This is a genomic window from Arthrobacter sp. UC242_113, assembly GCF_044054585.1.
In the GTDB taxonomy this organism is placed as follows: Bacteria; Actinomycetota; Actinomycetes; order Actinomycetales; family Micrococcaceae; genus Arthrobacter.
Genome location: NZ_CP171968.1, coordinates 4,521,484 through 4,628,341 on the forward strand (window position 1 = coordinate 4,521,484; position 106,858 = coordinate 4,628,341).

Annotated in this window: 94 protein-coding genes, 5 tRNA genes, 1 pseudogene and 1 riboswitch (1 of these 101 cut by a window edge); of the genes and pseudogenes, 56 read left to right on the top strand and 44 right to left on the bottom strand. The window is 67.2% G+C overall.

Annotated features, from left to right (window positions below; genetic code table 11):
• A protein-coding gene (locus ACHMXB_RS20665; RefSeq protein WP_395401491.1) for an SRPBCC domain-containing protein crosses the window boundary here: on the top strand, nucleotides 1-234 show its 3' end. Its footprint begins 459 nt before the window's first position; only the last 234 of its 693 coding nucleotides appear in the window; its start codon lies beyond the left edge, outside the window; its stop codon occupies nucleotides 232-234.
• Between the two features lie 218 nt (nucleotides 235-452).
• Here the strand turns inward: ACHMXB_RS20665 and ACHMXB_RS20670 are convergent, their stop codons facing one another.
• Complete coding sequence (locus ACHMXB_RS20670; protein ID WP_395401492.1) at nucleotides 453-1,934, bottom strand: PLP-dependent aminotransferase family protein; 1,482 nt, start codon at nucleotides 1,932-1,934, stop codon at nucleotides 453-455.
• Between the two features lie 60 nt (nucleotides 1,935-1,994).
• On the opposite strand from ACHMXB_RS20670, the gene ACHMXB_RS20675 reads away from it, so the two are divergent.
• Entirely contained in the window at nucleotides 1,995-2,690 is a 696-nt protein-coding gene (locus tag ACHMXB_RS20675; protein WP_395401494.1) for a YitT family protein, read from the top strand.
• Nucleotides 2,691-2,794: 104 nt separating this feature from the next.
• Here the strand turns inward: ACHMXB_RS20675 and ACHMXB_RS20680 are convergent, their stop codons facing one another.
• From ACHMXB_RS20680 to ACHMXB_RS20695, 4 genes are all read right to left on the bottom strand, one after another.
• Nucleotides 2,795-3,712 carry an Fpg/Nei family DNA glycosylase gene (locus ACHMXB_RS20680; RefSeq protein ID WP_395401496.1) on the bottom strand — a complete coding sequence of 306 codons (918 nt, stop codon included), beginning with the start codon at nucleotides 3,710-3,712 and terminating at the stop codon, nucleotides 2,795-2,797.
• Complete coding sequence (locus ACHMXB_RS20685; RefSeq protein WP_395401498.1) at nucleotides 3,705-8,759, bottom strand: ATP-dependent helicase; 5,055 nt, start codon at nucleotides 8,757-8,759, stop codon at nucleotides 3,705-3,707. Before ACHMXB_RS20685 ends, ACHMXB_RS20680 begins: the two co-directional genes overlap by 8 nt.
• Before the next feature lie 51 nt (nucleotides 8,760-8,810).
• Nucleotides 8,811-10,301, bottom strand: a complete 1,491-nt coding sequence (locus ACHMXB_RS20690; protein ID WP_395401500.1) for an FAD-dependent oxidoreductase — start codon at nucleotides 10,299-10,301, stop codon at nucleotides 8,811-8,813.
• Between the two features lie 159 nt (nucleotides 10,302-10,460).
• Nucleotides 10,461-11,144 (bottom strand): DUF4232 domain-containing protein, encoded by a 684-nt coding sequence (locus ACHMXB_RS20695; protein ID WP_395401502.1) that lies wholly within the window; start codon nucleotides 11,142-11,144, stop codon nucleotides 10,461-10,463.
• A gap of 482 nt (nucleotides 11,145-11,626) precedes the next feature.
• On the opposite strand from ACHMXB_RS20695, the gene ACHMXB_RS20700 reads away from it, so the two are divergent.
• Genes ACHMXB_RS20700 through ACHMXB_RS20710 form a run of 3 tightly spaced genes read left to right on the top strand, consistent with a single transcriptional unit; the run spans nucleotide 11,627 to nucleotide 18,373 of the window.
• Complete coding sequence (locus ACHMXB_RS20700; protein ID WP_395401504.1) at nucleotides 11,627-14,785, top strand: efflux RND transporter permease subunit; 3,159 nt, start codon at nucleotides 11,627-11,629, stop codon at nucleotides 14,783-14,785.
• Nucleotides 14,782-15,234, top strand: coding sequence for a hypothetical protein (locus ACHMXB_RS20705; protein ID WP_395401506.1), 453 nt, complete (start codon nucleotides 14,782-14,784; stop codon nucleotides 15,232-15,234). Before ACHMXB_RS20700 ends, ACHMXB_RS20705 begins: the two co-directional genes overlap by 4 nt.
• A gap of 1 nt (nucleotide 15,235) precedes the next feature.
• Nucleotides 15,236-18,373, top strand: a complete 3,138-nt coding sequence (locus ACHMXB_RS20710) for an efflux RND transporter permease subunit (RefSeq protein WP_395401508.1) — start codon at nucleotides 15,236-15,238, stop codon at nucleotides 18,371-18,373.
• Here the strand turns inward: ACHMXB_RS20710 and ACHMXB_RS20715 are convergent.
• Nucleotides 18,370-18,951, bottom strand: a complete 582-nt coding sequence (locus ACHMXB_RS20715; RefSeq protein WP_395401510.1) for an SRPBCC family protein — start codon at nucleotides 18,949-18,951, stop codon at nucleotides 18,370-18,372. The two genes, ACHMXB_RS20710 and ACHMXB_RS20715, sit on opposite strands and share 4 nt — an antisense overlap.
• A 114-nt stretch (nucleotides 18,952-19,065) precedes the next feature.
• On the opposite strand from ACHMXB_RS20715, the gene ACHMXB_RS20720 reads away from it, so the two are divergent.
• Nucleotides 19,066-19,419: a hypothetical protein gene (locus ACHMXB_RS20720; RefSeq protein WP_395401512.1), complete on the top strand. Its 354-nt coding sequence runs from the start codon at nucleotides 19,066-19,068 to the stop codon at nucleotides 19,417-19,419.
• 423 nt (nucleotides 19,420-19,842) lie between these two features.
• Here the strand turns inward: ACHMXB_RS20720 and ACHMXB_RS20725 are convergent.
• Nucleotides 19,843-19,932 (bottom strand) — tRNA-Ser (locus tag ACHMXB_RS20725).
• A 137-nt stretch (nucleotides 19,933-20,069) separates the two neighbouring features.
• On the opposite strand from ACHMXB_RS20725, the gene ACHMXB_RS20730 reads away from it, so the two are divergent.
• Genes ACHMXB_RS20730 through ACHMXB_RS20745 form a run of 4 tightly spaced genes read left to right on the top strand, consistent with a single transcriptional unit; the run spans nucleotide 20,070 to nucleotide 24,009 of the window.
• Nucleotides 20,070-21,122, top strand: coding sequence for a zinc-binding alcohol dehydrogenase (locus ACHMXB_RS20730; RefSeq protein WP_395401514.1), 1,053 nt, complete (start codon nucleotides 20,070-20,072; stop codon nucleotides 21,120-21,122).
• Between the two features lie 3 nt (nucleotides 21,123-21,125).
• Nucleotides 21,126-21,539, top strand: a complete 414-nt coding sequence (locus ACHMXB_RS20735) for a 6-pyruvoyl trahydropterin synthase family protein (protein WP_395401516.1) — start codon at nucleotides 21,126-21,128, stop codon at nucleotides 21,537-21,539.
• Between the two features lie 7 nt (nucleotides 21,540-21,546).
• Nucleotides 21,547-22,782 carry a glycosyltransferase family 4 protein gene (locus tag ACHMXB_RS20740; protein ID WP_395405385.1) on the top strand — a complete coding sequence of 412 codons (1,236 nt, stop codon included), beginning with the start codon at nucleotides 21,547-21,549 and terminating at the stop codon, nucleotides 22,780-22,782.
• Nucleotides 22,783-22,785: 3 nt separating this feature from the next.
• A complete protein-coding gene (locus ACHMXB_RS20745; RefSeq protein WP_395401518.1) occupies nucleotides 22,786-24,009 on the top strand; it encodes a DNA glycosylase AlkZ-like family protein in 1,224 nt (407 codons plus the stop codon).
• 8 nt (nucleotides 24,010-24,017) lie between these two features.
• Here ACHMXB_RS20745 and ACHMXB_RS20750 read toward each other — a convergent pair whose 3' ends face one another.
• Entirely contained in the window at nucleotides 24,018-24,524 is a 507-nt protein-coding gene (locus ACHMXB_RS20750; protein WP_395401520.1) for a nucleoside deaminase, read from the bottom strand.
• Between the two features lie 60 nt (nucleotides 24,525-24,584).
• Between ACHMXB_RS20750 and ACHMXB_RS20755 the strand changes: the two genes are divergently transcribed.
• The 4 genes from ACHMXB_RS20755 to ACHMXB_RS20770 all read left to right on the top strand — a co-directional run bounded on the left by ACHMXB_RS20755 (nucleotide 24,585) and on the right by ACHMXB_RS20770 (nucleotide 27,251).
• On the top strand, nucleotides 24,585-25,418 hold the full coding sequence (locus ACHMXB_RS20755) for a phosphatase PAP2 family protein (RefSeq protein ID WP_395401522.1): 834 nt from the start codon (nucleotides 24,585-24,587) through the stop codon (nucleotides 25,416-25,418).
• A gap of 12 nt (nucleotides 25,419-25,430) precedes the next feature.
• The gene (upp, locus tag ACHMXB_RS20760; RefSeq protein WP_395401524.1) at nucleotides 25,431-26,066 is read left to right on the top strand and encodes a uracil phosphoribosyltransferase; all 636 of its coding nucleotides are present in this window, start codon (nucleotides 25,431-25,433) and stop codon (nucleotides 26,064-26,066) included.
• A gap of 80 nt (nucleotides 26,067-26,146) precedes the next feature.
• Nucleotides 26,147-26,524, top strand: coding sequence for a VOC family protein (locus ACHMXB_RS20765; protein WP_395401526.1), 378 nt, complete (start codon nucleotides 26,147-26,149; stop codon nucleotides 26,522-26,524).
• A gap of 46 nt (nucleotides 26,525-26,570) precedes the next feature.
• Nucleotides 26,571-27,251, top strand: coding sequence for an HAD-IA family hydrolase (locus ACHMXB_RS20770; protein ID WP_395401528.1), 681 nt, complete (start codon nucleotides 26,571-26,573; stop codon nucleotides 27,249-27,251).
• Here the strand turns inward: ACHMXB_RS20770 and ACHMXB_RS20775 are convergent.
• The 6 genes from ACHMXB_RS20775 to ACHMXB_RS20800 all read right to left on the bottom strand — a co-directional run bounded on the left by ACHMXB_RS20775 (nucleotide 27,182) and on the right by ACHMXB_RS20800 (nucleotide 32,282).
• Nucleotides 27,182-27,991 (bottom strand): hypothetical protein, encoded by an 810-nt coding sequence (locus ACHMXB_RS20775; protein ID WP_395401530.1) that lies wholly within the window; start codon nucleotides 27,989-27,991, stop codon nucleotides 27,182-27,184. The genes ACHMXB_RS20770 and ACHMXB_RS20775 overlap by 70 nt on opposite strands.
• A complete protein-coding gene (locus tag ACHMXB_RS20780) occupies nucleotides 27,978-28,337 on the bottom strand; it encodes a glycosyltransferase (protein ID WP_395405387.1) in 360 nt (119 codons plus the stop codon). The genes ACHMXB_RS20775 and ACHMXB_RS20780 overlap by 14 nt, the downstream gene beginning before the upstream one ends.
• 14 nt (nucleotides 28,338-28,351) lie before the next feature.
• Nucleotides 28,352-28,489 carry a hypothetical protein gene (locus ACHMXB_RS20785; protein ID WP_395405399.1) on the bottom strand — a complete coding sequence of 46 codons (138 nt, stop codon included), beginning with the start codon at nucleotides 28,487-28,489 and terminating at the stop codon, nucleotides 28,352-28,354.
• Between the two features lie 281 nt (nucleotides 28,490-28,770).
• Complete coding sequence (locus tag ACHMXB_RS20790) at nucleotides 28,771-29,661, bottom strand: hypothetical protein (protein WP_395401532.1); 891 nt, start codon at nucleotides 29,659-29,661, stop codon at nucleotides 28,771-28,773.
• Between the two features lie 3 nt (nucleotides 29,662-29,664).
• A riboswitch (cyclic di-AMP (ydaO/yuaA leader) is annotated at nucleotides 29,665-29,820 on the bottom strand.
• A gap of 104 nt (nucleotides 29,821-29,924) precedes the next feature.
• The gene (locus tag ACHMXB_RS20795) at nucleotides 29,925-31,538 is read right to left on the bottom strand and encodes an ATP-binding protein (protein ID WP_395401534.1); all 1,614 of its coding nucleotides are present in this window, start codon (nucleotides 31,536-31,538) and stop codon (nucleotides 29,925-29,927) included.
• A gap of 3 nt (nucleotides 31,539-31,541) precedes the next feature.
• Nucleotides 31,542-32,282 carry a response regulator transcription factor gene (locus tag ACHMXB_RS20800; protein WP_395401536.1) on the bottom strand — a complete coding sequence of 247 codons (741 nt, stop codon included), beginning with the start codon at nucleotides 32,280-32,282 and terminating at the stop codon, nucleotides 31,542-31,544.
• 619 nt (nucleotides 32,283-32,901) lie between these two features.
• Between ACHMXB_RS20800 and ACHMXB_RS20805 the strand changes: the two genes are divergently transcribed.
• The 4 genes from ACHMXB_RS20805 (at nucleotide 32,902) to ACHMXB_RS20820 (ending at nucleotide 35,147) form a co-directional block, all read left to right on the top strand.
• A complete protein-coding gene (locus tag ACHMXB_RS20805; RefSeq protein ID WP_395401538.1) occupies nucleotides 32,902-33,078 on the top strand; it encodes a hypothetical protein in 177 nt (58 codons plus the stop codon).
• A 65-nt stretch (nucleotides 33,079-33,143) separates the two neighbouring features.
• Nucleotides 33,144-33,377 (top strand): hypothetical protein, encoded by a 234-nt coding sequence (locus ACHMXB_RS20810; RefSeq protein ID WP_395401540.1) that lies wholly within the window; start codon nucleotides 33,144-33,146, stop codon nucleotides 33,375-33,377.
• A 319-nt stretch (nucleotides 33,378-33,696) separates the two neighbouring features.
• Nucleotides 33,697-34,572 carry a winged helix-turn-helix domain-containing protein gene (locus ACHMXB_RS20815; RefSeq protein WP_395401542.1) on the top strand — a complete coding sequence of 292 codons (876 nt, stop codon included), beginning with the start codon at nucleotides 33,697-33,699 and terminating at the stop codon, nucleotides 34,570-34,572.
• A gap of 47 nt (nucleotides 34,573-34,619) precedes the next feature.
• Nucleotides 34,620-35,147: a SixA phosphatase family protein gene (locus tag ACHMXB_RS20820; RefSeq protein WP_395401544.1), complete on the top strand. Its 528-nt coding sequence runs from the start codon at nucleotides 34,620-34,622 to the stop codon at nucleotides 35,145-35,147.
• A gap of 51 nt (nucleotides 35,148-35,198) precedes the next feature.
• Here the strand turns inward: ACHMXB_RS20820 and ACHMXB_RS20825 are convergent, their stop codons facing one another.
• The 5 genes from ACHMXB_RS20825 to ACHMXB_RS20845 form a co-directional block, all read right to left on the bottom strand.
• Complete coding sequence (locus ACHMXB_RS20825; RefSeq protein ID WP_395401546.1) at nucleotides 35,199-35,972, bottom strand: hypothetical protein; 774 nt, start codon at nucleotides 35,970-35,972, stop codon at nucleotides 35,199-35,201.
• Between the two features lie 17 nt (nucleotides 35,973-35,989).
• Nucleotides 35,990-36,640 (bottom strand): TetR/AcrR family transcriptional regulator, encoded by a 651-nt coding sequence (locus ACHMXB_RS20830; protein WP_395401548.1) that lies wholly within the window; start codon nucleotides 36,638-36,640, stop codon nucleotides 35,990-35,992.
• Entirely contained in the window at nucleotides 36,637-38,673 is a 2,037-nt protein-coding gene (locus ACHMXB_RS20835; RefSeq protein ID WP_395401550.1) for a YhgE/Pip family protein, read from the bottom strand. Before ACHMXB_RS20835 ends, ACHMXB_RS20830 begins: the two co-directional genes overlap by 4 nt.
• Nucleotides 38,670-39,416 (bottom strand): ABC transporter ATP-binding protein, encoded by a 747-nt coding sequence (locus ACHMXB_RS20840; protein WP_395401551.1) that lies wholly within the window; start codon nucleotides 39,414-39,416, stop codon nucleotides 38,670-38,672. The genes ACHMXB_RS20835 and ACHMXB_RS20840 overlap by 4 nt, the downstream gene beginning before the upstream one ends.
• 67 nt (nucleotides 39,417-39,483) lie before the next feature.
• The gene (locus tag ACHMXB_RS20845; RefSeq protein WP_395401552.1) at nucleotides 39,484-40,941 is read right to left on the bottom strand and encodes a dihydrolipoyl dehydrogenase family protein; all 1,458 of its coding nucleotides are present in this window, start codon (nucleotides 40,939-40,941) and stop codon (nucleotides 39,484-39,486) included.
• 130 nt (nucleotides 40,942-41,071) lie between these two features.
• On the opposite strand from ACHMXB_RS20845, the gene ACHMXB_RS20850 reads away from it, so the two are divergent.
• Nucleotides 41,072-41,800, top strand: coding sequence for a FadR/GntR family transcriptional regulator (locus ACHMXB_RS20850; protein WP_395401554.1), 729 nt, complete (start codon nucleotides 41,072-41,074; stop codon nucleotides 41,798-41,800).
• A gap of 75 nt (nucleotides 41,801-41,875) precedes the next feature.
• Here the strand turns inward: ACHMXB_RS20850 and ACHMXB_RS20855 are convergent.
• Nucleotides 41,876-41,949, bottom strand: a tRNA-Arg gene (locus ACHMXB_RS20855).
• 279 nt (nucleotides 41,950-42,228) lie between these two features.
• Between ACHMXB_RS20855 and ACHMXB_RS20860 the strand changes: the two genes are divergently transcribed.
• The gene (locus ACHMXB_RS20860; RefSeq protein WP_395401556.1) at nucleotides 42,229-44,055 is read left to right on the top strand and encodes a phosphoenolpyruvate carboxykinase (GTP); all 1,827 of its coding nucleotides are present in this window, start codon (nucleotides 42,229-42,231) and stop codon (nucleotides 44,053-44,055) included.
• Between the two features lie 141 nt (nucleotides 44,056-44,196).
• Here the strand turns inward: ACHMXB_RS20860 and ACHMXB_RS20865 are convergent.
• From ACHMXB_RS20865 to ACHMXB_RS20880, 4 genes and pseudogenes are all read right to left on the bottom strand, one after another.
• Nucleotides 44,197-44,601 (bottom strand): annotated as a pseudogene (locus tag ACHMXB_RS20865) (hemin transporter); the annotation flags it as partial.
• Between the two features lie 96 nt (nucleotides 44,602-44,697).
• Nucleotides 44,698-45,147 (bottom strand): RrF2 family transcriptional regulator, encoded by a 450-nt coding sequence (locus ACHMXB_RS20870; protein ID WP_395401558.1) that lies wholly within the window; start codon nucleotides 45,145-45,147, stop codon nucleotides 44,698-44,700.
• A gap of 101 nt (nucleotides 45,148-45,248) precedes the next feature.
• Nucleotides 45,249-45,731, bottom strand: coding sequence for a hypothetical protein (locus tag ACHMXB_RS20875; RefSeq protein WP_395401559.1), 483 nt, complete (start codon nucleotides 45,729-45,731; stop codon nucleotides 45,249-45,251).
• A 9-nt stretch (nucleotides 45,732-45,740) separates the two neighbouring features.
• Nucleotides 45,741-47,159: a phosphomannomutase/phosphoglucomutase gene (locus ACHMXB_RS20880; RefSeq protein ID WP_395401561.1), complete on the bottom strand. Its 1,419-nt coding sequence runs from the start codon at nucleotides 47,157-47,159 to the stop codon at nucleotides 45,741-45,743.
• A gap of 128 nt (nucleotides 47,160-47,287) precedes the next feature.
• On the opposite strand from ACHMXB_RS20880, the gene ACHMXB_RS20885 reads away from it, so the two are divergent.
• The gene (locus ACHMXB_RS20885) at nucleotides 47,288-49,501 is read left to right on the top strand and encodes a RecQ family ATP-dependent DNA helicase (protein WP_395401563.1); all 2,214 of its coding nucleotides are present in this window, start codon (nucleotides 47,288-47,290) and stop codon (nucleotides 49,499-49,501) included.
• On the opposite strand, the gene ACHMXB_RS20890 is transcribed toward ACHMXB_RS20885, so the two are convergent.
• The 3 genes from ACHMXB_RS20890 to ACHMXB_RS20900 all read right to left on the bottom strand — a co-directional run bounded on the left by ACHMXB_RS20890 (nucleotide 49,446) and on the right by ACHMXB_RS20900 (nucleotide 53,572).
• A complete protein-coding gene (locus ACHMXB_RS20890) occupies nucleotides 49,446-50,921 on the bottom strand; it encodes an MFS transporter (RefSeq protein WP_395401565.1) in 1,476 nt (491 codons plus the stop codon). The two genes, ACHMXB_RS20885 and ACHMXB_RS20890, sit on opposite strands and share 56 nt — an antisense overlap.
• A gap of 162 nt (nucleotides 50,922-51,083) precedes the next feature.
• Nucleotides 51,084-51,171: transfer RNA gene (locus ACHMXB_RS20895), tRNA-Ser, on the bottom strand.
• Between the two features lie 145 nt (nucleotides 51,172-51,316).
• On the bottom strand, nucleotides 51,317-53,572 hold the full coding sequence (locus tag ACHMXB_RS20900) for a prolyl oligopeptidase family protein (protein WP_395401567.1): 2,256 nt from the start codon (nucleotides 53,570-53,572) through the stop codon (nucleotides 51,317-51,319).
• Between the two features lie 61 nt (nucleotides 53,573-53,633).
• Between ACHMXB_RS20900 and ACHMXB_RS20905 the strand changes: the two genes are divergently transcribed.
• Nucleotides 53,634-55,661, top strand: coding sequence for an FAD/NAD(P)-binding protein (locus tag ACHMXB_RS20905; RefSeq protein ID WP_395401569.1), 2,028 nt, complete (start codon nucleotides 53,634-53,636; stop codon nucleotides 55,659-55,661).
• A gap of 144 nt (nucleotides 55,662-55,805) precedes the next feature.
• Here ACHMXB_RS20905 and ACHMXB_RS20910 read toward each other — a convergent pair whose 3' ends face one another.
• From ACHMXB_RS20910 to ACHMXB_RS20920, 3 genes are all read right to left on the bottom strand, one after another.
• Entirely contained in the window at nucleotides 55,806-56,627 is an 822-nt protein-coding gene (locus ACHMXB_RS20910; RefSeq protein ID WP_395401571.1) for a VOC family protein, read from the bottom strand.
• Nucleotides 56,628-56,742: 115 nt separating this feature from the next.
• On the bottom strand, nucleotides 56,743-56,874 hold the full coding sequence (locus tag ACHMXB_RS20915) for a hypothetical protein (protein ID WP_284691168.1): 132 nt from the start codon (nucleotides 56,872-56,874) through the stop codon (nucleotides 56,743-56,745).
• Between the two features lie 305 nt (nucleotides 56,875-57,179).
• Nucleotides 57,180-57,267: transfer RNA gene (locus tag ACHMXB_RS20920), tRNA-Ser, on the bottom strand.
• Nucleotides 57,268-57,380: 113 nt separating this feature from the next.
• On the opposite strand from ACHMXB_RS20920, the gene ACHMXB_RS20925 reads away from it, so the two are divergent.
• The 10 genes from ACHMXB_RS20925 (at nucleotide 57,381) to ACHMXB_RS20970 (ending at nucleotide 68,114) form a co-directional block, all read left to right on the top strand.
• A complete protein-coding gene (locus ACHMXB_RS20925; RefSeq protein ID WP_395401573.1) occupies nucleotides 57,381-58,364 on the top strand; it encodes an NAD(P)H-quinone oxidoreductase in 984 nt (327 codons plus the stop codon).
• 139 nt (nucleotides 58,365-58,503) lie between these two features.
• Nucleotides 58,504-59,118 carry a PadR family transcriptional regulator gene (locus tag ACHMXB_RS20930; RefSeq protein ID WP_395401574.1) on the top strand — a complete coding sequence of 205 codons (615 nt, stop codon included), beginning with the start codon at nucleotides 58,504-58,506 and terminating at the stop codon, nucleotides 59,116-59,118.
• Nucleotides 59,115-59,849 (top strand): ABC transporter ATP-binding protein, encoded by a 735-nt coding sequence (locus ACHMXB_RS20935; protein WP_395401575.1) that lies wholly within the window; start codon nucleotides 59,115-59,117, stop codon nucleotides 59,847-59,849. The genes ACHMXB_RS20930 and ACHMXB_RS20935 overlap by 4 nt, the downstream gene beginning before the upstream one ends.
• Nucleotide 59,850: 1 nt before the next feature.
• A complete protein-coding gene (locus ACHMXB_RS20940) occupies nucleotides 59,851-62,706 on the top strand; it encodes an FtsX-like permease family protein (protein WP_395401577.1) in 2,856 nt (951 codons plus the stop codon).
• A 219-nt stretch (nucleotides 62,707-62,925) separates the two neighbouring features.
• Nucleotides 62,926-65,226, top strand: a complete 2,301-nt coding sequence (locus ACHMXB_RS20945) for a carbon starvation CstA family protein (RefSeq protein ID WP_395401579.1) — start codon at nucleotides 62,926-62,928, stop codon at nucleotides 65,224-65,226.
• Nucleotides 65,226-65,447: a YbdD/YjiX family protein gene (locus ACHMXB_RS20950; protein WP_395401581.1), complete on the top strand. Its 222-nt coding sequence runs from the start codon at nucleotides 65,226-65,228 to the stop codon at nucleotides 65,445-65,447. Before ACHMXB_RS20945 ends, ACHMXB_RS20950 begins: the two co-directional genes overlap by 1 nt.
• On the top strand, nucleotides 65,347-65,916 hold the full coding sequence (locus tag ACHMXB_RS20955; RefSeq protein ID WP_395401583.1) for a GNAT family N-acetyltransferase: 570 nt from the start codon (nucleotides 65,347-65,349) through the stop codon (nucleotides 65,914-65,916). Before ACHMXB_RS20950 ends, ACHMXB_RS20955 begins: the two co-directional genes overlap by 101 nt.
• 38 nt (nucleotides 65,917-65,954) lie before the next feature.
• Nucleotides 65,955-66,695: a bacterial proteasome activator family protein gene (locus ACHMXB_RS20960; protein WP_395401585.1), complete on the top strand. Its 741-nt coding sequence runs from the start codon at nucleotides 65,955-65,957 to the stop codon at nucleotides 66,693-66,695.
• Nucleotides 66,696-66,701: 6 nt separating this feature from the next.
• Complete coding sequence (locus tag ACHMXB_RS20965) at nucleotides 66,702-67,145, top strand: hypothetical protein (protein ID WP_395401587.1); 444 nt, start codon at nucleotides 66,702-66,704, stop codon at nucleotides 67,143-67,145.
• A gap of 123 nt (nucleotides 67,146-67,268) precedes the next feature.
• Nucleotides 67,269-68,114, top strand: coding sequence for an aldo/keto reductase (locus ACHMXB_RS20970; protein WP_395401589.1), 846 nt, complete (start codon nucleotides 67,269-67,271; stop codon nucleotides 68,112-68,114).
• A gap of 131 nt (nucleotides 68,115-68,245) precedes the next feature.
• On the opposite strand, the gene ACHMXB_RS20975 is transcribed toward ACHMXB_RS20970, so the two are convergent.
• From ACHMXB_RS20975 to ACHMXB_RS20985, 3 genes are all read right to left on the bottom strand, one after another.
• Complete coding sequence (locus ACHMXB_RS20975) at nucleotides 68,246-68,425, bottom strand: hypothetical protein (protein ID WP_395401591.1); 180 nt, start codon at nucleotides 68,423-68,425, stop codon at nucleotides 68,246-68,248.
• A gap of 39 nt (nucleotides 68,426-68,464) precedes the next feature.
• A complete protein-coding gene (locus ACHMXB_RS20980; RefSeq protein ID WP_395401593.1) occupies nucleotides 68,465-69,553 on the bottom strand; it encodes a hypothetical protein in 1,089 nt (362 codons plus the stop codon).
• 92 nt (nucleotides 69,554-69,645) lie between these two features.
• Nucleotides 69,646-69,891 (bottom strand): hypothetical protein, encoded by a 246-nt coding sequence (locus ACHMXB_RS20985; protein WP_395401595.1) that lies wholly within the window; start codon nucleotides 69,889-69,891, stop codon nucleotides 69,646-69,648.
• A 435-nt stretch (nucleotides 69,892-70,326) separates the two neighbouring features.
• Between ACHMXB_RS20985 and ACHMXB_RS20990 the strand changes: the two genes are divergently transcribed.
• Both ACHMXB_RS20990 and ACHMXB_RS20995 read left to right on the top strand, forming a co-directional pair.
• Nucleotides 70,327-70,590 (top strand): GlsB/YeaQ/YmgE family stress response membrane protein, encoded by a 264-nt coding sequence (locus ACHMXB_RS20990; protein WP_003801204.1) that lies wholly within the window; start codon nucleotides 70,327-70,329, stop codon nucleotides 70,588-70,590.
• A gap of 179 nt (nucleotides 70,591-70,769) precedes the next feature.
• Entirely contained in the window at nucleotides 70,770-70,964 is a 195-nt protein-coding gene (locus tag ACHMXB_RS20995) for a hypothetical protein (protein WP_395401597.1), read from the top strand.
• A gap of 46 nt (nucleotides 70,965-71,010) precedes the next feature.
• Here the strand turns inward: ACHMXB_RS20995 and ACHMXB_RS21000 are convergent, their stop codons facing one another.
• Both ACHMXB_RS21000 and ACHMXB_RS21005 read right to left on the bottom strand, forming a co-directional pair.
• Nucleotides 71,011-71,295: a hypothetical protein gene (locus tag ACHMXB_RS21000; RefSeq protein ID WP_395401599.1), complete on the bottom strand. Its 285-nt coding sequence runs from the start codon at nucleotides 71,293-71,295 to the stop codon at nucleotides 71,011-71,013.
• 52 nt (nucleotides 71,296-71,347) lie between these two features.
• Nucleotides 71,348-71,740, bottom strand: coding sequence for a nuclear transport factor 2 family protein (locus ACHMXB_RS21005; RefSeq protein ID WP_395401601.1), 393 nt, complete (start codon nucleotides 71,738-71,740; stop codon nucleotides 71,348-71,350).
• A gap of 277 nt (nucleotides 71,741-72,017) precedes the next feature.
• On the opposite strand from ACHMXB_RS21005, the gene ACHMXB_RS21010 reads away from it, so the two are divergent.
• The 4 genes from ACHMXB_RS21010 (at nucleotide 72,018) to ACHMXB_RS21025 (ending at nucleotide 74,446) form a co-directional block, all read left to right on the top strand.
• Nucleotides 72,018-72,578 carry a hypothetical protein gene (locus ACHMXB_RS21010; protein ID WP_395401603.1) on the top strand — a complete coding sequence of 187 codons (561 nt, stop codon included), beginning with the start codon at nucleotides 72,018-72,020 and terminating at the stop codon, nucleotides 72,576-72,578.
• Nucleotides 72,578-72,817, top strand: a complete 240-nt coding sequence (locus tag ACHMXB_RS21015) for a helix-turn-helix domain-containing protein (protein WP_395401605.1) — start codon at nucleotides 72,578-72,580, stop codon at nucleotides 72,815-72,817. The genes ACHMXB_RS21010 and ACHMXB_RS21015 overlap by 1 nt, the downstream gene beginning before the upstream one ends.
• A 131-nt stretch (nucleotides 72,818-72,948) precedes the next feature.
• Nucleotides 72,949-73,422, top strand: a complete 474-nt coding sequence (locus ACHMXB_RS21020; protein ID WP_395401607.1) for an SRPBCC family protein — start codon at nucleotides 72,949-72,951, stop codon at nucleotides 73,420-73,422.
• A gap of 145 nt (nucleotides 73,423-73,567) precedes the next feature.
• Complete coding sequence (locus ACHMXB_RS21025) at nucleotides 73,568-74,446, top strand: hypothetical protein (protein WP_395401609.1); 879 nt, start codon at nucleotides 73,568-73,570, stop codon at nucleotides 74,444-74,446.
• 380 nt (nucleotides 74,447-74,826) lie between these two features.
• Here the strand turns inward: ACHMXB_RS21025 and ACHMXB_RS21030 are convergent.
• Nucleotides 74,827-74,899 (bottom strand) — tRNA-Thr (locus ACHMXB_RS21030).
• Between the two features lie 224 nt (nucleotides 74,900-75,123).
• Between ACHMXB_RS21030 and ACHMXB_RS21035 the strand changes: the two genes are divergently transcribed.
• The gene (locus ACHMXB_RS21035; RefSeq protein ID WP_395401611.1) at nucleotides 75,124-75,855 is read left to right on the top strand and encodes an HAD family hydrolase; all 732 of its coding nucleotides are present in this window, start codon (nucleotides 75,124-75,126) and stop codon (nucleotides 75,853-75,855) included.
• 54 nt (nucleotides 75,856-75,909) lie between these two features.
• Here the strand turns inward: ACHMXB_RS21035 and ACHMXB_RS21040 are convergent, their stop codons facing one another.
• From ACHMXB_RS21040 to tmk, 3 genes are all read right to left on the bottom strand, one after another.
• Nucleotides 75,910-77,484, bottom strand: a complete 1,575-nt coding sequence (locus tag ACHMXB_RS21040; protein WP_395405389.1) for an alpha/beta hydrolase — start codon at nucleotides 77,482-77,484, stop codon at nucleotides 75,910-75,912.
• 63 nt (nucleotides 77,485-77,547) lie between these two features.
• Nucleotides 77,548-78,690, bottom strand: a complete 1,143-nt coding sequence (locus ACHMXB_RS21045; protein ID WP_395401613.1) for a DNA polymerase III subunit delta' — start codon at nucleotides 78,688-78,690, stop codon at nucleotides 77,548-77,550.
• Nucleotides 78,687-79,352 carry a dTMP kinase gene (tmk, locus tag ACHMXB_RS21050; protein ID WP_395401615.1) on the bottom strand — a complete coding sequence of 222 codons (666 nt, stop codon included), beginning with the start codon at nucleotides 79,350-79,352 and terminating at the stop codon, nucleotides 78,687-78,689. The genes ACHMXB_RS21045 and tmk overlap by 4 nt, the downstream gene beginning before the upstream one ends.
• Nucleotides 79,353-79,461: 109 nt before the next feature.
• On the opposite strand from tmk, the gene ACHMXB_RS21055 reads away from it, so the two are divergent.
• Nucleotides 79,462-80,646 carry a trans-sulfuration enzyme family protein gene (locus ACHMXB_RS21055; protein WP_395401617.1) on the top strand — a complete coding sequence of 395 codons (1,185 nt, stop codon included), beginning with the start codon at nucleotides 79,462-79,464 and terminating at the stop codon, nucleotides 80,644-80,646.
• A gap of 9 nt (nucleotides 80,647-80,655) precedes the next feature.
• Entirely contained in the window at nucleotides 80,656-81,012 is a 357-nt protein-coding gene (locus ACHMXB_RS21060) for a DUF2516 family protein (RefSeq protein WP_190604694.1), read from the top strand.
• A 67-nt stretch (nucleotides 81,013-81,079) separates the two neighbouring features.
• Here the strand turns inward: ACHMXB_RS21060 and ACHMXB_RS21065 are convergent, their stop codons facing one another.
• Nucleotides 81,080-81,901 carry a class I SAM-dependent methyltransferase gene (locus ACHMXB_RS21065; protein ID WP_395401619.1) on the bottom strand — a complete coding sequence of 274 codons (822 nt, stop codon included), beginning with the start codon at nucleotides 81,899-81,901 and terminating at the stop codon, nucleotides 81,080-81,082.
• Nucleotides 81,902-82,003: 102 nt separating this feature from the next.
• On the opposite strand from ACHMXB_RS21065, the gene ACHMXB_RS21070 reads away from it, so the two are divergent.
• Nucleotides 82,004-82,750, top strand: coding sequence for a phosphoglyceromutase (locus tag ACHMXB_RS21070; RefSeq protein WP_395401621.1), 747 nt, complete (start codon nucleotides 82,004-82,006; stop codon nucleotides 82,748-82,750).
• A 125-nt stretch (nucleotides 82,751-82,875) separates the two neighbouring features.
• On the opposite strand, the gene phoU is transcribed toward ACHMXB_RS21070, so the two are convergent.
• Nucleotides 82,876-83,538 carry a phosphate signaling complex protein PhoU gene (gene phoU / locus ACHMXB_RS21075; protein WP_395401623.1) on the bottom strand — a complete coding sequence of 221 codons (663 nt, stop codon included), beginning with the start codon at nucleotides 83,536-83,538 and terminating at the stop codon, nucleotides 82,876-82,878.
• A gap of 203 nt (nucleotides 83,539-83,741) precedes the next feature.
• Between phoU and ACHMXB_RS21080 the strand changes: the two genes are divergently transcribed.
• Together ACHMXB_RS21080 and ACHMXB_RS21085 are read left to right on the top strand one after the other, a co-directional pair.
• Nucleotides 83,742-85,013 (top strand): sensor histidine kinase, encoded by a 1,272-nt coding sequence (locus ACHMXB_RS21080; protein ID WP_395405391.1) that lies wholly within the window; start codon nucleotides 83,742-83,744, stop codon nucleotides 85,011-85,013.
• The gene (locus tag ACHMXB_RS21085; protein WP_214855331.1) at nucleotides 85,010-85,690 is read left to right on the top strand and encodes a response regulator transcription factor; all 681 of its coding nucleotides are present in this window, start codon (nucleotides 85,010-85,012) and stop codon (nucleotides 85,688-85,690) included. The genes ACHMXB_RS21080 and ACHMXB_RS21085 overlap by 4 nt, the downstream gene beginning before the upstream one ends.
• A gap of 147 nt (nucleotides 85,691-85,837) precedes the next feature.
• Here ACHMXB_RS21085 and ACHMXB_RS21090 read toward each other — a convergent pair whose 3' ends face one another.
• Nucleotides 85,838-86,410: a hypothetical protein gene (locus ACHMXB_RS21090; protein WP_395401625.1), complete on the bottom strand. Its 573-nt coding sequence runs from the start codon at nucleotides 86,408-86,410 to the stop codon at nucleotides 85,838-85,840.
• Nucleotides 86,411-86,735: 325 nt separating this feature from the next.
• Between ACHMXB_RS21090 and ACHMXB_RS21095 the strand changes: the two genes are divergently transcribed.
• The 6 genes from ACHMXB_RS21095 to rlmB all read left to right on the top strand — a co-directional run bounded on the left by ACHMXB_RS21095 (nucleotide 86,736) and on the right by rlmB (nucleotide 91,717).
• The gene (locus ACHMXB_RS21095) at nucleotides 86,736-87,218 is read left to right on the top strand and encodes a CarD family transcriptional regulator (RefSeq protein WP_003801164.1); all 483 of its coding nucleotides are present in this window, start codon (nucleotides 86,736-86,738) and stop codon (nucleotides 87,216-87,218) included.
• 172 nt (nucleotides 87,219-87,390) lie between these two features.
• Nucleotides 87,391-88,173 carry a 2-C-methyl-D-erythritol 4-phosphate cytidylyltransferase gene (gene ispD, locus ACHMXB_RS21100; protein WP_395401627.1) on the top strand — a complete coding sequence of 261 codons (783 nt, stop codon included), beginning with the start codon at nucleotides 87,391-87,393 and terminating at the stop codon, nucleotides 88,171-88,173.
• A 23-nt stretch (nucleotides 88,174-88,196) separates the two neighbouring features.
• On the top strand, nucleotides 88,197-88,709 hold the full coding sequence (gene ispF / locus ACHMXB_RS21105; RefSeq protein ID WP_395401629.1) for a 2-C-methyl-D-erythritol 2,4-cyclodiphosphate synthase: 513 nt from the start codon (nucleotides 88,197-88,199) through the stop codon (nucleotides 88,707-88,709).
• A gap of 100 nt (nucleotides 88,710-88,809) precedes the next feature.
• Entirely contained in the window at nucleotides 88,810-89,136 is a 327-nt protein-coding gene (locus ACHMXB_RS21110; protein ID WP_111901962.1) for a hypothetical protein, read from the top strand.
• A 32-nt stretch (nucleotides 89,137-89,168) separates the two neighbouring features.
• Nucleotides 89,169-90,623, top strand: a complete 1,455-nt coding sequence (cysS, locus tag ACHMXB_RS21115) for a cysteine--tRNA ligase (RefSeq protein WP_395401631.1) — start codon at nucleotides 89,169-89,171, stop codon at nucleotides 90,621-90,623.
• 92 nt (nucleotides 90,624-90,715) lie between these two features.
• A complete protein-coding gene (rlmB, locus tag ACHMXB_RS21120) occupies nucleotides 90,716-91,717 on the top strand; it encodes a 23S rRNA (guanosine(2251)-2'-O)-methyltransferase RlmB (protein ID WP_395401633.1) in 1,002 nt (333 codons plus the stop codon).
• Between the two features lie 197 nt (nucleotides 91,718-91,914).
• Here the strand turns inward: rlmB and ACHMXB_RS21125 are convergent, their stop codons facing one another.
• Nucleotides 91,915-92,724, bottom strand: coding sequence for a carbon-nitrogen hydrolase family protein (locus tag ACHMXB_RS21125; RefSeq protein ID WP_395401635.1), 810 nt, complete (start codon nucleotides 92,722-92,724; stop codon nucleotides 91,915-91,917).
• A gap of 114 nt (nucleotides 92,725-92,838) precedes the next feature.
• On the opposite strand from ACHMXB_RS21125, the gene glgX reads away from it, so the two are divergent.
• Genes glgX through ACHMXB_RS21140 form a run of 3 tightly spaced genes read left to right on the top strand, consistent with a single transcriptional unit; the run spans nucleotide 92,839 to nucleotide 95,876 of the window.
• Nucleotides 92,839-94,956, top strand: a complete 2,118-nt coding sequence (gene glgX / locus ACHMXB_RS21130) for a glycogen debranching protein GlgX (protein ID WP_395401637.1) — start codon at nucleotides 92,839-92,841, stop codon at nucleotides 94,954-94,956.
• A gap of 16 nt (nucleotides 94,957-94,972) precedes the next feature.
• Nucleotides 94,973-95,515 carry a ribonuclease domain-containing protein gene (locus ACHMXB_RS21135; protein WP_395401639.1) on the top strand — a complete coding sequence of 181 codons (543 nt, stop codon included), beginning with the start codon at nucleotides 94,973-94,975 and terminating at the stop codon, nucleotides 95,513-95,515.
• Between the two features lie 4 nt (nucleotides 95,516-95,519).
• Nucleotides 95,520-95,876: a barstar family protein gene (locus tag ACHMXB_RS21140; protein WP_395401641.1), complete on the top strand. Its 357-nt coding sequence runs from the start codon at nucleotides 95,520-95,522 to the stop codon at nucleotides 95,874-95,876.
• 167 nt (nucleotides 95,877-96,043) lie between these two features.
• Here ACHMXB_RS21140 and glgP read toward each other — a convergent pair whose 3' ends face one another.
• Nucleotides 96,044-98,662, bottom strand: a complete 2,619-nt coding sequence (glgP, locus tag ACHMXB_RS21145) for an alpha-glucan family phosphorylase (protein ID WP_395401643.1) — start codon at nucleotides 98,660-98,662, stop codon at nucleotides 96,044-96,046.
• Between the two features lie 131 nt (nucleotides 98,663-98,793).
• Here glgP and ACHMXB_RS21150 point away from each other — a divergent pair, with 131 nt between their 5' ends.
• From ACHMXB_RS21150 to ACHMXB_RS21160, 3 genes are read left to right on the top strand one after another with little or no spacing between them, the layout of a single operon-like run.
• Entirely contained in the window at nucleotides 98,794-100,866 is a 2,073-nt protein-coding gene (locus ACHMXB_RS21150; protein ID WP_395401645.1) for an alpha-1,4-glucan--maltose-1-phosphate maltosyltransferase, read from the top strand.
• A 6-nt stretch (nucleotides 100,867-100,872) separates the two neighbouring features.
• The gene (gene treS / locus ACHMXB_RS21155) at nucleotides 100,873-102,669 is read left to right on the top strand and encodes a maltose alpha-D-glucosyltransferase (RefSeq protein ID WP_395401647.1); all 1,797 of its coding nucleotides are present in this window, start codon (nucleotides 100,873-100,875) and stop codon (nucleotides 102,667-102,669) included.
• Between the two features lies 1 nt (nucleotide 102,670).
• Nucleotides 102,671-106,570: a 1,4-alpha-glucan branching enzyme gene (locus ACHMXB_RS21160; protein WP_395401649.1), complete on the top strand. Its 3,900-nt coding sequence runs from the start codon at nucleotides 102,671-102,673 to the stop codon at nucleotides 106,568-106,570.
• The last annotated feature ends 288 nt before the right edge of the window (nucleotides 106,571-106,858 follow it).

The window sequence follows — 106,858 nt, forward strand, 5'->3', positions numbered from 1 at the left end:
CAGGGCGACAGTTTTGATGTGGAGGTCGACGGCGTTGGGCGGCTCACCGGGCAGGTGGACTTCTCCAACGCGAACTTCCTGGGCCTCCGGACCGGGGACGCCCTCTACCGCTTCTTCGGCCGCAATGCGTTCGGCGCACCCGTGGGCATGACCGTCCACGACTTCAGCGGCAGCGGCGACTCCGGCGCCACCGCCGAGGCCTGGGGTGCGTTCCTCGGGAAGGTCTACGCCTAGACCTGGGTCAGGAGGCCGCATGTTGCTGAGCGACGCGCTATTTGCCGGATGACGCGCATATTGCCTTGGGACACCCGAATTCCCGCGTCGTCGGGGAAAGTCCACGTCGAGGGGCACTTCCCGCGTCGTCAGGGAAAGTCCACGTCGAGGGGCACCATCCGCGTCGCGGGGCACTATCCGCGTCGCGGGGGCGGGTGCGCACACTGGGCCGCCGGGGGTCAGGCGATGGCGGCGGCGGGGGAGTCCCGGAGTGAGCGCCTCAGCTGCGGGGCGGCGTCGAGCCTGTCCTGGGCGGCACGGAGCGCGAGGACTGCCGTCTCCAGCTGCTCCGGCGGCAGCGTGAACGGAATGCGAAGGAAGTTCTCGAACACCCCGCCCACGCCGAAGCGCGGCCCGGCAGCGAGCCGGATGCCGAGTTCCGGGGCGATGACGGTCAGGGCCGTGCTGCTGGGCGACGGAAGCCGGCACCAGAGGGCCAGCCCGCCGTCGGGCCTCTCCGCCTCCCACCGCGGCAGGTGGACCTTGAGCAGGTCCAGCAGCGCGGACCGGTTGTCGCGGAGTGCGGACAGGCGGGCCGCCAGGGGATCGGCCAGGTTGCGCACCAGATGGGCCGCCGCGAGCTGCTCCACCACCGGGCCGCCCAGATCCATCGTGGTCCGGACGGCCGCGAACCGCTGAATCAGGCTCTCCGATGCGCGGATCCAGCCGGTGCGCATGCCCGCCCAATGCGATTTGCTCAGCGATCCTATGGACACCACGGACGAACTGAAGGAAGCCAGTGGCGCCGTTGTGCCGCCGTCGAGATTCAGCTCTCGGAGCGTCTCGTCCACCACCAGGACAGTGCCGGAGGCCGCGGCGGCACCGACCAGTCGGCGGCGCTGTGAGTCGGGCATCAGCCGGCCGGTGGGGTTGTGGAAATCCGGGACCGTATAGAACATGCGGGGCCGCTGCTGCATCAGGGCAGACTCGATCGAGTCCAGGTCCCAGCCCCGTTCCGGCGTGGGCGGAAGGGATACCGGCACGACGCGGCAGCCTGTGGCGCGGATCGCGTCGAGCGCGTTCGGATAGGTCGGCTGCTCCACTAGGACCTTGTCCTGCCTGCCGACCAGCGCCCGCAGCACGATGTTCAGCGCATGCTGCGCCCCGGACGTCACCAGGATCTGCCCGGCTGTGGTGGGCACGCCGGCGTCGGCATAGTGGCCGGCAATCGCCTCCCGAAGTGCCGGCACGCCCAAAGCGTCGTAGCCGAATCCGGGCAGCAGGGCAGGCAGTTCCGTGAGGGCAGCTGCAAAGGCCTGGTGGACCGCTTCACCGCTGGCCGGGAGGGATGCGTACGCAAGGTCGATGACGCCGTCGGGAACGGCCAGCCCCGGCGCGCCCGACAGGCCCGCGCGGGAGTCCCGCTGCTGCCCTGCCGTGTAGGCCGTCGGTGGCAGGCATGTGCGGCCTCGCGTGCCCTGGCCGCTGCTCAGGAACCCCTGGTCACGCAGGCTCATGTAGGCCGCCGTCACCGTGGTGCGGCTGACGGAGAGGGTGGCGGACAGTGTCCGTTCGCTGGGCAGCGCGGTGCCCAGCGGGATGCGGCCGTCCAGGACCAAAAGCCGCACGACGTCGGCCAATTCCCGGTACGCGGGTGCGTTGCCGTGGTGCCACTGGCCCAGGAGACGGGCGAGGGCGGTGGGTGTGAGTGATCCGGACATGAGGCCAGTATTTCAAACTGGCCATGGAAAACAAGGCCAGTTATGCCTCAGGATGGTTCAATGATGACCCGCAGACTTGTACAGCTCTTCACCGGCCTCGCCATGTACGGCATTTCGCTGGCCATGTTTATCCGGGCCGGGCTCGGGCTGGACCCCTGGGACGTTTTCCATCAGGGCGTTGCCGGCAAGACGGGCCTGAGCATCGGCGCGGTGGTCATCATCGTCAGTTTCCTGGTGCTCCTGCTATGGATTCCGCTGCGGCAGCGGCCGGGCTTCGGCACGCTCTGCAACGCAGTCCTCGTGGGGGTTTTCGCCGACGTCGGGCTCGCCCTGATCCCTGCGTTCTCCCACCTGGGAGGCCAGATCGCGCTGCTGGGCGGTGCGGTGGTGCTCAACGGCATCGCCTCTGCGTGCTACATCGGCGCCAGGTTCGGGCCCGGCGCCCGGGACGGGCTTATGACGGGCCTGGCCAAACGCACCGGCTGGTCCGTGCGTTGGTCCCGGACGCTGATCGAGGTGGTGGTGCTTGCCGCGGGCTGGCTCCTCGGCGGCGCTGTCGGAGTGGGCACTGTGGTTTACGCGCTGGCGATCGGCCCGCTGGTCCAACTCCTGCTGCCGCACTTCATGGTTCCGGCCCGGGAGCCGGCAAGGATTCAGGCCGCCGCTGGTGGAACCGTGGAAGGCGCCGGCAAGAGCGCCGAGCCGGAGACCGGGGACCGCGAGGATCAGCCGGAGGAACCGGTCGCCGCTTCCTGACGCGCATTCTCTCCGCAAACGCGGCCGGTTCGAGGTCGCCCAAGTGTGCGCGTCTTGGTGCTGATGGTGTCCTGGCGCCTCGGACGTGTCCCGGCCCGTGGCCGTCAGGCTTCGGAGCCGTCGAGAAGTGGCTGGCACTTCGGGCAGAAGTAGATGTCGCGTTCTTCGGTGACCACCGGGGGCGAGCTGCCCGCGGCGCCCGGACCGCGGCCTCCCGCCACCCCGGTTCCCGCACCACTCCTGCCCGGCACACTCTTTCCCAGCACGCCGTGCCGGATGGGCGTCCGGCAGCGCAGGCACGGCTGGTGCTCACGCCGGTACACCCAGTAGCCCGGCCGGCCGGCGGCACGGCCCACCGGCGTTCCGCGGGCGTTGAGCACGGTGGTCCGGCGGCCCGGTCCGAGGTTCGCCTCGAGCAGCTGCTTCGCGTCGGCAAACATCGCGGGCCAGTCCTTCACCGCGGCCGCCGGGGACGCCGGATGGATGCCGGCCAGGAAGCACACCTCGCAGCGGTAGATGTTCCCGATGCCCGCGAGGTTGCTCTGGTCGAGCAGTGCCACCCCCACCGGCACGTCGGGCCTCGCCGCCACGCGGCGCTCGGCCTCGGCAGGGTCCCAGTCCGGGCCCAGCAGGTCCGGACCGAGGAAACCCACGGCTTTGTCTTCTTCACCGGTCTTGATCACCTCAAGGAGGCCCAGGGAAAATCCGACGGCGTCGGCAACGGCCGTGCGGAGCACACACCGGGCCGTGAATCCCGGCTTCCGCCACCTGCCCCCGGGCGGGTAGACCTGCCAGCTGCCCTCCATCTTCAGGTGCGAGTGGATGGTCAGCCGCTCCTGGGCCGGTCCCACCAGGCGCATCAGCAGGTGCTTGCCGCGGGGGACCACCTCCTCCATGGTCCAGCCCGCCAGGTTCAAGGTGGCGAAGCGGGGCACGCGGAAGTCGGACGCGAGAAGCTTCTGGCCGGCGAGGGCAGCGTGAAGCTGGCTGGCGGCGCGCCAGACGGAGTCGCCTTCAGGCACGGATCCTCAGCCCCTTCGGTGTGGAGTAGGCCCCGGCGGCCGTCAGCGCCGATGCCGCAGGGGTGTCGAGGATGCCGTGGCCGTTGACCTTTTCCATGACGAGCTTGTCCACCGCGCCGCGCTTCACCACGTCCACGAGGGCGCCGGCCGCGGCGCCGAGGACCGATTCGTCTTCCGTGAACACCAGCAGCGTCTTGCCTCCGCGTTCGACGTACAGCACCAGCGCGCCGTCCACCAGTACCACGAGTGCGCCGGCTTTCCGCCCGGGGCGGTGCCCGCTGCCGGCCTCGACGTTGCCGGCGGGCCACGACAGGGCCGCGCCGTAGGGATTGGCCGGATCCGTTGCCGCCAGGGCCAGTGCCACGGGTTCCGGCTTGGCCAGCTGGGCGTCCTCGGTATAAGAACGCAGCCGGTCGACGGTTGCGGGAACGGCGAACTGGGCGGCACCCAGATGCTCGATGAAGTACCCCCGCCTGCACCGTCCGGCCTCCTCCAGCCGGGCCAGGACCTTGTACATGAGCCCGAAGCCGCCCAAGATGTTCTCGGCCATGACGGAACCGCGGGTGACCACGCCGTACCTGTCCAGCAGCAGTTCCGCCGTGGCGCGGGCGTGGATCGTGGCGTCCAGCTCGGGGGTGGGAAGCGCGGACCAGCGCCCGGCCGCGAGCGGCGGGGTGGGGACCGCGCCGCCGGCCGAGCCGTACCGTCCGCCGGACAGTCCCGGGGAGCCGAGCAGCCCGGTCCCGTGCGACCGTCCCAGCCGGCTGAGGCGCGGCGCCCTGGCCCGCGGCGCGCGCGCAACCTGCCGGTGGGCGGTGTGCCCGCCGGCGATCAGCGACCGGACCGGAGCGAACGTGTCCCCGGTGACCCGGCCGGCCCACGCAAGATCCCAGATCGCGGACACGACGTCCTGGTCGCCCAGTACCGCGTCCATGCCGCCGGCAATGTCCGTCAGCTGCCGGAAAAAATAGCCGCCTCCGTTGGCCTGCAGGTGGTCCAGCAGCCTCCGCTGGGCGTCGCCCGGTTCAAACTCGGGTGACGGGTTCAGCGTCAGTTCCACCGAATCCGCGAGGTGCAGGCTGATCCAGCCGTCGTTGCCCGGAAGTGAGCCGGCACCTGACCAGAGGACCTCCCCGGCGGCCATGAGCTCGTCCAGCATGGCGGGCTGGTAGTTGGACACCCGGCTGGCGAGCACCAGCGGTTCCCACGCGGAAGCTGGTATGGGCACGCCGGAGAGCTGGTCCACCGCTGTGATGATGCCGTCGAGTCCGCGCAGCGCCGGCTGCCCCCGTCCCGCGCCCGGAGTGCGGACGTGCTGCCACGCCGGCAGGAACCGGCCGTAGGCGGTGATGTCCACCGGCTCCACCTCGGCCCGCAGCGCGGCCAGCGAACGGCGGCGGAGCTTGCGGAGGACCTCGGCGTCACACCATTCGCTGCCGGCCAGGGACACGGCCGCTGAGGAAGCGGCCGACGCCGCCGCCGCTTCCGCGACCGAGTCAAGGCCGCCACCGGAATCAGACACGGAAGCTTCCGGGCGTCCACCGGCGGGGACCTCGGCGTGCGGCCGGAACTCGCCTTCCACCACGCGTCCGTCGGCCGCCAGCCGCTTCAGGGCAGTTCCGACGACGGCGGCACCAAGTCCCAGCCTGCCAGCGGCTTCGGTGGCGGTGAAGGGACCATGGGTGCGGGCATAGCGCGAGACGAGGTCGCCAAGGGGGTCCGCCACCGGCTCGATAAAGGCAAGAGGAACGCCCATGGGCAGCGGCACCCCGATGGCGTCGCGCAGCCTGGCCGCGTCCTCCACCGCGGCGAAGCGTTCGATGCCGGCGATGGTCACCTTGATGGCCCGGTTGGCCCGCTGGAGGGCCGCGAGGTGGGCCGCGGCTTCGGCAACTGTGGCTTCGGCCGGCCTGGTTTCGACAGGCTCAACCAGCGGTTCGGTTTCGGCAGGCGCGTCTGGCGGGGTGAGCCGGGCCGCGACTTCCTCGGGGTCCAGGGGCCCCAGCAGGCGGAGCAGATCGGCCACGCCCTCCACGCCGCGGACTTTGCGGTCGGGGGCAAGGCGCTGCAGCTCGCTTTCGGTCTGGTCGATGACCCTGGCGTCCAGGAGTTCGCGCAGTTCCACGCGCCCCAGGAGTTCGTTGAGCAGCGTGGAGTCGAGCGCCAGGGCGGCCGCCCGCCGTTCGGCGAGCGGGGAATCGCCTTCGTAGAGGAACTGCGCCACGTAGCCGAACAGCAGGGACTTGGCGAACGGGGACGGCTGCTGGGTGGTGGTCTGGACGATCCGGAGTTCCCGCCGTTCAACCGAGGCGGCGATGTCCTTCAGGGCCGGCAGGTCGTACACATCCTGCAGGCATTCGCGGACGGTTTCCAGCACGATCGGGAACGACGGGTATTTGCGGGCGACGTCCAGCAGTTGGGCGGACCGCTGGCGCTGCTGCCACAGCGGCTGCCGCTTCCCGGGCGTCTGCCGGGGCAGCAGCAGGGCGCGCGCGGCGCACTCGCGAAAGCGGGAGGCGAACAGGGCACTGCCGCCCACCTCGGCGGTGACAATCTGCTCCAGCTCCTCGGGGTCGAACAGGAACAGTTCGGCGCCGGGAGGCTCGTCCTCCATCATGGGCACCCGGAGCACGATCCCGTCGTCGGCGGCCATGGCGGACCCGTCCAGCCCGTACCGCTGGTGCAGCCGCTGGCCCACGGCCAGGGCCCAGGGCGCATGGACCGGCATGCCGAACGGGCTGTGCAGAATGACCCGCCAGTCGCCGAGTTCGTCGTGGAAGCGTTCCACCACGAGCGTCGTGTCGCTCGGGACCACCTCTGTGGCCAGCTTCTGTTCGGACAGGTACTGCAGGAGGTTGTTCGCGGCGAAGTCGTCAAGGCCGCTGGCCTTGCAGCGTTCGGTGGCGGGGCCGACGTCGGACGCTGACAGTTCGCGGACGAACGCGCCGAGGGCGCGGCCAAGGTCCACGGGCCGTCCCAGCGAGTCGCCCTTCCAGAAGGGCAGCTTGCCGGGCTGGCCGAAGGCCGGCGAGACGAGCACGCGGTCGTGCGTGATGTCCTCGATCTTCCAGCTGGTGGCTCCCAGCGCAAAGATGTCCCCGACCCGGGATTCGTAGACCATTTCCTCGTCGAGCTCGCCGACCCGCCGGCCGCCCTTGGCGGGGGCCGTGCCCGAACCCTTGCCGTCGCCCGCCCCGGCGGGGGAGGCCGATCCTTCCGTCTCCGTGCCGATGATGTAGACGCCGAACAGCCCGCGGTCCGGGATGGTGCCGCCGGACGTGACGGCCAGCCGCTGGGCTCCCGGCCTGCCCTCGATGGTCCCGGCGTTGCGGTCCCAGACGATCCGGGGCCGGAGCTCGGCGAATTCATCCGACGGGTAGCGCCCGGCCAGGAGGTCCAGTGTGGCCTCGAACGCGGACCGGGGGAGGGTGGCGAACGGCGCTGATCGGCGGACGGTGGAGAACCATTCCTCCACGTCGATGCTGCCCAGGGCGGTGGCTGCGACGGTCTGCTGGGCCAGGATGTCCAGCGGATTGGCCGGCACGCTCAGCCGCTCGATCTTGCCGTCCAGCATGCGTTCGACGGTGATGGCGGTGTGCACGAGGTCGGCGCGGTGCTTGGGGAACAGGTAGCCCTGGGAGATTTCGCCCACCTGGTGCCCGGCGCGGCCCACGCGCTGCAGCCCGCTGGCCACCGAAGGCGGTGACTCCACCTGCACCACGAGGTCCACGGCACCCATGTCGATGCCGAGCTCCAGTGAGGACGTGGCCACGACGCAGCGCAGCCGCCCGGATTTAAGGTCGTCCTCGATCAGGGCACGCTGGTCCTTGGACACTGAGCCGTGGTGGGCGCGGGCCAGCAGCGGCTCTGCCCCCGCTGTGCTTCCTGCCTGCGCCATCATGTGGGCAGGCGTGGCGGTCGACGCCGGGACACCTCCGGGCGCGGGTGGGGCTGGGTCATCCCAGCCTCCGCCCACTGTCAGGAGCTGGCGTTCAGCATGGATTTCGTTGAGCCGCGCGGTCAGGCGTTCTGCCAGCCGGCGCGAGTTAGCGAAGACGATGGTGGACTGGTTGGCCAGCACCAGGTCTACGATCTTTTCCTCCACATGGGGCCAGATCGAGGCCTGCGGCTGCAGGCCCGAGGCGGGCCCGGAATCGAAGGCTCCCGCGGCGCCCTGCAGATCGGACATGTCCTGCACGGGGACGGACACCGTAAGGTCCCAGTTCTTCCGCGAGGGCGGGGCCACGATCTCCACCGGGGCGGAACCGGCCAGGAACTGCGCCACCAGTTCCCGCGGTTCGACCGTCGCGGAGAGCCCGATCCGCTGCGCCGGCGCGGGCAGGAGGGCGTCCAGCCGCTCCAGCGACACGGCCAGATGCGCCCCGCGCTTGGTGCCGGCCACGGCGTGGACCTCGTCCACGATGACGGTATCCACCTCACTGAGTGTCTCCCGGGCCCTGGACGTGAGCATCAGGAAGAGGGACTCGGGGGTGGTAATAAGGATGTCCGGCGGGTTGCTGAGCAGGGCGCGGCGGTCCGAGGCGGGGGTGTCGCCGGACCGGACCCCGACGGTGATCAGGGGAGCCGGCAGGTCCAGCCGCTTGGCCGTCTGCGTGATGCCGATCAGCGGGGAGCGGAGGTTGCGTTCGACGTCGACGCCAAGCGCCTTGAGCGGGGAGATGTACAGTACGCGGGTTTTCCGCTTGGGCTTCCGTGCCCGGGACTGCTTGGCCTTGGCGACCCCTGGCGGTTCTTCGAGCCCCGGTAGCACGGCACCGTCGGGCACGGCAGCGGCCTGTGCAGCCGACCCGGACACCAGGAGCCGGTCAAGGGCCCAGAGGAAGGCAGCCAGGGTTTTACCTGAGCCGGTGGGCGCAACAACAAGGGCGTGTGAACCGGACGAAATCGCGTTCCAAGCCCCCTGCTGGGCGGGGGTGGGCTCGGAAAACGCGCCAAGGAACCACTCCCTGGTGGGCCGGCTGAACTGGCCCATCGAGTCCCCGGCGGACGTGCCGGTGGCTGTGCCGGCGGGCTCCTGCGACTGCATGCCTCCATCATGCCTCACGGCACCGACACCGATAGAAGCATCAGGCCGGCCTTACCCGGCCGGAGGAAGGTCGCGGGTGGCCGGCCCCTCCAGGACCTGGCCGTCGCTGCTGAACCGGGAGCCGTGCAGCGGGCAGTCCCAGGACTTTTCGTTGTCGTTCCAGTGCAGGATTCCGCCCAGGTGCGTGCAGACTGCGGACAGGCTGCACGTTGTTCCGTTGACGGTTGAGGTGGCAACGGGCTTCCGTTCGCGCATCGCCACGGTGCCGGTGCCCTCTTCGGGCACGGTGCCGTCCGACGGAGGAAGCTTCTGCAGTCTGCCCCAGTCCTTGGCCAGCGTGGCGGCCACCCCCGCGTTGAGGGTCACGGCCGAGGCCGCGCCCGGAGGTGATGTCACCCTGCGGTGGATGGTGTTGGCCCAGGGCAGTTGGCCTCCAAGGATGTCCGCGGCGATGCCCAGGGACGCGGCCACCGCGTTGGTCATGCCCCACTTGTTGTAGCCGGTGCCGAAGAAGATGCGCCCGCGGCCGCGGGGGAGTTTGCCGAAGAACGGCATGAGATTGGTGGCCTGGTAATCCTGCGCGGACCACGTGTGGGTGACACTGGCGCCGGGGAAGTGCTGCTGTGCCCAGGACAGGACGTTCTCCAGATGTTCCTTCTCTGAGCGGGCCTTTCCCACCGGGTGGCCGTTGCCGCCTACCAGCAGAAGATTCTTGCCGTCCGCCGGGTAGTCCCTGATGGAGCGCACGGGCTGTTCCACGGAAATGTACATGCCCTCCGGCGGCGCCGCGTCTCCTGCGAGTTCCAGTGCCGCGGCGTAGGAGCGGTTCGGCTTGAGCTTGGTGAAATACAGGCCGCGGTTCAGGATGGGACTGCCCGTGGCCAGCACCACCGAGTCGGCACGGACCGATCCGTGGTCAGCATGGACGGTTGACGGCGCCGCGCCGGTGACGTTCCGCACCCGCACCCCTGTGACGATCCTGCCGCCATGGCTCCGGACGTCTTCTGCCAGCGAGGTGAGTACGTCCATGGGGTTGATCTGGGCCTGCCCGCGAAGGAGTACGGCTCCCCGGATAGGGAACGGCAAACCCGCATCCCGGACGTAGTCCACCTCGAGATCGGCGGCGAGGGCGGCCGTGAGCTCCGCCCGCACTGCTTCTGTGCCCTGCTGGGTAGCGGCGTACGTGTAAGCGTCGCGCACTTGGAACGGCACGCCGCGCTGCTCCAGGTACCGCAGCAGCCATGCCTGCCCCTCCCTGTTGCCGGACACGTAGGCGTCCACCACTTTCTGGGGGTACTGCTGCCGGAGGGACGACAGTACGGTGCCCTGCAGCAGGGTGACCTTGGCCGTGGTGTTGCCGGTGGCCACGGCGCCCAGGCCGCGCGCTTCCAGGACAAGCACGTTCTGTCCCGAGCGGGCCAATAGCAGGGCAGTGGTCAGGCCGGTCAGGCCGGCGCCCACCACCACGGTGTCATAGGACTCGCCGGGAGTGAACGGGTCGCCGCTGAAAGTGTCGGTGCGGTCCAACCAGAGTGACGTCACGTATCTCAACCTGCCTTTGGCCTGCGTCTTTGTCGCGGGGCGTTCCCGCAGCAGGCCCGGCGCTGGCAGCGGGGACCCCGACGTAATCGTAAGTGTACTTACGAAGTTCGGGCCGGAACAGGCTTGGAACAGGACAGGTTGCTTGAGGCAAACTTTGCTCTAGCGGGCCTGGAATGCGCCGATGCTGAGGAGCTCGATGGAGGCGTTGCTGCAGGCATCCGAGGGCCGGGCCACGAACAGCGATGCCGTGTCCTCCGGCGGGTAGATGCGGAATCCGGCGGCAGGGGTCTTGGTGCAGTCCGGGTAGTTCCCCGCCTGCGTGTAGCGGAGCACCGCGGTGCCTGATTTCCCGGGGGCCAGCAGAACGTCCTGGACGGCAGCGGAGGTGTCGCGTTGGGCCGGGGCCCCGATTGGCTGCCCGTTCGGTCCGGTGGTCAGGGACACGCCCGCGAACCCTTTCAGGTGGCAGGAGGCGTTGCCGCTGTTGGTGAGGATCAGCTCCATGTAGACGCTGCCGGCGGCCCCGCCGCCCGTGGCATCCGTGGTGGCTTTCAGTCCTGAGGCCTTGCACAGCTGGGCGCCGGCGGCGGCGGACTGCAGTGCCTCTGGAGTCGAAGAAGTTGTAGTTGGCAAAGCCGGCTGCGATTGGGAGGTCGAAGAAGAGGACGACGGCGGTGTGGAAGTTTCGGGGGCTGCCTGCGTGCTCGGGGTGGTTGAACCGGTTGCCGGTTCCGTGGTCCCCTGGGTGGCGGGCTGGCTTGGTCCGCAAGCGGTGAGCAGCAGCGCCAGGGCGGCAGCCGCCGTCGTGCATGTCAGTCCGTTGGTGATTCGCTGAGGCCTCATGGCTCTAACATTGCGGGCGTTTTTGCCGGAGTCAACGAAGGCGCGGCGGGGACTCTGATTTGACGTCCGGATTGTGACATCTGCGGGCGGACTTCATCCGTTCGGTCCAAGAGCGCTCCCGCCGACGCTGATGCAACGATAAACCAGCTCGGTAGCGCAGAATTACCTAATTCTGTGGCCAACGTTGCGTTGATCTGCAGTTTTCGGTGTGCCAAAATGATCTTGGTCTCGCTTGTCTTAACCTTGTAGGAATCCACCCCCGCAAGGAATTCCGGCAAGGAAACACCGCTCGTAGTCTGGCCGCGGTCCATCATCACTCCCGTGGCCAGAAGTGTCCCCCGGAAACGGGGGTTGCGCAGGGTTGCGGGGAGACAGCTCGGCACTCGTTCGTGGCAACGCCGCTGCGGACGTTCCTGAAGAGGCGCATCAGTCATTGGTTTCCGGCAACGCCGCCGAAGCCAATAACGATGGGGGCTGAGGTTATGACCGGTTGGCTTGTCCGCTGGAGTCTTAAGTTTCGATTGATTGTTTTAGCCACTGCTGCCGGCATTCTGGGGTTCGGATTAACAACCCTGCCGTCAATGCCAGTGGATAATCTTCCAGAATTCTCTCCGCCACATGTGGAGATCCAAACCGAGGCACTGGGCCTGTCCGCCGTGGAGGTCGAACAGCTCATTACCTCGCCTATGGAGGCCGACCTGCTGAACGGGGTCGCCTGGCTCGACGAAATTCGTTCGAAGTCAGTCCCGGGCCTCTCTTCGATTGAGATGGTTTTTGAGCCTGGCACCGATATCCTCCGCGCCCGGCAGCTCGTCGCAGAGCGGCTGACGCAGGCCTTCGCGCTGCCCAACGTGTCAGCTCCGCCGGTGCTGATGCAGCCGCTCTCCTCAACGAGCCGCGTCATGATGGTCCAGATGTCCTCACAGGACGTGTCGCCAATCGACATGTCCGTTCTGGCCCGCTGGGATGTCAAGCCGGCGCTCATGGGCGTCCCGGGCGTGGCAAACGTTTCCATCTACGGTCAGCGCGAACAGCAGCTTCAGGTGCAGGTGGACCCGAAGCAGCTCAGCGCGAAAAATGTCACCCTTAACCAGGTGGTTGAGACCGCCGGCAATGCGGTGTGGGTTTCCCCGTTGAGCTTCCTGGAAGCATCAACGCCGGGTACAGGCGGCTTCCTCGAGTCCGCCAACCAGCGCATCGGCATCCAGCACGTTCTTCCGATCCGGACGCCGGCAGACCTCGGCAAGGTCAGCGTTGAAGGCGCAGCGGACAAGACGCTGACACTGTCCGACGTGACCACCCTGAGCGAAGACCACCAGCCCCTGATCGGCGACGCTGTCACCGGCAAGACGCCTGGCCTGCTGCTGGTCATCGAGAAGTTCCCGGACACGAGTGTTGCGGACGTGACGCAGGGCGTTGAGGCGGTGCTGGACGGGCTGCGTCCAGGCCTTTCCGGCATCACCGTCGACTCCACCGTGTTCCGGCCTGCCTCATTTGTTGAGTCCGCTGTTGGCAGCCTGGGTCTTGCCCTGCTGGTCAGCCTCCTGGTGGTCACGGCGCTGATCGGCATCGCATTCCGATCCTGGCGGTACGCCCTGCTGGCCTTCGTCGCCATTTCCGTGGCGGCCATAGCGGCGGCGCTGGTGCTGCAGTTCCAGGGAGCGGTCCTGAACGTCATGGCCTTCGCGGGCCTGGTCCTTGCGCTCCTCGTGGTTATCGGCGACGTCATCACCGACCTGCACAGTTTCCGGCGGGAATCGGCCGATGATCGGGTGTCGCGCGAAGCCCTGCTTGCCCACGGGCTGCAACGGTCCCGCGTGCCTGTCCTGTTCGCCGGACTTACCGCGCTGCTTGCCCTCGCGCCAGCGCTGTTTGTCCCGGGTGTGGAGGGGGCGTTCCTGAAGCCCCTGGTGCTGTCCTACCTGTTGGCCACCGCTGTGGCCATGCTCGTAGCCCTGACGGTGACGCCGGCTCTGGCGAGCCTGCTGCTGCGGGGCAACAGGCGGCCACGGCGCAGCCTTTCGGTGGTCCGCAAGGCCCGGCTCGGCTACGAGCGCACGGCGCGGGCCTTCACCGGAGCGGTGGCAACGGTGTTCGCGCTTGCTGCCGCCGCACTGGCCATCGCCGCACTGGCCATCGTCCCCGCTGCAACGAAGGAACTTCCCGTTGTAGCCGCTGTTCCCGACCGGACCCTCCTTGTGGAATGGGCATCCGCGGCGAGCACGGGGACAGACGTGATGAACAGGGTCATGACCAACGCCAGCGAAGAGCTCAGCGGAATCCGCGGAGTTTCCTCCGTGGGCGGCCACGTTGGACGGGCCATCACCTCCGATACCTCCTCCGACGTCAACGCCGGTGAACTCTGGGTGACCATGGAGGACGGCGCAGACATCAGCAACGTGCGCTCTCAGGTGCAGGAAATTGTTGAAGGCTACCCGGGCCTGACGGCAAAGGTGACCACCTACCCGGAGCAGCAGGTTGCTGCTGCCAGCGAAATCGACAACCGCCAGTTCAGGGTGCGCGTGTTTGGTGTGGACCTGGACATCCTCCGGCAGAAGGCAAACGAGATCCACGGAATTCTGTCGCGTACGGACGGTGTGGTTGATCCGCAGGTTGACGTCACGGTAGACCAGCCTGTTGCGGAAATCGAAGTTGACCTCGCCAAGGCGCAGAAGGAGGGGGTCAAGCCTGGTGATGTTCGGCGGGCGGCTGCCACCGTCCTGCAGGGCATCGAGGTGGGGTACCTGTTCGAGCAGCAAAAGGTGTTCCAGGTGATCGTCAAAGGTACAGAAAACACCCGGAACAGCCTGACAAGCGTTACCGACATGATGGTTGACAAGCCAGACGGCGGACAGGTCCGGCTGGGTGACGTGGCCAAGGTCACGCTCCGCCCGAATCAGGCTGTGATCCACCATGACGACACCTCCAGGCGCATTGACGTCGTGGCCAACATCCAGGGCCGCAGCCTCGGTGACGTCACCAGCGACGTCCAGGCCGCCATCAAGGGAATGCAGTTCCCCGTGGAGTACCACGCTGAGATTCCGCCGCAGTACGCCGAAAAGCAGGCGGCCGGCGCCCTCATCTGGTGGCTCGCCCTGGCGGCGGCAGCCGGGATCCTGGTCCTGCTGCTGACGGTCCTCGGCAACTGGCGGCTCGCAGGGCTCGTCTTCCTGCTGCTTCCGGTAGCACTGTCCGGCGGAATCCTCGCCGCCGACCTGAGCGGCGGTTTCGGCTCCGTGTACGTGCTGGTGGCCCTGGCAGCGGTGCTCGCCCTGGCGATCAGGGACGTGGTCATGCTGATGGGAACCTACCAGTCCCTGCAGTCCCGGGCCCCGTCGGATTCCCCGGCGCATCTCATGCGGCAGGCGGCCGGAGAGCGGCTTCTGCCGACTGTTCTGACCACCGTGATCACCGGACTGGCGCTGGTGCCGCTGGTGCTGCTCGGCGGGCCGGTCGGCGGAGGCATGCTCCTTCCGTTGGCGCTGGTTGTGTGGGGCGGGCTTATTACCACTGCCCTGCTGACCCTCTTTATTCTGCCGATCCTCTTCCTCCGCGTTGGTCCACGCACCAACACGGACTGGGGGAGCTCATTGGTGATCAACAACGGACCGGTTCTGGCAGAGAGGTCGGAATTGTCATGAAAAGCAATAGTGATTTTGGCGGCTGGCGTTCTGTTCTGGTGCTGGTTTGCGCAGCATCCATTGGCCTCTCCGGATGTGCCACAGTGAAAACCGCCGCGGCGCCCGCCGGGCAGGCAGCGTCCACCATGGAGAAGGCCGGCCCCGACCTGAACAAACTGACGCTGACAGACAAGGCCGTGGAAAGGCTGGGCGTGACCACGGTCAAGGTGACCAAGGGCGAAGGCAGTCCGCTGCAGGTGGACTACGGCGCGCTGGTCTATGACGCCAACGGAAAGACCTGGGTCTACACCAATCCCGAGCCCCGGACCTACATCCGGGCCGCGGTGACCGTGGAGAAGATTGCCGACAACAAGGTGCAGCTCCAGTCCGGTCCGCCCGTAGGAACCGATGTTGTCACCGTTGGTGCCGCGGAACTTTTCGGCGCCGAATTCGGCACAAAGGGTCACTGACATGCGCCGGATTGTCGGGTTCAGCCTGAAATTCCGCGCCCTGGTGGTGGCCATCGCAGTGGCAATGATGGCGTTCGGCGGCGTCCAGCTCAGCACGGCCTCTGTGGACGTCTTTCCCGAATTTGCGCCGCCGAAGGTGGAGATTCAGACCATCTGCATCGGCCTTACCGCTGCCGAGGTGGAGCAGCTGGTGACAGTTCCGCTCGAAGACGCCCTCAACGGCGTCGAGGGGCTGGACGAGATCCGCTCCAAGTCAGTGGAGCAGCTGTCTTCGATCGTGCTTCTTTTCGCTCCGGGTGCGGACCTGCTCAAGGCCCGCCAGCTGGTTTCGGAGCGGATCGCCAATGTCACGCCGTCGCTGCCCACCTGGGCAGCTCCTCCGGTGATGCTGCAGCCGCTGTCCTCCACCAGCCGGGTCATGAAGATCGGGCTGACGTCGGACCAGCGGTCGCTGATGGAAATGTCCATGATCACATACTGGAAGATCCGCGCGCACCTGTTGCGGGTCCCGGGCGTGGCGAACGTGGCCATCTGGGGCGAACGCCTGCAGATGCTGCAGGTGCAGGCCATTCCGGAGAAGCTGAAGGCCAACGACGTCAGCCTCAACCAGGTCATGGAAGTCACCGCCAACGCCCTGGACGCGGGGCTGCTGCAGTATTCGCCGGGTTCCGTCATCGGCACCGGCGGCCACGTTGAGACGCCCAACCAGCGGATCAGCATCCAGCACGTCCTGCCGATCACCACGCCGAAGGACCTCGCGGAGATCACGATCGAGGAGAAGAACGGGAAGCCGCTCCGCCTCGGTGACGTGGCCAACGTCGTGGAAGACCACCAGGCGCTCATTGGTGACGCCGTGATCAACCAGGGCGAGGGATTGATGCTCATCGTTGAGAAACTTCCCTGGGGCAACACCCTGGAAGTCACGAAGGGTGTGGAAGCGGCGCTGCAGCAGATGGAGCCGGGGCTCAGCGGTATCACCATCGATACGGAGATTTTCCGGCCGGCAACGTTCATTGAGGAGTCGCTGAACAACCTCAGCCGTGCCCTGATGCTGGGCTGCATCCTGGTGGTGCTGGTGCTGGGCGCGTTCCTCTTCCAATGGCGCACGGCGTTGATCAGCCTGATCGCCATCCCGCTGTCGCTGGTGACGGCGGCGTCCGTCCTCTACATCACAGGAGCATCGGTGAACACCATGGTCCTGGCGGGGTTGGTGATTGCCGTCGGGGTGGTGGTGGATGATGCGATCATCGACATCGAGAACATCATCCGAAGGCTCCGGCAGCACCGGGCGGAAGGCGGGTCACGGTCCACTGCTTCCGTGGTCCTGGAGGCCTCACTGGAGGTCCGCGGGCCGATCATCTACGCCACGCTGATCATCATCGCCGCTGCGGTGCCGATCTTCTTCCTGCAGGGACTGACCGGGGCCTTCTTCAGGCCGCTGGCCATCTCCTACACCCTGGCGGTGCTGGCATCGATGCTCGTGGCGCTGACCGTCACACCCGCGCTGGCACTGATCTTCATGCGGAAGGTTCCGCTGAAGGAGCAGGAACCGCCGCTGGTGAGGGTGCTGAAACGCGGCTACCGCGCAATCCTGAGCAAGATGGTGAGGAGGCCCGTGGCGGGCTACGCGACCTTCGGCACCATGGCGGCCATCGGGGCCATCACGGCACCGCTGCTCGGGCAGTCACTGTTGCCTGATTTCAAGGAGCGCGACTTCCTGATGCATTGGCTGACCCAGCCGGGCACGTCGGTGACAGAGGAGTACCGCGTCAGCCAGAAGGCCTGCGAGGAACTGCTGACGGTCCCTGGGGTCCGGAACTGCGGTTCGCACATCGGCCAGGCCTTCAACGCTGATGAGGTCGTGGGGGTGTACTTTGGCGAAAACTGGATCAGCATCGACCCTGCGGTCGACTATGACAAGACGCTGAAGTCCATCCACGAGGTGGTGGACGGCTATCCCGGCATCGTGCGGGACGTCCAGACCTACCTGAAGGAACGGATCCGTGAGGTTCTCACCGGCGCAAGCGACGCCGTCGTCGTCCGGCTTTACGGGGATGATCTGGCGCTCCTGCGTTCAAAGGCCGCGGAAATCCAGACGATCTTTGAGCAGACGGAAGGGACCGTTGCCCCGCATACGGCACTGCAGAAGGATATTCCGCAGCTCAATATCGAGGTTGACCTGGCCAAGGCCCAGAGCTACGGTCTGAAGCCGGGCGACGTCAGGCGGGCCGCGGCGACGATGGTGGCCGGCGAGGAAGTGGGCGACGTGTACCGGGGCGGCAAGGCTTATGACGTCCAGGTCTGGAGCCCGCCGGAGGTCCGGTCCGACATCACCAGCATCCGGAACCTGCCTATCGATACGCCCAGCGGAAAGAAGATCCTGCTGTCCGATGTGGCGAGCGTCCAGGTGAAGCCGACCCCGAACGTGATCCAGCGCGACGCACATTCGCGGCGGATCGACATTGAGGCCAACGTGAAGGAAGGCGCGCTGGGCTCGGTGGTCGCGGCCATGGAGGAGGGGCTCAAAAAAGTCGAGTTGCCGCAAGGCTTCCGGACGCAGATCCTGGGTGAGTTCCAGGAGCGCCAGGCGGCCACCAGCACACTGCTCTCACTCGCCATCGGGGCACTGGCCGTGATCTACCTGCTCCTGCAGGTGGCCTTCGGAAGCTGGCGGCTGGCTACGCTGGTGATCCTCACCCTGCCGATTGCCCTGGTGGGTGGCGTGTTCGCCGCCTTCATGGGCGGAGGGGTGCTGTCGCTGGGGTCCATTGTGGGCTTCCTGACGGTCATGGGCATCGCGGCCAGGAACGGCATCCTGCTCATCAACCACTGCCAGCACCTGGAGAAGTTTGAGGGTGAAAAATTCGGTCCGGAACTGGTGTTGCGGGGTGCCGGGGAACGCCTCTCGCCGATCCTGATGACCACCCTGGCCACGGGGCTTGCCCTGGTGCCGCTGGTGGTCCTGGGGAACATCCCCGGCCATGAGATTGAACATCCCATGGCCCTGGTGATCCTCGGCGGCCTGGTGACGTCCACGCTGCTCAACCTGTTCGTGGTCCCGTCGCTGTACCTGAGGTTCGCCAAGCCGAAGGCCGAGCGGCACCAGGCACCGCCGGAGCCCGTCCTGGCTAACGCCTAGCCACCAACCCGCTGGTCCATCCGCCGCCCACGCCCCGCCATCCGCGGGAACGTGGGCGGCGGTGGTGCGGGGACGGAGTGCGGACCGGTTCCCGCCCGCCGGCGCCGCAGTTCCAGGGCGAGGCTTTCCTGGCCGCGCGCCATTGCCCAGCGGTGGTTGGCGGAGAAGCCGGGTTTCAGCAGCCAGCTGAGCCGCCTCAGCAGCGGCTTCGTGGCGCTGACCTGCCAGTCATACGTGATCAGGACTTCCGGGCCGTCCTGCTCGAATGTCCAGCGCCCGGTCCCGTCCAGATCCCCGGTTGCGCGGATCGCGAAGCCCTTGCTGGTGATCGGTTCGGTGACGGTGAGGGTCCACCGGAGGGTATAGGGGAGCCAGCCCTTGGTGTGCAGCCTCGCCATCCGCCCGACGCCGTTTTCCCTGCCCTCATGGATGGGTTCCACGCTTAGGTACACGGACGGCCACCACCGGGCCAGCCCGGCGGCGTCACCCAGAACCGCTGCCACCTCCTCGGCCGTCCCGGCCACGCGCCAGACCGTGACGAAGGCGTAGTCCGTGCTCCTGGTGCCTTTGGCGTTCATATGGGCCTCCTGCCAGCTCGTGCGCGCGAAAAGATCTGCAACCATTCAAGCGCGTGCCGCCAGTCCGCCATAGACTGCTGGCGTAAGTCACCACGCCCAAATTGAGGAGTAGCGATGAACTACAGCGGAAGCCAGTACGAGAAGGCCGTGACGGCGGGGGAGCTTGACCGCAGCCACGTTGGCCAGACGGTGAGCTTTCAGCCGAACGATTTCACCGTGGTGTTCGGCAGGATCGCCGGAATCGCCCGGACCGACGCCCAGGTGTACCTGACCCTGGACGGGGTCGGCGGCGGCACCCACCTGAAGGATGAGTACGACCTGCCGGTGGGGCACGAGGTGTACGTGCAGCTGGATCCGCTGAGCAGTGCCGGGAAGACCATCTCGGACGCGGAGCGGGTCATCAAGGAGAAGCTGGACGAGATCAGGAAGAACCTCCTCGACCGGGAACAGAAGTCCGGCGCCGAGTAACAGGCCCGGCTGTGGGCCATACAGCGAAGAACCCCGCCGCACAGGAGTGCGGCGGGGTTCTTCTAGGCAACCGCTCCGTGTATGGGGGAACACGGAACGTTCCCGACAAAACTAATGGACAGCTTGCTTAGGTTCCAAATCGGCGCCACCTTTTCCCAAGCCCGTGGCGGTACTATCCCGCTACCGTCGCCGTAACGGGTCTCCTGGATCTACGGCTTCGGTAGGCGGCCCGTTCTGCGAACCGGGGAATGAGCGGGCCGCCGCCCCCGGCGAAACGCAGCGCGGAGAGGTCCCGGATACGACCTTGATGGTCTACGCGAGGAGACCCCCTCCGAGGTTCCCGAGGGGCTGGGACAGTCTTCGCCACGTTAAGCCAAAGACCCCGGCTCCCTCACTACAGAGGGAACCGGGGTCTTCGCTACTTGGCGGTGACGGTGGGATTTGAACCCACGTTGGCTTTTACACCAAACAACATTTCGAGTGTTGCACCTTCGGCCGCTCGGACACGTCACCAACCTGAATAGGGTACCGGAGTAAGGCCCGCATCCCCAAAACGGCATGCTTTTCCGCCGCGGTTCAGGCCGCCGGAGCGGCCACGCCGGGACGCATCTTCCCGGAAATCGGGGCCGGGCACTAGATTCATAAGCAAGATGACTACTTCCCAGCAGCAGACCGAAGCAACCGCATATTGGACCGTGGGTCCCGGCCAGGGTGAACTCCGCACCGAGGAGCTGCCCGTCCCCGGCCCGGAGGAGGCACTGGTGCGCTCGCTGTACTCCGGCATCAGCAAGGGCACCGAACTCGTGGTCCACCAGGCCGCCGTTCCGCCCTGCGTCGCCGAGGAAATGCGCGCCCCGCACCAGGAGGGCTCCTTCCCGTCGCCGGTGAAGTTCGGCTACCTGTCCGTGGGGGTGGTGGAGCAGGGCCCCGCTGACTGGCTGGGGCAGACCGTGTTCTGCCTCCACCCGCACCAGGACCGGTACGTGGTCCCGGTGTCTTCGTTGACCCGCGTTCCCGACGCCGTTCCTCCCCGCCGCGCGGTCCTCACCGGCACCGTGGAAACGGCGGTCAACGCCCTTTGGGAGGCGGGGCCAAGGCTGGGCGACCGCGTCGCCGTGATCGGCGCGGGGCTGGTGGGCGGCATGGTGGCCGCGCTGCTGCGCACGTTTCCCCTCGCGCGGCTCCAGCTCGTGGACCTCGACCCCGCCCGCAAGGACTTCGCCGACGCGATCGGCGTCGACTTCGCCCTTCCGGAGGATGCCCTGCCGGACTGTGACATCGTGTTCCACTGCTCCGCGTCCCAGGGTGGGCTGGAACGCAGCCTGAAGCTGGTGGGGGATGAGGGCGACATCATCGAGATGTCCTGGTACGCCGACCGGAAAATCACGCTCCCGCTCGGTGAGGACTTCCACGCCCGCAGGCTGTCCATCCGGGCCAGCCAGGTGGGCGCCGTGGCGCGGGCCCGCCGGCACCGCCGGACCAACGCCGACAGGCTGGAGCTCGCTGTGTCCCTGCTGGAGGACCCGGTGTTCGACGCCTTCCTTACCGGCGCCTCGGACTTCACCGGGCTGCCCGGCGTGGTTCAGGACCTGGCCGGGGGCCGGCTCGAAGCGCTGTGCCACGTCATTGAATACCCGCCCACGGGAGCCTCCGGCTCCGAATACCCCGTCCATATAACCGAACCCACCGAAACCGCGAGGTAACCAGTGTTCAGCCTGACCGTACGCCGCCACTTCATGATCGCCCACAGCCTTCCCCGCGAGGCCTTCGGGCCCGCCCAGGGCCTGCACGGGGCGACCTTCGTCGCGGAGGTGACGTTCCGCCGTCGTGCCCTCAACGACGACGCCATCGTCCTGGACATCGGCGCCGCCGGCAACATGATCGAGGAGGTGCTGGCCGGGCTCAACTACCGGAACCTGGACGAGCACCCGGACTTCGCCGGCAAACTGAGCACCACGGAGGCGCTGGCGCAGTACATCGCCGACGCCGTCGCAGCGCGCTTGCGGGAGGACACGGACGGACGTGAGCTCGCTGGCCTGGACGTCACCCTTCGGGAAAACCCCGATGCCTGGGCAAGCTATGCCCTTGAGCTCCAGGCCCCCGAGCCCGACCACCGCTGACGCGGCCATGCTGCCCCCGCTACCGGCCCCGCCGCCGGCCATCCGGCTTCTGGTTCCCGCAAATATCCGGCACAACTCCGGCGGCAACGTCTACAACGCAGCGCTGGCGCAGGGCCTCGAGCAACTGGGAACAGAGGTAACCATCCGGCCGGTTGCCGGCAACTGGCCGGTAGGCAGCAAGGAAGAACGACGGCGGCTGGCCGGGTTGCTCGGTGCGGGAACCACTGCAGGCACCCAGGCAGGGGGGCCGGCGGGGATGCCCGCCAACACCATCACGATCGTTGACGGCCTGGTGGCCTCCGGCGCCCCCGAAGCGATGGAGGCGGCCGCCGCGGCAGGCCACGCGCCGTGGGTCCTGCTGCACATGCCCCTGGACGAACACCCGGACCTGGAAGCCCGGGCGCTGCGGGCAGCCGCCGGCGTGATCTGCACCAGCGGCTCCGCCGCCGGCGAGATCAGCCGGCGGCACGGCCTGCCCGGTGTCCGGGCCGCGCTGCCCGGAACCGAACGCGGCCCGGTGGCGGCCGGATCCGATCCGCCACGCCTGCTGGCCGTGGCGGCACTGCTGCCGAACAAGGACCAGTTGATCCTCCTCGGTGCGCTGGCCCGGCTGCAGGATCTCGAATGGACGGCAGCGCTCGTCGGCTCGGCCACTGCGGACCCCGACTACGCCCGCCAGGTCGCGGCCGCAGTAGACCGCTACGGCCTGGGCAGCCGGGTGCAGCTGCCCGGCGAACTGACCGGCGAGGCGCTGGAGCAGCAGTGGAACGCCGCCGACCTGAGCCTGCTGGTCTCCAGGGTGGAGGCTTTCGGCATGGCTGTCACCGAATCGGTGGCCCGCGGCGTGCCGGTCATTGTCCGGGCCGGCACTGGGGCGGTGGAGGCGCTGGGACTGGGTGCGGAAACCGCGCCGGGGCCCCCGGAAGGTGCGGAGCCCGCCCTGCCCGGCGCCGCCGTCGAGCTCGGTGCCGCCGTCGAGCTCGGCCCCGCCGTCGAACTGGGCCCCGCCGTCAAACGCGGCCTTGAACCTGAAACCGGGGAGGCGGACCCGGAGCCGCTGGCGGCCCTGCTGCGCAGCTGGCTCACGGACCCCGGGCTGCGTGCCGAATGGCGGCGGCGCGCCCTGGCCGGGAGGGAACTCCTGCCCGGCTGGGACGCCACTGCCCGGCAGTTGCTCGGCTACGTGGCGCCGAAAGCATCGCCGGTCGGCCATTCCTCGCAACCGCCTGCTGATGGAGAATGAGGCATGACCAGCCACGTCCCGTCTGCCGCCACCCTGCCAGCCGTTGAAGCCCTCACCCCGGAGCTGCTCCGCGCCTGGGCCTGGCACCGGCAGGGGCTCGACGGAACACTCGAAGGCCGCTCGCCGCAGGAGGTGCTCGCCGCCGCGGGCTGGGCGAGGTCCGTGGGCGGCGCCAACCCGTACCTGACCCTCTTCGCCCGCGCCGGAATCCGGCGTGAGCAGGTGGACACGGACGTCCGCGAACTCAAGATCCACGAACTGCCCACCGCCCGCGGCTGCACCTACGTGCTGGGCCGGGAGGACTTCGACTGGGCACTGAGCCTGGGCAAAAACGCCGAAGAGGCCTTCCGGGTGCTGGCCAGGCTCGGCGTCGACCGCGGCGAGATCACGCTGCTGGAGGAACAGATCCTGCACGTCCTCGGCGAAGCCGACGGTCCGCTGGACCCCAGGCAGCTCAAGGAGGAGCTGGGGGAGTCGGTGCGGAGCCTGGGCGAGGAAGGCAAGAAAAAGGGGGCCGCCACCACGCTGCCCACGGCGCTGGGGCTGCTGCAGGCAGACGGCCGGATCCGCCGCGTTCCGGTCAACGGCCGACTGGACCAGCAGCGGTATGCCTACACGCCGTGGGGCCTGCCGCCCAGCCGGCTCGGCCCCGAAGGCGCCCGCGAGGAACTGATTCGCCGCTACCTCGGCTGGACCGGCGGCGCCACCATTAAGCAGTCCCAGTGGTTCTCCGGCTTCACCCTCACCGACAGCAAGGCGGCGCTCGCCGCCGTCGGAGCCGTGGAGGTGCCCACCGCGGCCGGCGAGGTGCTCTGGATGCTGCCGGCCGACGTCGAACGCCTCGCGGACTTCAGTCCGCCGGAAGGGGAACAGATCCAGCTGCTGGCCGGCACCGATTCGCTGGTGCTGCACCGGCGGAACGCGGCGGACCTGTTTGCGGACGAGGACCGGGACCGGAAGCTGCTGAACGCTACCCTGGCGCTGCAGGCGGACCTGCCCGACCATCCCATCTTTGACCGCGGCAGGATCATCGGGCTCTGGCAGTACGATCCCGGTAGGGAAAGGATAGCGGCCTGGCTCTTTGCCGGCCGGACGCCCGCCGTCGAGCAGCGCATCGCCGAGGTTGAGGCGTGGATCCGGGAGGACCTGGGCGACTTCCGCTCCTTCAGCCTGGATTCGCCGGCCTCCCGCCAGGAGCGGATCGACGCGCTGGATTCCGCCCGCTAACTGGCCAGTTAATTGCCGGTGCGGTGCGCCGCGAAAAACTGCCGCAGCAGCATGCCGCATTCCTCTTCCTGCACGCCGGCGTAGACCTGCACCCAATGGTTCAGGCGGCGCTCGCGCAAAATGTCGAACACGGAACCCGCCGCCCCGGCCTTCTCATCCCAGGCCCCGAACACCACACGGTGGATCCGCGCGAGAACGATCGCGCCGGCGCACATGGCGCACGGTTCCAGGGTCACCACCAGCGTGCAGTCCTCCAGCCGCCACCCGTCGCCGCTGCCGCCCTCGAGCGCCGCACGGTCACGCAGCCGGGCTGCGGCCTCTCTTATGGCCACCACCTCGGCGTGCGCGGTGGGGTCCCCGAGGACCTCGCGCTCGTTGCGTCCGGTACCCAGGACCGTTCCGTCCGGACCGATCACGACGGCGCCAATCGGCACATCCTCGGTAGCCAGGGCCCGCCGGGCTTCTTCGAGGGCAAGGCCCATCCATTCCAGGTGTTGCGGATCTGCCGGGGCCATGGGTCAATGATAGTTTCGAAGGATACTTAGCATCGGACAACGCAAGCGCCGGGAGTAACGATGAAGTCCCTGACTGAGCGGTACGGCAGGTGGCTCGGGCCCTACGCGGCCCTGTGGATCACCCTGATCATCGGCGGCTTCCTGGTGGTGGTCCTGACGCTCCTCAGCGCTGAGGTGTACAACAGCGTCGTGGACCAGGACGGCGTCTCGGGACTGGACAAACCCGCCCTCCAGCTGGCCAAGGAGTACCGGAGTCCCGGACTCGACTCGGCCGTTACGGCCTTCACGAACATTGGCGGGGGCATCGGCATGCCCATCCTGGCGAGCATCCTCGTGGCCTGGCTGATCTATGTCAGTCGCAGCTGGCGGCCGCTCATCCTGGTGGGCGGCGCCGCGGCGGTCTCCGTCACCGCCACCAGCGTGGGCAAGACCCTGCTGGGCCGCACCCGTCCCGACCATCTCGACGCCGTTCCGCCGTTCGAATTCTCGCCGTCGTTTCCCAGCGGGCACACGTTGAACACCACCGTGGTGATCAGCATCGTGGTGTACCTGGTGTGCCTGCAGTTCCGGAAGACCTCGGCACGGACGTGCGTGATCATCGCGGGGGCCGCGTTCATCATCGCCATGGGACTGAGCCGCGTGTTCCTCGGCCACCACTGGCTGACAGACGTGATGGCCGCCTGGCTGATCGGTGGCGCCTGGGTTGCCGTGGTGATCCTGGCCCACCGGCTGTTCCATGTCATCCGCCGGCGGGAGCACGCAGGCCCAGCGCCCACGTTCGAGCACCCGGCCCACCTCAAGGACAGCAAAGCCGAACAGAAGGAGCGCCTGCAGGGGACTCCCGACGCCGGGGGAGGAGCCGCAAACCGGGGCGGGGAGCCAAGCCCCGGGTGATAGTTTTGACCCATGCGCACACTCGTCGTGGACCATCCGCTGGTCGCCCACAAGCTCACCGTCCTGCGGGATAAGAACACCCCCTCGCCGGTCTTCCGCGAGCTCACCGAGGAGCTGGTCACGCTCCTCGCCTACGAGGCCACACGCGACGTCCGCACCCAGCCGGTCACCATCGAAACCCCGGTCGCCACCACCGTGGGCACAGCGTTCACCAAACCCACCCCGCTGGTGGTTCCCATCCTGCGCGCCGGACTGGGCATGCTCGAGGGCATGACCAAGCTGGTCCCCACCGCCGAGGTGGGTTTCCTGGGCATGGCCCGCGACGAGGAAACCCTGGACATCATCACCTACGCGGAGCGGCTGCCGGATGACCTTTCCGGGCGCCAGGTCTTCGTGCTGGACCCCATGCTCGCCACCGGCGGAACACTGCGTGAGGCCATCAAGTTCCTGTTCAAGCGCGGCGCCGCCGATGTCACCTGCATCTGCCTGCTGGCCGCTCCGGAGGGCCTGGCCAAGCTGGAGGAGGAGCTCAAGGACGCCAACGTCACCATCGTCCTCGCCTCCATCGACGAGAAGCTGAACGAGAAGGCCTACATCGTGCCGGGCCTGGGCGACGCCGGCGACCGGCTCTACGGCATCGCCGGGTAGGCCCTGCCCGCAGGGTTCGGCCAAGACCCCTGCGCCGGAGGTCTTCCGGAGCGCAGGGCGCCCCGGTTAGCCTGTGCACCATGGACTGGAAACTTGAACTCGTCTTCGTACCCGTCTCCGATGTGGACCGCGCCAAGGATTTCTACGTCAACAAGGTCGGATTTAACGCCGACTACGACGAACGGCCCATGGACGGGCTCCGCTTCGTCCAGTTGACCCCGCCCGGTTCGGGCTGCTCGATCGCCATCGGCGAGGGCCTGAACGACGCTCCTCCGGGCACGGCGCCCAGCTTGCAGCTGGTGGTTAGCGACATCAACAAGGCCCATGACCAGCTCAAAACGAACGGTGTGGACGTCAGCGACGTGGACATCCAGGACTGGGGCCATTTCGTCTACTTCGCGGACCCCGACGGCAATAAATGGGCGGTGCAGTACCTCCCCAACCGACCGAACGGCTGAGTTCCGAAAAACGCGTTGGCACACCGGATGAGGCAGGATGGAAGCCATGAGCCTTCCTGCCCAATCCGCCACCGTCACGCTGACAGCCCGCGCCGTCCTCTTCGACATGGACGGCACCCTGGTGGATTCCACTGCCATCGTGGAGCGTGTGTGGACCGAGTTCGCCGGACGCTACGGCCTGGATATCGCGGAAATCCTCCGCACCTCCCACGGAGTACAGGCGCTGGATACTGTCCGCCGCTTCGCTCCGGAGGGGGCCGACATCCATGCCCTGGCCGCCGAACTGGGACAAATGGAGCTGACCGAGACCGACGGCATCGTCGCAGTGCCGGGTGCGCGGCAGCTGCTCGAGTCCCTGCCAGCCGACGCCGTGGCATTGGTGACCTCGGCATCGCGGGACCTCGCCACCGTCCGGATGGCGGCGGCAGGGGTGGAGATGCCGGCAGCGGTTGTCACGTCCGGGGACGTGTCCCGCGGCAAGCCGCACCCCGAGGGCTACCTGCTCGGCGCGTCCCTGCTCGGGGCACACCCCTCGGAGGCGGTGGTGTTCGAGGACGCCCCTGCGGGCATCGCGGCGGGAGTCGCCGCCGGCATCCGGACCGTCGCGGTGGGCCCGAACACCGGCGTCCTTCCCGACGGCGTGCTGCACATCCCGGACTACACTGCCGTTACCGCCTTGGTGGAAACCGGCGAGGACGGGCGCGCGGCGATCTCCCTGCGGCTGTAGCCAGCATCATCCGTCAGGACAGGTCGTACACCGTGGCGCCGCCGATGGTTTCGGCCTGGAAGGTTGGCCGCCACCCACTCCGAGTTGCGCGCCGCCGCGTCGGACCCGGTTTCACCCTGCATCATGCTTCCGCCGATGAAGTAGTGGATCTTGCCGTCCGCCACGAGCCGCTGGAACTCCTCCAGCGTGGGTGCGGGATCCGTTCCGTTGAAGCCTCCCACCGCCATGACCGGCAGCTCGGCGGCAAGCTGGTAACCGGCCGCGTTGTTGGATCCCACGACGGCGGCGGCCCAGGTGTAGTTTGCCGCGTCCGTTTGCAGCGCTGTCACTAAGGCGTCCGACGGCGTGCTGGTGCCCAGAAGGCCGCCCACTCCACCGCCGCCGCCGAAGCCGCCCTGTGTCCGTGTGCCTGGATTGGCGCCGCCGGGAGTGGCAGTGCCCGGATTCGCAAGCGCGCCCGGTGCTGCCGTGCCCGGTCCCGCCAGGTTGCCCTGCCGGGCAAAGTTGCCCAGCCCGGCCAGGTTGCCGCGGGCTCCGGTCGCGGCCGGCCCGGCGCTGACAATAGCGCCGGAATGGGCAGTCGCCGCGGTGGTCAGCGAGTAGGCCAGCGGTGCGGCGAGGGCCGCCGCGACCCGGCAGCCGCCGTCGTGCGTTGCACAGCCTTGCCCACGCCGCCGCCCGGTGCGAGCGGGACCAGCAGCAGGACCACCGCCAGCAGCGCGAAGATCAGTACCGCCCACCGGAGCCACGGGACGTAGGCGGGCGAGCGGCCCAGCAGTTGAAAGGCCATGGCGCCGGCGGCTGCCACCGCTGCGGCGAGCGGCACCGCCGCGGCCGGCAGGGAACGCCGCTGCCAGAGCAGCGGGCCGCCCAGACCCGCGAGGCCCGCGATTCCCGGTGCCAGGGCCACCATGTAGTACGGCGTTCGGCCGCCTTCAGCGTTCCGTCCGTGCTGGCGTTGTCCGCGACGGTGATGCGGAACGAGTGCGGGAACGTGCCGCGCAGGTAGGCGTGGAGCCGGCGCAGGCATTCCTCCAGGTCGCGTTCCTCGTTGTAGACCGGGATGGTCACGTCCAGGACCGGCACCGCGGTTGCGGTGTCTACGGGCGACCGCCGCGCCTGCCTGCCGAGGGTGTGCGCGGGGGCGTGTCCGGCCGCGCCGGCTCCATGTTGCGCGTGCGGTTGTAGGCGCAACGGTGGTGCGGCCGGGTTCCGGAGTCCTGGTCAGTGATCGTCATGCCTCAACAGTGGCCGCCGCTGTTATGAGGGTTTCAGGGCCAAGCTGTGCGGGGGTTGTGGAAGTGACCCCGGCGCTCGCCGGCCGCAGCACACCAGCCGTTGCTGCCGCTGCGTGGTGGACGCCGACCCCTGCATTTCTGCACCACTTCGCCTGCGGCAGGAAGAGCGGGGACGCAGAAGGACCCCGAATCCTTGCGGATCCGGGGCCCTCGGCACCTAGGGGGTCACGCTAAAGCGGTGCAGAAATGCTCGTCATCGGCCGGCTTGGCCGCGGTAACGCTCAGTACCAGTTGTGGGCGAGGTGCCAGTTCAGCGCGCCACACGGGGAGTCGTAGCGCTCCTTGATGTAGTCCAGGCCCCAGTTGATCTGGGTGCGGTAGTTGGTGCGGTAGTCCGCCCCGGCGGTCGCCATCTTCTCGGCGGGCAGTGACTGGACGATGCCGTAGGCGCCGCTGCTCGCGTTGGTGGCCGTCGTGCGCCACTCCGATTCCTTGGTCCAGAGCCGCTTCAGGCACTGCATCTGGTCTGCAGCCCAGCCGAAGGACCCCAGCTTGCTGGCCGCGTACGCCTGGGCGCCGGCCGGATCATTCAGGGCAACAGGGGCAGCGGCCTTGGCCTTGGCAGCGGCGGCCGTCTTCGCGGCGGCGGCCTTGGCAGCGGCAGCGTTCGCCTTGGCTACCGCGGCCGCGTTGGCAGCGGCGGCATTCTTGGCAGCGGCGGCCTTGACGGCGGCAGCCTCTGCGGCGGCATTCTTGGCAGCGGCGGCCTTGGCTGCCGCAGCTTTCTTGGCAGCGGCGGCCTTGTCGGCGGCGGCCTTGGTGGCGGCCTGGTCCGAGGACTGGGCTGAGAGCGCTGCCGCGGACGGGGCCGGGAGGGCGGATATGAGCGTCTTGTCGAAGCTCAGGGTCTCCCCGGCGTCGGCAGTCGCAGCTGCCGTCGGGGCGGCGGAAGGCGCAGCCTGGTCGGCCGCCTGGCCTGCGGCGCCGACGCCAACGAGCACGGCTGCGGCAGTGGTCAGGACCGCTGCCCGGCGCCCGAAGGACGGAAGGCTAGCGGTCAAGCGGCCCCACCCCGTCGCAGGCCGAACCGGCTCTGCACGGTGACGGGAAATCTTGCGGTCAGACTGCTGGGAGGCGCGATCAGGGCGCGCCTGTGCCTTGAATTCAGACATGGTTGATTGCCTCTCAACACCTGCGGAGTTAGCTGTCGGGTTCGGATGAGGTCATCCGGCCGCACGGAAAATTCACGTGTCGGCTTCACCCCAAGGGCTGATGCGGAAAGCCCGGGACTCTGGTTCCCCCGCCTCTGCCTGAACTAGCGGAATCCGGGAAGCGGCAGAGCTGGGCGTCAATCCGGAGATGCGGCTCTAGTAGCGGCCGCACTCTATCGACCGTACAGGAGGCTTCTGGTTAAGTCACATTTAGGTAACGGGCATCACGACGACGGCGCGGCGCCTTGCGTGGGCAGCCGGACGGCAAATTCCGTCCGGCCAGGCCGGGACGTGACCTCCACCGTGCCGCCGTGCCCCTCCACGATGGACTGCACGATCGACAGGCCCAAGCCGCTGGTTCCCTCGGCCGACGCAACCCCCGGTTCACCCTGCGAATCCGCGGTACGGAGGGCCGTTTGCGCGGCTATGCCGCCGGCAGCAGAACCCTTCGCTGGCGCCGAGGCAGGCGCAACGGAAGCCTGCGCGGGGGTGGCGCGTGACGCGTCTGCGCGGGCGAAACGCGCGAAGACCTTGTCCACGAATTCGGGCGGGATGCCGGCGCCGTCGTCCGTGACAGTAATCACAGCGCTGCCGTCCGCCGAGCGCATGACCCCGGTGGTCACCGTGGTGCCGGGCGGGGTGTGCTTGCGCGCATTCGAGAGCAGGTTGACCAGCACCTGGTGCAGCTGCGATGCGTCGCCCCGAACCGACACCGGTTCCTCGGGAAGGTCGAGGTGCCACGCCCGGTCCGGTGCCATGACTTTTTCGTCGCTTACGGTCTCAATCACGAGCTGCGTAAGGTCCACGTCGCTGAGCTTGAGGGGCTGCCCGTCGTCGAGCCGGGCCAGCAGCAGGAGGTCCTCCACCAGGGCCGTCATGCGTTCCGACTGGCTCTGCACGCGTGCCAGGGACCGCTGGCCGTCCGGAGTGAATTTTTCGGTCATGCGCATCAGTTCCGTGTAGCCGCGGATGGCCGTGAGCGGCGTGCGGAGCTCGTGGGAGGCGTCCGCCACGAACTGCCGCACCTTCATTTCGCTTTCCTGCCGCGCCTCCAATGCGTTGGACACGTTGTCCAGCATCTGGTTCAGGGCGTGACCCACGCTGCCCACTTCGGTCCCGGGATGGGCGTTCGACGGCGGGACGCGGACGGCGAGTGCCACCTCACCGGCGTCGAGCGGCAGACGCGACACCTGGGTGGCCACCTCGGAGAGCTGCTCCAGCGGTTTCATGGTGCGGCGGATGAGCACCGTCCCGGCCAGGCCGATCAGCACGAGGCCGCCCAACGAGACGATGGTGATGGTCCACACCAGCGACGTCAGGGTGTTCTGCTTTTCCGCGAGGGGGAGCCCGGTGACGATCACGTCCCCGTAGGGCGCCTGGGCTGCGACCAGGCGGTAGGTGCCTGAGGACAGCGTGCGTTCAACCGGCACGCCGTCGCGGCGGAGCCCCAGGAGGACCTGGTCGTCCGCGGCCGACAGTGAGGCGAGGGTGGCGTCGGTGGCAATGAAACCTGCGCTGATGACGGTGCCGTCCTCGATCCGCGCCGTCACGGTGCCGACCCGCTGGCCGCGGGCGCCCAGCGGGTCGGGCTTGGTGCCCGGGTTGCCCTGCGGTGGCCGGCCGAACTCGCTGGAGCGGTGGGCCGCATCCGAGAGCTGCTTGTCCAGCTGCTGGGTCAAATAGGAGTCCATCGAGGCGTAGCTGAACAGGCCGATCGCGCCGCAAATGGCCACCAGAAGCGCCATGGCAACGAGGACCAGGCGCGTGCGGAGGTGCCAGGTGTCCGGCTTCAGCCAGCTTCGGCGCTGGGTACGGACTGCACCGGAATGGTTTGCCACGGCCTACTCTGCCGGCTTGATGACGTAGCCCGCGCCGCGGACCGTGTGGATCATCGGCGGGTGCACGGCATCCACCTTTTTGCGCAGGTAGGAGATGTACAGTTCGACGATGTTGGCCTGGCCGCCAAAGTCGTAGTTCCACACCCGGTCCAGGATCTGGGCCTTGCTGACCACGCGTTTGGGGTTCTCCATGAGGTAGCGCAGGAGCTCGAACTGGGTGGCTGTCAGCTGCAGCTCGTCGCCGGCGCGGGTGACTTCGTGTGTGTCGAGGTTCAGGACGAGGTCGCCCACCACCAGCTCGGCGGAGTCCATGGCGGCGACGCCGGAGCGCTGAACCAGCCGGTGCAGGCGCAGCAGGACTTCCTCCATGCTGAACGGCTTGGTGACGTAGTCGTCGCCGCCCGCGGCGAGGCCCACGATGCGGTCCTGCACCGCATCCTTGGCGGTGAGGAACAGGGCCGGGACCTCCGGCGCGAAAGCGCGGATCCTGCCCAGGAGCTCAACGCCGTCGAACCCGGGAAGCATCACATCAAGCACCAGAACATCCGGGCGGAACTCCTTGGCGAGCTTCACGGCCTCCGGGCCGTCGGCAGCGATGGCCACCGACCAGCCGGCCATGCGCAGGCCCATACTCATGAGTTCTGAGAGGCTCGGCTCGTCGTCGACCACTAGGGCGCGGATGGGGGATCCGTCCGGGTGGGTCAGCTGGGGAAGGTTGTTGGTCATGGAGTGCGAAGTGGCCATGGGACAACTCTCCGTCCTAGTGTTTAGCCGCCGCTTTGGCAACCCTGTGCGCCGGCTGTGAATCCCAGCCTAGCGAGCTGAAAGGCACCGCCTACGCATTTTTCAGGTCACAGGCATGGCTCTTGCGCGGCACAGGCCAAACACAGAAAGGCTTTCCAGTCTGGCACGGACACTTCCGCACCCCTAAGGAGAAACGCAATGAGCGGACAGCAGCACGCACCTGTTCCAGAAACCACGCCCCTGCCTCCGGTGCCGCAGCCGGATGGGTACTCATACCAGCCAGGGCCGGCGGCCGGCAGGGATGCCGATTCCGGGGCCGGCCCTGCCGGACCTGCGGAACCCGACACTGAGCCGGTGACCTCCCTGGGCACGTTCTCCGCGGGAAGCGCCGCCCCGAATACCGCACGGCACGCTGTATCGAACTCTGCCGCCCAGGCAGACGATCCCAACTCTCGGGCCCCTAACTCTCCGGCCCCGTACGCGGGCTGGGGTACGGGCCCGGCCCAGCCGTCGGCCGCCGGCGGGGGTAGGGCCGGCAGCAAGCCCTGGACCATGAAGCGCGGGCTGGTCGTGGCCGGAGCGGCCACGGATCTGGCCGCTGACGCCGGAGCCACCGTTCATGACAGCGGCCGACATCGTTTCCGGAGCCGCTGTGCGGATTGTGGCAGGCAAGGACGGCTCGGCATCTCCGGCGGAGAGCGTGCAGGTGAGCGGCACCACACAGTCCGGCGGAAGCACCGGATCGGGCGGAAACACGCAGTCAGGAGGAGCCAGCGGCACCGGCCAGTCCAGCTAATTGCATCGGCGAGCGGATGGAAGGGGGAGGGCGCGGCGCCCAGACGAACCGGGCGTCCCGCCGTCGTGCTGACGAAATTTGACCACGGCCCCAACCCGCGCTCGGCGGAAAAATCTTCCTCGGGAGCGCGTCATAGCTGGACAACCAGCGAATCGCGGCTGCGGGTTTTCGGCATCTCGAATGTCATTGAATATTCAGCGAGTTTTATTGGAAAAATCGAAGAAGATTCCGCAGGAGCTGCTTTCCGACCGTCCGTTCAGGAAAATAAATCGAAAAATCAGCCAACGACAAAACTGTGAGTTATCACACAATCGAGCCGTTTGTCTCAGCATGCGGACAGTACCGTCCATTGTTACTTGCAAGTTTTCATTGTTACGTTGCACACTTTCAAATGTGAACAAGAACTCAACAGCACCTGCAGCCGCAGAACAACATTGGCCCAGCACACCAGCTGCTGCCGACATGCGCTGTTGTCGAATGCACGCCTAACTTTCACCACCCCACGAAGTTTTTAGGCATTCGCCCCCAGCCCAGCGTAGGGCGCCCCTCCCCAAAATCATTGCGGGGACCCGAGCATTCGAGCCGCGATGACGGCCATTCACATTGAGGTAAGCATTCATGTCAGTTGCATCCGGATACGTCCACATCTCAGTCCGTAACGCCAACAAAGCTGGTCAGGCGTCGGGCCTGCGGCAGGGATTCGGCGCCCGCCCCGCCTTCGCCCCGGCTGGCCAGGCAAACAGTGTTCCCGCCGCTCCGGGTTACGCACCCCAGGGCTACAACCCGAACTCCTACGGCCAGCTGCGCGCCGTCCAGGCTGACGAAGCCGCGCCGCTCACCGCGCCCACGCCTCTTGTGGCCCCGGCCGCCGCCGCGCCGGTCCGCGCCGTACCCAATGAAAACGTTGCCCGCGGATTCGTCCTGTACATGGGAATTGACGAGGAAACCGCGGCTGCCGCCGGCACCTCGATTGCCAAGCTTGCCCAGGAGATCCGGGCTTATGCCCAGTCGCTGGTTACCGGAGCCGAGAGCTACGCCGCCGTCGCTGTGGCGCCGTCCAGCGCCCCCGGTTCGGCGCTCGACGTCGTCCGTTCCACCTTCGGTGACCCCACCGTCAATGCCCGGCAGCGCACCGAGACCGCCCGCGTGCAGCCGGCCCAGGATCCCCGCCCGTCGGGTGTCCTGATCGACCTCGCCCGCCGCGAGGTGCACCTCGACGGCGAGTCCCTGAACCTGACGTTCAAGGAATTCGAACTACTCAACTACCTCGTGGAAAACGGCACCCGCACCGTGGGCCGCGACGAACTGCTCGAGGGTCTGTGGCGGAACGCCGAAGAAGTGCCGAACGAGCGCACCATCGATGTCCACATCCGCCGCCTGCGCTCCAAGCTCGGCCGCCTGGCCAACACCGTGCGTACAGTCCGTGGCCAGGGCTACCGCTTCTACGAGCACCCGGAGGTCGTTGTCTGGGCCGCTCCGGAGTACTCGATCTAGTCAGGCTTTGCCCGACCGGCTCGGGCGGCTGGCGATAGGCTTGGGCCATGAGTGCGCACCATAAGAAGCGGCTGGTCCTTATGCGCCACGCCAAAGCCGACTGGCCGGGCGGGGTGGCGGACCACGAGCGTCCCCTGGAGGAGCGTGGCCACCGCGAGGCCCCCCTTGCGGGCAAATGGCTGCTCAAGCACAACATCGTCCCGGACTTCATCCTGTGCTCCAGCGCTCTGCGAACTCGGCAGACGTGCACCTGGGTGTGCAGTGAACTCGGTGATAAGGCTCCGACGCCGAAACTTGAGGACGGGCTCTACGGCGCCTCTGCGCTGCGCATGCTTGCCGTCATCAACCACGTGCCGGACACCGTGACCACGCTGATGGTGATCTCCCACATGCCCGGCGTCCAGGACCTGGCCATGCACCTGGCGTCGCGGAATTCCAATCACGACGCCTACATGGATGCCGCGACGCGGTTTCCCACGAGCGGGCTGACCGTGCTGGAGACAGAGAAGCCCTGGGCGGAGCTGGATGGCCAGGATGCCAAGCTCACGCACTTCAAGGTTCCGCGCGCTCACTAGCCGCACGCGCTGCCGCGGAGAGCTTGCAGCGGATCGCGCGTTGCCGCTGTATCAGAGGCGGGGCGCCCGTCCGTCGGACCGCTGGGCTGGCGTTCGTTGGGCTGCTTTCCGCGGGGCTGGCTGCTGAACCGGTTTCTGCTGGGCGGGTTTCTGCTGAGCAGGGCGCTGCGCTGGCTGCCGGGCGCCCGCGGGAAGCCTCGCTGCCGGTCGGGCCGGTGCTCCGGCAGCCCGGGCCGTTGCCGTCGCAGCCGGCCTCCCGTTGGCGCCGGACGTCCCGGACTTGGCCGTGGGTCCGGATCCTGCCGCCCGCCCGGACCCTGCCGCCCGCCCGGACCCTGCCGCGCGGCCGGTACCTGTGCGTGCCGGGCCCGCGCCCCGGGCTGGGCCTGCGCCCCGCGGCTTGGACATGCCAGCGGGGCGTGTGGGTGCATTCCGCTGCAGCCGCCTCCGGGACGGCCAGACCGCCGCGCAGAACAGCACCAGCAGCGTCAGGCATCCCGAGGCCGCCGCAAGGTAGAAGTAGATGTCCGAATCCCGGGTGGTCACGGCCTGGCCCAAGGCGGCAGCATCCTGGTTGAAGGCGAGTCCCCACATGCGCAGGAAGGCGATGCTGCACCCGATGAACAGGCTGGTTCCAATCCCGCCCGCCAGCAGGGCCAGGTAACGGTGGCGGGCGAAGGCTTCCGCCACGGACGCCACGTACCCCACGGCCACGGCGCCCAGAAATGCAACCAGCGCTACTTCTTCGAGCGTGATGGACGTCAGCACCAGCAGGCCTGCCGCCGCGGCAAACGCACCGATCGCTGATTTTCCGCTGTTACCCATGTGACGCATGGGACCAATCATCCCTGAGGATCGGGCCCCTTCAGCACGTAGCCGCGCATGATTGTCATGATGGCTGCAACGCTTTGGTCACGGCTCCGTTCGGGGTTGTATGTCTGGCGGTCCAGCCCTACCACGAAGCAGGCGCCAAACACGGCCGCTTCCAGGCTTCCCCGGGAAATGGTGGCGTCCACAGGGTACTGCGCAGCAACGCTTTCGATTGCCGTGCCGATCACCTGCAGCAGCCGGGTCCGGAGTTCGACGAAGGTGTCCTGCCATTCGCTCGGCGTGCGCCACTGCTCGCCCACCCACAGCCTGGCGAAGGACGGATACTCGGCCATGAAGTCCATGGCCTGGCCGATCATCGCCTCCATGCCGGCCAAGGGGTCCGCGGTGCCGCCCGCCACGCTGAGCAACCTGGCCTCGAGGATGTCGACGCCGTGCCGCAGGAGCTGGGCGATCAGGTCGGACTTGCTGCCGAAGTTGTAGTAGACGGTCCCCTTGGACACGCCGGCCGCAGCGGCGATCTCGTCCACCGTCACACCGGATGCGCCGCGTTCCCCGATCAGGTCCATGGATGCCTCGAACAGCTTCTGCTTCGTGGCGTTGGTCCGGCCGGGGCGGAGCTTCCTCGGTGCAGCGGGTTCCTGGTCCGCCTCCAGCGTGCTCATACGGCGATCTCCGGTTTCAGGGTCTTGACTGTCCAGAACTTGTTCTTGCGGACGGCCAGCGTCGAAAGTGCCATCCCCAGCAAAGTGTAGCCAAACAGCCCCGCCACGGTGGATGGGATCAGGGACAGGTCCGCCCCGTAGACCAGGTGCCGCATGCCATCCACCACGTAACCCATGGGCAGGACCCGGTGGACGGCGTGCAGCGGCTCCGGCGTGGTCTGCCACGGGAAGGTGCCGCCCGAGGAGACCAGCTGCAGCACGAGCAGGATGAGCACCGCCAGCTTCCCCGGCGAACCGAGCAGCGCCACCACGCCCTGGATGACGGCGCTGAACGCCATGGCGGCAGCCAGCAGGAACAGCCACATCAGCCACGGATGGGCAGGATGCAGTCCAAGACCCACATTGACGACGACGGTGAGCAGGCTCGCCTGCACGGCAGACACCGCCAGGAACGGAAGCCAGCCCCCGACGGCGATCTTCCAGGCCGGCGCGTTGGAGGCCAGGGCACGCTGGGTGATGGGCCGCATGGCCTGGACCAGCATGAAGATGCCGATCCACAGGGCCAGGGTCATGAAGAAGGGGGCCAGTCCTGCACCGTAGGAGCCGGCCTTTGCCTGCGAGACGTTGCTGACGGCCACGGGGTCGGACATCACGGCCGAGAGGCTGCTCTTCTGCGAGTCATCGGGGTGGGGGACCTTGCCCGCTCCCTGGGACAGCCCCTCAGCCAGTTTCCCGGCTCCGGCCGCGGCGGTGCCCGCTCCGCTCTCGAGTTGCGCCGCACCGTCGTCGAGCTTCTCGGTGCCTGCCACGAGGGCGGCGGAACCGTCCACCGCCGTCTGCTCTCCGGTTGCCAGCGTCGAGGCGCCAGCCGCCAGCCGGTCTGCCCCGGCAGACGCGGTTGAGATGCCGCCGGTCAGCGCTGGGGCGGCGGCGGCCAGCCGGGCCGCGCCGGTACTGACCGCAGCTGATCCGTCGGAAAGCTGCTGAATCTGCGCAGCGTCTGCCTCGATCTTCGCTTTGGCGTCACTGACCGGGCCGGAGGCAGCCGCGGAATCAACTTCCGCGAGCACCTTGTCCGCCTGGTCCTGGGTCAGGACGCCCGCGGCCACCAGCTTGCTGTTGGACTCCTGCAGCCGGCCGCGGAGGCTGGTTTCAGCAGCCCCGAGCTGCCCGACGGCGTCCTGCACCTTGCTGTTCAGCGCCGCGTTTCCGGCCGCAACCTGCGCGGCACCGTCAGCGAGGCGCTGCGAATCCGCCGGAAGCCCGGCCGTCCTGTCGCGCAACTCCGCCAGCCCACCGCTCAGCTGTCCGGCGCCGGCCGAGAGCTCGTTGGCCCCGTCGCGCAGCCTGACCTGGCCGTTGTAAAGGTCGGCGGCCCCGGTTTCCAGCTTCCCGGTTCCTTCATGCAGGGTGACGGTACCGTCGTGCAGCCGGGTGACGCCGTCGGCCAGTTGGGTAGCGCCGTCGGCCGCCTTCACCATCTGGGTGTGGATGGTGCCGAACCCGGTGAGGAGCTGGTTGGCCGTCTCCGCGCCTACCTCCTTGGCCACCGACGCATGGACGGCAGTGGTCAGCTTGTCCACGATAGTGCTCAGCAGGTAGTTGTTGGCGTCGTTCGTGGTGACGTTGAGCATGGCCTGGGCCGCCGAGTCGAAGCTGCCCGGCGAGGCGAGATTGGCGGAGAAGTCCTTGGGGATCCTGAGGGCGAAGGCGTACTTCCCGTCGCTGACGCCCTGGTCCGCCTCCGCGGCAGACCGGACCGTCTGCCAGTTGAACACGTGCCCGGCGAGGAGGCTGTCCGCCACCTTCTGCCCGGCCTCCAGCCGGGTCCCATTGCCGGTGGCCGCCCCGGCGTCCTCCACCACGAGCGCCGCGTCGATCCGGTCGAGGTTGCCGTACGGATTCCAGTTGGCGTAGAGGTACACGGCGCCATAGAGCAGCGGCACGAGGGTGAGGGCCAGGATGGTCAGCTTGGGCAGCAGCCCGCCGGTCATGCGCTTGAGTTCGGAGCGCGCCAGCCGCAGGACAGTCACTTGTCAACCTCGTCCGTCACGCCCGAGCCACCTGTCAGGCTGGAGTTTTTGTCCATATATTCGGACTTCGGGGGCGTTTTGGAGCCATTATCTGGACAAAAACTCCCCTCGGAGGGACGGCGGGCCGCATTGCCGATTTCCGCGGACGGTCCGGTCCAGCCGTCCGGGAGGGACGTAACGGTTGCGACGACGGCGAGGGGCCGGCCGCCGTCGTACGCCAACTCCGTGAGCCGCGGCAGCCAGTGGGCGGAATCGGCGCCGTGCCGGTCGGGGGAGTCCACCACGAGGAGGTCCGTGCCGGGGTTGGAAAGGGCCAGCGCGGTGAGGAGCTCGGTCCGCCGCGCCGGCGGGAGCTGCTCCGTCCACAAGCCGGCGACGTCCTCGAAGCGGTTGACCTTCAGCCACGGCTTGCTGCGCAGGGCGCCACGGTAACGGCGGGGGACCAGGGCCAGATCCTCGGTCACCAGGTCAGCGACGCTCAGGTGCTGCTCGGGTTCGTTGACGCCGGGGGAGTCCACCAGGGCGCTGGCGCGCCGCAGCGGCCTCACCCCTGCCGTGCCGTCCCAGGTGGCAGCGCCGCCGTCGGGCTTCATCCGGCCGCTCAGGACAAGCGCGAGGGCCGTCCGCTGGTCCTGTCGGTCGCCGGTCACCAGCAGCAGTTCGCCGCGGGCCACCTGGAGGGAAGTCGGCGGCAGGAGGTCCAGCCGCCGGCCTTTCACGCTGAGCTGTCGTGCGCAGAGCAAAGGAAGCCTTTCGCAGAAGTTGTCTGCGTCAAGGCTAACCGAACTGACTAGTCAGTTCAAATAGAGATCAGAGCCCGTACTTTTCCAGCAGCCGCAGCCAGACCTCGCTAATGGTGGGGTAGGAGGGGACTGCGTGCCAGAGCCGGTCCAGCGGGACTTCCCCGACGACGGCGATCGTCGCCGCGTGCAGGAGTTCGGCGACGTCGGGCCCCGCGAAGGTCGCGCCGAGGAGCACCTTGCGGTCCTCGTCCACCACCAGCTGCGCCCAGCCCTTGTAGTTCCGGGCATGCAGCGAGGAGCCGGCCACTTCGATGGGCAGCTCCACCGATGAGGCGTTGTAGCCGTCCTTGCGGGCCTGCTCCAGCGACCTGCCGACGTTGGCCAGCTCGGGGTCGGTAAACACCACGTTGGGAATGGCGTGTTCGTCGGCTGTCTGCGCGTACCGGCTCCACGGCTCAGGCTCCCCTCGCAGCTCGCCCTTTGCCCTGGCGGCAATGGCTGCGCCGGTGGCCCGGGCCTCATACTTGCCCTGGTGGGTCAGCAGCACTTTGCCCGCCGCGTCGCCCACCGCGTACAGCCAGGGGCCGCCGTCGTTGCCCGACGCCTCCGCCACCAGGCCGGTCGGGTCGGTACGGACGGTCAGTGGCTTGCCGTCGCTGGCGGACAGCCCCACGTTCTCCAGCCCCAGCCCCTCCAGTGCGGGCCGCCGGCCGGTCGAGACCAGCAGCTGGTCCACCGTGACGGTGTCGCCGCCGTCGAGCGTGAGCGTCAGGGAACCGTCCGAATTCCTGTGGACGCTGCGGGTCTTGGTGTCGAGCCGGAGTTCCACGCCGTCAGCCCGCAGTCCGGCGGCCACCAGTTCCGCGGCTTCAGCGGGAAAGTTGCGCAGCAGCCCGCTGCGCGCCACCAGCGTGACCGTGGACCCGAGGCGGGCAAAGACCTGGGCAAGCTCCGTGCCGGCGACGCCGCCGCCCAGCACGCCAAGCCGTCCGGGGACCTCCTTCGCCGAGGTCGCTTCGCGCGTGCCCCAGTATTCAACGTCGGACAGCCCGTCGACGGGCGGCCGGTTGGGCGTGGAGCCGTTGGCAAGCACGACGGCGTGACGCGCCTTGAGTGCGTAATCGTCGCCGTCCAGCCCAGCGACTCCCACCGCCCGCTCGCCGGTGATGCGTGCCCGGCCGCGGATCAGCTCGATGCCTACGCCCTCCACCCATTCCACCTGGCTGGCATCCTGCCAGTGGGACGTGAAGGAGTCCCGCCGCTTGAGGACCGCTCCCGCGTCCAGCGTTCCGGTCACGGCCTCGCTGGCACCTGGAACTGACTGGGCCCCGTGCAGTGCGGTGCCCGGTCGCAGCAGTGCCTTCGATGGCATGCACGCCCAGTAGGAGCATTCGCCGCCCACCAGTTCGGCTTCCACCAGCACCGCCGTCAGGCCGCCCTGCACCACCCGGTCCGCGGCATTTTCCCCCGCCGCGCCGGCGCCGATCACAATGACATCGAATTCCCGTTCAACAAGACGTGGCATGGCAAAAGCCTACGCCCACGCCCGCCACGGATTTCCGCAGGCGCTGCCGTAACAATGGACCCCGCCATTCTGGGGACATGGGACATCCGCTACGGTGAGGAAAAGTACGGACAGCGCAAAGGAGCCTTCCATGCAGCCCTCCCACGTGGTTCCGCCGGCCCGCTTGGGCGCCCAGGCCCGCCTGCGCGCCCTGCAGTCCGACATCATGGAGCTCATCCTGGACCGTGAACTGGAGCCCGGCGACGCCCTTCCCACCGAAAACGAGCTGTGCCTCGCCCTCGGCGTGGGCCGGAACACCCTGCGGGAGTCGCTGAAGGTCCTGCAGGCGCTGGGGGTCATTGAGATCCGCCACGGCTTCGGCATGTTCGTTGCACCCAGCAATTTCGAATCCCTCGCCGACGGCCTGATCTTCCGCGGCCGCCTCTCGCTGCGGCACCACGGCCTGGAAGCGCGGCAGCTCGTGGACGTCCGCCACGCGCTGGAGGCGGGGCTCATCGGCAGCGCAATGGACGAGATGACGGACGAACAGCTCGGCGCCATCGAGGAGTCCGTGATCCGCATGGAGGAGCGCGCGGACGCGGGGGAAGCCTTTGTGGAAGCCGATGCGGAGTTCCACCGCAGGCTCTTTGAACCCCTTAACAATGAACTCCTGCTAAACCTGCTGGGCGTCTTCTGGAAGGTGTACCGCAAGATCTATACCGAGGTTGGACCCGGTGTGGAGGATCTGCCAGCACTCGCTGCAGTGCACCGGAACATCTACTCGGCCGTGGCTGCCGGGGACAAAGCCCGGGCAGCCCGCGAGCTGACGCACCACTTCGAGGGGTTCCGCGAGCGGATACGCGAGGCGGTTGCGGAATAGGAGCCCCGGTTCCGGACCAGTCCGATGCTTAACGCAGAAGGTCCGCACCGGTTTCCCGGTGCGGACCTTCTCTCGTGCGCCCAAAGGGATTCGAACCCCTGACCTTCTGTTCCGTAGACAGACGCTCTATCCAGCTGAGCTATGGGCGCATCTTCCGGTTCCCGGCGAGTTATTCGCTCGCCCCGAACCTCGAATAACTTTACGCGAGGACGCCCGCAGTTCCAAATCGAGGACCATGTAATTTACACAACTAGACCGGTCTATGTGACCTTCGTCACTAATTTCGACTTTTCTAAATCCAAATTCCTTGAATTTCCGCGGAAGTTGAGTCCGGGGGGGCAGGACATCCGACGTCTGACCGCGAATTGGTCCAGATCATCAGAAATAGCATTTAGCACACACCACTGAACCCGAGGAAGGGAACTGCAATGGCCCACTTGGCGCGACTGCCGCTGCTTGAGAAAGCACCCACCACCCATGCCGGTCTGCTGGCCTGGGTTGAAGAGGTCGCTGGGCTCACCCAGCCGGACCGGATTCATTGGGTCGACGGCTCCGAGGAAGAAAACACCCGCCTCACCGACGAACTCGTCGCGGCCGGCACCCTGAAGCGGTTGAACCAGGACCTGTTCCCCAACTCCTTCGCTGCCTTCTCGGACCCCGCTGACGTGGCCCGCGTTGAAGAGCAGACGTTCATCTGCTCCGAGAAGGAGCACGACGCAGGCTTCACCAACAACTGGATGGCCCCGGCGGAGATGAAGGAGAAGCTGCGCGGGCTGTTCTCCGGCTCCATGCGCGGCCGCACTATGTACGTCATCCCGTTCGTCATGGGCCACCTCGACGCCGAGGATCCCAAGTTCGGCGTCGAGATCACCGACTCCGCCTACGTTGTTGCTTCCATGCGCATCATGGCCCGCATCGGCACGGACGTCCTGAACCGGATCACCGAAACAAACGCCTTCTTCGTTCCGGCTCTGCACTCCCTGGGCGCTCCGCTGGAAGCCGGCCAGGCAGACGTCCCGTGGCCCTGCAACCCGGACAAGTGGATCGTGCACTTCCCCGAAGAGCGCTCCATCTGGTCCTTCGGCTCCGGCTACGGCGGAAACGCGCTGCTGGGCAAGAAGTGCTACGCCCTGCGCATCGCCTCGGTCATGGCCCACGACGAGGGCTGGCTTGCCGAGCACATGCTCATCCTCAAGCTCACCTCGCCGGAGCAGAAGACGTACTACGTCTCGGCTGCCTTCCCGTCCGCCTGCGGCAAGACCAACCTTGCCCTCCTGGACCCCACCATCAAGGGCTGGAAGGTCGAGACTCTCGGCGACGACATCACCTGGATGCGGTTCGGCAAGGAAGGCGAGCTCCGCGCCGTCAACCCCGAGGCCGGCCTGTTCGGCGTGGCCCCCGGCACCGGCTGGGGCACCAACCCGAACGCCATGCGGGCCATCGCCAAGGGCAACAGCATCTTCACCAACGTTGCGCTGACCGACGACGGCGGCGTCTGGTGGGAGGGCATGACGGAGGAAACCCCGGCGCACCTCACCGACTGGCAGGGCAACTCCTGGACCCCCGAGTCCGCCAAGCCGGCAGCCCACCCGAACTCGCGCTTCTGCACCCCGATCGACCAGATCGACATGCTGGCTGAGGAGTACCACAGCCCGAACGGTGTGGAACTGTCCGCCATCCTGTTCGGCGGCCGCCGCAAGACCACCATCCCGCTGGTCACCGAGGCCCGTGACTGGACCAACGGCATCTTCATGGGCTCCACCCTGTCGTCCGAGACCACCGCTGCTGCGGCCGGTGCCGTGGGCGTGGTTCGCCGCGACCCCATGGCCATGCTTCCGTTCATCGGCTACGACGCCGGCGACTACCTGAACCACTGGGTCAACCTGTCCGCCAAGGCCAACCCGGAGCGCCTGCCCAAGATTTTCCTGGTGAACTGGTTCCGCCGCACGGCTGAGGGTGGCTTCGCCTGGCCCGGGTTCGGGGACAACGCGCGTGTCCTGAAGTGGGCCATCGAGCGGCTCGAAGGTAAGGCCGACGCCGTGGAGACCCCCATCGGCTTCGTCCCGACCGGCGACGCCATTGACCTTGACGGACTCGACATGACCCCCGCTGAGGTTGAGGACGCCGTCCGCGTCGACCCCGACGAGTGGAAGACCGAGCTCGCCTCGATCGAGGAGTGGTTCGCCAACTTCGGCGATTCGCTGCCCGCAGCGCTCCAGCAGGAGCTCGACGGCCTGAAGGCCCGCCTGGCCTAGACCAGTACGACGGCGGCCCCGCACCTTTTTCTTCAAAGGTGCGGGGCCGCCGTCGTCCGTTCTGGAGTTCTTGTCCAGGTAATGGGCGCTATACGCCCCTAAAGTCGTGCCAAGTGGACAAAAACTCCCCGGCCGGAAGGGCTAGGAGGCCAGCCAGATGTCCGGGCCGAAGACCTCGTAGTGGATCCGTGTTGCGGGGATGCCTGCCTCGATGGCCTCGTTGCGGATGTTTTTCATGAACGGCAGCGGGCCGCACAGGTACAGCGACGCGTTGGCGGGCAGGTCCACCTCGCGCAGGGACATGAAGCCGGACTTCGTCCCCGCCTCCGGTTCCTCCAGCCAGAGCTGGAGGTCGGCGCCGTCGAGGCGCTCGACGTCGTCCGTCATCTGGGAGCGCAACGCCCAGCTGTCCAGGGTGCTCTCGGCGTGAAGGACCAGCACCTGACGGTCGGAGCCGGTTTCGGCGAGGGAACGGAGGATCGAGGCGGTGGGCGTGCAGCCGATACCCGCGGAAGCGAGAACCACAGGGCCGTCGCCGTCCTTCAATATCTACACGTCTATTTCTACACGCCGTAGAAGTGATTTTCCAAATGGAGAAGGGAGCACCTGGGGAGCCAGGGAAAGGGCGCGCAGGCGGCCGGTTCAGGCGCCGGGGCGCAGTCCGATGGCCTCGAAAACCGGTGTCATCTGCCGTGAGGTGGGCAGGTCGGCCACCACGACGCCGTCGAGCTCGCGGTAAAAGGCCTCGCGGGCCAGCGCCAGGGCGCCGCGGAGCCGGCACTCGTTGATGAGGGGGCAGCTGCCGGCCGGGCCGATGCACTCGGCGGCGTCCTCACGGGTGTCCAGCTCCCGCAGGACCTGGCCGACGGTCACTCGGCGGCCGGCTGCGCTGAGCCTCGAGCCCCCGTTGCGGCCGCGCTCCACGTCAATCAGCCCGAGCATTCGCAGCTTCGCCACCGCCTTGCTGACGTGGTTGTACGGGGTTTTGACGGCGTCCGCGACGTTCTGGGTAGTGAGCAGGCCGCCCTCGGGCGCGGCAGCGAGCACCATGAGGGCGCGCAGGCTGACGTCCGCGAAGGCATTGATTTTCATGCTTCTAGCCTAAATGACCTGGGCAAATTGACGTTCCGTCCGGCCCGCACAGGGTGGCTGTGCACGCCGGCTGACCGGCTAAAACCGCCGTTTCGCCCGGTCTAGTCCGCCCAAATGACAGGCTCGTTGGAGTCGGCGGCAAGGTCGCCGAACTCCCACTCGCTGCCCTTGGACGTGGGGGTGTACGGCAGGACGGCTGCGAACACCGCGCCGTCCCGGTGCTCGGTGGCCACGTGGATGGCGTCCGAGTCCTCCTCTACCAGGGTGATGTCGCAGACGATGGCGGCGGCACGGAACTCGTCCCGGTGCTGGCGCAAAAGTTCCGTGATGTCGCGGATCATCGCGTCGGCGTCGAACTCGCTGTCCCCGTCGGCCTCCGGACCTGCCGGCGAAACAGCGACGAGGCGGACGTCGCCGTCGTTCTCCACCACGAGGGCGAACGGCAGGAACCCGCCGCTGCGCTCAAGCTGCTCCTGCGCCGCCGCCATCCCGGTGCCCAGTAGGTTTTCCAGATCGCTGGCCGTGGACTCCGGCACGGATGCGCGCCACGATGACTGGGCCGGGGTCGAATCGGGTGATGCCACGGGGCCGTCCTAGCTGCGGACCAGGGCCAGCACGCGGTCGCGCACCCGCTCCATCGTGGCACGGTCCGTGGCTTCGGCGTTCAGCCGCAGGTACGGTTCGGTGTTGGAGGGGCGCAGGTTGAACCAGAAGCTGCCGTCGGCGGCGGTGAAGGTGCTGCCGTCCAGGTGGTCCACCGCCACGTCCTCGGTCTCGAAATCGGCCCGGACGCGCTCCACAGCGCCGGCCTTGTCTTCGATTTCCGAGTTGATTTCGCCGGAGGAAACGTACGGTTCGTACTCCCGGCCCAGCTCAGAAAGCGGGCCGTCCTGTTCACCCAGTGCGGCCAGCACGTGCATGGCGGCAAGCATGCCGGTGTCTGCGTTCCAGAAGTCACGGAAGTAGAAGTGGGCCGAGTGCTCCCCGCCGAAGATGGCGCCCTCCTCTGCCATGACGGCCTTGATGAAGGAGTGGCCCACCCGGGTGCGTACAGCGCGGCCGCCGTCTTCGGCGACGAGTTCCGGCACCGCGCGGGAGGTCAGGAGGTTGTGGATGATGGTGGGGTTTGCCTCGCCCTGCGCCTTCGCGCGGGCGATTTCGCGGCGGGCCACCATGCCGGTGATCGCCGACGGCGAGACCGCTTCGCCCTTTTCGTCGATGACGAAGCAGCGGTCGGCGTCGCCGTCGAACGCCAGGCCGATGTCCGCGCCGTGTTCGACGACGGCGGCCTGCAGGTCGCGCAGGTTTTCCGGCTCCAGGGGGTTGGCCGGGTGGTTCGGGAAGGAGCCGTCCAGTTCGAAGTAGAGCGGAACGATTTCGAAGGGCAGCTTCGGCAGCAGCGTATCGCCCAGGACGGCGGGCGTGGTGAGTCCGGCCATGCCGTTGCCGGCGTCCACCACCACCTTGAGGGGGCGCGAGCCGGAGAGGTCAACCAGCGTGCGCAGGTACTCGGCGTAGTCCTTCAGCACATCCCGGACACCGATCTGGCCCCGCGTTTCGGCAGCGGGGATGGAGCCCGTGTTCAGGTACTGCTCGGCGAGTGCCTGGATCTCCTTGAGGCCGGTTTCGGAGGAGATGGGGACGGCGCCGGCCTTGGCCATCTTGATGCCGTTGTATGCGGCGGGATTGTGGCTTGCGGTGAACGTGGCGCCTGCCGCGTTCAAGGCTCCGCACGCGTAGTACAGCTCGTCCGTGGAGATCAGGTCGAGCAGCTGGACGTTGGCTCCCCGCGTGGCGGCACCGCTGGCGAACGCCTTGCTGAACTCGGGGGAGGACGGGCGCATGTCACCGCCGACCAGGACTGTCTGTCCCTCAAGGCCAAGCACGTCAACGAACGCAGCGCCTACGGCTTCGACGATTTCAGCGGTGATGGATTCGCCCACGATGCCGCGGACGTCATACGCCTTGAACGAGGCCGAAAGGTCAAAAGTACGGGTCTGGTCGCTAGTCACGGCACTTATCTTACGGGCACGCGCGCGGCGGCCTGTGAAGGGGAAGTCACAGAAGCGCGCGCCGACTGTTGTCCACATGGCGGGTGCGCTGGGTTTGGTGTGTCAGAGGCGGCTGGGATACTGAATCAATGGCAAATAACCAGCACGCTCCTGTCCTTGCTTCTGCCCCCGGCCCCTCCGGTACCGGCGCCGGTAGGGACCAGGACGCGGTCACTGGGACCCGGGGTCAGGCCCTGTCGGTGCTGCGCGAGCTGGTAGGCCGGCCGGATGCCGACTTCCACGACGGCCAGTTCGAGGCCATAGAGGCGCTGGTCGACGGCGGCCGCCGGACCCTCGTGGTGCAGCGGACAGGCTGGGGAAAGTCCGCCGTTTACTTCGTGGCGTCCCTGCTGCTCCGGCGGCGCGGGGCGGGACCCACTCTGATCGTATCGCCGCTGCTGGCCCTGATGCGGGACCAGGTGGCCGCCGCTGCCCGGGCAGGTGTCCGGGCCGTGGCCATTAACTCCGCCAACCAGCTGGAGTGGGACACGGTGCGGGAGCAGCTTGCTGCCGACCAGGCGGACGTCCTGCTGGTGTCCCCCGAGCGGCTCACCAACCCTTCGTTCCGCGAGAACCAGCTGCCGGAACTCATCCGGCGCACGGGGCTGCTGGTGATCGACGAGGCCCACTGCATCTCAGACTGGGGCCACGACTTCCGGCCGGACTACCGCCGCATTGCCGACCTCATCGCCGAGCTGCCGGACACCGTGCCCGTACTGGCCACCACAGCCACTGCCAACTCCAGGGTGGTCCACGATATCGAGGAACAGTTGGGCGACGGCGTGCTGACCATCCGTGGCGCATTGGGCAGGGAGTCGCTGCGGCTCGGTGTCCTGGCACTGCCCGACTCCCGCGAGCGTCTGGGCTGGCTTCTGACGCACCTGGCCGATCTGCAGGGCAGCGGGATCATCTACACCCTGACGGTCTCCGCCGCCGAGGACACCGCCAGGCTGCTTGCGGAGGCGGGCCACGAGGTACTGGCCTATACCGGCCGCACGGACCCGGCAGACCGGGAGCGGGCGGAGCAGCTCCTCAAGGACAACCAGGTCAAGGCACTGGTGGCGACGTCCGCGCTGGGGATGGGCTTCGACAAGCCGGACCTCGGTTTCGTGGTGCACCTCGGCGCACCATCGTCCCCGGTTGCCTACTACCAGCAGGTGGGCAGGGCGGGCCGTGGCGCCGCCAATGCGGACGTCCTTCTCCTGCCAGGGTCCGAGGACCGCGAAATCTGGCAGTACTTCGCCACGGCCTCCATGCCCTCCGAGGAGAAGGCCGCCGCTGTGCTGACCGCGCTGGCGGAAGCCGGTTCGGCCGTGTCCACCGTGGCTTTGGAGGCCCGGGTGGACCTGCGCCGGACGCCCCTGGAACTCCTGCTGAAGGTCCTCGCCGTGGACGGCGCAGTGGAACGGGTGGGCGGCGGCTGGCGCTCCACCGGGATGCCCTGGACGTACGACGCCGAACGGTACCGCCGCATCGCGGAGGCCCGGGTGGACGAGCAGGACTCCATGGTCATCTACCAGGACACCGCCGGGTGCCGGATGGAGTACATCACCTCCGTTCTGGACGATGAGACCGCTGCTGCCTGCGGCCGCTGCGACAACTGTGCAGGGAGGTGGTTCCCCTCGGAGGTCGCCTCCACCGCCACGGAGGCTGCCGGGCAGACCCTCAGCCGTGCGGGCATTGTGCTGGAGTCGCGGCTCCAGTGGCCCAGCGGAATGGACCGCCTCGGGGTGCCGGTGAAGGGCAAGATCAAACCTGACGAAAACGTCGCGGACGGCCGGGTCCTCGCGAGACTGACGGACCTGGGCTGGGGCGGGGCGTTGCGCGAACTCTTCGCGGCCGGGGCCCCGGACCGAGCTGTCGATCCCGGCATGCTGCAGGCCTGTGTCCAGGTGCTCCGCGAATGGAGCACCGGTGATTCCCGGATTCCGGGCTGGAGCGGCGCAGGCAGGCCGGCGGCGATCGTCTGCATGCCCTCGCGCAGCAGGCCCGAACTCGTGGACTCCCTGGCCCGTGGCATCTCCCAGATCGGCCGCATCCCGTACATCGGCCAGCTGCAGCTCGAGCACGGCGGGCCCACCGGCGGACGCGGCGGCAACAGCGCCTACCGGCTGGCCGGTGCGTGGGACCGTCTCGTGGTGGGGGAGTCACTGGCGGCAGAGCTCGCTGGCCTCGGCGGCGGCAGCGTGATGCTCATCGACGACCTCGTGGACAGCCGCTGGACCGTCACGGTCGCGGGACGCGCGCTCAGGCGGGCCGGTGCGGGCGCGGTGCTTCCGCTGGCACTGGCCCAGGCCGGCTGACCTCGGCCCCCGCGTGCCGGTGCAGCATTAGGCTGTCGGCGGTGCTGAGGAGCATCAGCACAGCAATCGACAGGAACGCGCCACGGTAGGCGGCCACGCCGCCGCCGTCCGGCCCGGCTGACAAGATGGCGCCAAACCCGGACGAGAGCAGCGAGTCCGATTCGAAGAGGCGCAGCAGCAGGGCGCCCACCGCGATGCCGGCCCCCGTGGCCAGCTGCACAAGCGTCGCCGAGACGGCATTGGCCGACGTCAGCTGCCCCGGCACGATGTCTGCGTACTGGACAGATGCGTACGCGGAGAAGCCGATCGAACGGAACGCCCCGCTAAACACCAGGAGCGCGAACACCAGCGGTTCCGGTGTGGCCGGGGTCAGCATCGCGCAGATGGCGAAAGTCGCAGCCGACGCCAGGGAAGCGAACACGAGCACCGGCTTGAACCCGAAGCGCCTGATGAGCGGCGTCGTGGCGGGTTTGATGCCGATGTTCCCGATGAACACGGCGGCCACCATGATGCCCGCATGCAGGGGGCTCCATCCGAATCCGTTCTGGAACATCAGCGGCAACAGGAACGGCACGGCACTGATGGTCAGCCGGTAGATGAAGCCGCCCAAGTTGGTGGCCCGGAAGGTGCGGGTGCCGAACACCGTCAGGTCGAACAACGGGTGGGCTGCGCGTCGCATCCAGAAGACCGCCCCCGCCAGCGCGAGAGCCCCGGCCAGGATGCTGGGCCAGGTCCACACGCCGCCGGGATGGCCGCTGGCCAATTCAAGGCCCGCCACCAGAGCGCCTACGCCGGCTGTCGTGAGGGCAAGTCCAAGCCAGTCCAGCCGGCGGGTACGGTCGCCGGGAACGGCGGGAACCAGGCGCAGGGCGGCGAGGAAGGCCGCGGCGCCGAGCGGCAAATTGATCAGGAAGATCCAGTGCCAGGACAGGTAGGTGGTCAGGGCACCGCCCACAAGTGGTGCGAGGACCGGCGCCAGCAGCCCCGGCCAGACGAGGTAGGCGGTGGCACGCAGCAGATCCGACTTTGGTGTCCCGCGAAGCACCAGCAGCGTACCGACCGGAACCATCATCGCCCCGCCCAGGCCCTGCAGGACGCGGCTGACGGTCAGCACCGTGAGGTCCTGGCTGGCGGCGCACAGCAGCGACGCCAGGGTAAAGACAGCGATGGCCAGGCAAAAAATCCGCCGGGCCCCGAGGCGCTCCGCCAGCCAGCCGCTCAGCGGGATACCCATGGCCACTGTCATCAGGTAGGCGGTCATGGTGATGTTCACGCTGGCGGACGGCACCCCGAAGTCCCCGGCGATGCTCGGGATGGCGGTGGTCAGGACCGTCCCGTCGAGGAACTCCATGAAGAACGTGGCCGCCACCAGCAGGGCCAGCCTGGGGCTCCAGGCCTCACTGGAAGAAAGCTTGTTCATGCAATCATCCTGACACCGGCATGCGGCTTATCGCCTTCGCCGTCCGGCACTCGGACGGCCGCATCGGCCGCAACGGCAGGACTAACGGCGGGACCGGCGGCCACGCGGCAGGGAAGGGGCCGGGAACGCAAACGGCCCCGGTCCGAGGACCGGGGCCAAACGCGGAGACGGGGGGATTTGAACCCCCGGTGGAGTTGTGCCCCACACTTCATTAGCAGTGAAGCCCATTCGGCCGCTCTGGCACGTCTCCAATTGCTATTCCTAGCCCACCAAGGATACGCAGAACCGGCCATCCAGTGCAAAACGGCCGGGGCGGCCCGCCAAAAGGAGGCGACGCGAAAACCCCCAACCGGTGACGCGAATAACTCCGAGGCGGTTGCAACGAAGTCCCGGGGTCAGGCCGTGCCTTCTGCCAGCGCCTTCCACAGGAAGTGCTGGCTGCGGCCCTGGAGCGCGGCGGCCTGCCGGTTGTCCGAGGCACCGGCATGCCCGCCCTCCAGCGCTTCGTGGAACCAGACGTTGGGGATGCCCATGGCCAGCATGCGCGCAGCCATCTTCCTGGCCTGCACGGGACCCACCCTGTCGTCGGACGTTGCGGTCCAGATGAAGGTTTCCGGATACTCCACGCCGTCCTTCAGCTGGTGGTACGGGGAGAAGGTCCTGATGAACTCCCAGTGGTCGGGCAGGTCGGGGTCGCCGTACTCGGCAATCCACGAGTGACCCGCCGACAGTTTGGTGTACCGGCGCATGTCCAGCAGCGGGACTCCGCAGGACACCGCGCCGAACAGTTCGGGATACCGCGTCAGCATGTTGCCCACGAGCAGTCCGCCGTTGGAGCCGCCGACGCAGCCGAGACGCTCTCGGCTGGTGACGCCCCGGGAGACCAGGTCCCTGGCCACCGCCGCAAAGTCCTCGTAGGCGCGGTGCCGGTTTTCCTGCAGTGCGGCACGGTGCCAGGACGGGCCGTATTCCCCGCCGCCGCGGATGTTGGCCACAACGTACACGCCACCCCGGCTGTGCCCCTCCGCAAGGCCGTCGCCGGGAACTGCGGCCGTCCGCCGCTCCAGCCACGCCCGGCCGATGGTGCCGCTGTACGCCGGCGTGCGCGAGACCTCGAAGCCGCCGTAGCCCGAGAGCTGCGTCGGGTTCTGCCCGTCGAGTACCAGGCCGCGTGTGGCCACCTGGAAGTACGGCACCTTCGTGCCGTCCGCCGAGACGGCGAAGTGCTGCTGCACCTCATAGTCCGCTTCATTGAAGAACGACGGCGACGCCTTCACTTCCGCATGGCTGCTCACCACGCCTGCCACTGACGTTTCGCTGGAAGACCCGCCGGAAGTCCCGCCGTCGGCAGCGGCAGTGGTGAGTGTCCCGCGGGTCAGGGTGCCGCGGGTCAGGGTGCTGGGCGTCGTGAAGCCGGTGGCCACGAGCCAGAAGTCGTCCCCGCACCCGCCTTCCGCCTCGTCCTCGTCATCCACGGCGAAGGCATTGACGTCGTGCAGCGGCGGGCAGGCGTCGAGCAGCGAGGACCGCCACGAGTCGGCAGGATCCAGCACGCGGATTTCCGAGGACACGTCCTTCAACAGGTTCAGCAGCAGGAAGTTCCGTGTCCAACTCCAGGACTGCAGGGACGTGTGTGCGTCCGGGGCGAAGAGGACCGTCAGTTCGCGCTCGCCGGCCAGGTAAGCGCGGAAATCAGCGGCGAGCAGGGAACCCGCCGCGTAGGTGGTGCCGTTCACCGTCCAGTCGCGCTGCGGCCTGAACAGCAGCCACTCCCGGTGCACGCCCGTGTTCACGTCGGTGGGAACGTCCACGGGCACCCAGTCTCCGTCCTGCAGCACGGAGGTGCGGCGGTTGAAGAAGTCGATCCAGTCCACCGCGAACGTCCGCTCAAGGCCGGGCGTGGAGTCGTGGGCCACGATCGCCATCATGTGGTCCTCGGGGATCTCGAAGATGCGCGGCGCATCGGCCAGGGTCTGGCCGCGGCGCAGCCGCACGGCGGTCCGGGCGTACGAGGACGCCGTGCGGGGCAGATCCGCTGCGGTGCTGGCGACCAGCAGCGTGTCCGCATCGAGCCACGAGACGTTTCCCTTGGCCGTCGGCAGATCAAAACCGCCGGCAGCGGGATCAACGAAGGCACGGGTCTCGACGTCGAACTCGCGGTAGCGGTTGGCGTCGCCGCCGTCAGGGGAGAGCGCCACCAGGGCGCGCCGGTACGGCTGCCCTGGTTCCGGGCGGAGCAGGTTTGCGCCATGGAAGACCCATTCCACACCGTCGGCGGCCGCCAGGGCATCGACGTCGAGCAAGACGTCCCACTCCGGGGCGTCGGTGCAGTAGCTGTCCCAGCTGGTCCGGCGCCACAGGCCCTTGGGGTTCTGCCGGTCCTTCCAGAAGTTGTAGTACCACTCGCCGTGCTTACTCACCATGGCGATCTTGTCCGTCGAGTCCAGCACCTCGAGGATCTCGCCCTCGAGCCGGGCGTAGTCCGCGTCCTCGAGCAGGTCCTCGGTGCGGGCATTCTGCTCGCGCACCCAGGCCAGCTGTTCCTCGCCGTAGATATCCTCCAGCCAGATGTTCTCGTCAGTGGGCGCGGGCGCTGTCTCTGTGGGGACGGCGCCCGACGCGGGGGCAGAATCAGCTGCAGTGGTGGTCATGCGCCCATCCAAACAACATCCCCGCTCAGCTAGCAAGTCACATGCCGATACTCTGGAAGGCGTGGTTATTTCGCAGAGCATCCGGACGGCGCTGATTGGCGCCGGGCCGAGGGGTACCAGCGTGCTGGAGCGGCTGCTCGCCAACTGGTCCGCCGCCCGCCCTGCCGGAGCCCGCCTGCACATCGACGTCATTGATCCGTTTCCGGCCGGCCCGGGGCATGTCTGGCAGCCCGGCCAGTCCCGCCTCTACCTGATGAACACGCAGTCGTTCTACCCCACGCTGGTTCCCGAGGACACGGGGCTGGCCGCGCCTTTGGCCGGCACCACGTTCGACCGCTGGCGCACAGCCCAGCAGCGCAGCCCCCTGCCGGAGCTCACCGATGACGAGCGGGCGGAGCTCGCCGTGCTGGGATCCGGCGACTTCCCCAGCCGCGCCATCTACGGCCGCTACCTGCGGTCCACTCTCGAGGAGCTGCTCGCCGCGCTGCCCGACGGCGTCACGATCGAGATGCACCAGGCGACGGCTACCGCCGCGCGCCGGCAGCCGGACGGAAGGTTCGAGGTCGAACTCGACAGGAGCGGACTGGACAGAGGCGGACAGAACGACGGCGAACCCGACGGCCGCGAACCTGACGCCGGCGGGACCCTCACCGTCGATTCCGTCGTCCTCGCACTGGGCCACCTCGCGTCCCGGCTCAGCCCCGAACAACGGGAGCTGCAGGCTGCCGCCTCCCAATTCGGGCTGCGCTACCTTCCGCCCGCCGTCCCGGCCGACGTCGACTGGAGCGTGATTCCGGCCCAGGAACCGGTGCTGGTCCGCGGGATGGGCCTGAACTTCTTCGACGTGATGGGCCAGCTCACGGAGGGCCGGGGCGGGAAGTTCGTGGAGGCGGGGGACGCCCTCGAGTACCTGCCCTCGGGCCAGGAGCCGATCATCTTCGCCGCGTCGAGGCGCGGAACGCCGTACCGGTCCAAGGCCACTCTCGCAGGCTACTACCCGGCGTCGGTCACGCTCCGCTATTTCACCGGGAAAGCGCTGCAAAGGTTCGCGGCCGCCGGAATTGTTCCGGCCTTCGACCACGACCTCTGGCCGCTGCTGCACCGGGACGCGCTCTGGGCCTACTACACGACGCTGCTGCGCTCGCAGCCGGACGCCGTGCAGGACCACGCCGTGTTCCTCAAGGAGCTGGACGAGGCCCTGCACCCGCATGCCCACAGCACCGGCCGGTGGGAAGCGGACTTCAACGCCGTCGTCGGCCGCCATGTCCATCCGGGCAGCAGGCTGGACCTGCGCGGCCTCGCCGCCCCGCTGTCCGGGCGGAGCTTTGCGTCACGTGCCGAGCTGGATGCCGCCGTCGTCGAGTACCTCGACGACGATGCCCGCCGCTCAGCGCTCGGCGAGGACGACCCCGTCAAGATGGCCATCGGCGCGCTGCACCACGGCCGCGCCGTGCTGAAATCGGTGGTGGCCGACGGCGGGATCACCGACGAGTCATGGGTCGCCGGGCTGCGGGGCTGGTTTGAGTCGCTGGTGGAGGGCCTCGCCAGCGGTCCTCCGGCGCTGCGCGCCGAGCAGTTGGCGGCTCTGGCACGCGCCGGAATTGTCAGCTTCGTGGGCCCGGATCCCAAGTTCGGCGTGGCCCGCGGGAAGCGCACCTTCACCGCCGCCTCCCCGTGGGTTCGGGGCGGTGCCGCGGAAGCACACACGCTGGTGGAGGCGCTGGCACCGGCCAACCGGGTGGCCCTCAACGAGTCCCCGCTGCTGGAGCAGCTCCTCACTGACGGGCTCGTCCGGCCGCGGACCATGATGACCGTGGAAGGCACCCCGGTGCAGTCCTCCGGGCTCGACGTCCGCCCGCACCCGTACCGGCCGGTTGCGGCGAACGGCGAGGTCACGGACCGGATGTACGTGCTGGGGCTGCAGCTCTCGGCCACGCAGTGGGGCACGGCCATTGCCGCCGAGGCGGCTCAGCACGCCGGTCCGGTGTACCCCAGCGGGCAGCGCACGCTCCGCGACGCGGACGAGATCGCCCGCGCCATCCTCGGCCTGCCCCCGGCCCCCAACTTGTCATCAGCTCCTGTCGCCTGATCCCCAACGCGTCCTCACCTCCTGCCGCCTGATCCCCAACGCGTCCTCAGCTCCCGGCGGTATGCCGCCCCTCGGGCGAACACAAAAGTGCCGGCTGGCAGCTTTTTGCGAAGCTGCCAGCCGGCATCCACTCGGCGAACGTGGCTACAGGGCGCCCTGTCCGCCGGTTTCGGCGTCGCCCGCGTTGCCCTGGCCCGTGTCGGCCACGAGCTTGAACCTCGCCCCGGTGGGGTCCGTCAGCGTGGCCAGCCGGCCGTGGGGTGTGTCATCAGGTCCGTCAAGGACCGTCGCACCCAAACTGACGGCCTTGTCAATGGAAGCGTCAGCGTCCTCCACCGCGAAATAGACCACCCAGTTGGAGGGGACTTCGGCGGGAAGGTCGGCCGACGCGTCATAAATCCCGGCTTTCGCCTCCCGGCCGGCGCCCAGGGTTGTGTACCGGAACTCCGGGGTGTCGCTCATGACGTCAGTGTCCCAGCCAAACACGTCCTGATAGAACTTCACAGCGGCGGAGTAGTCCTTGGTGTGAAGCTCGTGCCAGGCCGGGGCGCCAGGCTCGCCAACAAGCTCATAACCGCGCATCTCCCGCGGCTGCCACACGCCAACCGTGGCTCCGGAGGCATCCCCGAAGAACGCCATGTGGCCCTGCTCGGGCACGTCCATGGGCTCCATGTACACCTGGCCACCGTTTGCGGCTACCGCCGCGGCTGTGGCGGCGGCGTCGTCTGACCACAGGTAGGTGGACCACATATCCGGCATGGCCGCCTGGTCCTCCTGCTTCTGCATGATGCCGGCAACGGTCTTGCCGTTCTTTTGGGCGGTGATGTAGCCGCCGTACTTTTCCTGGTCTCCGGTCTGGAAGTCCCAGCCGAACAGTTCGCCATAGAACTGTTTAGCCTGGTTGGCGTCGGTGGTCATGAGGTCAACCCGACAGGGGGCGCCGGGCGTGGGTTCGGGCGTAGGCATGGTCTGCTCCTGGTGTGGTTTGCGGGACGTTCCCGCAGGTCATGGAGGTGCTACGGACAGAACCGACACTATGCCGGGGGTGTGACAGTTTCAATGGGGGTGAGACGGGGTGCGCTCAGCGCTGGTCCGAGTACGACGTGCCCGGCTCCTGGTCGTCGTCGGCCTCGATCCACTCGGTGAAGTCCTTCAGCGACATGCACCAGTAGTAATCCGAGTAGCGCAGGCTCTGTTTTTCAGCCTTGCCCATGACCTCGACCCCCCACATGCAACGGTGGATGCGGAATCTCCCTCCCGCGGTCGCGGGATAGAGCGGTGCTGATACAAGTGAACGCCTTCCGGTAAGGGCGCGCATCAGTGGCGCGTACTCGATTTCTGCCGGGCAGGTACTCGGATTACCTGTTTTCCGGCCCCGCGTCCGCACCCCTACTTGCTGGTGGAGAGAGCCACTACTTGCCTACGCAAAAGGCCGGCCAGACCAACCTTTCGATTGGCCCGGCCAGCCTTCAAAATGGCCGTCATTGCGGTGCTTTTCACACGGCGCCGGCCCCTGCGCGGAAGGTAAGAGATTCGAACTCTTGGTACGGGGTTACCGCACACTGGTTTTCAAGACCAGCTCCTTCGGCCGCTCGGACAACCTTCCCTAACTAGTAGTGTTTCATAGGCAGTTGGCTGCAACAAAAACCGCCGCGTGGCAGTTGTCGCCGCCGCACAGTATTTTTGGGGCAGGAATCAGCTAGAAATCGGGAGTTCGCCATGAAAGCCGTCTTTATCTCGGAGCCCGGCGGGCCGGAAGTGCTGGAAATCCGTGAGGTGCCGGCTCCGCAGCCGGGCCACGGTGAGGTCCTTATCGATGTTGTGGCGGCCGGCCTGAACCGCGCCGACGTCCAGCAGCGGAGGGGCTACTACCCGCCCCCGCCGGGTGCTTCGGAGATTCCCGGGCTGGAGGTGTCCGGCAGGATCGCGGGTTTCGGCCCCGGTGTCACCAAGCCGTTCTCCGTCGGGGACAAGGTGGTGGCGCTGCTGTCCGGCGGCGGCTATGCGCAGCAGGTCGCGGTGCCCTCAGAGCAGGTCCTCAGGATTCCCGACGGCGTGGACCTGGTCACCGCCGCCGCCCTGCCTGAGGTGGCGGCAACCGTGTACTCAAACCTGGTCATGACCGCGCAGCTGCAGCCGGGGGAGACCGTCCTGATCCACGGCGCCACGGGAGGCATCGGCACCATGGCCATCCAGCTGGCCAAGGCATTGGGGGCCACCGTGGCAGCCACCGCCGGCACCGACGAGAAAGTCGGCACCGCCAAGGCCTTCCTTGGCGCCGACATCGCCATCAACTATGCGGAGGAAGACTTCGCCGAGAGCCTGCGTGCCCAAAACGGCGGCAAGGGTGCCGATGTCATCCTGGACGTCGTGGGCGCCAAGTACCTGCAGAAAAACGTTGACGCCCTGGCGGACTATGGCCGGCTTGTTGTTATTGGGCTACAGGGAGGCGCCAAGGGGGAACTGGACCTCGGGCAGCTGTTGCGCAAGCGCGCGGCCGTCGTGGCCACGGCGCTCCGGCCCCGCCCGACAGCCGAGAAAGGCGTCATCATGACCGCGGTCAGGGAGTCCGTGTGGCCCCTCGTCGCCGACGGGCGGATCCATCCGCTGGTGGCGAAGACCTTCCCGCTGGACCAGGCCAGGGCGGCACACAAATATTTCGACTCCGGCGAGCACGTGGGCAAGGTCCTGCTGGTCATGTAGCGCCACCACACCGGCGTCCCGGTGGCGGTAGATACTCAGTATTGCCACGAAGAAGAACAAAGGCTAGGCTCGGGACATACGCGGTATGCACGCGTCTTGGGGGCGCGTGCATACCGCCGACTTCCAGCCAAGGAGCCAGATGTCCATCCGCCACAGCCTCCTCGCCCTCTTACAGGACCAGCCGCGTTACGGCTACCAGCTCAGGGTCGAATTCGAAGACCGCACCGGCTCCACCTGGCCGCTGAACATCGGGCAGGTCTACACCACCCTCGACCGCCTGGAACGTGACGGCCTCGTGAGCAACGACGGCGGTGATGGCGAAGGCCACGTCGTGTACAGCATCACCGAAGCCGGCAGGGCGGAGGTGCAGGGCTGGTTTGCGACACCGGTGGAACGCAGCAACCCGCCGCGGAACGAGCTCGCCATCAAGCTGGCGCTGGCCGTCACCCTGCCCGGGGTGGACGTCGCAGCCATCATCCAGGCCCAGCGCACCGCATCCATGCGTGCGCTGCAGGACTATACGAAGTCGCGGCGGGATACTGCGGCCAACCAGCGGGCGGCGGACACGGCCTGGCTGCTGGTGCTGGATTCGCTGATCTTCCAGACCGAGGCTGAGATCCGCTGGCTGGATCTGTGCGAGGCCCGCATGATGCAGCTTGCGCAGGCTGCCGGGGCGCGCAGCCACGCACGTAAACCGTCCAACGGGGTCACTGTGGAAGAGGCTGCCCCGCTCACGGCGGAGAACCGTCGGTGAGCGTGCAGGGGGCCCAGCAGGTCCTTGAACTCGCGAAAGTCAGCAGGACGTTCGGGCAGGGGGCCACGGCTGTGGCCGCCCTGCGGGATGTCGACCTCACCGTCAATGCCGGGGAATTCGTTGCGGTGATGGGCCCGTCCGGCTCCGGGAAATCATCCCTGCTGGCGCTGGCCGGCGGACTTGACCGGCCGACGTCGGGCGGTGTCTTTGTGGAATCAACGCCCCTGGCAGGGCTGGGACTGAACGCGCTGGCCCGGCTCCGCCGCCGTGCGGTGGGGTATGTCTTCCAGGACTTCAACCTGGTCCCGACGTTGTCAGCCGCGGAAAATGTTTCCCTGCCGCTGGAGCTCGACGGCGTGCCGGCCAGGAAGGCGCACCGGCAGGCGGCGGACGCCCTGCGGCAGGTGGGGATCCCGGAGCTGGCGCACCGGTTCATGGATGAAATGTCCGGCGGCCAGCAGCAGCGCGTGGCCATCGCGCGTGCCATCGTGGGAAACCGCCGGCTGATCCTCGCCGATGAACCCACCGGAGCGCTTGACTCCACCACCGGCCACGGCGTGATGGAGGTGCTCCGCACCCGGGCCGACGCCGGCGCCGCCGTCATGCTGGTCACTCACGAGGCACGCCACGCCGCGTGGGCGGACCGTGTGGTGTTTATCCGCGACGGCCGGATTGTGGACGAGGCAACGGCCATGCACGATCCCGCAGTTCTCCTGGCACCGGCCGGCTGAGATGGCCCTGGACCTCGCTCCTGTGCCCCGCGGCTGGTGGCACAGTTTCCGTCTTGCCCTCCGGATGGCACGCCGGGACATCAGTAGGCACCGCGGCCGCTCCCTGCTGATTATCCTGCTTATCCTGGTGCCGGTGGCCGGCATGACCGGCGCCGCGGCCCTGGCGCAAAGCATGCAGGAAACACCGGCGGAAAGGGTGCAGTACCAGCTGGGCAGCACGCAGGCACGGTTCCGCAGCATGCCCGCCTCCAACGCCGAGACCGTGCAGGATCCTGTGTTTGAGACGGCAACCATGACGCGGAATTTCACTGTTGATCCCGACTTCAAACCGCGGAATCCGCGGAACGCCATCCCCGCCGGCCATGAGGTCCTTACTGAAACGCAGCTGACGCTCACGGTCAGGGCTGAGGCGTCGCAGGGCGGCGCGTCCGACGTCCCCGTGATGGCCAAGGCCGTCGACGCCCTGAATCCCGCCTTCACCGGGAAGTACACCCTTCTGGAGGGGCGGCCCGCCGCCGCCCGTGATGAAATCCTTGTCTCGCCCGGAGCGCTGGAGCGCTTCGGGATCCGACTCGGGGACAGGCTGACGACGGCGGATGGCACCTTCGCCGTCGTCGGCACCCTCCGGGATGCCAGCTACTCGGACGGCAACCCCATCCTGTTCCTTAAACCGGGCCAGGCGGCAATGGACGGCCCGGCCGCCGAAGGGAACCCACTCGGCGAAACGATGTATTACCTCGTCGGTTCAGAACCCGTGACGTGGGAGAGGATCCGTGACCTGAACAGGTTCGGCATCGCCGTGCTTTCCCGTGCCGTGGCACTTGACCCGCCGGTCCCGTCGGGCGCTGCCGGGGGCCCCGGGACCATACCCGCCGCCGGCTACGTTGCCGCTGTGCTGATCGCGGCACTTGCCCTGCTCGAAGTGGGGCTCCTGGCCGGGGCAGCGTTTGCGGTGGGCGCCAAGCGCCAAGTCCGCGAACTCGCCCTGCTTGCCGCAAGCGGAGCGGAAGCACCCACCGTCCGTGCGGTGGTGACCGCCGCCGGGCTGTGGCTTGGAACTATCGCCGTGGTGGCCGGTGCCGTGCTGGGGGCCGGCGGGGCCGCCGCTGTGGTGGGCATAGCCAGGCATCTGGGCTCCGTCCGGTTTCCAGGGTTCCACCTGGACATTCTGCCCACTGCGGCGGCCATGGCCATGGGCCTGCTCGCATGTTTCCTGGCTGCGGTGGTTCCTGCCCGGCAGGTTGCAAGGCAGGCGGTGCTCGGCGCATTGAAGTCCGGCCGCGCACCGGCCGTTTCGGGGCCTTGGCCGGCGCGGGCGGGCGGTGGACTGTTGGTTCTGGCCATCACCTGCCTCGCGACAGGGCACATGCTGGGGCTGAGCGGCGACCTGGATGCCCGCGCCGCACGGATCCCCCTGGTTGCGGCCTTGCTCACCGGCGGCGCGGTCCTGGGCGTGGCAGCCCTCGTTCTGCTTACCGGGACATTCGTGAAAGTCCTGACGGCACACACGGCCTGGATGCCGCTCCCGTTGCGGATGGCCGCCCGTGACTCTGCCAGGAACCGGAGCCGCACGGTGCCCGCCGTGGCCGCAGTCCTCGCCGCCGCGACGCTGGCCAGCGCCGCGATGGTCCTCTCCGCCAGCCAGATGGAAGAGGCGAAGCGCACCCACATGTGGGCCGCGCAGGAAAACCAGGTCTCGCTGCCGCTGGAAACCGCGCTTGCCCAAACCGCAGGACTGGGCCCCGGCCAGGCCATCGACCCGGCTGCGGTGACCGCGGCGCTGCGGCGGGAGCTCGGCACCGTGCAGTGGACGCAGGTCCTGCAAGGGCCGGTGACGAGCAAGTGCGACATGCGGGTGCCGGCGGACGGATCCCTTCCCACCACCACAAAGGACGGTGTGGACTGCCGGCAATACAAGCTGGCCGTTCCGGCGGGCCAGGAATGCCCTGCCACGCCGCAGGGCCGAGTCCTGGACGGGCAGGACTGGCGGTGCAACGGATCGATGTTTCCTGCCGGCGTCGCCAGCCAGCTTCCGCAGCTGGTGGTTGGCGGCGTCGGCGAGCTGCGGTCCCTGCTGGGCCGGGAACCCAGCCCTGCCGCGGAGGCGGCACTGAACAGCGGCGGGATGGTGGTCAGCAACCCGGTCTTCGAAAAGGACGGGGTGACCACCCTTCAGTCGTACGACGTGCGCCAATCCCTTTCCGGCCCCGGTTCAGCGGTTGATTACAAGCCCCTGAGCAACACGGCTCTGCCCGCCGTCGTGGACGCCCCGGACGTGCCGGTCCCGTACTACGGCGTCATCCCTCCGGGCACCGCGTCCAGGCTGGGGATCCACTTCGACAACTCCGTACTGCTCGCCCAGCTGTCCGCCTATCCGGAAGCTGCCGAGCAGGACAGGGCGTCAGCTGCCCTGGCGCACGTCTACCGAATCCAGGCCATGGGTTTCTACGTTGAGCCGGGCGCGGACCGTACCGGGTCCGAACTGCTGTGGCTGATCGTCGGCACCAGTGCCCTCATCACGCTCAGCGCGGCCGGAATCACCACGGGCCTGGCGCTCGCCGATGCCCGGGCGGACCACATGACCCTGGCTGGCGTCGGGGCGCCGCCGCGGCTGCGGAAGGCCCTGGCAGGCGCGCAGTCGCTCATGACCGCTTCGCTCGGAACCTCCCTGGGAGTGGCCGCCGGGGTGGTGCCCGCAGTCCTGCTCATCGGGGCCACCCGGATGTATGCAGAGTCCGTGGTCCCGTGGATGCCCTTGCTGGCCCTGCTCGTTGCCGTGCCGCTGACCGGCAGCGCACTGGCCTGGGTCTTCGCTCGTGCCCGCCTGCCCGTGTCCCGGCGAAGCGCCGGCACCTGACAACCGCTCCTGGCAGCCGCACTGGACCCCTGGAGCGGACGACGGCGGTGCAGGCCAGCGCCGTCCGCTCACCGCAGCGCAGCGTCCGTTCATCGCGGCGCAGCGTCCGCTCGGCGATTCCTCCGGCAGCACTCCGCAAATGGCCGCGGTTGCGGCCCTACCCGTTGGTAGGGTGCCGGTGGCACACTCCGTGCCAACTGGGAATCTCAAGGAGGAGACATGGGCACCATGCCTGAGGACGGGACCCGAACGGCGGACGGGGAACTCAACCCCGCGCCCAACGGGCCACTGCCGCCGACGTCGGTGGATGACGCGGTCCGCGACGCCGAGGAGCGCAGATGGACCCCTGCGAAGATCGCCACGTGGGTAGCCATCGCGCTCCTGGGCGGCGTGGCCTGGTTCATGCTGGCCATCGTCAGGGGCGAAACGGTCAACGCCATCTGGTTCGTGTTCGCCTCGGTGTGCACCTACCTGATCGGCTACCGCTTCTACTCGAAGGTCATAGAGCGCTATCTGCTCAAGCCTGACGACCGCCGCGCCACGCCGGCAGAGTACAAGGCTGACGGCAAGGACTACGTCCGCACGGACCGCAACGTCCTCTTCGGGCACCACTTCGCCGCCATCGCCGGAGCCGGCCCGCTCGTGGGGCCCGTCATCGCGGCCCAGATGGGGTACCTGCCGGGCACTATCTGGATCATTCTCGGCGTCGTCCTTGCAGGCGCCGTCCAGGACTACCTGGTCATGTTCTTCTCCATGCGCCGCGGCGGCCGTTCACTCGGCCAGATGGCGCGGGAGGAGCTCGGCGTCATCGGCGGCACCGCGGCCCTCGTGGCCACGCTGCTGATCATGGTGATCATCGTCGCGATCCTGGCTCTCGTGGTCGTCAATGCCCTGGGGGAGAGCCCGTGGGGCGTCTTCTCGGTGGGCATGACCATCCCGATCGCGCTCTTCATGGGCGTGTACCTGAGGTACCTGCGTCCGGGCAAGGTCATGGAGGTTTCCATCATCGGCTTCGTGCTGCTCATGGCAGCCATCATCGGCGGCGGCGCCGTGGCCGGCACCGAGTGGGGCGCGGCGTTCTTCCACCTGGACAAGGTCACCATCGCGTGGGGCCTCATCGTCTACGGCTTCATAGCTGCCATCCTGCCGGTGTGGCTCCTGCTCGCACCCCGGGACTACCTCTCGACCTTCATGAAGATCGGCGTTATCGCGATGCTCGCCGTGGCCATCATCGTGGTGCGCCCCGAAATCACGGTTCCCGCCTTCAGCGAGTTTGCCGGCCGCGAGAACGGACCGGTCTTCTCCGGCGCACTGTTCCCCTTCCTGTTCGTCACCATCGCGTGCGGCGCGCTGTCCGGCTTCCATGCCCTGATTTCCTCCGGCACCACGCCCAAGCTCATCGAAAAGGAACGCCAGACCCGGTTCATCGGCTACGGCGGGATGCTCATGGAGTCCTTCGTCGCCATCATGGCGCTGGTCGCGGCCATTTCGATCGACCGCGGGATCTACTTCGCCATGAACGCCCCCGCGGCGCTGACCGGTGGAACCGTCGAGACGGCGGCGCAGTGGGTTAACGGACTCGGCCTGGCCGGCGCCAACATCACCCCTGACGTCCTGGCCCAAACCGCGTCGAACGTGGGCGAGGAAAGCATCGTCTCGCGCTCCGGCGGTGCGCCAACGCTGGCCGTGGGCCTGGCCCACATCATGCAGCAGTTCATCGGCGGCACCGGCATGATGGCCTTCTGGTACCACTTCGCCATCATGTTCGAGGCCCTGTTCATCCTCACCGCGGTCGACGCTGGAACGCGCGTTGCGCGGTTCATGCTGCAGGATTCGATCGGGAACTTTGCCCCGAAGTTCAAGGAGGCGTCCTGGCGTCCCGGCGCGTGGCTCTGCACGGCCATCATGGTGGGTGCCTGGGGTGCCGTGCTGCTGATGGGCGTCACCGACCCGCTGGGCGGCATCAACACCCTGTTCCCGCTGTTCGGCATCGCCAACCAGCTGCTGGCCGCGATAGCCCTGGCGGTGTGTATGGCCATCGCGGCGAAGCGCGGCTCTTTCAGGTACCTGTGGATCGTTGCCGTGCCGCTGGCCTTCACCGCCGCCGTCACCATCACGGCAAGCATCCACAAGATCTTCTCCTCCGTCCCGGCCGTGGGGTACTTCGCCAACAACGCCGCCTTCAGCAAGGCGCTGGCGGACGGGAAGACCTCGTTCGGCACGGCCAAGACCACGGCGGCCATGGAGGCGGTGGTCCGCAACACCATGATCCAAGGCTGGCTGTCCGTGATCTTCGTGGTCCTGAGCATCATCGTCATCGTCACCGCGGTGCTTGCCACGGTGAAGGCCTTCCGCAACACCGCGGCCGGCGTCCCCAACGTCAACAACGAGGACCGGCCACATCCTTCGCGCGTCTACGCGCCCGCCGGGCTGATCCCCACCCCCGCCGAACGCGAGCTCATGGCGGAATGGAACAAACTGCCCGCTGAAATGCGTGTTGAGCGGGCGGGGCGCCACTGATGAGTGCTGCACCGGGACCGGCTGGCCTGCTTCATCCGGTGGCGGGGGCCTTCCGTGGCTTCGCACGGTACGTGCAGGGTGTCATGGGCGCCGACGCGTACCGGAAGTACCTGGAGCACCATGCGGCGGCGGGCCACGGCACGGCGCCCCTGGACGAACGGGCGTTCTGGCGGGACCGGACTGACCGCCAGGACAGCAACCCGCAGGGCAGGTGCTGCTGACCATGCCAGTTCCGCCGGCCGGATTCGCCGTCCGCAGGATCGGGCCGGCGGATGCCGGCGCGCTCGTCGCGCTGGCCGCTACGGACAACCTCTCTTTGACGAGGATCCGGACACCGGGCCGTCGGGGGAAATAACCCCCGACGGCGCCCGGCACTTTCTCGCTGACCCATCGGTTCGCTTCTGGCTGGCGGAGGCCGGGGGACAGATTGTGGGATTTCTGCACTGCTGCATCCAGCGGCGGCGGACGCCCGGGCCTTGGGCGGAGCTGCTGGTGATGGAGATGGGAACCCATGCAGAGTGGCGCCGCCGGGGCATCGGGCGCGCGCTGATTGCAGAGATGGAGGGCTGGATGAGGCGCAATGGAGTGGCGGAAGTGTGGGTTCCGGCCAACACGTACGCCGTCGGTTTCTACCGCAAATGCGGTTTCGCTACGGACGAAGGCGAAATCCTGGTCAAGGAGCTTCATTGACTGGACTCCGTGTTCCGGGCCCGTGAGAGTATGAACGCATGAGCGATCCCGAAGACACTCAACCCACCCAGGCGGCAGGTCCGCAGGCCGCCGTCCAGCCCGAACAGCCGGGCATTCAGGCCGCATCGGAGCCCGCAGCGCAGCCGACGGCGCCGGCCGCGCAGCCGGCGGAGGACGAGGAGCCGGTGGAGGGCACCACGCTGGATGCGGGGCCCGCCCTGGATGCGGGGACCGGTGATCGCACCGCCGAGGCGGAAAAGCCGAAGGCCGCCAACCTGCAGGACCTCGTGGATGAACCCGCCAAGGTGATGCGGATCGGAACCATGATCCGGCAGCTGCTGGAAGAAGTGAAGTCCGCGCCTTTGGACGACGCCGCTCGGGGGCGCCTGGCGGAGATCCACGAGCGGTCCATCAAGGAGCTTGAGGACGGTCTGGCGCCGGAACTGGTGCAGGAGCTGGAACGGATCAGCCTGCCGTTCCCGGACAACGCCACTCCCTCTGATGCCGAGCTGCGGATCGCCCAGGCCCAGCTGGTGGGCTGGCTGGAAGGCCTGTTCCACGGGATCCAGACGGCGATCGCCGCCCAGCACGCCGCCCGGGAACACACCCTGGCCCAGATGCAGCTCAAGCAGCTGCCGCCGGGCACTGTCATTGCTCCCGGCGTGATCATCGGTGAGAACGGTGAGCCGCAGCGTGCCAAGGCGCCCCAGCCCGGTGCGGACCCGCTGCACCCGGGCCGGAAGGAAGACCCCGACCACGGCCCCGGCCAGTATTTGTAGGCCTCTTTGGGATTTTTCACCGCCGCCCGGCAAGGGCGGAAAGACGACGCCGAACTTGGCAAGGGCTTGTGGCGCCGTGCCCATGACCGGTTCCACCGCGGCCTCGACCGCTACCACCAGGTGCTCGAAGGTGTGGAGGACGACCAGCTCTATTCGGAGCTGGTGGAGATCGCCAATCAGCTGGCCGGCCTCTCCAGCCGTGTCCGGGAGATTTGCGTTGAGGCGCAGCGACGGTCTCCCAGCGACGGGCTGGATATTCCGCATGCCCTGTCCGGTGTTCACCGCTCGCTGTCCAAGGCGGGCAACTCGCTGGCGGCCACCGCCGAGGCGGCGGCGATGCTGCGCCTCGCCGTGGGGCCCGTGCCGGTTGGTGCGGCCTCCGTCTGGCGCCGGGCGGAGACTGTTTTTGAGCAGGTGTCCGACGCCGAGCGGCTCCTGTCGGATTCCTGACAGAGTCCCGACGGGCGGTATTCGCCTCCCGCCGAAATATTCCTCGTGACGGGTCATTACGCGACTAGCTTAGCTTTGTCATATTCTGTGCCCTCCCGGTTTGATTGTTGGCAGGATGGACAAATGACTTCTTCACCCACACTGACATTCCATGACGGCAACACCATCCCGCAGCTTGGCTACGGGGTCTGGCAGGTTGAAGACGACGTAGCCGAGAAGGTTGTCTTCCAGGCGTTCCAGGCCGGGTTCCGCCACATCGACACCGCCAAGATCTACGGCAACGAGTCCGGCGTCGGCCGGGCGATCGCCAGCTCCGGGCTCTCGCCGGAGGAAATCTTCATCACCACCAAGCTGTGGAACGCCGACCAGGGCTACGAATCAACGCTTGCCGCGTTCGAGGAGTCCCTGGAGCGGCTGGGCCTTGAAACACTGGATCTGTACCTGATCCACTGGCTCCAGCCCAAGCAGGACAAGTACGTGGACACCTGGAAGGCGCTGATCGAACTTCAGAAGCGCGGCAAGGTCAAGTCCATCGGTGTCTCCAACTTCACCGTCGAGGGTCTGCAGCGGATCATCGACGAGACCGGCGTGGTTCCGGCCATCAACCAGGTGGAACTGCACCCGTACTTCAGCCAGTCGGAACTGCGGGAATTCAATGCCTCCCAGGGCATCCTGACCCAGGCCTGGTCGCCGCTGGGCCAGGGCGGAGAACTCCTGGCGGACCCGGTTATTGAGGGCATCGCACAGAAGCACAACGCCACCCCCGCGCAGGTGGTCATCGCATGGCACCTCGCCGTCGGAAACGTCGTCATCCCCAAGTCCGTCACTGAATCGAGGATCCGTGAGAACTTCGACGCCCTGAACGTCACGCTGGACGCTGAGGACGTTGCAGCCATCAACGGGCTGGACCGCACCGCGGAAGGAAGCGGCAGGATCGGCCCGGACCCGGCTGTCTCTGACTTCGCCTAACTCCCAGGCTGTCTCCGGAGAGGCCCCGCCCACGTTCGCTTACGCGGACGGGGCGGGGCCTCTCCGTGTTGATCTGAGTCGGCTGTTCAGGCTCGGCTGGCGGCGCTCTATCTGGCGAGGCTTGACCGGGGTCAGGCGGCGAGCTGTTCCTGCTGGACCGCGACGGCGTCGACGACGGCCCAGCTGTCCTCGCCGGTGATGCTGCGGCTGGCGAAAAGCTCTGCCGCCGTCACGGTGTCGAAGACCTCGATGCGGATCCGGCCGCAGTCGGCGTCGAAGTAGGTTACGTGGAACTCCTGATTAATTTCCATGGCTCCATGGTGCAACCGGGGCCTGACATTTTTGGCAGTTCAGTCCGGCGTGTTGCGGAGACGGAGCACACGTTCCTTGGCCAGCATGGCCGACCGCTCGCTTTTTTCCGCCGCCCGTGCGTACTGCTTCGCCTCAGCGGCAGCGGTATCGCGTTGCTTGCGCGCGGCATCGAGTGAGAGTTCCATGGTCCGGAGCCGCTGCCGTGTCTCGTTAACGTCCGCTGTGAGCTGGACGAAGGCTGCCGCGGCGTCCTCCTGGGCCTGGGCGCGGCGTGCGGCCTCGCTGGCGGCATCGGCGGCCGCTTCCTCCGCTTCCGCCAGCGCCGCCTGCGCCTTCTCCAGCAGGGATGGCGGAACAGGGCGGGGAGCGCTGCGGACGGCCCGGAGCCGCGGCTGTTCGTGCTCTTCGGGGCCGGCATTGTCCGCGGCCTTCGGCGGCTGCGTTCGTGTGCCCCGGCGGGCCGGAGCCGACGGGGCGGAAGATTCTTCCCGGCGCCTTTTCGGCCCGCCATCATTCGGGCGCTGCGTCCCACCGGCTGGAGCCTGTGCGCCGACTTCCGGGCGCTGTGCTCCGCTGGGTCGCTGCGGCGGGGGCGGCGGAGGCGGCAACTGGCCGAGGGCGGAGGGAACCGCCACCGCGTCAGTCACATCAACCCGGTCAACGCCGTCGGCGGACAGCCCGCGGAGCAGCAGCCCGCTTTCGACGGCGGCGGCAGCCGCCAGATCCGCCGTGGCGGCCCGCAGTGTCTCTTCCACTTCGGTGGCCACAGGTCCGCTGATCTTCCGGCCCTGTTCCTCGGCGGCGAGCCGTGCTTCACCCACAGCGCTGCCGAGGAGCTTCCGGCGTTCCTTGGCGAGTTCCCGCAGGGCTGCGGCGTCGAGGGAAGCCTGGGCCTGCTGCATGCTCTGGCCGAGGACCCTGAGCTGCTGAACGGCTTCGGGGCGATGGTGCGCCAGCATGTTGACGGTCCAAGCGGCCACGGATGGTTTCGGCAGGGTCCGGATCGCCTGGGCAAGGGGCTTGCTGGTTGCGGCGGCATCCTTGGCGGCCGCCGTGCGGGCGGCGATGAAGTCGTCGAACGGAAGCGCGTACAGGGCCTGGGCGGCGCGCTGCAGTTCCTCCTCCATGACAGCATCATATGTTTCGGCACGCAGGTTTCAGCATGCCCCATGCGGGCAGAGTTCCGGCTGGACCCACTTCGGCCCGGCAAGGTTTCGCTCTAGTGGGCGGCCAGTCTGCCGCCATGGCCGCTCTGCCACCTGTCCAGCAGGTGGTGATACATCCTGAGGACAGCTTTGTAGAGGCCAACGGCCATTGCATGGATGAGTAGAAGGAGCACCTGCACGGCGCCGACCCCCATGAGAAGGAGGCCGACAACAGCGAGTGCCGGCAGGAACATAATAAAAACGGCTATAGCGACGGCGATATAGCCAAGGGCGTAGCTGACGATTGTCGCCTGGTCCACTGGAATTCCACCACAACCAGCTCGGTATTCCGGATGCTGCGTTCCCCTCTGCAGCTAGGGTGATGTGGTCCCCGGCTGCTCCTGCAGCCGGGGACCACTTAGCGGGAAGAGGATCCGCACGCTGATGATGCTGCACCTGCACACTTTGCGCTGTGGCGTTCTCTATTAGCTCACCGCCCGACTAGCAGCTTTTGCGTGTACCGGTATCCCGTCCCGGTCTATGAGGCGTTGACTTGCTGCCGGGGACCCCCTCCTTGACCTCAGTTCCGATGCTGGCTGATACCGATTTTTATAGCACCGCTCCAACGGGCCTGACAAGAGAATTTTCGGGGCACAGGCAACGGATGCTTGCCAGCTACTAAGCACGCTGATTAACTCATCTCTATAGCTGGTGCCACACCCGCGGTACCTGTCTGGTGGAAAGGAAAGTGCGTCATGGGAATTCTTGGATTTCTCCTGCTCGGTCTGATTGCGGGGGCCATTGCAAAAGCCATTCTTCCCGGGAGGCAGGGCGGCGGTTGGATTGTCACCCTCGTCTTGGGCGTTGTCGGGGCTATCCTCGGCGGCTGGATTGGTTCACTCATCTTCGGTGGTGGGTTGGGTGACTTCTTTGACCTCCGGACCTGGCTGTTGTCCATCCTCGGTGCCGTCATTGTGTTGCTGATCTACGGCGCCGTCACACGCAGAAGCCGGGTCTGACCTGGTTTCATAGCACCACGATCTGCAAGTGGGGTCGGCCCAAACGAGGGCCGGCCCCACTGGTTCCGGTGTCCCCGCAGCCAAGGGGGAACACCGGAAGCGACGATATCGCTCAAGAGAGCAGTATCTGTCGAAAGAACAGTCGGGGGACAGGGCTCGCGGCCGGATGGGAGGTGCACATGACGTACGCTTCGGAAGATTGGACGATGCGCCGTCAGGTCATGGATGTCATTATCGATGTTCTTTCGGCGGTTGCCACAGGCCCGGAAGTGCGCGTCAGCCTGTTGCGCCATCTCGAGGAGCACCCCGGCAATCCGGAAAAGGCCCTGCTGGCCCACCTGTCGGACCGGAACATCGCCGACGACGTCGCGTAGCGACTTCCGGCCGCGACTGGCTTTTTCGGTCAGGAATTGGGGGGCGCTACCGCCGTGCCCGGAGTGCGCCGCGCAGTGCAAGGCCGACGGCACATACGAGCGGTACCAGGCAAGCGGTCAGCGACAGGGGATTCGGACGGAAAGTCAGCCGGCCGCCGTCGTCGTGGGTGTAAACCCCCAGGGGAAAGACGAATCCCCCTCCACCGCCGCCGGAGCCCGCTGCGTCCGGGTCGCCGCCTTCGGTGCCTCCGCCAAAGCCGAAGGAGACCAGCGCGACGGGAACGAGTTCTTTCCCGTCAAGCCGGATCGGCTCCCCATAAGCCCGGGACACGCCCACATTTTTGAAAGTCTCGGCAAGGGACTTCATCGCATCTGCCATGGCGTCAGGACCAGAATTCGGCGGCCTTGGCGGTATCCTCCGGGAATTCATACACTTCGGTGACTTTCCCGTCCTTGAGCGCGAAGACGATGACGGCGCGTTGGTCCATGGCCACCCCGTTGCGTTGCGCATGCACCCTCTGGAAGCCAACGGTGTGATTTTCCCCGCCGATCAGATCATCCAAATCGACTCTGACTGTGCCGTCCGATCGTGTGAACAGTTCGCCGAGATAGGCGAGGATGGCGTCCAGGCCCTGCTTGTCACCGGATAGCCCGCCGCTTCCTCCCAGGTGCCAGACGGCGTCCTCCGCGAACAGGCTGCGAAGGGCGTCCATGTCACCTGCGCCGAACGCCTCGTAGCCTCGACGAACCAAATCAACGTCTTCCCGGGTTCCCATTTCGCTACCTCACTGTCGTTGTTGTTGGGTCCCAGCGAGGAAAGGTTAAGCCTGTGCGAGGACCATGTCGATGATCATTTGTTTGCTCTTTTTTGCCCTGGGGAGGGCAGCAGGCCGCCGCCCGAAGGGCGTTGACTCAGGCCCCATCAGGCCCTGGGTTATCGTTTATCGTTATTAACGAGTGGCGATAACTGGGGGATTGATGAAAGTTACAAGGCGCGCCGTTCCGGCTCCAGGCCGGAAAATGATCGTGTCCAGAAGAGATGCGCTTTTTCTGATGATTGCCTCGGCAGCGGGAGCAGTCACGACGACGGCGCTCACGGTGTGGGGCATCGTTGCTTCAGCTGCAGGTCCGGTGACGCTCACGCTTCCTGTGACTTCGACGCGCCAAGCCTTGTCCGGGCTGTCATTGGGTGCCACCGGCCACTACACCGCCCTCGATGCGACCGTCCCGGTGCTCCCTCCCGGCCCGGCCGCACTGCTGGCCTGGGCTGGGACTCTGAACCAACTCGGCATTCTTGCCGTTCTGGCGCTGATCTTCCTGCTGGCCTACCGGCTCCGGAGTGAAATTCTTTTCACACGTGGTTCTGCCTGGCTCGTTGGTGCCGGGGGATTCGTCCTCGCACTGGCCGGGACGGTGGGGCAGATTCTCGATTCCCTCGCGCGGAGCCGGCTGGCAGACCTGGTCGGAGCGAACGGGCACGAGCCGGGGGAGGACTACTTCTTCTCTTTGGACTTTAATGTCGGTCCTCTGGTCCTGGGCACCGCCCTGCTTCTTGTCGCCGGGGTCTTCGAGTTTGGCCGCAGGCTGCAGAAGGACACCGAGGGCCTGGTCTGATGCCGGCGGACGAAACCTCAGGAATCCATTGCCGGCTCGACGAGCTGCTGGCAGACCGCGGGATGACACTGACCGACCTGAGCAAGCGGGTCGGCGTCAGCCTGGTAAACCTGTCGGTGCTGAAAAATGACAGGGCCAAGGCGATCAGGTTCTCCACCCTGACGGCCATCTGTGACGCCCTGGAATGCCAGGTTGGGGACCTCCTGGTCACGGCGGGCAGCACAGCCGGCAGTCCCTAAATCCAATCGTGTGCGGGGTCTGGACACAGGAAGCCGCCGGACCTACCGTTCAGGTGGCGGTAGCTGTGGGGGACCACGGCGGCTGCCGCGGGTCCGAAATCGGGCCCATCCGTAATGACAGGAGGAAGCAGATGGAAACTGTTGAAGAGACCGTTGATGTCGCAGTTCCGGTCCATACGGCCTACAACCAGTGGACGCAGTTCGAATCATTTCCGCAGTTCATGTCCGGCGTCGAATCTGTAACCCAGCTGACCAATACCACCAATCACTGGGTTACGAAGGTCGGCGGCGTGAAACGGGAATTTGATACGGAGATAGTTGACCAGGAACCTGATGATCGGATCGCCTGGCGCAGCACCGACGGCAAGTCCCATGCCGGCATCATCAGGTTCACCCCCTTGGATGCCAATCACACCAAGGTGAAGGTCCACTTCGAATGGGCGCCGGAAACCGTCACGGAGAAAGCAGGAGCGGCCCTGAAGATTGACGAAATGCAGGTCAAGGCCGACATGCGGAAATTCAAGGACTTCATCGAGTCACGCGGCACGGAAACCGGCGGCTGGCGCGGCGAGGTCGAGGACAGCGGCCCCACCGGGCAGTTCTAGAAAACCACGGGCCGTGGAACCGTTGTGTGAACAACAGGTCCACGGCCCGTGCCCTAATATGCAGAGGCCCCCTCGGCAGGAGTCTCGTACGAGCAGGTCCCCTGCGCGCGCACGCCGCCGGCTGACCGTTCTGGCGGCGGTTGCCATGGCGACGGCGGTCCCTCCGCTGGCGGGGTGCTCCGCGCCGGAGCCGCAGGAGTCTGCCGGACCGCTGCCGATAGCGGTGGAGGTGAACCAGTCGCGCGACCAGTACGGGAAACAGGCCATCCAGATCATGTTCACCAACATGTCCGGCGGGCCCCTGACAGTGGCCGCGGCGCAACTGGCGTCGCCACTGTTTCAGGGGAACATCCTGTGGGAGCCGACGGGCGGCAGCCTCGAACTCCCACCCGGCCAGCCTAAGAGCCTTCCTGCGCGGCTGCCGGCACCCGTCTGCGGCCGGAACGCAGCCACGCAACTATCGACCGCGCAGCAGCCAGTCACGCAGCAACCAGTGGCCACGGTGCGATATTCGGAGGCCGGGCGGCCCGGTCTGCGGGAGGTGGCGCCGATCGCCGTCGACCCCTTCGGGGTCCTGGAGCGAAATAACAGGGAGCTGTGCCTGGCGGCGGAGGCCGCCGCCGTGGCGGACATTGTCCTGGACCCCAGACTTGAGGTTGCGCCGGACTCCCGCACCGCCGTCGTGCGGCTGGTCATCACCCCGAAAAAAGCGGCCGGCGCCGGCGCGGACGTTGGGTCGGTGACCATCGCGAGCATCGACGGGACCACCCTGATTGCCGAACCGGCGGACGAGCCATGGCCACGGAATGTCCGTATCGTTCAGGGCGCGCCGCGCTCTGAACTGCCCCTGCGGATCCGGCCCGCCCGCTGCGATCCGCATGCCATCGCCGAGGACAAAGTGGGCACGCTGCTGCCCCTGCATGTGAGTGTGGGAGACCGCGAGGGGCAGCTGAACATCGCTGCCGGCACGGCATTGCGTGGGCAGATTCACGACTTTGTGACAGCGGCGTGCGCCCCCGCTTAGCTGTCGTGGCGTCTGCCTACAGGTGGGCCCCCTCCGCCGCGGTTCTGGGGCCAAACGACGGAGGGGACGTGTGTGGGTTATCTGTTGGCCCGACCTGCGGACTTCGTACGACCGGTCTTCCGTGCCGGTAACCAACACTTTGACGTTGTTGACTCAAGGTTCCATCGGATGCCGATCAATACTGGCTCAAGAAAAACCCGGCCCGCGGCGTGCGATGCAAGATTTGGCCTAGGTCTCAGATGACCCGCGTGGATCCGGGTGAAACGGATGTGTGCGCCGGCGGGCGCCAAAGCTGTGCCCTGGCGAATGGCGCCTTCAGGCGAAACCAGCAAAAAACCCCGTACCGCCGCCGAACGAGCGACAATACGGGGTTCTTCCCGAGCTTCCTATCAGAATCGAACTGATGACCTTTTCATTACGAGTGAAACGCTCTACCGACTGAGCTAAGGAAGCACCGCACCAATCAGCCGGGAAACCGGCCGGTTCATGCAAGAGACAACTGTAATAGAGTCCCCGTGTCCGGGTCAAAATGGACGCCCCGCTGGCGTCGATTGACGTTGGCAGGACGTTCATTCCGCCGTTGTATCCGGTTTAGGCCACCCACAGCAACGGCGGGAATGCTGGATCCGACAGTGTGTCGCAGAATGCCTGCGCACCAGCGGCAAAGGAGCTCAACCATGACAGTTAACAGCACCATTTCAACCGGCAGCACTGTATGCGCTGCCCGCTCGGCGGATGCAGATGCGGAGGCGGCGGAGCAGGGCCAGCCCGTCCGGCTGGCGGTGCTGGCCATGGTGGGAACAACCGTGTACGACGGCTGCCTCATGGACCGCGCGATGTCCCGCACGCTGGTGGAGCAGGGTGTCCCGGCCGGCTCTGCGCGATTTGAAGGCATGCTGCGCTACGCGAGGGAGCGTTCGGGCATCTCCCGGATGACGGTTTTCGCCGAACTGTTCGACGACCCCCAGGCGGCCACAAGTGCCAACAGGAGGTTCGAGCTTAATTGCGATGAACTCATCGCCGACGGCGGAGTCCGGGCCGTCCCGGGGGCCGAGGACACCATCGGGTGGCTCCGGGACGCCGGCATCAAGGTCTGCATGGCTACAGGCTTCGGGCGCCACACACAGAACATGGTGCTCGAATCGCTGGGCTGGATGGGTCTGGCGGACCTCAGCCTATGCCCCTCGGACGCCGGCAGGGGCAGGCCGTTCCCGGACATGGTGCTGACAGCCGTCCTGGCCCTCGACATTGACGACGTCCGGAGAGTGGCCGTGGTGGGGGACTCCGCCGCGGACATCCACTCCGGCCTCCGCGCCGGGGCGTCGGTTGCTGCCGGGGTGCTGACGGGGTCGCATTCCGACGCGGCGCTTCGCGGCGCGGGTGCCACCCACGTCCTGCCCTCCATTTAGCACTTCCCGGCGCTCCTGGAGCGGCTCGCTTCCCAGGCAACCTGAGGTTCGGGGTCAGCAGACGGTGTTGTCCGCCGGCTTCTTGCCGTCCACGAGGTACTTGTCCACGGCGCTGGTGATGCAGGTGTTGGACCGGCCGTAGGCCGTGTGGCCCTCACCCTTGAAGGTGAGCAGAGACGCGTTGCCCAGCTGCTTCCGCAGTTCGCTCGCCCACTCCACCGGCGTTGCCGGGTCGCCGGTGGTACCGACGACGACGATCGGTGCGGAGCCGCTGTACTTGACGGCGGAGGGGGTCCGGATGTTCTTGTACGGCCAGTCCGCACAGTTCGCCCCGCCGTACGCGAAGAAGTAGCCCAGCGTGGGGGAGGCCTCACGAAGCCGCTGCTCCTCGGCACGCATGGCCGCGGGATCGCTGCTGGTGGGGTAGTCCAGGCAGTTGATGGCGCTGAAGGCAAGAGCCGTGTTGGACGTGTATTTGCCGCTGGGGGACCGGTTCGCGCCGAGGTCGGCCAGGCGAAGCATGGGGCTGACGTCGCCCTTCATGGCCGCGTCCAATGCCTGCGTCAGAGCCGGCCAGTTTTCGTTGGCGTACAGCGGAACGACGATGCCGCTGACGAAGGCATTGCCGCCCACCTGTCGGCCGTCCTTGGCCGTCCGCGGAGTCTGGATCACGGAGTTGATGAGGTCGCGGATCTGCTGGAGGCCGTCGTCGGCCGTTCCGCTCAGGGGGCACCCCTCCTGCCCAAGGCAATGTTCCACGTAGGCACGCAGCGCCTTCTCGAAGGCCCGGGCCTGGCCCAGAGTCAGCTCCTCAGCGCTGAGGGACGGATCGATGGCGCCATCGAGGACCATGCGCCCCACATTGTCCGGGAAGAGCGACGCGTAGGTGGAGCCCAGGAAGGTGCCGTAGGAAAAACCCATGTAGTTGAGTTTGGAGTCGTTGAGCACGGCGCGCAGGACGTCGAGGTCCTTAGCCGCGCTGACGGTGTCAATGTGGCCAAGCACCGCGCCCGTTTGCTCAGCGCACTTGGCGGCGATGACCTTGTTATCGGCGCGGAGAACTGCCAGCCCGGCGTCGGTTTCCGGCGTGTAGACCTTTGCCCTCGCCTCGTCCCGTTCCTTGTCGGTGAGGCAGGTGACAGGTGCCGAGCGCTTGACGCCGCGGGGGTCGAAACCGATGAGGTCGTAGTTGGCGCGTACCGTCTCGGAGAAATTACTGTTGCCGGCGTCCCTCACGAAGTCGTAGCCGGATGCGCCCGGTCCGCCGGGGTTGACCAGCAGGCTGCCCTGCTTCTTGTTCCCGTTGCTGGCGATCTTCACAGCAGCGAGTTCAATCGTGTCGCCGTCCGGTTTCGCGTAGTCCACCGGCACCTTGACCTTGGCGCACTGCAGCTTGTCCTCGCAGGGCTTCCAGACAATCGTCTGGGAGTAGAAGTCTTTCAGCCCTTTGGGCGCGGCCGCCGCTATCGAGGGGTCGGCCTGCCCGGTGGAGCCGCCCTGGGAGGACTCGTCCTTGGAGAGGCCAAGGGCACTGCACGATGCCAGCAGCAGGGCCAACGCCATGGCGCCGGCCGCCCGCATCCCGCCCGCGAGGGTCCGGGGGCGCGAGGACAGGGGCGGTGCAGACATCATGCGGTGTTCTCCTTGTAGGCGGCGTCAGCGTGGTCAGTCAGAGGGTGGGCGGTGCATGGCTTAGATCAGGCTCGCGGCCATTGACTCTACGGCCAGCAGGGGTGCGACGTTGGTGGTGGTGATGCGCTTGCGGGCGTTGTTGATGGCGTCCATCCGGGCGAGTGTGACTTCGGGCCCGGACCGTTGGGCAAACTCCTCCAGCTCGCTCCTGAGTTCAACGTTCACGAGTTCGACGGCGTTCCCCAGCTGGATGATCAGAACGTCCCGGTAGAACGAGAGAAGGTCAGTCAATGTCCGGTCGAGTGAATCGGTGATGGAACGCTTTGCCCGCCTCTTTTGATCGTCTTCGAGCTGCTTCACCTGGCTGCGCATGGCAGGCGGCAGGGTCCCGGTCTCGGGGGCACCCAGCGTTGCCAGCAGGGCGGCCTTCTCGGCGGCGTCACGCTCCTCATTGGAGCTGGTAGCCTCCTCGGTGGCGATCTTCACGAGTTTATCAGCCATCATCACGGCGGCCGTAATGCCGCGCAGGCCCAGCGGGAACCGGACGGTCTCCAGGCGCCGTTCCCGGGCCTCGCTATCCCGGGCCAAACGGCGGGCGATGCCCACGTGGCTCTGGGCGGCCCGCGCAGCCCGCTCAGCAAGGGCCGGGTCCACGCCGTCGCGCTTCACCAGCAGGGCCGCCACGTCTGCGGCGGGCGGAAGCCGCAGCGCCACTGCCCGGCACCTCGAGCGGATGGTCACCAGGACGTCCGCGGGGGAGGGGGCGCACAGCATCCAGATGGTGCGGGGGGTGGGCTCCTCGATGGCCTTGAGCAGCACGTTGGTGGTGCGCTCCGCCATGCGGTCGGCGTCCTCCACCACGATGATCCGCCAGCGGGCTGAGGACGGCCGGTTGCCGGCAGTGGCCACGAGTTCACGGGCCTCGTCGATGGTGATGGTCACCTTTTCGGTGCGCACAAAGGAGACGTCGGCGTGGGTTTCACCCAGGATGGTCAGGCACGCCGGGCAGGTGCCGCAGCCGCGCATGGTGACGTCATCCTGGTCGCAGTTCAGTGCCGCGGCGAAGGCCTTGGCCGCGTTGGAGCGGCCGGAGCCCGGAGGTCCGGTGAACAGCCAGGCATGCGTGAGCCCCTCACCCATGGCGGCCTGCCGCAGCTGGGCGACGACGGCAGGCTGGCCCTGCAGGTCGTCCCAGACGGTCATGGCTGTCCCTGCCGGTCCGCGCCGGTTCGTGCGAGGAGCTGCTCGACGCGCGCCAGGATCAGTCCCGCGATGTCCTCGACGGGCCGTCCTGCCTCCAGCACCAGGTATTTATCCGGCCTGGCGGCGGCGAGGTCCAGGAACGCCTGGCGGATCCGGGCGTGGAATTCGTCGGCTTCCGATTCCAGCCGGTCCTCGGCAGCATCCCCGGCGATGCGGCGGCTGCGGCCCTCGGCCGGGTGGACATCCAGGAGTACCGTCAGGTCCGGCTGCAGACCGGATGTGGCCCACTCGTTGACGCTCCGCACGGCGTCCGTGCCGAGGCCGCGGCCGGCGCCCTGGTACGCCACCGAGGAGTCGATATAGCGGTCCGTGAGCACCACCTCGCCGCGGGCCAGGGCCGGCCTGATGATCTGGCTGGCGTGCGCGGCGCGGGAGGCGGCGAAGATGAGGGCTTCGGTGTGGGCGTCGATGTGGCCATGGCCGTGGTCCAGCACCAGGGAACGGAGCTTCTCGCCGATGGGCGTCCCGCCGGGTTCCCGGGTGCGCAGCACGGTGAGGCCGCGCGATTCCAGCGAGCTGGCCAGCCGGGCCGCCTGGGTTGACTTGCCGGCACCGTCACCGCCTTCGAAGGCGATGAAAAGTCCGGAGCTCTGCGTATTCACTTATCCAGCCTACCGATTTCCATCGACGGAAATGCCCCGCGCCCGCTTCCGCGTCCGGCCGGAAGCAGCCGCTTTCGCAGCGGGCAGGCACCCAACGTACCCTTTGACCATGAGTCTTTCCGATCAGCATGCCGCATCCCTGTCCGCCGAGACGGTGGTTGTGGCCGCCGGCCGTCCGCCGCGTGAACACGATGCGCCCGTCAACCCGCCCATCGTGCTCTCGTCGACCTATTTCGGGACCGGCGCGCTCGACGACGGCGACCGGGGTTACGGCCGCTACTCGAACCCCACGTGGGACCCGTTCGAAGAGGCCCTCGGCCAGCTCGAAGGCGCCGCGCTGCCGGGCCTCCTCTACTCCTCGGGCCTTGCCGCGGTCAGCTCCGCGCTCTCGCTGATCCCCAACGGGGGCGTCCTGGTGATGCCGTCCCACAGCTATTCCGGTTCGCTGGTCATGGCTGCAGAGCTGGCCGAAAAGGGTCTCCTCGAACTCCGCACCGTGGACATCGCGGATACCGAAGCTGTCCGGGCCCAGATGGCCCCGCAGGACGGCAAACCTGCAGACATGCTGTGGCTGGAAAGCCCCACCAACCCGATGCTCGGCATCGCGGACATCCGGGCGCTGACGCAGGCAGCCCACGAGGCCGGTGCCGTCGTCGTCACGGACAACACCTTCTCCACTCCTCTGGTGCAGCAGCCGCTCAGCCTGGGGTCCGACGTCGTGCTTCACTCGGTGACCAAGTACCTGGCCGGCCACTCCGATGTGGTTCTGGGCGCCCTGGTGACCTCTGACGCGGAACTGCGCGAAACTCTTCTTCACCACCGCATCATCCATGGTGGAATCGCCGGTCCCTTCGAAGCGTGGCTGGCGCTGCGCGGCCTGCGGACGCTGGCCCTGCGGATTGAGCGTTCCCAGGCATCGGCAGCGGTGCTGGCCGAACGTCTCAGCGCACACCCGGCCCTGGAGAATGTGCGCTATCCGGGCCTGGTGTCGGATGCCGGCCACGATCTGGCCAAGTCCCAGATGAGTGGCTTTGGCTCCATCCTCTGCGTCCAGGTTGCGGCCGCCGGCGGGCTCAGCGCTTCCGAAACTGCGGACAAGCTGGTGCGTGCCCTGAACCTGTGGCTGCCGGCCACCTCCCTTGGCGGCGTTGAGTCGCTCATCGAGCGGCGGCGCCGGCACGCTGCGGAACCGGTCAGCGTCCCCGAAAACCTGGTGCGCCTGAGCGTCGGCATCGAAAACGTCGAGGACCTCTGGGCCGATTTGAAGCAGGCGCTGGACGCGCTGGACCGATAGGCTGGGCTGGTGGACGGACGACTACTGATTTTCTATGTTGAGAGCACGGTCTATTACATCCTGGGGCTGATCGCACTGGCCCTCGAGGTGTGGGCCTTCTTTGACTGCGTCCGCCACCGGGCCAACGCCTTTGAAGCTGTCGGCAAGCGCACCAAGACCTTCTGGCTTGCATTGACCGGCGGCAGCCTGGCCGTCGGCGCGCTGTCCGTGCTTGGCGGCGGATCGGGCGGCCTCCTTGGCCCGCTTGGCCTGTTTGGCCTCGGAGCCGTGGTTGCGGCCTCCGTCTACCTGGCTGACGTCCGCCCGGCCGTGAAGGACGCCGGCCGCGGCGGCAGCCGGAACATGGGCCCTTACGGCCCCTGGTAGTCCCAGCCGGCATGGGCGCAACACCGGAACCCTGCCGGCGTGGGCCCAGCACCCTGCTTCCGGTGCTTTAGCCCGGCGCCACAGCTTCCCAGCCGACGGTAAGTTCCCCCAGCCGCCAGCGCGAGGGGCCATCCTGCACCGGCCACCCGCCGTCGAACAGCGCCCGGCACATGGCCGTCCACCGCTGCCTGTTCCCAAAGGGTGCGAGCGGCGCCGCCTCGAGCCATGCCCGGTCCATCGCCTGCAGCAGCGTGTGGACGCGTTCGCCGGGGACATTGCGGTGGATGAGGGCCTTGGGCAGGCGTTCCGCGACCTCGGACGGCAGCCCGAAACTCCCGAACCGCACTGACATGGTGAGGCTCAGCGGCCGCTCAGCATCAAGGGCAATCCAGGCGGAGCGGCGGCCAATCTCGTCGCACGTCCCGTCGATGAACAGGCCATCCGGAGCCAGCCGCCCCTGCACCAGTTCCCAGATGCCGCGGACATCCGCTTCCTCGTACTGGCGCAGCACGTTAAACGCCCGCACAAATACAGGATTCCCGGGCACCGGAAGTTCGAATCCGCCATTGTGGAAACTCAGGCCCGGGCGCTCCAGGGCCTTCGCGGCGCGCACGCGTTCCGGCTCAATCTCGATCCCGCAGACGCGCACATCCGGCCGTACCGCCCGGAGCCGTTCAAAGAGTTCGACGGCGGTGGCCGGCGAAGCGCCGTAGCCCAGGTCCACCACGAGCGGGTCAGCCGCCCTCCGGAGGCGCCAGGCCTGCGGCCCGGCGAGCCACCGGTCCAGCCGGCGCATTCGGTTCGGGTTGGTGGTGCCGCGGGTCACGTTGCCCACCGGCCTGCCCCGGCTGCTCCGCTTGGTCACCACCCGCTCTGCTTTCTGCACCACGGCACCAGCTTAACGGGGCGCCCTGCCTGCGGGCTGCGGGCGGTCCTGCCGCGTGATGTAACTCTCGGCACCCGTGGGCCGCGCTCGGCTAGGATGAAAATCATGACTTACAAGCTGATTCTGCTGCGCCACGGCCACAGCGAATGGAACGCCAAGAACCTGTTCACCGGCTGGGTGGATGTAGACCTGAACGACCAGGGCCGCGAGGAAGCAGCACGCGGTGGGGAACTGCTGGTTGAGAACAACATTCTCCCGGACATCCTCTACACCTCGCTCCTGAAGCGTGCCATCAACACGGCCAACATCTCCCTGGACAAGGCCGACCGTGGCTGGATCCCCGTCAAGCGCGACTGGCGCCTGAACGAGCGCCACTACGGTGCCCTGCAGGGCAAGGACAAGGCCCAGACCCTGGCCGAATTCGGCGAGGACCAGTTCATGCTGTGGCGCCGTTCCTACGACACCCCGCCGCCGCCCCTGGACGACAGCAGCGAGTTCTCCCAGTCCCGCGATCCGCGCTACGCGGATCTCGGCGACGAAATGCCCCGCACCGAGTGCCTCAAGGACGTCCTCATCCGCCTGCTCCCGTACTGGGAATCGGACATCAAGGAAGACCTGAAGGCCGGCAAGACCGTCCTGGTCACCGCCCACGGCAACTCCTTGCGCGCCCTGGTCAAGCACCTGGACGGAATCAGCGATGACGCCATCGCCAGCCTGAACATCCCCACGGGCATCCCGCTGGTCTACGACCTGGACGAGAACTTCCAGCCGATCACCCCGGGCGGCACCTACCTCGATCCCGAGGCTGCAGAGCAGGCCATCCTGGCCGTCGCCAACCAGGGCAAGAAGTAGAGTTTTCAGCCCGCTCGTTTAGCTGACGAAACCAAAACGGACGACGCCGGCCGGTCACCTCAGGTGACCAGCCGGCGTCGTCCGCTTTAATTCGGTGGAGTTCGCTTAATCCGGTGGAGTTGTTGTCAGCCGTGCTCGATGCTGTTCGGGTGCCAGGCGCCGGTCACGAGGTAGGTGACCTTCTGCGCCACGGACACGCCGTGGTCCGCGAACCGCTCGAAGTAGCGGCTGGCCAGGGCAACGTCCACGGTGGTTGCCGGGGATTCCTGCCAGTCGGGGCGGGCGATCGCCTTGAAGACACTGAGGTGGAGGTCGTTCACCGCGGAGTTGGCCTTGAGGATGTCGCGGGCAACCTCCAGGTCGCGGGTCTCCAGCAGTTGGGTGAGCTTGTTGGCAATCTCGATGTCGTGCTCGGCGAAGCTCTTGAAAGTCCCGGTCAGGGACTCCGGGATCACCATGGCGGGAAAGCGCAGCCGGGCCAGCTGGGCAATGTGGCGGGCGAGGTCGCCCATTCGCTCCAGGGAGGCGCTCATCCGCAGCGACCCGACGATCATGCGCAGGTCGCTGGCCACGGGGCCCTGCAGGGCGAGGATGTCGATGGCGCGCTCGTCGAGGCTGTTCTGCAGGAAGTCGATCCTGGCGTCCGCGGCGATGACGTCCTGGGCCAGATCGACGTCGGCACTCTCGAACGACGTCGTTGCCTTTCCGATCGCTTCACTGACCAGCTTTGAAATCTCGATGAGGTCCTCGCCCACATGGGCCAGCTCCTCCTGAAAAACCTTGCGCACGTAGGCGTCCTTTCCTTGGAAACTCCGCCCCGCCGCGGCGGTCAGAATTTCGTGTCACCGTTCCGGCAGTCCAACCGCACACTCTTCCAGTGTTCGGTGAACTGTTACACACCTCAAGATGAACGTTAGCTGAATCCGCACCGCGTGGGCCTTTTATCGGATATCGGGGGTTCCCGGAAGCATAAGCTGGAGGCGTGGATCCAATGCTCTTAGGTGTCATCGCCGGCCTGCTGGGCCTGTCGTTCGGCGTCTTTGGCGTGCTCGCCTTCCGGGCCAGCGAGAAGCAGCGCGAGCTCGTGGACATTGAATACGACGAACCGGCGCTGCCCCCTGGGTCCGCGGAGGTCCTCGCCGTCGTCGGGCAGGCGTTTGTGGTGGTGGACGCGATCGACGGCGTGGTCCGGGCCAGCCCGGCGGCCTACGCCTACGGCCTGGTGCGCGGCCACACGGTGGTGCACCGCGAGCTGCTCGACATGACGGCGAACGTCCGGCGGGACGGCGTCATCCTGGAGAGGCAGCTTGAACTGCCACGGGGGCCGCTCGGCCAGGGAACCATCATCGTGCAGGTCCGGGCAGCAATGCTGGGTGAGGAATACATCGTCCTGCTGGCCGATGACCGCACCGAGATCACCCGCACCGAGGAGATCCGCAACGACTTCGTGGCCAACGTGTCCCATGAACTGAAGACGCCGGTGGGCGCCATCTCCCTGCTGGCTGAAGCGCTGGAATCTTCGGCGGATGACGAGGACGCCGTCCGCCGCTTCGCCAAGCGCATGCACAAGGAATCGGCCCGCCTCGCCGCGCTGGTACAGGACATCATTGAGCTGTCACGGCTGCAGGGCGCGAACGTGGCGCAGCAGGGGCACCCTGTGGACATCAACGACGTCATCTCCGAAGCCGTGGACCGGTCGCAGCTGCCCGCCGAGAGCAAGAATATCCAGATCGTCATTGGCGGCCGTGCGGAGGCGAAGGTCTACGGCGACCAGGACCTGCTGGTCACGGCGCTGCGCAACCTCATCGACAACGCGATCCGGTATTCGCCGGAGAACACCCGCGTGGGCATCGGCGTCCGGTCCAGGGAAGGACTGGTCTCAGTCTCCGTCACGGACCAGGGCGGGGGCCTGTCACCCGAGGACCAGGAACGCGTGTTCGAGCGTTTCTACCGGGTGGACGCGGCCCGGTCCCGCCACACCGGCGGAACCGGCCTGGGCCTGAGCATCGTCAAACACGTTGTTTCCAACCACGGCGGGGAAGTCACGCTCTGGTCCCAGCCCGGCCAGGGCTCCACGTTCACCCTCCGGCTGCCGGAGATGGAAGGGCAGGAAGACCCGTCCGCGCCGGAACCGCGCGCCCGTACTGTCCAGGACGCCAGCACCCTGGCCCCCGACTCACCGCAGGGCCGGCCCGACCGGCCGCAACAGGCCACCGAACCACACGACGCCGCCGGCGTCCACGAACGAGGAGCTAACGCTTGAGCAGGATTCTTATTGTCGAGGATGAGGAGTCTTTCAGCGATCCCCTGTCCTATTTACTGGGCAAGGAAGGATTCGAGGTGGAGGTCGTGGACAACGGCCTCGACGCCATCACGGAATTCGACCGCAACGGGGCAGACCTCGTGTTGCTCGACCTGCAGCTGCCGGGGCAGTCCGGCACGGAGGTCTGCCGGCAGCTGCGTCAGCGCTCCACCGTCCCGGTCATCATGCTGACCGCCAAGGACACCGAGATCGACAAGGTCGTCGGGCTGGAGCTGGGCGCGGACGACTACGTCACCAAGCCCTACTCCTCCCGCGAGCTGGTAGCCCGCGTCCGCGCGGTGCTGCGGCGCCAGGGCGAACCGGAGGAACTCATCGCCTCCACCGTCCACGCCGGCCCCGTGCGGATGGACATCGAGCGGCATGTGGTGAGCGTCGACGGCGAGCAGGTGTCGCTGCCGCTGAAGGAGTTTGAACTGCTGGAGATGCTGCTGCGCAACTCCGGCCGCGTGCTGACCCGGGGCCAGCTGATCGATAGGGTCTGGGGCTCCGACTATGTGGGCGACACGAAAACGCTCGACGTCCACGTGAAGCGGCTGCGCAGCAAGATCGAGCCCGACCCGTCCCTGCCGCGGTACCTCGTCACCGTGCGCGGACTGGGCTACAAGTTCGAGCCGTAGGAGTTTGCGGCTGGCCCGGGCGAGGCGCCCGGGCTGGCACCGACAACGCGAAGCATCTACAAACACGAAAAAGGAGGGGTTCCCGGCCGGGAACCCCTCCTTTTTCGTCTTGCTGCCCTACTAGGCGACCGTCAGTGGCCTGCGCTGCTAGTGGCTTGCGGTGGGCGTGGCGGAGGCAGTGTCGCTCGGCGTGGCAGTCTCGCTTGGCGTGGCAGACCCGCTCGGCGTGCCGCCGGGCAGGTAGGCGGCGTATTCCTTCAGCGTGCCGTCCACCACGGGAATCTTCACGGTCTTGTTGACGTTGGTGCCGTCCTCGGTCACCTGGATATCCACGAGGGATCCGGGCTTGCCGCCGGAAGTGCTCAAAATGGCTTCGTCCGCGGATTCATTCAGCAGGGTGTAGGCGTTCTGCTTCACGGAAACTTCAGTCTGCGCACCTTCGGCTCCCTTGAGGGTGACCTTGACGTCCTTGGACGAGGAGTTGTAGACGGCACCTATGACGCGGCCCGGCTGGTTCTCGCCCGCGGAAACGATCAGCATGTTGCGCAGCTGCACCGGTCCGACCTCGGCGCGGGTTCCGTCGGAGGCAGCGTACTGGTGAGAGGTCTGCTGGGCGTTGATGTAGCCGCAGCCCGTCAGGGCCAGCAGGCCGGCACTCAGGGCGGCTGCCGCCATTGCCATCTTGCCGCTCTGGCCCCGGTTCATCGCAGTGAAACGCACGTCACGCACTCCTCGAAAAGTCTTGAAACAGTTTTCAGGCATAGCCTATCGGCAAAGAGGACCAAACAAGGATTCGGTCCCTCCACATGACCGCCCGTTCCGGCGCCTCCTTGAGAGGTCCTCAGGCCCGCCGCCGGGACCCGCAATTACCCGCGCGTAACGCTTGTGGGCCCGCATGCGATGCACTATTGTTCGCATTCGTCAAGGGGTCTGAGCGGCCGATTTCGGCTATTTTCCGCGGATTTACGGGGTTCTGCGACCGTATCCGTGCCAGTCATATGCCTTAATCGTGATAAACTGGTCTGCGGGAAAGGGGAAAGTCCACATGGTTTTTGAGGTCGGCGAGACAGTAGTTTACCCTCACCACGGTGCAGCAAAAATTGAAGAAATCAAGATGCGCACTGTCAAGGGCGAAGAGAAGATGTATCTCAAGCTCAAGGTGGCTCAGGGTGATCTGACCATTGAAGTTCCAGCAGAGAACGTTGACCTTGTTGGGGTTCGCGACGTAGTGGGCAAAGACGGTCTGGAGCACGTGTTTGACGTGCTCCGTGCCGAGTTCACTGAGGAGCCCACCAACTGGTCGCGTCGTTACAAGGCAAATCTGGAGAAGCTTGCTTCCGGTGACGTCATCAAGGTTGCAGAGGTCGTCCGCGACCTGTGGCGCCGGGATCACGACCGGGGCCTTTCCGCAGGCGAGAAGCGAATGCTTGCCAAGGCCCGGCAGATTCTGATCTCAGAATTGGCCTTGGCTGAAAAGACCGACGAAGAGAAGGCTGCAAGCGTTCTCGACGAGGTCTTGGCTTCCTAACAAGAATTGAACCCCGGTGGCAGAGTGCCGCCGGGGTTTCTTCTTGCCCAAAAACACCCATCCAGGTAGCACGTCAGGGCGTTCCCAGCGGTGAGAACGCCCGCAGCTGCTACTTGGTTGGGAGCAGCCGGGTGATGGAGGGGGAGTGCGGCTGGGACGTAGGCTAGAGCGCATGAACACTGCACCCAAGCCCCCCGTGACCGCCGTGATCCTCGTCGCCGCCGGGTCCGGGCAGCGGCTGGGGTATGGCATGCCCAAGGCCGCCGTGCCGTTGGGCGGTGAACCGATCCTGATGCACGCGCTCCGCGGGATCGTCGCGGCAGGCATTGCCAGCCAGGTCTGCATCGCGCTGCCAGCCGGTGATGAGGACCTCCGCCGGCTCTGCGAAGACTTCCGGGTGGAGCTGGTCGACGGCGGCCCGCTCCTGACAATGGTCGACGGCGGGGCGTCCCGGGCGGATTCCGTCCGTTCCGCTCTGGCCGCCGTCGAGGACGGGACCGAAGCGGTTCTGGTCCATGACGCCGCCCGTGCCCTGGCTCCGGAGCAGGTTTTCCACCGGGTGGCCCAGGCCCTGGCGGCCGGCGCCGATGCGGTGATTCCGGTGATTCCGGTGGTGGACACGGTCAAGACGGTCGCCGCCACCGAGGGCCCGGCCACGGACATCGCACCTGAACTCGTCACCGGAACCGCGCCCCGTGAGGAGCTCCGGGCAGTCCAGACTCCGCAGGGCTTCAAGCTCTCCGTGCTTCGGCAGGCGCACCAGGCGGCCTCGGGCTTCGATGAGAGCCAGGCCGCCGCCGTTACGGACGACGCCATGCTGGTGGAGCTCCTCGGCGTGCCGGTGCATGCCGTCCGGGGGGCAAGCCAGTCCCTGAAGATCACCACACCGCTGGACCTCATCATCGCCGAGGGCCTGCTCGAGGGACCCCTCGGCACCCGCTGGGTGGAGGGCTGACAAACCCCATGACGGAAGGCGCCATGACCCCCAACGCTTCGCGGACCCCGGTACTCCTGCCCCGGACAGGCATCGGCATCGACGTGCACGCCTTTGCCCCGGACAGCGACCCGCAGCCGCTCTGGCTCGGCGGGCTTTTCTGGGAGGGGGAGCGGGGCCTCGCCGGCCATTCCGACGGCGATCCCGTGGCCCACGCTGCTGCCGACGCACTGTTCTCCGCTTGTGGGATCGGCGATCTGGGCACCCACTTCGGCACAGACCGGCCCGAATTCGCCGGGGCCTCCGGAGTCACACTCCTGGCCGAAGCAGCGCGGATCGTCAGGGCGGCAGGCTTCGAAATTGGCAACATTGCAGTGCAGTTCGTGGGCAACCGGCCCAAGTTCGGCCCGCGCCGGGAAGAGTCCCAGCGAGTCCTCACCGAGGCCGCGGGCGCCCCGGTCAGCGTTACGGCCACCACCAGCGACGGCCTCGGCTTCACCGGCCGCGGCGAAGGCATTTCCGCGGTGGCTACGGCCCTGGTCTACCCGGCGGCGTAGCGGTCCCGACGTAACCGGCCCCCGGGGCGGCTGTCCGCACCTGCAGCCAAATCACCTACGCTGGAAGAAGCACCAGTACCGCAATCCCAGGAGACCCGCCGTGAAAAAGCTGCTTCCCGCCGTCGTGATCGCAGGGATGCTTCTGGCCGGCTGTGCCGGCAGCCCCCGCATGAGCGTGGAGGAGAGCTGCAAGTTCCTGCAGGGCGACACGTTCAAGCCCACGGGCAACCAGCAGCAGCAGGCCGACCAGATCGCCAAGCATTACCAGGAGGTCGCCGACAAGGTGGCCCAGAACGTCGCCGACCCCATCCAGAAGATGGCCGACATCATGAAGCAGGTGGCCGGCACTTCCCTGGGCAACAAGAGTTCGGAGCAGACGGCTGAACTCGCCCGGCAGAACAACCGGATCGGCGAAGTCTGCAAGTAAGCGGGAACATTGGCATCGGCTAATCTGGAGCGGTGACCCTGCGCTTTTACGACACTGCATCCGCCGAAGTCCGCGACTTCGTTCCCCTGGTACCGGGCAAGGTAAGCCTTTATTACTGCGGTGCCACCGTGCAGGGCATGCCGCATGTGGGGCACATCCGCTCCGCCATCGCCTTCGACCAGCTCACCCGCTGGCTCGAATACCGCGGCTTCCGCGTCACAGTGGTCCGGAACGTCACCGACATCGACGACAAGATCCTCGCCAAGTCCGAGGCCTCCTTCCACCCCGACTTCGAGCAGGAGCCCGGCGCCGTGCCGGAAGAGGAATGGTGGGCGCTGGCCTACCGCTACGAGCAGGAATTCCTCAAGGCCTATGACACCCTCGGCGTGTCCCGGCCAACGTACGAGCCGCGGGCAACGGGGCACATCCCGGAGATGCACGCACTGATCCAGCAGCTGATCGACCGGGGGCACGCGTACCCGGCCCTTGATGGCTCCGGGGACGTCTACTTCGACGTGCGCTCCTGGAACAAGTACGGCGCGCTGACGCGGCAGAAGATTGATGACATGCAGGGTGCCGCGGACGCGGACCCGCGCGGCAAGAAGGACCCCCGCGACTTCGCCCTCTGGAAGGGCTACAAGGAGGGGGAGCCGACGACGGCGAGCTGGGTGTCCCCGTGGGGCACCGGCCGTCCGGGCTGGCACCTCGAATGCTCGGCGATGGTCACGAAATACCTTGGCACCGAATTCGACATCCACGGCGGCGGCCTCGATCTGCGCTTCCCGCACCACGAAAACGAGATGGCCCAGTCCCAGGCGGCAGGCCACGGCTTTGCCAACTTCTGGATGCACAACGGCATGGTCACGTACCAGGGCGAGAAAATGTCGAAGTCCGTCGGCAACACCGTCAGCCCGGCCGAGATGCTGGAAATCGCGCCGCCGCGCGTGGTCCGTTACTACCTGGGCCAGGCACAGTACCGCTCGGTGCTGGATTACCAGCCGACGTCGCTGCAGGAGGCCGCGGCCGCCGTCGAACGCATTGATGGTTTCCTCGCCCGCGCGGTCCGCGCGCTGTCCTCCGACGGTGCCCTGCTGTTTGGCAGCCACGGCACCGTTCCGGAGGCGTTCGCCGCTGCAATGGACGACGACCTCAACGTCCCGCAGGCCCTCGCGGCGCTGCACGACACGGTGAGGGCCGGAAACTCAGCCCTCACCGATGGCGACCTGGCGGCGACGCGGCAGGCCCTGGCCAGCGTGACCGACATGCTCCGGGTCCTGGGCATCAGCGACGCCGCGCAGCCCGCCGTCGACGACCAGGCCACCAGTGCGCTCGGCACGCTCATCGAAGCGCAGCTCGCCGCCCGCGCCGAAGCCCGTTCCAAGAAGGACTGGGCTGCCTCCGACGCCATCCGGGACACCCTGGCCGCGGCCGGCGTCCTGGTCGAAGACAACGCCGACGGCGCCACCTGGAGCCTGCAGCGCGGCTAGCCTCAGGGCTCAGCAGCCCGCCCGGTCAACGATTTGAGGCCAGTCAGTAGACTGGAGTCCAGACTTACTCAATACAACCAAGGGTGGAATTCATGGCCAACAAAGGTCGCCCGGGCGCAGTCCGCAAGCTCAAGAAGGGCCCCACCACCGGAACCGGTGGCCACGGCCGCAAGGCTCTCGAAGGCAAGGGGCCGACCCCCAAGGCCGAGGACCGCCCCTACCACAAGGCGCACAAGAGCAAGCAGCTCGCGGAACGCTCCGCAGCAAAGCGGCCCGCTGGTGCCGGCGGTGCCCGCAATGCCGGTGCCCGGTCGGGCCCGAAGGGGCGTGCCACCGAAGAGGTCGTCACCGGCCGCAACTCCGTCGTGGAGGCGCTGCGCGCCGGCATTCCCGCCAAGGCGCTGCACGTGGCCATCCGCATCGAGATGGACGACCGCGTCAAGGAGTCGCTGAAGATCGCCGCCGAACGGGGCATCCCGCTGCTGGAAACCGGCAAGCCTGAGCTGGACCGGATGACCGACGACGCCGTGCACCAGGGGCTCGTCCTGCAGATCCCGCCGTACGAGTACAAGGACGCCTACGACCTGGCCGAAGAGACCGTGGAAGGCTGGAAGAAGGGGCACATCGCGAACGCACCCCTCTTCGTTGCCCTGGACGGCATCACCGACCCCCGCAACCTCGGCGCGATTATCCGCTCGGTCTCCGCGTTCAGCGGCCACGGCGTCATCGTCCCGGAGCGCCGCTCCGTGGGCGTCACGGCCGCCGCATGGAAGACCAGCGCCGGCGCGGCGGTCCGCGTTCCGGTGGCCCGCGCCTCCAATCTGAACAACGCCATCAAGCAGTTCAAGGACATGGGCGTCTTCGTGCTGGGACTCGACGGCGACGGCGACATCTCGCTGCCGGACCTCACCGTTGCCACTGAACCCGTGTGCATCGTGGTGGGCTCCGAAGGCAAGGGCCTCAGCCGCCTCGTCCGGGAGAACTGCGACCAGATCGTCTCCATCCCGATCGACTCCGCCATGGAATCCCTGAATGCCTCCATGGCAGTCGGCATCTCCCTCTACGAAGTCTCCCGCCAGCGCTCCGCCAAGTAACCCCCCCGGGTCGAACCTGCTACGACCCCGAACGCTCCATCAGTTCTTGCAGGTGTTTGACGGACCCTTCCTCAGCTTTCGCAGCAAAACGGCAAACGCTTCCGCACCTAGTGCGGAAGCGTTTCGCCTTAAGCGGCAGGATCTGAGGACGCGTCGGTGGAATTCCTGCGGGATCTGATCGAGCGTTTTGTGCGCCCCTAGAACTCGCGGCGGTTGGCCAGGACTGGGAGCTTGGTGCGGGCTTCCTTGACCAGATCGGGGTCCAGGTCGGCGAAGATCAGGCCGGGGGCGCCGTCGAGCTCTTCGAGCACCTGTCCGAAAGGTGAGACGACCGCGCTGTGCCCCACGCCCGTGGGCGCCGCCCCCCGGGGTTCGATGCCCTGGGTGGCGGGATCGCCCTGGCCGCAGGCGAGGACGTAAGTGGTGGTGTCCACGGCACGCGCACGGGCGAGGAGCTGCCACTGGTCGACCTTGCCGGGGCCGGAACCCCAGGACGCGCAGACGATGTTGGCCACGGCTCCGCGGTCAGCGTTGGCCGTGAAGAGGGCCGGGAAGCGGATGTCGTAGCAGGTGGCCAAGCCAAAGGTGAGACCGCCGACGTCGAACGTCACGGGGCCGGTCCCGGCGTCCACGGTGTCCGACTCCAGGAACCCGAAGGCGTCGAAGAGGTGCACCTTGTCGTAGCTGGCGTCCACGCCCGGCCCGGCCACCAGCAGCGTATTGCGGACTTTCGTCTGCCCTTCGGAATGCGACGAGCCGGGGGTGAACATTCCGGCAACGATCACGATCCCCAACTGGTCAGCAATCGAGCGGACCCGGCTGGCCCAGGGGCCGTCCAGAGGCTCGGCGATGTCCAGCAGGGAATTGCCGAAGGCCCGCATGGTGGCCTCGGGGAAAACGACCATCTCGGCGCCCCCGTCCTTGGCGCGGCGGGCATATTCCTCCACCACGGTGAGGTTCCCGGCCACATCCCTTCCGGTGATGATTTGAGCCAATGCAATCTTCACGAAAACCTCCACGTCGGTGCGTCATTACAGCGTTCAGCGTGCCGCCACGTTCCCCGCATGCGTAACATGCCGGAATAGATCAGCTATTTCTATGTGACAGCTAAGCTTTAATTGATGGTAATGCCCCTTTTAGACACAGCCTTGACGGTGGACGACCCCCAGGCCTTTCCCCTCGGGGTCAGCGAAGCGCGCCAAGTTCCCGGCGGAGACGGGATATCAGGCGACCGTGCGAGAGTTGCGGTTTATGCGCCCGGCATCACCAAGCTGGAGGTCGCTTACCAGGCGCCCGGCCAAAGCTGGCGCCTTCAGACCCTGTCCGGCCTTCCAAACGGCGTCCATCACGGGGTGGTGGACGGATTTCCCGTAGGCTCACGGTACGGCTTCCGTGCCGTCCCCACGGGCGGAGAGGTCCTGCCGCTGGCGGTTCCCACGGTTGATTTTGACGACGACGGCGGCAGCCGGCAACCGCTGTTGCTGGACCCTTACGGCCGGGCCGTCGACGAACGGGACGGATTCCTGACCAGCGTCAGGATGTCCTCCGAGTTCGACTGGGCCGCTGACGAGAAGCCGAATACACCGTGGCGCAACACCATTGTCTACGAGGCGCACGTCCGCGGACAGAGCATGCTCCATCCGGATATCCCGGACGCCCTGCGCGGCACATACGCCGGCATGGCCCACCCCGCCATGATCGAGCACCTCACCGGTCTCGGCATCACAGCCCTGCAGTTGCTGCCGGTGCATTTCCACCTTGACGAGCCACACCTCCAGAACCTCGGCCTCACCAACTACTGGGGTTACAACACGGCAGCGTTCTTTGCGCCGTACCCCGCGTACGCCACCAAATCGGCCCAGGAAGCCGGGCCCCAGGCCGTCCAGGACGAGTTCAAGGGAATGGTCAAGCTGCTGCATGCGGCCGGCATCGAGGTCATCCTTGACGTCGTCTACAACCACACGGCCGAAGGCGGGCCCGACGGCCACACCCTGAGCTTCCGGGGCCTAGGTGAGCAGAAGTACTACCGCACCGACGGCAACGGAAAATACGTTGACACCACAGGCTGCGGCAACACCCTCAACTTCGGCGAACCCCGTGTTATCCAGATGGTGCTGGACTCCCTGCGGTACTGGGTGGACGAGTTCCATATCGACGGCTTCCGCTTCGACCTGGCCGTCTCGCTCTGCAGGAACGCAGCCAACGACTTCGATCCCCACCACCCCTTCCTCGTGGCGGTCGCCGCGGATCCGGTGCTCTCGCGCGTCAAACTGATCGCCGAACCGTGGGACGTGGGCTACGGGGGCTGGCAGACCGGCCGGTTCCCCAGCGGTTGGGTGGACTGGAACGACCACTACCGCGACGCGGTGCGCTCCTTCTGGGTGGCGGACCGTGCCGCCCTCGACAACGGAGGCCGGGGCGCGTCCGTGGCCCGGCTGGCTGATGCCCTGTCGGGCTCAGCGAGCCTGTTCGAACCGTCGGGCCGCACCCGGCTGGCCTCGCTGAACTACATCACCTCCCACGACGGCTTCACCATGACCGACCTCGTGTCCTACGACCGCAAGCACAACGAGGCGAACGGTGAACAGAACCGGGACGGGCATGGCGACAACCGAAGCTACAACCACGGCTTCGAAGGACGCACCGAGGACGAGGGCATCCTCGCCCGCCGCGACCAGAGCAAGCGCAACCTCATGGCCTCGCTCATGATTTCCCTCGGCGTTCCCATGATCACGGCGGGGGACGAGCTCGGCCGTACCCAGCAGGGCAACAACAACGCGTACTGCCAGGACAATCCCCTCACGTGGGTTGACTGGACCAGCACGCCGGAGTCCCACGCCATGCTGCGGAGCACCAAGCGCGTTATCCGGCTCCGCCGGGAGTTCCTGGCCGCCCAGCCGCCCGACTACCCCGTCCGCGACGCCCGCTCGTACCTCTACTGGTACGACCAGGGCGGGCAGCCTATGACCATGGAACGGTGGAACGACTCCGGGAACCGGGTGGTTCAGCTGCTGCTCGGCTCCGATGACGGGCACGAGGCCGGGCTCATCGTGGTCAACGGCGGTCCCGAGGACATCGAGGTCACCCTTCCGCAGGTCACCGACGACGGCACCGGCAGGCGGGTCTTCGATCTGCGCCTCACCACGTCCGAGCTTCACGACCGGCGCCAGGGCGCACTGGTCGCTTCCGGGGAGCCTGACGAGGTGCAGGCCTACACCATCAACATCTACCGCACATAACTTAGAGGGAACGGGCATGCGCAGGCGTTGGACCGTCGGAACGCTGCTGCTGGGGCTTGCCGTGGCTGCCCTCGTGGTCTTCAACCTTTTCATCGCGCCGGGCGGCACGCCGCCCAGCGGGGTTCAGACCAGTGGGGTCCGGAGTGCGGGCCCCCAGGGAACCACGACGCCGGTCCCCACTTTTGCGCCGTCGGCACCCGCCGGGCGTCCGCCGTCGGCACCGGCCGCAGCGCCGCCGTCGGCCGGCAAGGGCACTGGCGTGCCGAACGTGTCCGGGCTCCCCGCCATCCGGGAGTCCCAGCTGCCGGCCGAAGGACGGCGGACCCTCGCACTGATCCGGCAGGGCGGCCCCTACCCGTACACCCGCGATGGGGTGACGTTCGGCAACTTCGAGCGCATCCTGCCCCGCAAGGCCGGCGGATATTACAAGGAGTACACGGTGCCGACGCTCGGCGAGTCGGACCGGGGTGCCCGCAGGATCGTGGCAGGACAGGCCGGTGACAAGTACTACACGCCGGACCACTACGAATCATTCAAGTTCATAGCAGAAGGCAAATAGCACCATGAAGATCTATTCCGGCGACACCTGGACCCTCGAGGAACTCCGCGACCAAGTGGCAGACGCCGGCCGCCGGAGTCTGCTGGTCCCGGCCGCCGACTCCAAGAAGTCCGTGCTTGCTGCCTTCGGCGAGGCGCTGGATTTTCCGGAGCACTTCGGCGTGAACCTCGATGCGCTCAACGACTCACTGCATGACTTCGCCGACGCCATTTCCGACGACGGCGCGAAGCCCCTGACCGTGATCTGGCAGGTCCCCGCAGCCTTCCGCAGCGACCGCTCCTTCGGCGTCATCTGCGAGATCCTTCAGGACGTCGAGCGCTACGCCGGCAAGGACCTCGCCGTCATCGCGGTGATGGTTTAGCGGCACCGCAGGTCAGCGGCGCCGCAACTGCCGGCGTCCGGAAGCGTGCGTCAAAAGCTGGGCCCACGCCGTCAGGGCCCCTGGCCGAGCTTGCGAGGGTAGGGGGACGGTGGGGAGGCACGAGCAGCACGCGGAGGACGGCGGAGTTGCGGCGCAACCCAGAGGGACTACGCGTTGACGATCAGCCCCAGCTCGGCCTTGGAAGCGAGGGCGTCGTGTTTGGGGAGCACCCGCACGGTGTAGCCAAAGGACCCGGAGCGGTCGATCACGATGGACCCGGCGAAGAGGTAGCGGCCGTTGCCGAGCTCCTCTTTGGCCTCGAGTTCCACCATGGTCACGTTGGCCAGCTCGTCGCTTTCGGCTGCCTGCCCGTACGCCACCTCCACTGACACGTCCTGCGGGGACAGGTTGTGCAGTCCCACGTAGGCGTGGACCTGGAGGGTGTCGCCGATCTGCGGGTCCTCGGAGACGCCCAGCGAGTCCACGTGCTCCACATGCAGCTGGGGCCAGGCCGCGCGGACCTTGGCGACCCACGCCGCCAGCGCCTTGGCCTGCGCGTAGGAGCCTGCCACCGCTTCGCGTCCCGAAACCGCCGCGGGCCGGTACAGGACGTTGACGTAGTCCTGCAGCATCCGCTCGGCCGAAACCGCCGGGCCCAGGTGGGCCAGCGTGTGCTTGATCATGGAGACCCAGTGCGTCGGGATCTTCTCGTGGCCGGACTCGGACGGCCCTGCGGCGCCGGCCGCTTCGGAGACGGTGTTTCCGTAGAACCGCGGCGTCACCTGCGTCTCGAGCAGCTCGTACAGCGCCGCGGCCTCGATGTCGTCGCGCTCATCGGCGGACGCGCCGTTGTTGGCGGTGGGGATCGCCCAGCCGTTTTCGCCGTCGTACATCTCATCCCACCAGCCGTCCAGGACGGACAGGTTCAGCGATCCGTTGATGGCGGCCTTCATGCCGGAGGTGCCGCATGCTTCGAGGGGCCGCAGGGGGTTGTTCAGCCAGACGTCGCAGCCCGGGAACAGCGTGCGGGCCATGGCGATGTCGTAGTTCGGCAGGAAGACGATGCGGTGGCGGACGGCGGGATCGTCCGTGAAGCGGACCAAGTCCTGGATCATCTTCTTGCCGGCGTCGTCCGCGGGGTGGGACTTGCCGGCGATGACCAGCTGGATGGGGTGTTCCTTGTGCAGCAGCAGGGCCTTCAGGCGCTCCGGGTCCCGCAGCATAAGGGTCAGCCGCTTGTAGGTCGGTACACGCCGGGCAAACCCGATGGTCAGGACGTCCGGGTCCAGCACCGAGTCCGTCCACGCCAGCTCGGCGTCCGCTGCGCCGCGCTTCTTCCACGCAGCCCGCAGCCGGCGCCGCACATCCTCCACGAGGGAAACGCGCATCTCACGCCGCAGCGCCCAGACCTCGGCGTCGGAGACGTTGTACGCGAGGTCCCAGCGGCCCATCACCTCGGCTTCGGGGCCGAAGCGCTCCCGGGCGAGTTTCGCGATGCGGGGATCCACCCAGGTGGGCACGTGCACGCCGTTGGTCACGGAGGTGATGGGCACCTCCGAGTGGTCGAATCCCGGCCACAGCGCCGAGAACATGCCGCGCGAGACTTCGCCGTGGAGCTTGGCGACACCGTTGGCCCGCTGTGCGAGGCGCAGGCCCATCACGGCCATGTTGAACACGAAGGGGTTGCCCTCGCTGAAGTTCTCCCGGCCCAGGTCGAGGATCCGCGACGTGGGAACGTCCGGCGCCAGGCCGGCTTCGAAGAAGTGCTGGATCTGTGCGGCTTCAAAGCGGTCGATGCCGGCAGGAACAGGCGTGTGCGTTGTAAACACCGTGGACGAGCGTCCCGCGGCGAGGGCCTCGTCGAAGGTGAGCGCCTGCTCGCCGGCCATCAGCTCCTGGATCCGTTCGACGCCGAGGAATCCGGCGTGGCCCTCATTCGTGTGGAACACCTCGGGCGCGGGCGTGCCGGTGAGCTTCTGGTAGGCGCGCAGCGCCTTGACCCCGCCCATGCCGAGCAGCAGTTCCTGCTGCAGCCGGTGATCCCCGCCGCCGCCGTACAGGCGGTCGGTGATGCCGCGGGCGGCGTCGTCGTTTCCGGGAACGTTGGAATCCAGCAGCAGGAGAGGGACGCGTCCGACGTCGGCACGCCAGATGTGTGCCAGAAGGCAGCGTCCGTTGGGCAACGGCAGTGAGATCTCCAGCGGCTTGCCGTTCCCGTCTGCGGCGGGCTCCCGCAGCAGTGTCAGCGGCAGGCCGTCGGGATCGATGACCGGGTAGGTCTCCTGCTGCCACGCATCCCGGGAGAGTGACTGCTTGAAGTAGCCGGCCTGGTAGAGCAGGCCGACGCCGATCAGCGGCACGCCGAGGTCGGAAGCGGCCTTGAGGTGGTCGCCGGCGAGGATGCCGAGGCCGCCGGAATACTGCGGCAGGACTTCGGTGATGCCGAATTCGGGGGAGAAGTAGGCGATTGAGGCGGGCGCGTCGCTGCCCAGCCCCTGGTACCACCGGGGTTCCGTCAGGTACCGGTCCAGGTCCGCTGCTGCCGCCTGGACGCGGGCCACCACGTCCTTGTCTATGGCGAGCCGGTGCATCTCCTCACGGCCCACCAGGCCCAGGAAGCTGACCGGGTCATTGCCGCACTGGGCCCAGACGCGCGGGTTCAAGCTTTCGAACAGCTCCCGGGTGGGCCGGTGCCAGGACCAGCGCAGGTTGGTGGCCAACCGGGCCAGTGGCCGGATCGGCTCGGGGAGAACGGTACGGACGGTAAATCTGCGGATTGCCTTCACCTGCGCCACACTAACCGACTGGGTGAACGGCAGGAACCGCTTTTGATTACTTTCCGGTAAATGACGAATCGCTTCATTAATTAAGTTCGCAGGCTTAGCAATTCGCCCCGTTTCTCGCTAACGTCGAGCCTGTGACGACTAACACGCGAACCAGTGCCCCAGCAAAGCAAACGCCGAAAGTTTCGGTCACGGAAGGCCTTAGGTTTGGCCGTTTCCCTATCACGGACGTTCAGCCTGTTGTCGAAGGGGGGAAGTTCCCGGCCAAGGCGCTGCCCGGTGAAGGAATCGTGGTCAGCGCCAGGTCCTTCCGCGAGGGCCACGACCAGCTGGGTGTCAGTGCGGTCCTCCTGGATCCCAAGGGCAACGAGCGCCAGCGGGTCCGGCTCCAGCCGCCGTCCGGTGACCGCGGCAAGGGAACCGACCTCTGGGAAGGCCTGCTCACCCCGGAATCCACCGGGAACTGGTCGTTCGTCATCGAGGCCTGGCATGACCGCTACGGCACGTGGCACCACAATGCCGAGGTCAAGGTGGACGCGGGCATCGACGTCGAGCTGATGCTTGCGGAGGGCGCCGCGCTGCTGTCGCAGGCCGCCGAGGAGCCGGAGCGGGACGATGCGGGCCGGCAGACGCTGCGCTCCGCCGCCACCATCCTCGCGGACACCTCCCTGTCAGCCGAGGACCGCCTGGCCGCAGGTTTCAGCCGGGACGTCGCAGCCGCGGTTGAGCGCGAGCCGATCCGCGAGCTTGTCACCGTCTCCGAACCGTTTCCCCTGCTCGTAGAGCGCGACCGCGCCGGCCGCGGGTCCTGGTACGAGTTCTTCCCGCGGTCCGAGGGCGCCGTGCGCGACCCCGGCACGGGTGCCTGGACGTCCGGCAATTTCCGGACCGCCGCCAACCGCCTGGACGCCGTGGCCGGCATGGGCTTTGACGTCATTTACATGCCGCCGATCCACCCGATCGGCGTGCAGCACCGCAAGGGCCCCAACAACACGCTCATCGCCGGCCCGAACGATCCCGGGTCGCCGTGGGCCATTGGCGCCAAGGAAGGCGGGCACGACGCCATCCACCCCGACCTTGGAACCTTCGAGGACTTCGACGCCTTCGTGGCGCGGGCGAACGAGCTCAACCTCGAAGTGGCGCTCGACCTGGCACTCCAGGCCGCCCCGGACCACCCCTGGGTCACCGAGCACCCGGAATGGTTCACCACCCGCGTGGACGGCAGCATCGCGTACGCCGAGAACCCGCCGAAGAAGTACCAGGACATCTTCCCGCTCAACTTCGACAACGACCCCGAGGGCCTGTCCAGGGAAATCCTGCGGATCGTCGAGCTGTGGGTGAGCCACGGCGTGAAGATCTTCCGGGTGGACAACCCGCACACCAAGCCGGTGTGGTTCTGGGAGTGGCTCATCGGCACGGTGAACAAGAAGGACCCCGACGTCGTCTTCCTGGCCGAGGCCTTCACCCGCCCCGCCATGATGCACGCGCTGGGCAGGGCGGGCTTCCAGCAGTCCTACACCTACTTCACGTGGCGCAACACCAAGAAGGAACTCGAGGAGTACTTCCACCACGTGAGCCGTGAGTCGGCGGCCTTCTTCCGGCCCAACTTCTTCGTCAACACGCCGGACATCCTCACCGAGTACCTGCAGTACGGCGGGCCTGCGGCGTTCAAGATCCGTGCTGCCCTGGCAGCAACCGCGAGCCCGCTGTGGGGTGTGTACGCCGGCTATGAACTGTACGAGCACGTGGCTCGGCCCGGTGCCGAGGAGTACATCGACAACGAGAAGTTCGAGTACAAGGCCCGCGACTGGGAAGCTGCTTCCGCCTCCGGCCGGACCCTCGCGCCGTACCTGACCAGGCTCAACGAAATCCGCAGGGCCCACCCGGCGCTGGGCGACCTGCAGAACCTCACCGTGCACCAGAGCACGGACGACGCCACGGTGGTCTACTCGAAGCACAAGACCCTCCCGGACGGCACGAGGGACACCATCATCGTGGTGGCCAACGTGGACCCGCACAGCGCGAGGGAAGGCATGGTCTCGCTGGATCTGTCCGCGCTGGGGCTCGACCCGGCAGACCTCACTCCGAACGGCGGATTCTGGGTGGATGACCTCATCTCCGGTGAGTCTTGGGAATGGGGCGAGTACAACTACGTGCGGCTGGATGCACATGTTGAACCTGCACACATCCTGAGCATCCGGAGGTAGCCGCCAGTGAGTTTCAGTCCGCAGGGCTTCACCCAACACTTCACCCCCAAGAGCACGTTTGAGCTCAATGCACCGGGTTTGCAGCATGATCCGCTGTGGTACCGGAAAGCGGTGTTCTATGAAGTGCTGGTCCGGGGCTTTGCGGACGCCAACGGCGATGGTTCGGGCGACTTCCACGGGCTGATCGAGAAGCTGGACTACCTGCAGTGGCTGGGCGTGGACTGCCTGTGGCTGCCGCCGTTCTTCCAGTCACCGCTGCGGGACGGCGGGTACGACATCTCGGACTACAACTCCGTCCTGGACGAGTTCGGCACCATCAGCGACTTCAAGCGGCTGGTGGCCGAGGCGCATGCGCGGGGCGTCCGGGTCATCATCGACCTCCCGCTGAACCACACCTCGGACCAGCACCCCTGGTTCCAGGAGTCCAGGAAGGACCCCGACGGTCCCTTCGGCGACTTCTACGTGTGGAGCGACACGGACGAGAAATACCAGGACGCGCGCATCATCTTCGTGGACACGGAGGAATCCAACTGGACCTTCGACCCCATCCGGCGGCAGTTCTTCTGGCACCGGTTCTTCAGCCACCAGCCCGACCTGAACTTCGAGAACCCGAAGGTCATCGACGCCGTGTTCGACGTCGTGCGGTTCTGGCTGGACCAGGGGATCGACGGGTTCCGGGCGGACGCCATCCCGTATCTGTTCGAGGAGGAGGGGACGAACTGCGAAAACCTGCCGGCGACGCACGAGTTCCTGCGTAAGCTGCGGAAGATGGTGGACGAGAGCTACCCCGGCCGGGTCATCATCGCTGAGGCCAACCAGCCGCCCAATGAGGTGGTGGAGTACTTCGGAACCGAGGAGGAACCGGAATGCCACATGGCCTTCCACTTCCCGATCATGCCGCGGCTCTATTACGCGCTGCGTGACCAGAAGGCCGCCCCCATTATCGAGACCATGCACGACACCCCGGCCATCCCGGAAGGTGCGCAGTGGGGAACATTCCTGCGCAACCACGACGAACTGACGCTGGAAATGGTCACCGCCGATGAGCGGGCCGCCATGCTCGGCTGGTACGCGCCGGACCCGCGCATGCGGGCCAACATCGGCATCCGGCGCAGGCTGGCGCCGCTGCTGGACAACTCCAGGGCGGAAATAGAGCTCATCAACGCCCTGCTGCTGTCCCTGCCAGGCAGCCCGTTCCTGTACTACGGGGACGAGATCGGGATGGGCGACAACATCTGGCTCGAGGACCGTGACGCCGTCCGCACCCCGATGCAGTGGAACCCCGACCGCAACGCCGGGTTCTCCAACGCCGATCCCGGCAAGCTGTACCTCCCCGTGATCCAGTCGCTGGTCTACAACTACGCCATGGCGAACGTGGAGGCCGAGGCCGCCCATTCCGGATCGCTGCTGCGCTGGACCCGGCAGATCCTCAGCGTGCGGAAGAACCATCCGGCGTTCGGCCTCGGGGCGTTCAAGCACGTGGAGGCCGACCACGAGGTGGTGCTGGCCTATCTGCGCGAACTGCCGGAGGGCAACACGGCGGGGGAGCCGGCTGAATCCATCCTGTGCGTCTTCAACCTTTCCCAGCACCCGGTGTCCTCCACCCTGAGGCTTCCGGACTTTTCCGGCCGCGGCCTGCGGGACGTTTTCGGGGGCCAGCCGTTCCCGGGCATCAGCGACGACGGGCATCTGACGTTGACGCTGGGCAGCCACGACTTCTTCTGGCTGCGCGTGCGGGCCACTGCTTCCAACCCCGCTTCACCCTTTACGCAAGCGATGCCGATACTGTCGATTGAGGGATGAGATGACCCAAACAACACTGACACCCACACTCGAACACCTGCTCCGCGACTGGCTTCCGGCCCAGCGGTGGTTCCCGGTGAAGTCCCCGGACTTCACCCTGGCGCCGGTGGGCGGCCTGGTCCTGAACGACCCCACCGGCCAGGCCGGCCTGGAGGTGTTCCTCGCCTCCGTTGAGTCCAAAACGGCCGACGGCGTCTCCCGCACCGACGTCGTCCAGATCCCGCTCAGCTACCGCAGCCAGCCGCTGCCGGGCGCCGAACGGGCCCTGATCGGTGAAAGCGACGATCCCGAGCAGGGGCACCGTTGGGTCTACGACGCCGTCCACGACCCCGCCTTCATTGCCGCATGGCTGGATCTGATCCGGACGGAGGAAGCCGCCGGCACCGCCAGCGGCCACCTTTCCGGGGGCGGGCAGCCGCTGCCGCAGGCTTCGGGGACGGTCCGTGTCCTGTCCGGCGAACAGTCCAACACGTCGGTGATAGTGGACGACGGCGACTCCGCGGCCATCGTGAAGTTCTTCCGGGTGCTTTCGGCCGGGCGAAACCCGGAGGTGGAGGTCGGCGCCGCGCTGTCCGCGGCCCGCACCCCGGAGGTCCCCGCCACGCTGGGCTGGGTCACCGGCGAGTGGTACCCGCAGGGGCACCTTCGCCAGGTTGAGACTGCCTCGGGCGGCGCTGCCAAGGGCGAACTGGCAGTGGCCCACGAATTCCTGGCCGGCGGCCGGGACGCGTGGCGGCTCGCCGTTGACGCGGCGGCCAGAGGAGTGGACTTCACGGCCGAGGCGCATGCCCTTGGCCATGCAACGGCCACGGTCCACCGCAGGCTCGCCGAAACGCTCGGTGTTTCGGCCGAAGCGGTTCCGGGCGGGGATATTGCCCCCGGAGTAGCCCAGCGCGTGCGTCAGATGTGGGCGGAGGCGGGACCCGCCGTCGGGCCTTACGAAGAAGGGCTGGAAAGCCTGCTCAGCCGGCTCGAAGGCACCCCCGCAGGAGCGCTTCAGCGCATCCACGGCGACCTCCACCTGGGCCAGATCCTCCAGGTTCCCGGCGCCGAAGGCGGCCATGACCGGTGGGCCATCCTCGACTTCGAGGGGGAGCCGCTCCGGCCGATCTCCGAGCGCAACTTTCCCGACGTCCCGCTCCGGGACGTGACGGGCATGCTGCGCTCCTTTGACTACGCGGCGGGCGCCGCCGAACGGGAACAGCCTGACGTCCGTGTCCCGGACTCCTGGGTGGACGACTGCACCGAGGCCTTCCTGGCAGGCTACGCGGAAGTAACTCCCGGAACGGTGGACCGCAATTCGCCGCTCTTTGTGGCATTGTGGCTGGACAAGGCGCTCTACGAAGTCGTGTACGAGTTGCGCAACCGGCCGGGCTGGCTGGCCATTCCGGTGAATGCGGCCAGGCGGCTCCTCAGCACTAAAAGCTCCGGCGAACCGGCCGGAGCAGCAGCGGAAGGTAATAACATGACAGGCTCTGCACACACCGACAGCCCCCACGCACCGTTGCACGTGGACGCGCACACGCTCTCACGCGTCGCGGCCGGTGAACACCACGCCCCGCACTCGGTGCTTGGTGCCCATTTGGACGACTACGGTCACGTGACCATCCGCACCGTCAAGCACCTTGCGGAAGCGGTCAACGTGGTGACCCAGGCCGGAACCGTGCCCATGACCCACGAGGCCGAGGGCGTCTGGGTAGCGGTGCTCGAGCCGCTGCAGCACGGCCACGTGCCGGACTACCGCCTCGAGGTCACGTACGAGGGCGCCGAGCCGGTGACCGCGGACGATCCGTACCGATACCTTCCCACCGTGGGCGAAGTGGACCTCCACCTGATCGGCGAAGGACGCCACGAAAAGCTCTGGACCGTGCTGGGCGCGCACGTGCAGCACTACAAGTCCTCGATGGGCGACATTGACGGCGTTTCCTTTGCCGTGTGGGCACCCAACGCCGAAGCGGTCCGGGTCAAGGGCGATTTCAACGCCTGGGACGGGCGGGAAAACTCGCTGCGGTCCCTCGGCTCCTCGGGCGTCTGGGAACTGTTCATCCCGGGTGTCCCGGCCGGCGCCTGCTACAAGTTCGAAATCAAAACCAAGGGCGGTTACTGGGTAGAGAAGGCCGACCCGCTGGCCTTCGGCACCGAGGTGCCGCCGCTCACCGCGTCGCGGGTTGTCGAGTCCCACTACCGGTTCCAGGACGCGGACTGGATGAAGGAACGCGCCGCCCGGGATCCGCACAACTCGCCCATGAGCGTCTACGAGGTCCACCTCGGATCCTGGCGCCTGGGCCTGAACTACCGTGAGCTGGCCAAGGAACTCGTCGAGTACGTCAAGTGGCTCGGCTTCAGCCATGTCGAGTTCATGCCCGTGGCCGAGCACCCCTTCGGCGGCTCCTGGGGCTACCAGGTCACCTCCTACTACGCGCCCACGTCCCGCTTCGGGCACCCCGATGAGTTCCGGTTCCTGGTGGATTCGCTCCACCAGGCAGGCATCGGGGTGATCCTGGACTGGGTGCCGGCGCACTTCCCGAAGGACAACTGGGCCCTGGCACAGTTTGACGGGCAGCCGCTCTACGAACACGCTGACCCGAACCTTGGCGAGCACCCGGACTGGGGCACCCTCATCTTCGACTTCGGCCGCACGGAGGTCCGGAACTTCCTCGTGGCCAACGCGCTGTACTGGCTCGATGAGTTCCACATCGACGGCCTGCGCGTGGACGCGGTCGCGTCCATGCTGTACCTGGACTACTCGCGGGAAGATGGGCAGTGGCAGCCCAACCGCTTCGGCGGCCGCGAAAACCTGGAGGCCATCTCGTTCCTCCAGGAGACCAACGCCACGGTGTACAAAACCCACCCCGGCGCGGTGATGATCGCGGAGGAATCCACTGCCTTCCCCGGTGTCACCGCGCCCACCAGCCAGGGCGGCCTCGGCTTCGGCCTCAAGTGGAACATGGGCTGGATGCACGACTCGCTCAAGTACACCTCCGAAGACCCGGTCAACCGTAAGTGGCACCACGGAACGGTCACGTTCTCCCTGGTGTACGCCTTCACCGAGAACTTCCTGCTGCCCATCAGCCACGATGAGGTAGTCCACGGCAAGGGGTCCATGCTCCGCAAGATGCCGGGCGACCGCTGGCAGCAGCTGGCCAACCTCCGCGCCTTCCTCGGCTACCAGTGGGCGCACCCGGGCAAGCAGCTGATCTTCATGGGCACGGAGTTCGGCCAGGAAGCCGAGTGGTCAGAGCAGCACGGCCTCGACTGGTGGCTGGCCGACATCCCGGCCCACAAGGGCATTCAGCTGCTGCTCAAGGAACTGAACGAGCTCTACAAGTCCACACCGGCACTGTACTCCCGGGACAACGAGCCCGGCGGGTTCCAGTGGATCAACGGGGCAGACGCCGACCGCAACGTCCTGACCTTTGTCCGTTTTGACACCGAGGGCAACCCGCTGGTCTGTGCCGTCAACTTCTCCGGCGGCCCGCACAAGGAGTTCGCCCTGGGCGTGCCCTCGACCGGAGCTTGGACCGAGGTCCTGAACACAGACTCCGAGGACTACGGCGGATCGGGTGTCCTCAACGGAGGCACGCTGACCGCCGAGGACGAGGGCACCGACGGCCAGCCGGCAACGCTTACGGTTACGCTGCCTCCGCTGGGCGCCGCGTACTTCAAGCCGGCTGACTCCAGCGTGATCACCACGGCGGCCGCAGGCAAGGCCAAAGTTACCGAGGCTGAATCTGTCTTTGCCGGGCCCACGACTGCTGAGGTTCGGGCTGCTGAGACCCGGTCCGCGGGGACTGGGGCTGTTGAACCGAAGAGTGCTGAGCCGAAGGGTGCTGCACCGAATGGTGCTGTTCCGAACGGCGGAACGGGGAAGGCGGCTCTGCCCGGCGGTCCCCTCGGCTGAGTCCCCGACTCACCGCTCACCGGAACGCGCATCTGAGTGCTGGCGGGCCGCTGGTCTAAGACTTGCCGGAGGCCCGCCACCCCGGTGGTTGTTTCGCTAGGAGGAGGGCCTGGAATCCCTTGAGATTTCGGGCCCTCCTCGGCGTTGCTTCGGCGCAGTTGGCATTCCGCCAGGGTAGTGGTAGAGTTTATTTCCGCGCCGCTCCCCGGAGCGAGTCGGCAAGGAGATCCGGAAGCCAACAGGCTGGGCCGGATGGAATCCGCCGATTTGACTCGGATGAAGCGAGCG

Coding starts and splice junctions, on each gene's coding strand:
- ACHMXB_RS20670 (WP_395401492.1), bottom strand. CDS start 1,934: ATGTCCGGATCACTCACACCCACCGCCCTCGCCCGTCTCCTGGGCCAG.
- ACHMXB_RS20675 (WP_395401494.1), top strand. CDS start 1,995: ATGATGACCCGCAGACTTGTACAGCTCTTCACCGGCCTCGCCATGTAC.
- ACHMXB_RS20685 (WP_395401498.1), bottom strand. CDS start 8,759: ATGCAGTCGCAGGAGCCCGCCGGCACAGCCACCGGCACGTCCGCCGGG.
- ACHMXB_RS20695 (WP_395401502.1), bottom strand. CDS start 11,144: ATGAGGCCTCAGCGAATCACCAACGGACTGACATGCACGACGGCGGCT.
- ACHMXB_RS20700 (WP_395401504.1), top strand. CDS start 11,627: ATGACCGGTTGGCTTGTCCGCTGGAGTCTTAAGTTTCGATTGATTGTT.
- ACHMXB_RS20705 (WP_395401506.1), top strand. CDS start 14,782: ATGAAAAGCAATAGTGATTTTGGCGGCTGGCGTTCTGTTCTGGTGCTG.
- ACHMXB_RS20710 (WP_395401508.1), top strand. CDS start 15,236: ATGCGCCGGATTGTCGGGTTCAGCCTGAAATTCCGCGCCCTGGTGGTG.
- ACHMXB_RS20715 (WP_395401510.1), bottom strand. CDS start 18,951: ATGAACGCCAAAGGCACCAGGAGCACGGACTACGCCTTCGTCACGGTC.
- ACHMXB_RS20720 (WP_395401512.1), top strand. CDS start 19,066: ATGAACTACAGCGGAAGCCAGTACGAGAAGGCCGTGACGGCGGGGGAG.
- ACHMXB_RS20730 (WP_395401514.1), top strand. CDS start 20,070: ATGACTACTTCCCAGCAGCAGACCGAAGCAACCGCATATTGGACCGTG.
- ACHMXB_RS20740 (WP_395405385.1), top strand. CDS start 21,547: ATGCTGCCCCCGCTACCGGCCCCGCCGCCGGCCATCCGGCTTCTGGTT.
- ACHMXB_RS20745 (WP_395401518.1), top strand. CDS start 22,786: ATGACCAGCCACGTCCCGTCTGCCGCCACCCTGCCAGCCGTTGAAGCC.
- ACHMXB_RS20750 (WP_395401520.1), bottom strand. CDS start 24,524: ATGGCCCCGGCAGATCCGCAACACCTGGAATGGATGGGCCTTGCCCTC.
- ACHMXB_RS20755 (WP_395401522.1), top strand. CDS start 24,585: ATGAAGTCCCTGACTGAGCGGTACGGCAGGTGGCTCGGGCCCTACGCG.
- upp (WP_395401524.1), top strand. CDS start 25,431: ATGCGCACACTCGTCGTGGACCATCCGCTGGTCGCCCACAAGCTCACC.
- ACHMXB_RS20765 (WP_395401526.1), top strand. CDS start 26,147: ATGGACTGGAAACTTGAACTCGTCTTCGTACCCGTCTCCGATGTGGAC.
- ACHMXB_RS20770 (WP_395401528.1), top strand. CDS start 26,571: ATGAGCCTTCCTGCCCAATCCGCCACCGTCACGCTGACAGCCCGCGCC.
- ACHMXB_RS20785 (WP_395405399.1), bottom strand. CDS start 28,489: ATGACGATCACTGACCAGGACTCCGGAACCCGGCCGCACCACCGTTGC.
- ACHMXB_RS20790 (WP_395401532.1), bottom strand. CDS start 29,661: ATGTCTGAATTCAAGGCACAGGCGCGCCCTGATCGCGCCTCCCAGCAG.
- ACHMXB_RS20800 (WP_395401536.1), bottom strand. CDS start 32,282: ATGGCCACTTCGCACTCCATGACCAACAACCTTCCCCAGCTGACCCAC.
- ACHMXB_RS20805 (WP_395401538.1), top strand. CDS start 32,902: ATGACAGCGGCCGACATCGTTTCCGGAGCCGCTGTGCGGATTGTGGCA.
- ACHMXB_RS20815 (WP_395401542.1), top strand. CDS start 33,697: ATGTCAGTTGCATCCGGATACGTCCACATCTCAGTCCGTAACGCCAAC.
- ACHMXB_RS20820 (WP_395401544.1), top strand. CDS start 34,620: ATGAGTGCGCACCATAAGAAGCGGCTGGTCCTTATGCGCCACGCCAAA.
- ACHMXB_RS20825 (WP_395401546.1), bottom strand. CDS start 35,972: ATGGGTAACAGCGGAAAATCAGCGATCGGTGCGTTTGCCGCGGCGGCA.
- ACHMXB_RS20830 (WP_395401548.1), bottom strand. CDS start 36,640: ATGAGCACGCTGGAGGCGGACCAGGAACCCGCTGCACCGAGGAAGCTC.
- ACHMXB_RS20845 (WP_395401552.1), bottom strand. CDS start 40,941: ATGCCACGTCTTGTTGAACGGGAATTCGATGTCATTGTGATCGGCGCC.
- ACHMXB_RS20850 (WP_395401554.1), top strand. CDS start 41,072: ATGCAGCCCTCCCACGTGGTTCCGCCGGCCCGCTTGGGCGCCCAGGCC.
- ACHMXB_RS20860 (WP_395401556.1), top strand. CDS start 42,229: ATGGCCCACTTGGCGCGACTGCCGCTGCTTGAGAAAGCACCCACCACC.
- ACHMXB_RS20870 (WP_395401558.1), bottom strand. CDS start 45,147: ATGAAAATCAATGCCTTCGCGGACGTCAGCCTGCGCGCCCTCATGGTG.
- ACHMXB_RS20885 (WP_395401563.1), top strand. CDS start 47,288: ATGGCAAATAACCAGCACGCTCCTGTCCTTGCTTCTGCCCCCGGCCCC.
- ACHMXB_RS20890 (WP_395401565.1), bottom strand. CDS start 50,921: ATGAACAAGCTTTCTTCCAGTGAGGCCTGGAGCCCCAGGCTGGCCCTG.
- ACHMXB_RS20900 (WP_395401567.1), bottom strand. CDS start 53,572: ATGACCACCACTGCAGCTGATTCTGCCCCCGCGTCGGGCGCCGTCCCC.
- ACHMXB_RS20910 (WP_395401571.1), bottom strand. CDS start 56,627: ATGCCTACGCCCGAACCCACGCCCGGCGCCCCCTGTCGGGTTGACCTC.
- ACHMXB_RS20915 (WP_284691168.1), bottom strand. CDS start 56,874: ATGGGCAAGGCTGAAAAACAGAGCCTGCGCTACTCGGATTACTACTGG.
- ACHMXB_RS20925 (WP_395401573.1), top strand. CDS start 57,381: ATGAAAGCCGTCTTTATCTCGGAGCCCGGCGGGCCGGAAGTGCTGGAA.
- ACHMXB_RS20930 (WP_395401574.1), top strand. CDS start 58,504: ATGTCCATCCGCCACAGCCTCCTCGCCCTCTTACAGGACCAGCCGCGT.
- ACHMXB_RS20940 (WP_395401577.1), top strand. CDS start 59,851: ATGGCCCTGGACCTCGCTCCTGTGCCCCGCGGCTGGTGGCACAGTTTC.
- ACHMXB_RS20945 (WP_395401579.1), top strand. CDS start 62,926: ATGGGCACCATGCCTGAGGACGGGACCCGAACGGCGGACGGGGAACTC.
- ACHMXB_RS20950 (WP_395401581.1), top strand. CDS start 65,226: ATGAGTGCTGCACCGGGACCGGCTGGCCTGCTTCATCCGGTGGCGGGG.
- ACHMXB_RS20955 (WP_395401583.1), top strand. CDS start 65,347: ATGCGGCGGCGGGCCACGGCACGGCGCCCCTGGACGAACGGGCGTTCT.
- ACHMXB_RS20960 (WP_395401585.1), top strand. CDS start 65,955: ATGAGCGATCCCGAAGACACTCAACCCACCCAGGCGGCAGGTCCGCAG.
- ACHMXB_RS20970 (WP_395401589.1), top strand. CDS start 67,269: ATGACTTCTTCACCCACACTGACATTCCATGACGGCAACACCATCCCG.
- ACHMXB_RS20975 (WP_395401591.1), bottom strand. CDS start 68,425: ATGGAAATTAATCAGGAGTTCCACGTAACCTACTTCGACGCCGACTGC.
- ACHMXB_RS20980 (WP_395401593.1), bottom strand. CDS start 69,553: ATGGAGGAGGAACTGCAGCGCGCCGCCCAGGCCCTGTACGCGCTTCCG.
- ACHMXB_RS20990 (WP_003801204.1), top strand. CDS start 70,327: ATGGGAATTCTTGGATTTCTCCTGCTCGGTCTGATTGCGGGGGCCATT.
- ACHMXB_RS20995 (WP_395401597.1), top strand. CDS start 70,770: ATGACGTACGCTTCGGAAGATTGGACGATGCGCCGTCAGGTCATGGAT.
- ACHMXB_RS21005 (WP_395401601.1), bottom strand. CDS start 71,740: ATGGGAACCCGGGAAGACGTTGATTTGGTTCGTCGAGGCTACGAGGCG.
- ACHMXB_RS21010 (WP_395401603.1), top strand. CDS start 72,018: ATGATTGCCTCGGCAGCGGGAGCAGTCACGACGACGGCGCTCACGGTG.
- ACHMXB_RS21015 (WP_395401605.1), top strand. CDS start 72,578: ATGCCGGCGGACGAAACCTCAGGAATCCATTGCCGGCTCGACGAGCTG.
- ACHMXB_RS21020 (WP_395401607.1), top strand. CDS start 72,949: ATGGAAACTGTTGAAGAGACCGTTGATGTCGCAGTTCCGGTCCATACG.
- ACHMXB_RS21025 (WP_395401609.1), top strand. CDS start 73,568: ATGGCGACGGCGGTCCCTCCGCTGGCGGGGTGCTCCGCGCCGGAGCCG.
- ACHMXB_RS21035 (WP_395401611.1), top strand. CDS start 75,124: ATGACAGTTAACAGCACCATTTCAACCGGCAGCACTGTATGCGCTGCC.
- ACHMXB_RS21040 (WP_395405389.1), bottom strand. CDS start 77,484: ATGTCTGCACCGCCCCTGTCCTCGCGCCCCCGGACCCTCGCGGGCGGG.
- ACHMXB_RS21045 (WP_395401613.1), bottom strand. CDS start 78,690: ATGACCGTCTGGGACGACCTGCAGGGCCAGCCTGCCGTCGTCGCCCAG.
- ACHMXB_RS21055 (WP_395401617.1), top strand. CDS start 79,462: ATGAGTCTTTCCGATCAGCATGCCGCATCCCTGTCCGCCGAGACGGTG.
- ACHMXB_RS21070 (WP_395401621.1), top strand. CDS start 82,004: ATGACTTACAAGCTGATTCTGCTGCGCCACGGCCACAGCGAATGGAAC.
- ACHMXB_RS21080 (WP_395405391.1), top strand. CDS start 83,742: ATGCTCTTAGGTGTCATCGCCGGCCTGCTGGGCCTGTCGTTCGGCGTC.
- ACHMXB_RS21095 (WP_003801164.1), top strand. CDS start 86,736: ATGGTTTTTGAGGTCGGCGAGACAGTAGTTTACCCTCACCACGGTGCA.
- ispD (WP_395401627.1), top strand. CDS start 87,391: ATGAACACTGCACCCAAGCCCCCCGTGACCGCCGTGATCCTCGTCGCC.
- ispF (WP_395401629.1), top strand. CDS start 88,197: ATGACCCCCAACGCTTCGCGGACCCCGGTACTCCTGCCCCGGACAGGC.
- rlmB (WP_395401633.1), top strand. CDS start 90,716: ATGGCCAACAAAGGTCGCCCGGGCGCAGTCCGCAAGCTCAAGAAGGGC.
- glgX (WP_395401637.1), top strand. CDS start 92,839: ATGGTAATGCCCCTTTTAGACACAGCCTTGACGGTGGACGACCCCCAG.
- ACHMXB_RS21135 (WP_395401639.1), top strand. CDS start 94,973: ATGCGCAGGCGTTGGACCGTCGGAACGCTGCTGCTGGGGCTTGCCGTG.
- ACHMXB_RS21140 (WP_395401641.1), top strand. CDS start 95,520: ATGAAGATCTATTCCGGCGACACCTGGACCCTCGAGGAACTCCGCGAC.
- ACHMXB_RS21160 (WP_395401649.1), top strand. CDS start 102,671: ATGACCCAAACAACACTGACACCCACACTCGAACACCTGCTCCGCGAC.